The organism is Streptomyces stoeckheimensis (genome assembly GCF_045822005.1).
GTDB classification, from domain to species: Bacteria; Actinomycetota; Actinomycetes; order Streptomycetales; family Streptomycetaceae; genus Streptomyces; species Streptomyces stoeckheimensis.
The window spans coordinates 7,581,862-7,694,973 of record NZ_CP169550.1; the positions used below are offsets into that span (position 1 = coordinate 7,581,862).

The window sequence follows — 113,112 nt, forward strand, 5'->3', positions numbered from 1 at the left end:
TTCGTGCCAGAGGTGCCCCTTCGGAGAGCAGGAGGAAATGCCCCATGAGCAAGAGAGCCCGTACGCAGGTCAGTCGGAGAGGGTTCCTCGCCGGCACGGCAGCGGCGGCGGCCGCCGCCACCGTGCCCGCGATCGGCCAGGCGGCGGCGGCCCCCGGGGCGGCGGCCGCGACCCGCCCGAACATCCTCCTGATCGTCACCGACGACCAGCCCAAGCAGACCGACTGGGCCCTTCAGAAGACCATCGGCTGGCTCGCCGGCCAGGGTGTGAAGTTCAGCCACGGCCATGTCACCACCCCGCTGTGCGCGCCCTCCCGCTCCTCGATCTTCTCCGGCCGCCACGCCCACAACCACGGGGTCCGCAACAACGCGGCTTCCGCAGCCCTGGACCAGAACACCACCGTCCAGCGCTATCTGAAGCAGGCCGGATATCGCACGGGCCTCTTCGGTAAATACCTCAATTCCTGGAACATTGCCGACGCGCCCCCGCATTTCGAGGATTTCGCGCTGCTCCAGCCCGGATACGTCGACGCGAAGTGGAACGTCAACGGGGCGGTCCAGACGATCAACGGCTACACCACGAACATCATCAAGAACCGCACGCTGAGCTTCCTGGACAAGGCGGCCACCGACACCCGCCCCTGGTTCGCCTACGTCACCCCGTACGCCTCGCACGGACCCCGTACGCCCGAGGCCAAGTACGCGGGCACCCCCGTGCCCGAGTGGAACGGCCGTCCCTCCGTCACCGAGGCCGACCGCAGCGACAAGCCGCCCTACATCCAGGACGCCACCGGCACCCTGGAGGACGGCAAGCGCATCCGCGCGGAGCAGCTGCGGGTGCTCCTCTCGGTCGACGACGCCGTCCAGGCCTTCAAGGACAAGCTGGCGGCCACCGGCCAGCTCGACAACACCCTCGTGATCTACATCGGGGACAACGGCTTCGGCTGGGCCGACCACGGCTGGACCGCGAAGTCGGTGCCCTACAGCCCCGCCCACGAGGTGCCGTTCTACCTCTCCTGGCCCGCCGGCGGCTTCGGCGCCGGCACGGTGGACGACCGCATCGTCGCCAACATCGACATCGCGCCCACCATCCTCGACGCCGCCGGGGTCACCCCGAACACCCCGCAGGACGGCCGGTCGCTGCTGAGCTCGTACAGCCGCGACCACCTGCTCGTCGAATGGTGGAAGCAGGGCACCGCCCCCGACCACCGCACCTGGTCCTCCTACGTGGCCAAGGACGAGCAGTACGTGGAGTACTACAAGCTGCACACCGACGCCCACGGCACCGTGTCCGGCACCGGAGAGGTCACCTTCCGGGAGTACTACGACCTCGCCGCCGACCCGCACCAGCTGGTCAACAAGCTGTACCAGGCCACCCCGGCGCAGGAACGGAACCTGGGCATCCCCGCCCTGGCCGCCCAGCTCGCCGCCGACCGGGTCGGCTAGCTCCCGGCCCTCCGGCCGGGCGCACCACCCGGCGCCCGGCCGGACCGCATCCATCCCGCACGTTCACCGGAGCCCTTCATGTCCTCCTCCTGCTGCACCCCGGGGCACGACGCCCCGGCCGGCGCCGTCACCCTGCTCGCCGCGCCCGTGCTCGCCGCGCCCCGGGCCGCACGCGGTCTGATCGACCTGCCCGGGGGGCGCTTCCTCATGGGCACGGAGGACGCGGACGGGTTCCCGGCCGACGGTGAGGGCCCGGTCCGGGAGGTGGCGGTGGATCCCTTCCGGATCGCGCCGACGACGGTGACCAACGCCCAGTACGCCACCTTCGTCAAAGCCACCGGACATGTCACGGAGGCGGAGGAGTTCGGGTTCTCCTTCGTCTTCGCCGGGCTGCTGGCGCAGGAACTCGCCGCCACCGCACCGCCCGTGGCCGGGGTTCCCTGGTGGCGGGCGGTGTCCGGCGCGAGCTGGAAGCACCCCGAGGGGCCCGGATCGTCCGTCACGACCCGGCAGAACCACCCCGTCGTGCACGTCTCGTGGAACGACGCCCGGGCGTACTGCTCCTGGTCCGGAACCAGGCTGCCCAGCGAGGCCGAATGGGAGTACGCGGCCCGCGGCGGCCTGGAGCAGCGCCGCTACCCCTGGGGCGACGAGCTCGCACCGGGCGGACGGACGCTGCTCAACATCTGGCAGGGCGAGTTCCCCACCACCCACACCGGCCCCCACCTCGGCACCGTCCCCGTGAAGTCGTACCGCCCCAACGGTCACGGGCTCTACAACGCCGTGGGCAACGTATGGGAATGGTGCGAGGACCCCTTCGCCCCGGGCCACGAGTCCCGCACGATGCGCGGCGGTTCCTTCCTCTGTCACGACTCGTACTGCAACCGCTACCGGGTCGCGGCCCGCAGCTCCAACACCCCCGACAGCTCCACGTCCAACATCGGTTTCCGGGTGGCTGCCTGAGGGTGGGTCAGCGCGGCTCGACGACGAGTCCGGCCACGTGGTCGGTGACCATGTCGAGGATCTCGGCGGCGGCCTTGTCGTCGCCGAGGACCAGGAAGTTCAGGGTCACCCCGTCCGTCATGGCCGCCAGATAGCGGGCCAGCACGGTCACCGGCACGCTGAGCTCGAACGGGTGGATCAGGCGCAGCTCCTCGAGCAGGACGGTGTACGCCGTGCAGTAGGACTCGTACTGCTTGCGCGCCAGGTGCCCGAACTCCGGCTGGCGCAGCGCGTACTGGGTGAGCTCGTACGTGAGCAGGTGCGCTCCCGGGCTTGCCGCCACGTGGTCCCAGTACGCCTGGAAGCCGGCCCGGACGGTCTCCCGCAGCGTCGGCCTCGGCAGGATCGCGGCCTTCACGAGGGTGACGTAGTGCGCGGTGATGGTCTCGATGACCGACTCCAGCAGCGCCTGCTTGGAGTCGAAGCAGTAGTGGAAGACGCTCAGGGAGACGCCCGCCTCGGCGGCGATGGACCGGGTCGTGGTCCTGGACACCCCGTCGCGGGTCATCGCACGGATCGCCGCCTCCGTCAGCTGCCTGCGCCGGTCGGTCAACGGCATCCGTGCCATGTACGCGTTCCCCTTCGTTCCGGTGCGCCCCGAGCGGGGTGTCCGCGGGAGCAACAGCCCAGCCGCGACCACCCCGCTCGACGCCGTCAGCTGCTGTATACGCCGACTTCGTGCAGGGAGTAACCCCATTGGGTGCCGCGTCCCGCTCCGTGGACGCGCACGTACCGGGCCGGGACCCCGGCGAACCTCGCCGTGTCCACCCCGCCGTCACCTGCGGTCGTGGACCAGGCCGTCGTCCAGTCCGTTCCGTTCGTGGAGACCTCGATGCGGTACGAACGCCCGTACGCCGCCTCCCAGTCCAAGGTGACCCGCTTGACCAGCTGCTGGGAGCCGAGGTCGACCTGCAGCCACTGGTCGTCGTTCCACTCGCTCGCCCAGCGGCTGCCCCGGTTGCCGTCGAAGGCGAGGCCGGGCGCGAAGCTGACGAAGGGGTTCCACCACTCGGACGTGCTCGCGGAGGAGGGCTGGCCCGCGGCGAGGTTCACACCGGCCTTGTGCTGCTCGGAGTTGCCCCAGGTGCGCAGGTAGGACTCGGCGCCCTTGAACAGGTCGTCCACCACGCCCTGTCCGCCGACGATGCGGATGTCCTCGATCCAGTCGGGCACCAGGCCGTAGTGCGAGGCGCCGTCGGTGTTGAGGTCCCACGTGCGCTGGCCGGTGGTCTGCTTGTCGATGACCGACCCGCCGTCGGTGCTGCGGAAGGGGTACGTGACCGGGTTCGGGGTGTTCGCCCCGCGCGGGCCGGGCCAGCCGCCGACGCCGTTCATGTCGGTGCCGTAGCCGTAGCCGACGTTGTACTTCTCGCGCAGCGCGTCGGTCCGCTTGGCCTCGGCGCTGAAGCCCTCGGAGCCGCCCATGTACGCGGTGGCGAAACCGCCGAGCTTGTAGAGCCGCTCCATCCAGCCGAGGTCCATCCAGCTGTGCGAGGAGATCACGCCCGGGTAGTTCTCGGTCTCCATGATGTCGAAGGCCTGGCCGGCCGCCTTCACGCTCATGTGGTCGAGTTCGAGCATCATCTTGCGTTTCATCATGCCGCGCACCGCGTAGTCACCGAGGTCGGTGAGGCCGCGGGTGTTGCACTGGGCTCCGGAGGCGTACGAGGGCACGCTCACGCCCGCCGGCAGTTCCTTCTCGGCGGCGGCCGCCGGGGCCAGGCCGATGGGGTTGTCGTGCTGCGGGCCCGTGCACGCTTCCGTCTTCCAGAAGGTGCCGGTCGACAGGAACTGCCCGACGTTGATGGCCGTTCCCAGCGCGCCCTCGTCGAAGCGGACCCCGCACAGGGCGTTGTCGAACTTGTGGCACAGGAACATGCTGCGCACGCCGAGGTTGTACAGCTCGTCGAGGCCCTTGTCGATGTCCGCCTTGCCGCACTGCGCGACGTCCAGGATCTGCTTGCAGCCGAAGGGCTCCGAGGTCTCGACGCCGAGGACCACGGCCAGCTTGCCCTGCTTGATCACGTCGCGGGCCTGGGCGGAGTCGGTGACGATGCGGAACCAGCCCTTGCCGGGGCCGCCGTACATCTTGTCGACGTAGGCCTGCATGTCGTACGTCTTCTTCGCCTCCAGGCGGATGGCGGTCATCTCGTCGCAGCTGCGGTCCTTGAAGAAGTAGACCGAGCAGATGACTCCGTTGGTGACGAGGTCGTTGACGAGGACGCGCTGGCCACCGCGCCAGGCGCGCTCGATCCAGGCGTAGTAGTTCTGCTGGTGGGTCAGCGAGTCGTGGGCGGGCCAGTCCTTGAAGGTGGGCCAGCCGTCGGGGTCGTGCTTGCCGTCGCCGCCCTTGGTGATGAAGTCGAAGATCGCGAGGCTGCCGTCGGGGTAGTGCTCGGGACAGTCCTTGAGCGCGTCGGCGATGCCCGCGTCGGAGAACGGCTTTCCGCAGATCAGCCGGCCGCCGAAGCCCTCGTTGGACATGATGTGGTCGTGTGCGTCGACGAAGCCGCGGACGTTGCCCTGGGCGTCGGTGCCCTTGAAGGGCTCACCGGTCACGTTGATCTGGGAGTCGGGCGCCGGCCGCGCGGTGGGTTCCCACCAGTTGTTGTCGGCGGCGGCTCCCGGGACGGGACCGAGCACCATGGCGAGCAGGCCGAGGAGCAGGGCGAGGATCGCGAACGGCTTGCGCCGTCGGCGGGGGCGCGGTTCCGGTTGTTGCCTCTGTGGTTCTGGGGTCATGGCCACTACTCACGTCCTCGGTCGGCGGAGGGCGCGGTCGAGGACACGGTCCACCGGAGGCGCGGCCGCCCTGGCACCTGTTTGTCATGTCCCGCGCAAGCATTGGGACGAGAATCGCTACTGCCGGGTACAGAGTCAAGAGTCCGGGTCACATGACCTGATGGATCGTCACCCTACTGGTCCGGCGGGCCGCCGTCAGCGGGATGCGGAGGAACGTGCGAAGCGCCCGGGGGTGGTCCCGACGACGCGCTTGAAGTGCCGGGTGAAACGGGCCTGCGGGCCCCCCGACGGCCGGGCCCGGTGACGGATCACTACATTGGGCCCATGTCCACGCTGCCGCTGCCGCTGCCCGTCATCCTCTTGCTGTCGGGGAGCCTGCGGGCCGCCTCCTCCAACGAGACCGTCCTGCGCACCGCACGAGCGGCGGCCCCCGCGCACGTGCGGACGGTCCTCTACGAGGGGCTGGCGGACCTCCCGCACTTCAACCCCGACGACGACGCCGAACCCCTGCCGGGTCCCGTGGCCGGCCTGCGCGCGGCGATCGCCGAGGCGGCCGCGGTCCTCATCTGCACCCCGGAGTACGCCGGCACCCTGCCGGGCTCCTTCAAGAACCTGCTGGACTGGACGGTCGGCGGCACCGAGATCTGCGACAAGCCGGTCGCCTGGGTGAACGCGGCGGCCCCGGGACGCGGCGAGGGCGCGGAGGCCACCCTGCGGACCGTCCTCGGCTACACCGGCGCCGACATCAGGGACGAGGCGTGCGCACGGATCCCCGTGGACCGCAGGACGGTCGCCGCGGACGGCACCATCACCGACGAAGCCGTACGCACCCGACTCGCCCGGATCCTCACCCTGCTGGCGGACGCGGGCCGGGGCCCGTCCGCCTGAGAACTCACGGTTTGTGGGTGATCCAGAGCAGTTCCGCCGGCCAGCGGTGTGCCCAGTCGGGTGGGTCGGTCTCGTTGTAGCCGTTGGGGGTTCCGCGTTCGGGCCGGGGCTCGATGAGGTCGTCGATGACGAGACCCGCGCCGCGCAGGACCTTGACCCAGTCGCCGTAGGTGAGCTGGTAGCTGGTCGCGCCGTCGTCTTCGGCGATGGTGTTCAGCCCGAAGTAGTCCTTCTGCAGCGTCGTGGTCACGCGGCCGGCGGCTTCGTCGTAGCACGCTTCGAACCACGGACTGGCGACGTTGAACACCAGGCGCCCGCCCCGGCGCAGGACGCGTGCGGCCTGCGGGACGGCCAGGTGCGGGGGTGCCCAGCTGAGCCCACCGAAGTCGCAGAACACCAGGTCGAAGCTGTCCGCGGCGAAGGGGAGCCGTTCGGCGGCGCCTTGCACGAGCGGGTAGCGGTCCGGGCCCATCGCGCGGGCCGCTGCGGCGAGCTGGGCTTCGGACAGGTCGATCCCGACCACGGCGGCGCCCTCGGCGGCGAGCGCCCTGGACCACTGGCCGGCGCCGCAGCCGAGTTCGAGGACGCGCTTGCCGGTGACGTCGCCCAGGGCGTGCAGGTGCGCGTCGGGGATGGAGTACATGCCCCACAGCCGGGGTGCGGCGCCGATGTGCGGGTCGTGCTCCTGCTGGTAGGCGCTGCTGATCCGGTTCCAGAACCGCCGGTTGGCGGGGATGCTGTCCACGGGCCGACTCCAGCACTTCGGACCGTGGCGGTCAACACGATTAGGGCACCGGCCGGTCCTCGGTTCGCAAGAGGCGGGCCACGTCGGCGCCCCAGTCCCGCAGCCAGGGGAGCTGGTCCGCGTACCGGAAGGCCACCGTGAAGGTCCCCGCGAGGGCCAGCGCCAGGAGGCCGAGCAGTATCCATCGGCGGGTGCGCGAGCGGACCATCAGGCCGGCGACGACGGCCAGGGCGGCCACGAGGATCCCCAGGGCGGCGGAGACGGCCGTGGCCCATGTCTGAGGTCCGGCGCGGAGCAAGGGGGCGATGACCGCGGCACCGGCGGCCGTCGCCGCGACGGCGGAGAGGGAAGCGACCGTGAACGCGAGGGTGCGCAGCACCCGTCGGCGCCGGGGCGGGGCTTCGCCCTGTGATGCCGTCCCGGTGCGTCCCCGTTCCTTCGATGACGGGACCGGCCGCTCGGCGATCACCTGAGGACGGTCCTGCGGTCCGCGGTTGCGGCGGTAGGCGCGGGCGGCCCGTTTGCGCAGCAGCCCGTCGAGCAGGATCAGCCACCAGGCGAAGGCCGGCGAGGTGCCCGTCAGGCGGCCGGTGAAGTCCAGGGTGGCGGGCGCGTGCCAGGAGACCTTGGCCGTTCCGCCGCCGCGCCCGACGACGAGCACGACGCCGATCAGCTGGGGGGCGTCCCAGCGCAGGCTCCAGAAGTCCCTCCCGGCCCGGTCGAGATTCACCAGGCGGGTGCGCCCGCCGAGCGTTCCCTGGGCGAGCAGCGTGCCGTGGGTGATGTCCTCCACGGCCCAGTGCACCTTGACGCCCGGTGTGGCCTTGGACAGCCGGAGCCATCCGGCCGTGGGCCGGTAGGAGAGCAGGGTGGAGGGGTGGTGCGCACGCAGTACGGCGGTGACGCCCTGCTGATCTTCCTGTCCCACGTACCAGGCGATCTCCGGCTGTCCCGGGCGCCGCCAGGACCCGGGCACCCGCACTGCTTCCCGAGGCGTTCCGTGGACGTGCCGAAGCGGGAACCGCTGCAGGTGCTGGGGTATCTCGACGGCCAGGATCGCCAGCCAGGTGAGGCCGAGCAGGAGGGCCGGCCAGCTCGTGCCCCGCACCGAGTACAGCGATCCGGCACACAGCAGGGTGAGGCTGGTGGCCACGTAGAGCCGCGGCCGCCTTCGCTCCGGGACGTTCTCCAGGGCTTCTCGGAGCCCGTAGAACTGCCACGTCTCGGCGAGGGTCCGGTTCGGCAGCGCCTCGCCCTGCCGCAGGGTGCCCACCGACCAGACCTCGGGCGCCCCGGGTTCGACGGCCAGTTGGGGGAGCAGGGCCTCCTCGGAGGGCCCGGCATCCCACACGGCCCACAGGTCGTTCAGCTCCTGGCGCCGCTTCTGCTGTTCGTCCTGCGGCAGTTCCGGCAGACAGGCATCGACGATGTTGTCGAACTGGTGCCGTCGCATGGGGGTCCGGCCGTTCAGCATTTTTGACAGGGAGTCGTTGGTCAGGGTCGGACCGACTGCTTCCACGACCGCGCGTTGCAGCCGGACGGTGTCTTTTATCAGGGCCCGCAGGGCCACGCTCAGATCGATCCAGGGGCGCGCAACCCCCAGCTCCAACAGCTTCTCCTCTCCGTAGGCTTCGCGGCCGCCGCCGGAGGTGTTCCTCCGCGGGTCTGCCCCCTCCCCCTTTATCGGGGTTTTCTCCTCCACCCGGACCTCTCTTGAGCTGGGCAGAAGGTTTTCTTCCCGTCCGCTCCCACGGCTCGTCAGAAAACCGTCCGCGCTGGTCTCGTGGACTGTGAGGCCGCCGAAGGGGCGACCTCACAGCCATCCATCGCCCTGCCTCCCGTTGGTCGCGCGCGGCAGGGCTCTCTCCTCAGGAAGCGAAGAGGTTCCCAGCATGGTCGAACTGCTCACCCTGGCAACAGCGGTTGCCGGTGCCGTTCAGGCAACGATGCTCGTCATCCACGGCCTCCAGAACCGCAAGCCGCGCCCGCCCCGGCAGAAGCGGGTGCGGAGCCGCCGGTAGGTGATCTACGGAGTCTCCTGCGGACCGGGTTTGAGGCGGCGCAGGGTGTAGCCCTCGAGCGTCGGGTCCAGGGGCCTGGTGGCCTCCTTGAAGAGGCGCTCGGCCCGCTCGTAGGACAGGCGGCGCCGGCCCGTGTCCGGGCACAGGTCGGCCGGGCCGGGGGTCCGGGACGGGCCGGGCCGCCGTTCGGAGAGGAACACCGGGCCCCGGGTGCGGCCGGCCAGCAGGCCGGGCAGCAGGCGGGCCGTCCCGGAGCGCCAGCTCACCCAGGTGCGGCCCGCGCGGGCCCGGCGGTCCTCCAGGTCCAGATCCTCCACGTTCAGGGACAGGACGGTCTTCACCCCCGCCGCCGATTCGTGCAGGAGCAGCCACAACGTTCGTTCCCGCAGTGGCACTTCGGGGTCGCTCCACAGGGCATCGAGCTGCGCGGGTCCCAGGGCGGACGCCCGGGGGCGGGTTTCGGCGCGCCGCTCCAGCCCGGCCGCGAGCCCGTCCATGCCGGCCCAGGCGCCGAAGGAGCGTACGGCTGAGCGGTGCCGGTTCCAGGTCTTGGCCGCCGCACCGCCCCAGGAGGCCGCGCACACCCGTGCCACCTCCTCGGCCGTCAGCCGGGCCAGCGGCATGTCGTCGCCGAGGTCCAGGCGCAGCCGGCGCAGGGTCTGACCGTACGAGCGGACCGTCGCGGCGTCCAGATCGGCCCGGCCCAGGAACCCCCGTGCGGCCCCGCCGAGGGTCGGACCCGGTGCCGGGCCGGCCGGGCCGCCGGCGGCGGGCACCTCCTGTGCTCGCCGCTGCAGGAAGGCGCGCTCGGCGGCGTTCTTGGCGAGGGCCGCCGCCCGGAGGAACTCCTGCCGTGCCTCCGGGCCGCGGCCCAGGCGCAGCAGCAGGTCTCCCCGGACGCTGGGGAGGAGGTGGTAGCCGCGGAGTACGGGATCGGCGACCAGGGAGTCGACCAGGTCGAGGCCGGCCTGCGGCCCGTACGCCATCCCGAGCGCCACCGCCCGGTTGAGCCGGACCACCGCCGTCGGCCGCAGCCGGTCCAATGCCCCGTACAGGGTCGCGATCTGCGCCCAGTCGGTCTCCTCGGCGGTGCGTGCCTGCGCATGGCACACGGCGATCGCCGCTTGCAGCATGTACGGGCCGGGGGCCCCGCCGGCCTCCCGCGCGCGCAGCATCGCGGTGAAACCGCGGCGGACCAGCAGCTGGTCCCAGCGCCCCCGGTTCTGCTCGTGGAGCTGGACGGGCTCGCCCGAGGGCCCGGTGCGCGCCGCGGAACGGGAGGCCTGGATCTCCATCAGTGCGACCAGGGCGTGCACCTCGGCCTCCCGGGGGGCCAGCTCGGCCAGCAGCCGGCCCAGCCGGAGCGCTTCGAGGCAGAGTCCGGGGCGCATCAGATCGTCCCCGGAGGTGGCCGAGTAACCCTCGTTGAAGATCAGGTAGATGACCTCCAGCACCGAGGACAGCCGCTCGGGCAGCTCCGAATCCTCCGGCAGGTCGAAGGGCACGCGGTGCTCGGCCAGCGTGCGCTTGGCCGTGGCGATGCGCCGGGTGACGACGGCCGCCGTGACGAGGAAGGCCCGTGCGATCTCCTCGGCCGTCAGGCCGCCCAGCAGCCGGAGCGTGAGCGCCGCACGGGCCTCGGTCGGCAGCACGGGGTGGCAGGAGAGGAACATCAGCCGCAGGACGTCGTCGTCCTGTCCGGGCTCCTGCCGCTGCTGCCGCCCCTGGCCTTCCTCCAGCTCGTGGGCGAGCTGTTCCCGCTTGTCCGTCAGCATCCGGGAGCGCCGGATGTGGTCGACCGCCCGCCGTTTGGCGGTGGTCGTCAGCCAGGCGCCGGGGTTGTCCGGGACCCCGGCGCCGGGCCACTGTTCGAGCGCGGCGACGAGCGCGTCCTGGGCCAGTTCCTCGGCCAGGCCGACGTCGTGCACCATGCGCGTCAGCGTGGCGATGATCTTGGCCGATTCGAGCTTCCAGACCGCGTCGATCGTCCGCGAGATGTCCGGCACGGATCAGGGGCCGAAGACCTGCTGGACCACGCTCTCGCCGTCGCCGACGATCTTGCGGAAGCGGCGGGCCAGCTCGATGGCCTCTTCCCGGGACCGGACCTCGATCAGCGCGAAACCGGCCACGGCCTCCTTGGCCTCGGCGAACGGCCCGTCCGTCACGGTGACCTCATCACCGGCGGAGGTCACCAGGATGCCGCCCGGCTCCAGGCCGCCCGTGGCCAGCAGCACGCCGGCCGCGGTCAGCTCCTCGATGAACTTGCCCATCTCGGCGTACAGCCGCTCGTCGGGGGCGGTGTCGGTGCTGTCGGCGGGCCTCGTCGTCATCAGGTAGCGCATGGGGACTCCTCTTCTCGCGGTGCCGAGCTGCTGCCCGCACCTGCTTACACGTCGAACCGGGGATGTGACAGGGAACGCGCTCATTCCCTGTCATCTTTCCGGTTCGACGTATCTGCGAGAACCGAACGAGAACCGAATGCGAGCCGAACGAGAACCGCGTTCGACGAACCCGAGAGGCACCCGCCATGAGCACCCAGGCCCCCACCCCGACCGCCACCGCCACCGCCACCGATTCCTCCGCCACCCGCTCCTCCTCCTCCACCACCACCCGCTCCCTCCTCACCTGTGCGGTCGTGGCCTCCCCGCTGTGGGCGGTCGTCTCCCTGACCCAGGCCGCGACCCGCCAGGGCTTCGACATCACCCGCCACCCGCTCAGCGCCCTGAGCAACGGCGCCCTCGGCTGGCTCCAGATCACCAACTTCCTGCTCGCCGGAACCCTCCTCGTCCTCGGGGCGAGCGGTCTGCGCCGGGCCCTGCGGGGCACCCCGGGAGGCACCTGGGCGCCACGGCTGGTCCGGATCGGCGGCCTCGGCATGATCGCCGCGGGAGCCTTCGTCATGGACCCGGTGGACGGCTTCCCCACGGGGGCTCCCTCCGCGGAGGCCGCCGCGCTCACCTGGCACAGCTACGCCCACTTCGCCGCCGGGTCGGTCACCTTCACCTCGCTGATCGCCGCCTGCTACGTCCTGGGCCGCCACTTCGGCCGCGCCGGGAACCGCCGGTACGCGCAGGCCTCCCGGGTCGCCGGTACGGCCCTCCTGATCGGCAACGGCTGGGCGATGGGCGGCGGCCGGGCAGGCACCCTGACCCTGGCCGTCGGAGCCGTCACGGCGATGCTCTGGATCTCCGTGGTCGCCCGGCGCAGCCGGCGCGGCATCTGACCCGCCGGGGCCCGTCGTCCCACGGGCGTGCGTGTGGATCACTGGATAGACTTGCCACGGGAGGCGCCTGATGGGCACGGCAGCGAACCGGGGCCTTTATACGGGCCGCGCCTCCGGCCTGATCGGGCGGCAGATCGCCGGCTACCGGATCGAGCGCATCATCGGCCGGGGCGGCATGGCCGTCGTCTACCAGGCGAAGGACCTGCGCCTGGACCGTACGGTCGCGCTCAAGCTGATCGCCCCGGAGCGCGTCCGCGACGAGGTCTTCCGGCGCCGCTTCGCCCACGAAGCCCGGGTCGCCGCCAGGATCGAGCACCCGCACATCGTGCCCGTCTTCGAAGCCGGCGAGACCGACGGGGTCCTCTACATCGCCATGCGCTACGTCACCGGGCCGGACCTGCGGATCCTGCTGGACCGGGACGGCCCCCTGCCCGTCCCGACCGCGCTGCGCATCGCCGCGCAGGTGGCCTCCGCGCTCGACGCGGCCCACGAGCACGATCTCGTGCACCGGGACGTCAAACCCGCCAACATCCTGGTCGCCGAGGGCACCGACAGCGAGCACCCGGAGCACGTCTACCTCACGGACTTCGGGCTGACGAAGAAGTCGCTGGCGCTCTCCGGGTTCACCACGGCGGGCGAGTTCGTCGGCACGGTCGACTACATGGCGCCGGAACAGATCTCCGGGCGCCCGGTCGACGGGAGGTGCGACGTCTACAGCCTCGGCTGTGTCGTCTACGAGTCCCTCACCGGCGGGCCGCCCTTCGTCCGGGACGACGCCCCCGCGCTGCTGTGGGCGCACCAGTACGACGAGCCGCCTCCCCTGGCGGAGAAGCGGCCCGATATCGCGCCGGCGGCCGGCGCCGTACTGGCGAAGGCTCTGGCGAAGGTCCCGGAGGACCGTTACGACTCCTGCCTGGAATTCGTGGCGGCGCTGCGTGCCGCCACCGCCACTGCCCCGGCACCCGTCCGGCGGGCCGCTCCGCAGCCCGGGGATCCGGAGAGAGGGGCGCCGCCCAGGGATCCCCCGGACTGGGCCCGGCCGGTGTTCACAGTCCCAGAGAGATGGCCAGGCGGGTCATCTCCGCCGTGGTGTTGATGTTCAGCTTGGCCCGGATGCGCCGCAGGTAGGCGTCGACCGTGTGCTTGGAGAGTCCCATCGAGCGGGCCGTCTGCACGTAGGTGCACCCGGCGGCGATGTGGCGCAGGGCCTCCTGCTCACGCGGGGCAAGGGCGGCTGCGGTGGCTTCGGTTTCGGTGTGCGGTGCGACCAGTGTGAGGCTCATGGGATTTCCTCCGCTTCGGCTCAGTCATCACGGCTGCTCGCACCTTTGAAAGCAGAGAACATATCCACGAATGTGGGTGTATGTCCGTGTTAAAGAGACTGTCGGTCGGAGTTCATGAGCGTGTCCGTCGTCTGTCACGGGGCCGTAACAGGGCAGGGGAGAAGGTCCTCAGAAGTCGACCAGGGACTGCTCGGCCCAGATGGTCTTGCCGAAGAGGGTGTGCCGGGTGCCCCAGCGCTGGGTGAGCTGTGCGACCAGCAGCAGGCCGCGCCCGCCCTCGTCGAAGATCCGGGCCCGCCGCATGTGCGGGGCGGTACCGCTCGCGTCCGAGACCTCGCAGATCAGCGTCGTGCCCTCGTGGATCAGCCGGAGCTGTACGGGCGGCTCGCCGTAGCGGATGGCGTTGGTGACCAGTTCGCTGACCACGAGCTCGGTGACGAAGGCGGCCTCGTCGAGCCCCCAGACCGTCAGCTGGTCGGTGGCGTTGCGGCGGGCCTGCCCGACCAGGGAGGGGTCGGAGGGCAGGTCCCAGACGGCGACCTTGTCCGTGTGCAGGGCGTGGGTCCGGGCGACGAGCAGGGCCACGTCGTCATCGGGACGGTGGGTCAGCAGAGCCGTCAGCACCCGGTCGCAGACGGTGTCCAGGGTGGAGGCGGGCCGGACCAGGGCCGCGAGCATGGTGTCCAGGGCCTCGTCGATGTCGTGGTCGCGGGCCTTCAGGAGGCCGTCGGTGTACAGCGTGAGGAGGCTGCCCTCGGGAAGTTCGACCTCGACGGTCTCGAAGGGCAGGCCCCCCAGGCCCAGCGGCGGACCCGCCGGGACGTCGAGCAGGTACGCGGAGCCCTCGGGGGAGACCACGGCGGGCGGGGGATGACCGGCCCGGGCGGCGGTGCACCGGCGGGTCACCGGGTCGTACACCACGTACAGGCAGGTGGTGCCGATGCCCCCGGCCGCCTCGCCGCCCCCGCCCGTCTCGTCCGCCGACAGGTGGATGATCAGGTCGTCGAGGTGGGTGAGCAGCTCGTCCGGCGGCAGGTCGACGTCGGCCAGGGTGCGCACCGCGGTGCGCAGCCGCCCCATGGTGGCGGAGGCGCGCATGCCGTGGCCGACGACATCGCCCACGACCAGGGCCACCCGGGCCCCGGACAGCGGGATCACGTCGAACCAGTCGCCGCCCACACCGGCCTCGCCCGTGGCCGGCAGATAGCGGGAGGCGATCTCCAGCGCCGACTGCACGGGCAGCACGTGGGGGAGCAGGCTGCGCTGCAGCGTCATGGTGCTGGTGTGCTCCCGGGCGGTCCGGCGCGCACGGTGGAGGCCGGTGGCCGCCCTGGCCGTGAGCTCCTCGGCCAGCCGCAGGTCCTCGAGGTCGAAGGGCTCCGGGTTCTGGTGACGGCTGAAGACGGCCAGGCCCAGGGTGGTGCCGCCGTCGCGCAGCGGCACCAGCATCATCGAATGGGTCCCGTACTCGCCGATCCAGCCGGCCGCGGGATCCTGCGCGACCCACCGGGCGACGGCCGGGTCGGCGGTCCCGTACACGGAGCCCCGCCCTGTGGCCAGGCACTCCGCGGGGGGCGACAGCGCCGGGTAGACGGTCGTCTCCCCGACCGCGAACCGGCTCTCCCGGCTCCCGCCGAGGACCGACCGTACGGCGCTGCGGGTCACCGTGAGGGCACCCGTACCGGGGCTCCGGGCCGGGCTGTCACCGCGGAGGGAGGGTTCCAGCAGGTCGACGATCGCCAGGTCGGCGAGCCGGGGGACGGCCGCAGCGGCGAGGTCCTGCACGGTGTGGGCACTGTCCGGGCTGGTGCTGGTGCTGGTGCTGGTGCTGCCGGTGCCGGTGCTGGGGCCGCTGCCGTTTCCGGTGCGGGCACCGGCGAGGGTCGGCGGGAGCGCCTGCCGCGGGGCGGTGTCTCCCGCGGCCTTGTCGTGCGCGGTCAGGTACACGGCCCGCACCCGGCCGTCCGGACCCGGTACGGGGGCCAGCGAGGTCGCCCAGCCGTGCGCCGCGCCCGCTCCGGGCGGCCGGACGAAGCCCTCCACGGACTGCGGCTCGCCGGTCTCCAGTACCCGGCGCATCCCCCGCTCGGTCTCCTCGCTCACCGCGTCGGGGGCGATCTCCGACAGGCGCAGCCCGTGCATCTCGGCCTCCGTGAGGGAGAGCGCGCGGTGCATGCCCGCGTTCGACCGCACCAGCCGCAGGTCCTCGTCGAAGACCGCCAGGACGCAGGGGGACCGGTCGAAGGCCCATTCGCCCAGGGGCCCGTCCCAGGAGGACTCGGGCTCGCCCGTCACGGCGGACATGACGAACCACTCGGCGGTTTCGCCGGCGGCCGCCCTGCGGTGCGCGAGCAGTCCCGCGTCCAGTCGGCGGCCGTCCCGGTGGCGCAGCGGGACGGTGCCGCTCCACCGCTCCTGTCCGGGGGCGACCGGCCGCGCCGCGGTGCCCGTACCGCCGGATCCGCCGGACCGGTCCGCGAGCAGTTCCGCGGCGGGTCGCCCCACGACCTCCGAGGGCGCGTAGCCGAGCAGTCGGCGGGCCTCCTCGCTCCACCCGGTCACGATGCCCTGCTCGCTGACGGTGGCCGTGGCCGTGTACGCCGCCCCCGGGGAGGCGTGCGTGGTCCGGGCCTGCCGCTCACCGGGAGGGGTGGGAAGTTGCTCCATCGCCGCTCATCTCGCCTTCGCTGGCCAGGGGCTCCACTGTCAAGCATCATCCGGGGCGGCAGCGAGCACCAACGCAGTGCCCGGCGGCGCCCCTAGAACGTGGGCCGCGGCCGCCAGCGGCGTGCGGTCCGCCGCGTCGAGTACGTCGAGTACCGCGCCGACGTGCTGGTCCAGGAGCTCGGGGTGTCCGGAGGAGAGGAAGACGAGCCGGGGTTGCGCGGTGCCTTCGTCGTCTCGGGCGCTTCCGGTGTCCGCGGCGTGCTCCGGAACGCGGGCGTGCTCCAGAAACCGGGCGTGGACCGCAAACCGGTCGCGGACCGGGCCGGGACGCTCCTCCCGGGGGCGCCGGGGAAGCGGCGACCGAGCCCGATGGTGGCGATGTCGGTCATGGCGGCCTGCCTTCGGTCCCGGTGGCGCGTCGCTCCTGCGGTGTGCAGGACGGTCGCTTTCCACCGTGCCCGGAGGCGGCGCGAGGCCGTAGACCCGGCTTCTCGTTACTTGACAGGTGCGGCTTCGGGCGCTGCGGACACCCCCTAGGCGTGTCGCCCCGGCGGCCGTGCCCGCGGTCAGGGCCACGGGCAGGAGGGCCGCGCATCCGGCGGCCGAGCGCCACCGCCGCCCGCGCCGGGTGCGGTCCGGGGGCCGCGGCGTACGTTGGGAAGGGGGACCCGACGAGGCTGCGGGAAGGGCCGACCCATGGCGCACACGGCTGGTGCCCACGGCACGCACAAGGTGGCGCAGTTCCTGGACAGCCCGTTCGTGGGGCTGTCCCCCTGGATCGTCTTCGCCCTCGTGGTGGGGCCCGGACGCTTCGAATGGGCGGTGGGGCTGGCCCTGGCCATCTCCGTCTGCCTCGTCGTCGGCAGCCGGCTGCTGAATCCCGGCTCTTCGCTGAAGATCCTGGAACTCGCCGACGTCGTGTTCTTCGCGATCCTCACGCTCGTCGGGCTCTTCGCCAGTGACGGCACACGACGCTGGCTGGAGACCTACGCGGGCGAGATCGCGAACGTCACCCTCTTCGCCATCGCCCTCGGTTCCATCCTGGCCGGGGTGCCGTTCACCCTCCAGTACGCCCGGGAGCAGGTCGACCGGAAGTTCTGGGACACGCCGCTCTTCAAGCGGACCAACTACGTGATCACCGGGGTCTGGGGACTGGCCTTCCTGATCAACGCGGTCGTAGGGGCCTACGGCGACCTCGTGCTGCGGGACCCGGAGAACATCTGGACCGGCTGGATCATCCAGGTCCTCACCATCGTCGGTGCCCTGCGCTTCACCCGCCGGTACCCGGAGGCCGTGCGGGCCCGGGCCCGTGCGGAAGGGCCTGCCCCGGCCGGTTCCTGACGCCGCGCAAGGACCGGGGCCGCCGCGGAACTCCGCGACGGCCCCGGTCCTGCGAGGTGGTGGATCAGCCGGTGAAGCCGGCCGTGATGGAGGTGAACTGCCAGTCGCTCTGGGCGATGCCGGAGCAGGTCTCCTGCAGGCCGCCGCCGGGGCAGCCGCGGTCGCGGTTCACCGACCAGAAGGCGAGGCGCGCGATGTGGTGGGAGTTGGCCCAGTCGCGGATGTCGGTCCAGTTCTGGACGGTGGTGGTCTCCTGGGTGTCGCTGATGCCGTTCATGCCCGAGATGCCGATGTGGGAGTAGGCGGTCGCGTCGTCCCAGCCGTAGGTGGACTTCAGCTTGGCCTTGAGGCCCTCGGTCGCGCTGACGGTGCTGGCGTACATGTCCGTCGAGGCGTTGCCGAAGTCGAAGGGCATGATCGTGAAGACGTCGATGCCGGCGTTCAGCGCCTTGGACTGCTCGATCAGGCGGTTGCCCCAGCTGGTCGGGCCGCTGGTGGAGGTGCCGAAGGTCAGGATGGTCTTCAGGCCGGGGTTGTTCTGCTTGACGATCTTGAGTGCGCCGAGGATGCGGTCCTGGACCACGGCGTTCTCGAACTCGTCGGTGTTCTCTATGTCCACGTCGATGGCCTTGAGGCCGTACGCGTTGATGACCTGCTGGTAGGCGCCGGCCAGGGCCTCGGCGCTGGAGCAGTTGGGGCCGAGCTTGTTGCCCTGCCAGCCGCCGATGGAGGGCACGATGTCGCCGCCCGCCGCGCGGATCGAGGCGATGGTGCTCTGGTCCACGCCGCCGGTCAGCGGGCGCTGTCCGTCCCAGGACGGGTTGCAGCCGCCGGAGGAGAGGATGAACGCCATGGTGAACCACTTGGTGCCGGTCGCGTTCATCACGGTGGTCGGGCTCGGCGGGTTGCCCCAGCCGAGGTAGAGGTACGGCGCGGCCTGCTTGAAGCCGGTCGGCGGGGTGGTCCCGGTGTCGGTGGTGACGTTGACGGTGTTCGAGGCGGCCGAGGTGTTCCCCGCGGCGTCGCGGGCGCGCACGGTGAACGCGTAGGCGGTGCTGGGGGTCAGGCCGCCGACGGTGGCGCTGGTGGTGCCCGAGGTCGCGACCTTGGTCCCGCCCTGGAAGACGTCGTAGCCGTTCACGCCGACGTTGTCGGTGGAGGCGGTCCAGCTCAGGGAGGCCGTGGTGGAGGTCTTGCCGGTGGAGGTGAGGCCGCCGGGCACGGTGGGCGCCTGGGTGTCGACGGTGCCGCCCGGGCCGTCCAGGGTGATGTCGTCGGCGTTGTACGTGCCCTGTCCGTACCAGCCGTTGAGGTAGACCTCCGCGCTGGTCTGGGAGGCGCCGGTGGTGAAGGAGACGCTCAGCTTGGTGTAGGAGGCGGCCGAGGGGGTCCACGTGGAGGCGCCGCCGGTGACCCCGAGGTAGACGTAGCTGCCCTTGACCCAGGCCGAGAGCGTGTAGGTCGTGTTGGGCTGTACGGCGACGGTCTGGACGCACTTGGCGTTGTCGCTCGCACTGGCGGCGCCGGCGAGTGCCTTGCTCCCGCCGTGCACGGGCGAGCCGACCACGGAGCCCAGCCCGCCGGAACAGGACCAGCCGGCCGTGGTGCCGGACTCGAAGTCGCCGTTCGAGAGGATGTTGGCGCCGAAGGCCGCACCGGGAGAGGTCAGCACCGCGGCCGCGCCGAGCAGGGTCGCGCCGAGGGCGCAGGCCAGCCGGGTACGGGTTCGGTTGGGGGTACGCAAGGAAGTGCCTCCAGTGGGAGTGGGGGGACGGCGGGGAGCGCAGACGCGAAAGCGTGGGTGTCGTGCGGCCCGCCGGGGATGCGTGGGGACGGGGCGGCGGGCCCGTGGATGGGGAGCCCTGTGGCCGGGCGGGCGTGGGGAGTTGACGACGTATCCGCTTCGTGGCCGGGAACCTAATCCTCCGGAAGGACCGCCGTCAACAGGTCTGGACCAACTGATAGGTGGTTATCTCAATCGGAAGGTTTACTAACCTTGACGCTTGACAAGCTTCCCGCCCCTTCGGAAGCATGTCGCGGTGCCAGCCTCCCGCCCCCACCACGTCGCCGTCCTCGTCCTCGAGGGGGCGAAACCCCTCGACGTCGGCATCCCCGCGCAGGTGTTCACGACCCGCGCGAGCATGCCCTACGAGGTCCGGGTGTGCGGCGCCGCTCCGGGACTCGTGACCGGCGGTGACGGCCTGTCGTACGCCGTCGCCCACGGCCTCGAAGCCCTCGCCTGGGCCGACACCGTCTTCGTCCCCGGCTACCGGTTCCCCGACCGCGAGGACCCCCCGCGGGCCGTCGTCGACGCACTGATCGCCGCCCACGCACGGGGCGCCCGGCTCGCTGCCATCTCCACGGGAGCCTTCGCGCTCGCCGCCACGGGCCTGCTCGACGGCAAGCGCGCCACCACACACTGGCACTACGCCCGGGCGCTCGCGGCGAAGTGGCCGCTGGTCCGGGTCGACGAGAACGTCCTGTTCGTCGACGAGGGCTCCGTGCTGACCTCCGCCGGCGCCGCCTCGGGCATCGACCTGTGCCTGCACGTCCTGCGCAGCGACCTCGGCGTGGCGGCGTCGAACCACACGGCCCGGCGGCTGGTCGCGGCCCCCTACCGCAGCGGCGGCCAGGCGCAGTACGTCCCGCGCAGCGTGCCCGAGCCGCTCGGACCGCGGTTCGCCGCCACCCGCGAGTGGGCGCTGCACCGGCTCGGCGAACCCCTCACCCTGGAGGTGCTCGCCAAGCACGCGGCGGTGTCCCCGCGCACGTTCTCGCGGAGGTTCGCCGAGGACACCGGGTACACGCCGATGCAGTGGGTGATGCGCGCCCGCATCGACGTGGCCCGCGAACTGCTGGAGCTCTCGGAGCGGAGCGTGGAGCAGATCGCCGCGGACGTGGGCCTGGGCACCGGCGCGAACCTGCGGCTGCACTTCCAGCACATCCTGCGGACCACGCCGAGCGAGTACCGGCGCACGTTCGCCCAGGGCGAGTGACGGGGGCGGTGACCGGGGGAGAGGCGGCAGGGGCGACTGACGAGGACGGCCCGGAGCCCCCACCCTCCGGCCGCCTCGTGGCGCGATCCTTGCGGACCGTGGCGATCGCGCCGCTGTCGCGGGCGCCCCCGACCGGCGAACCTGGTGACGCACCCAAGGGACAGGGACAAGGGAGACACCATGACTCGCATCGCCATCAACGGATTCGGCCGCATCGGACGCAACGTGCTTCGCGCGCTGCTCGAACGGGACAGCAAGCTCGAGGTCGTCGCGGTCAACGACCTCACCGAGCCCGCCACCCTCGCGCGGCTGCTCGCCTACGACACCACCTCTGGCCGCCTCGGCCGCCCGGTGACCGTGGACGGGGACGTCCTGGTGGTCGACGGCCGCCGCATCAAGGTGCTGGCCGAGCGCGAGCCGGCGCAACTGCCCTGGGCCGAGCTCGGCGTGGACATCGTGCTGGAGGCGACCGGCCGCTTCGCCACGGCCAAGGCGGCCCGCGCGCACATCGACGCGGGGGCCAAGAGGGTGCTCGTCAGCGCACCGGCGGACGGGGCCGACATCACGCTCGCGTTCGGCGTGAACAGCGACTCCTACGACCCGGCCCTGCACACGATCGTCTCCAACGCCTCCTGCACGACCAACGCGCTCGCGCCGCTGGCCGCCGTACTGGACGAACTCGCGGGCATCGAGCACGGGTTCATGACCACCGTGCACGCCTACACGCAGGAGCAGAACCTCCAGGACGGTCCGCACCGCGACCCCCGCCGCGCCCGCGCCGCCGCCGTGAACATCGTGCCGACCACGACGGGCGCCGCCAAGGCCATCGGCCTGGTCCTGCCGAACCTGGACGGCAAGCTCTCCGGCGACTCGATCCGCGTCCCGGTTCCGGTGGGATCCATCGTCGAGCTGAACACCACCGTCGCCCGCGACGTGACCCGCGAGGACGTCCTGGCGGCCTACCGCACCGCGGCCGAGGGCCCGCTCGCCGGCGTGCTGGAGTACTCGGACGACCCGCTCGTGTCCTCCGACATCACGGGCAACCCCGCCTCGTCCATCTTCGACTCGCAGCTCACCCGCGTCGAAGGCCGCCACATCAAGGTGGTCGCCTGGTACGACAACGAGTGGGGCTTCTCGAACCGCGTCATCGACACGCTCGAACTCCTCGCGAGCCGCTGAGGCCGGGCTCCCGCTCACCAAGCGCGCCGCGGACCGGTTTCCCGTCCGCGGCGCGCCGCCTTGTACCGTCCCTTCCCGGCCAAGCGCAAGGCTTGAACCAGAAAATCCTCGATGTCGCACTAGACTGGCGGGTTGTTTGGCGCTGGACCGGAACAACCTGGGCAGACCCGGGCTCCGCCCGGCGACCCGGAGGCTTCCGGGAACACGACGCGAGGGCCGATGGCAGCCACACCAGAGCACGGTGAAGTCACTCTGCTCGACGACGGGACCGGGCTCGGCGAAGGGGCCGCGGCCGACGCCGGGCACGTCGGGGAGCGGCCCGAGGAGTCCGGCAAATCGGCCCGGTTCTCCGCCGGATCCGCCGCCCCGACGCGCACTCTGGTCGACATCTTCGAGGCCTCAGTACGGGCCCACCCCGACGAGCTCGCCCTGGACGACGGAACCACCCGCCTGACCTACCGGGCGCTCGCCGCCGAGGTGGAGCGCCGGCGCCGGGCCCTCGCGGCCGCCGGAGTGGGGCTCGGCGACCGGGTCGGCGTACGCGTGCCGTCGGGGACCAACGAGCTGTACGCGGGCATCCTGGCCGTTCTCGCGGCCGGCGCCGCCTACGTGCCCGTGGACGCCGAGGACCCGGACGAGCGGGCCGACCTGGTCTTCGGCGAGGCCGGAGTACGGGCCGTGCTGGGCGCCGACCAGCGCATCGAGGTCGCCGCGCCGGGCAAGGACGCCGGACCCTCCCGAGGGCATGCCGCCCCCGCCGCCCGCCCCGGACCCGAACACGACGCGTGGATCATCTTCACCTCCGGCTCCACCGGCAAGCCCAAGGGCGTGGCCGTCAGCCACCGCAGCGCCGCCGCCTTCGTGGACGCCGAGGCCGCGCTGTTCCTCACCGAGGAGCCGATCGGCCCCGGCGACCGGGTCATGGCCGGACTGTCTGTGGCCTTCGACGCCTCCTGCGAGGAGATGTGGCTGGCCTGGCGCTACGGCGCCTGCCTCGTGCCCGTCCCCCGCTCCCAGGTCCGCAGCGGCGCCGACCTCGGCCCCTGGCTGGCCGAGCAGGAGATCACCGTGGTCTCCACGGTGCCGACCCTGGCCGCACTGTGGGAACCCGAGACCCTCAACGAGGTCCGGCTGCTGATCTTCGGCGGCGAGGCCTGCCCGCCCGAGCTCACCCAGCGCCTGGTCACCGAGGGCCGCGAGGTCTGGAACACCTACGGCCCCACCGAAGCCACTGTCGTCGCCTGCGCCTCCCTCCTGACCGGCGAGGAACCGATCCGGATCGGCCTCCCGCTGAACGGCTGGGAACTGGCCGTCGTCGACGAATCCGGCGAACCGGTGCCCATGGGCGGCAGCGGCCAGCTCGTCATCGGCGGCGTCGGTCTGGCCCGCTACCTCGACCCCGAGAAGGACGCGGAGAAGTACGCCCCGCTGGAATCCCTCGGCTGGGAGCGCGCCTACCGCAGCGGCGACCTCGTCCGAGCGGAACCCGAAGGGCTGGTCTTCCTGGGCCGCGGAGACGAGCAGATCAAGCTCGGCGGCCGCCGCATCGAGCTCGGCGAGGTGGACGCCGCCCTCCAGGCCCTGCCCGGCGTCGCCGGCGCGGCCGCCGCCGTCCGCACCGCGCGCAGCGGCAACCAGCTCCTCGTCGGCTACCTGGTCACCCAGGACGGCTGGGACCATGCGGCGGCCGTGACCCGGCTGCGCGCCGAGCTGCCCGCAGCCCTCGTACCGCTGCTCGCACCGGTGGAGGAGCTGCCCACCCGCACCTCCGGCAAGGTGGACCGGAACGCCCTGCCCTGGCCGCTCCCGGAACTGGAGACCAGCGGCCCCACCGAGCAGCTCTACGGGACCGAGGCCTGGCTCGCCGAGCAGTGGAGCGAGACCCTGGGCGTGGCCGTCACCGGCGCCGCCGACGACTTCTTCGCGATCGGCGGCAACAGCCTCGCCGCCGCCCAGCTCACCACCCGGCTGCGCACCCGCTACCCGAGCGCGGCCGTCCTCGACATCTACCAGCAGCCCACCCTGCGCAAGCTGGCCCGGCACCTGGAGAAGTCCGCCCAGGACGACGGCTCGGTGCGGACCATCGTGCCCGTGCCGCTGCGGACCAAGGTCATCCAGACCCTGCTGCTGCTCCCGCTGTTCACCCTGATCGGCCTGCGCTGGACGGTGGCGCTGCTCGCCCTGGGCAACGTACTGCACTGGTTCGGGGCCTATCCGTGGGCGCCGGCCGCCTCCTGGTGGCTCGTCGCCGCCGGCGCCGCCCTGCTCTTCAGCCCGCCCGGCCGCCTCGCGATCGCGGCCGGCGGCGCCCGGCTGCTGCTGCGCGGGGTCAAGGCGGGGCGCCACCCGCGCGGCGGAAACGTTCACCTGCGGCTGTGGACGGCCGAGCGGCTCGCCGAGTACTCCGGCGCGACCTCGCTCACCGGCTCCTGGCTGGAGCGCTACGCACGGGCGCTGGGCGCCAAGATCGGTCCCGAGGTGGACCTGCACTCGCTGCCGCCCGTCACGGGCATGCTCAAGCTCGGCCGCGGCTGCGCCGTGGAGTCCGAGGTGGACCTCTCCGGCCACTGGCTGGACGGGGACCGGCTGGAGATCGGCGCCGTCAAGGTCGGCGCGGGCGCCGTCGTCGGCACCCGCAGCATCCTCTTCCCCGGCGCCCGCGTCGGAAAGCGGGCCGAGGTGGCCCCCGGCTCCGCCGTCGTCGGCCAGATCCCGACCGGCCAGCGCTGGGCCGGAGCCCCCGCCGGCAAGCTCGGCAAGGCCAAGCGGAACTGGCCCAAGGAGCGCCCGCCGCGCGGTCTGTTCTGGCGCGCCGCCTACGGGACGGCCGGCTTCTGCCTCACCTCCCTGCCCGTGCTCGCCGCCCTGCCCGCCCTCCTCGTGGCCGGCCGGTTCGTGCCCGCCGACGCCGGACTCGGCCGGGCCCTGGCCGGAGCGCTGCTCGCCGTGGTGCCGGGGGCGCTCGCCTTCGGATTCGCGTACGCGGCCCTGCTCCTGGTCTCCGTACGCCTCCTCAGCCTCGGGCTGCGCACGGGAACCCATCCGACGCACAGCAGGATCGGCTGGCAGGCCTGGACGGTCACCCAGCTGATGGACCTCTCCCGGGAAACCCTCTTCCCCCTGTACGCCGGGCTGATCACACCCGTGTGGCTGCGGCTCCTCGGCATGAAGATCGGCCGGGGCGCCGAGGTGTCCACGGTGCTCGCACTGCCGAGCCTCACCACCGTCGGCGAGGGCGCGTTCCTCGCCGACGACACCCTGACCGCCCCCTACGAGCTGGGCGGCGGCTGGCTGCGGATCGGCCACTCCGAGATCGGCCGCCGGGCCTTCCTCGGCAACTCCGGAATGACCGCGCCGGGCCGCTCCGTGCCGGACGACGGGCTGGTCGGCGTCCTGTCCGCCACCCCGAAGAAGGCCAAGAAGGGCAGCTCCTACCTCGGCCTGCCGCCGGTGCGGCTGCCGCGATCCGCCGCCGACGCCGACCAGAGCCGGACGTACGATCCGCCCGCGCGGCTGCTGTGGGCGCGCGGGCTGGTCGAGCTGTGCCGGCTCGTCCCGGTGTTCTGCTCGGCCGCGCTCGGCGTCCTGACCGTGGCGGCGTTCTGCGCGCTGGCCGGGGCGGACGGACCCGGCCCGTGGGGGACCGCGCTGCTGTCCGGGGCGGTCCTGCTCGCCGCCGGGGTGGCCGCGTGCGTGGTCGCCGCGGCCGCGAAGTGGCTGCTGGTGGGCCGCCACCGGGTGGGGGAGCACCCGCTGTGGAGCGGCTTCGTGTGGCGCAACGAACTGGCCGACACCTTCGTCGAGGTCCTGGCCGTGCCGTGGCTGGTCGGCTCGGTGCCCGGTACGCCGGTGCTGTCCCTGTGGCTGCGCGGACTCGGTGCCCGGATCGGCCGGGGCGTGTGGTGCGAGAGTTACTGGCTGCCCGAGACCGACCTGGTCGCCCTGGGCGACGCGGTCAGCGTGAACCGTGGCTGCGTGTTGCAGACGCACCTCTTCCACGACCGGATCTTGAGGACGGATACTGTGGTCCTGCGTGAGGGCGCCACCCTGGGCCCGGGTGGAATCGTCCTGCCCGGGAGCACGGTCGGGGCCCGCAGCACACTGGGTCCCGCCTCCCTCGTGATGGCCGGGGAATCCGTTCCCGCCGACACCCGCTGGCTGGGCAACCCGATCGAGGCGTGGCGGCCCTGACGGGCGGGTCCGACAGGACGGGCCCGGCACCACCAGCACGTCGTACGAGCACAACGCAGGGAGCGGAAGCGGCAGTGAACGGCCAGAAGACAGCGGCATCGGACCCGTACTTTCCGGCCAACGGCGACCCCCGTTACCGCGTGCACCGGTACGAACTCGCTCTGGAGTACCGGCCCGGCCCCAACCGGCTCGCCGGGACGGCCCGGCTCAGCGCGATCGCCGGGCGGGCGCCGCTCAGCGAGTTCCACCTCAACCTGGCCGATTTCAAAATAGGCCGGGTCCTGGTGAACGGCCGGGCGCCGCACTACAGCCACCGCGGCGGCAAACTCCGCGTCCGGCCGCCCAAGCCGCTGCCCGCCGGATCCGCCTTCACGGTGGAGGTGCACTGGGCGGGCAACCCCACCCCGGTGCGCAGCCCCTGGGGCGGGCTCGGCTGGGAGGAACTGACCGACGGCGCGCTGGTGGCCAGCCAGCCGGTCGGCGCGCCCTCCTGGTACCCCTGCAACGACCGGCCCGCGGACAAGGCCTCGTACCAGATCTCGGTCAACACGCCCTCCGCCTACACCGTCGTCGCCGGCGGCCGGCTGCTCACACGGACGACGCGCGCCTCCACGACCACCTGGGTGTACGAGCAGCCGGCGCCGACGTCCACGTACCTGGTCGGCCTGTCCATCGGCATGTACCAGACGGTGCTGCTCGGCGACCCCGGGCTCGGCGGGGTCCCGCAGAGCGCCCACGTACCGGCGCACCTGCTGCCCCGGTTCTCCCGCGACTTCGCGCGGCAGCCCGCCATGATGCAGCTGTTCGAGGAGCTGTTCGGCCCCTATCCCTTCGGCGAGTACGCCGTCGTCGTCGCCGACGAGGAGCTGGACGTGCCGGTGGAGGCGCAGGGGCTGTCCCTGTTCGGCGCCAACCACGTGGACGGCGTACGGGGCTCCGAGCGGCTCATCGCCCACGAGCTCGCGCACCAGTGGTTCGGCAACAGCGTGACCATCGCCGACTGGCGGCACATCTGGCTCAACGAGGGCTTCGCGAAGTACGCGGAATGGCTCTGGTCGGAGCGCTCCGGCGGTCGCACCGCGCACGAACTGGCGGCCGCCGCACACCGCTTGCTGTCCGGACAGCCGCAGGACCTCCTGCTGGCCGACCCGGGACGCAAGCTGATGTTCGACGACCGCCTCTACCAGCGCGGCGGGCTGGCCGTGCACGCGATCCGCTGTGCGCTGGGCGACGGCCCGTTCTTCCGCATGCTGCGGGAGTGGGCCACCGTGAACCGCCACGGCGTGGTCACCACGGCCGGGTTCACCGCGCACGCGGCGCGCTTCGCGACCGGACCGCTGGAGGACCTGTTCGCGGCCTGGCTCTCCACTCCGGCCCTCCCGCCGCTGCCCGCGCCTGCCGGCGCGGTCTAGGGCTTCCTGGAGCCATCAGCGTCAGCGCCGTCAGCTTGCGGTTCTCGACGGTGGACCTGACCTGACCTACCTGATCCTCGGTCAGGGAGTTCAGGCGGTCCATGTCCTTGTTGACATCGCGGAGTTCGTCGGGATCTCGTGCAGGACGGCCAGGGTCTGTGCCTGCTCTTCGGTGGTCGTGGCGGTGGTGAGGGCGGTGTTGACGTTCATGCTGGGCGGAGAGCGCGAGGGGCCGTCGGGGGAGGGTGGAGAGAGCTCTGGCTACGCTGAGGTGCGGCTCAGAGCGCGGCGGAGGGCGAGGCGACGCGGCGCGGCCGGTTCAGTGGACTCGGACTGTGATCCATGGGGCGATCGCCTCCTCTCGGCAGGGCGTAGTTCCTACGCGGTCGCGGCCATCGGCTCGCGTCCTTGGACTGCCCGGCGGGCACGTCGGACACGGTGACGACCACCGTGTCCTCGTCCAGCTTCTTCTTCGCGGCCGCGGTGGCCGAGGCCGCCTCCGACACTCCGGCCGAAGCGTTGCCGTCGGAGTAGGAACAGCCGGTCGTCGTGGCGAGTGCGGCCGCCGCGAGCAGGATGCCGCAGGCGCCGCGGATCCTCGTGGGGGTCACGGGCACGTGACACCGGCCGAGGCCGCGACGAGGGTCTCGTCGATCTTCTGGATCTGGGGCTTCAGCTGGGTCCCCCTTCAGGGGGGAGAGACCGGTGCAGAGCTCCGAGGCGGCCTGGGTCGCCCGCTCCTTACGCCCGGGACCGGGGGAGGAGTCCACCGGTCCCGGGCCGCGGAGTCGACTCGGGTGGTGCGTGCTCAGGCCGCGAAGACTTCGCGGAGCTGCTGCTCCTGCGTACCGGAGAGGTTGGAGCGGACCAGCTGCGCCTGGCCGCCCGGGAAGGCGTTGCGCACCCGCTCGACCACGGCGTCGGAGGAGAGCAGGAACAGCGCGGAAGTCCCGGGCTTCACCTCGGACTTCACCCCGTCGATGAACTGGTCGTCGATGCCGACGTCGGACAGCGATCCGCCGATGGCCCCGGCCGCCGCACCCACGGCTGCGCCGAGCAGCGGCACGAAGAACAGGAGTCCGAAGAGCATCCCCCAGAAGGTGCCGGAGAGCGCACCGGCTCCCGTGAGGCTGTTCAGCTGCTGGGTCTTCGGCTTCTTGGCATCTTCGCGCCAGGTGACGACCGCGGCGTCGTGCACCTGTATCAGCTGTTCCTTCTGCAGGGCGAGCAGGACGGACTCCGCCTGCTGGGCCCCCTCGGGCGTGGGAAACTTCCAGACGGTGAGAGTGGTGGATGCCACGTAACGCTCCAGTTCATGGATGGTGTTGCTTGGCGTCCAGTACAACCCACATTCGGACAATCGACCACAATTAGGGTGATGGTGACTCTTGGTCACCTGCCGAGCCGTCAGCGTCATTTGCCCGTTCGGCGGTACTCGGGCTCACGGCATGAGGTGGTAGTCGGGGAAGTTGCCCGGCAGGCGTTCGTCAGCCGGGCCCCGGGTCACCGCGCGGACCAGCAGCTCTCCACCGACGAACGCGCCGCGCCACGAGGCGCCGAAGCCGCCGAAGAGTTCTTCGCGGTCCCCGCGGGAACGGGGTGTGCCGTGGCCGACCTTGAACGCGCGGATCTGCGGTGCCAGTCGGTCGTAGGTCGCCTTGTCGTCCGTCGACAGGGTGGCGACGAGCGCGCCGTTCGAGGCGTTCATGGCGGCGAGCAGGAGGCGCTGCAGCGCCTGAGCACCGAGGGATGGGTCGATCTGCGGCCCGCCCAGGGGGCGTTCGTGCACGAGCCGACCGAGGAGGAGGCGGACCAGCTCCTCACGGTCCGCACGCTCCTGGAGGTCGAAGCCGCCCGGCTGGCCGCCGCACACGCCGACGCCGAGGCCCTCGCCGCGCTCGAAGAGCTGTGCGCCCAGGGGGAGCGGGCCGTCGCCGCCGACGACGTGGACACCGCCGTCGCGACGAACGCCCGGCTCCACGCGAAGATCGCGGACCGGGACGGGGAGGCCGCCACCGCGATCATGCGCGCGCACACGGAGCACACCCGCAAGACGTACCACGAGCGGGAGAAATAGTCCGGCGGCCGCAGAGCGCCGCGCGGCCGGGCCGAGGTCCACCGTGTCTCATTTCACCGTCCGACATGTGGGAAGTCGTGTTCATTCCGCGGCCGCCCGCCCTACTGTGGGCCTCGCAGCTGGTTCGCCCCCGTCCGCCAGGCGGGATGCGTCGTAAGAGGGAACCCGGTGGGAATCCGGGACTGCCCCGCAGCGGTGAGCGGGAACGACCGCCGTCATACGCACTGGGACCGGAACCGGTCCTGGGAAGCGACGGCCATTAGGAGCCCGCCGGGAGACCGGCAGGCGAGCCCGCGAGTCCGAAGACCTGCCCGTTGCCCGTGCGCGATCGACCGCGCACGGTTTCCCGGTGACCTCGTGGGCGGGTCGGCGTGCACCTCAGGCGGATCCTCCCGTCGCGTACCCGGCCGTACGCGACCCCGGCGGTCCGCCCGTTCCGGCACCCTTCGCCTCCGCGACCCGTCACCGGGTTCATGGAGACACGCTCGCGAAGGAGAGTTCCGTGACCACCGAGTCCGCAGCCGCGCCCGTACGGGCCACCGTGTACGGCTACCCCCGCCAGGGACAGAACCGGGAACTGAAGAAGGCCGTCGAGGGCTACTGGAAGGGCCGCGTCACCGCCGATGCCCTCCGCGCCACGGCCCGCGACCTGCGCCGGACCAACTGGGCCCAGCTCGCCGGGGCCGGCATCACCGAGGTTCCGACCGGCGACTTCTCGTACTACGACCACGTCCTGGACACCACGGTCATGGTCGGCGCCATCCCCGACCGCCACCGGTCCGCCGTCGCGGCGGACGCCCTGGACGGCTACTTCGCGATGGCCCGCGGCACCCAGGACGTGGCCCCGCTCGAAATGACCAAGTGGTTCGACACCAACTACCACTACCTGGTCCCCGAACTCGGGCCCGACACCGTCTTCACCGCCGAACCCGCCCGGCAGGTGGCCGAGTTGAAGGAGGCCCTGGCCCTCGGCCACACGGCCCGCCCGGTCCTGGTCGGACCGGTGACCTACCTCCTCCTCGCCAAGCCCGCGCCCGGCGTGGCCGCCGGCTTCGAGCCGCTCACCCTGCTCGACCGGCTGCTCCCCGTCTACGCGCAGGTCCTCGCGGACCTGCGCGCGGCGGGCGCCGCATGGGTCCAGCTCGACGAACCGGCCCTGGTCCAGGACCGCACACCGGCCGAACTGAACGCGGCGGCCCGCGCCTACCGCGAACTCGGCGGCCTCACAGAGCGCCCCAAGCTGCTCGTCGCCTCCTACTTCGACCGGCTCGGCGACGCCCTGCACGTCCTGGCGAAGGCGCCCGTGGAGGGCCTCGCCCTCGACTTCACCGACCGGGCCGCGGCCAACCTCGACGACCTCGCCGCGGTCGGCGGCATCCCCGGCAAGCGCCTGGTCGCGGGCGTGGTCAACGGCCGCAACATCTGGATCAACGACCACCAGAAGTCACTGACCACCCTCGGCACCCTGCTCGGCCTCGCCGGCCGGGTCGACGTGGCCGCCTCCTGCTCCCTGCTGCACGTCCCGATCGACGCCGACGCCGAGCGGGACACCGATCCGCAGGTCCGGCGCTGGCTCGCCTTCGCCCGACAGAAGGCCACCGAGATCAGCACGCTGGCCCGCGGACTGGCCGGGGGCACCGACGCGATCGCCGCCGAACTCGCCGCGAACCGGGCCGACCTGGCCTCCCGTACCGCCTCCCGGATCACCCACGACCCGGCCGTCCGTGCCCGCACCGCAGCGATCACCGAGGCCGACGGACACCGCGCCCAGCCCTACGCCGAACGGGCCGCCGCCCAGCGCGCCCACCTAGGCCTGCCGCTGCTTCCCACCACCACCATCGGCTCCTTCCCGCAGACCACGGAGCTGCGCACCGCCCGCGCCGACCTGCGCGCCGGACGCATCGACACGGCGGCCTACGAGGAGCGGATCCGCGCCGAGATCCGCGAGGTCGTCTCCTTCCAGGAGAAGACGGGCCTCGACGTGCTCGTGCACGGCGAGCCCGAACGCAACGACATGGTCCAGTACTTCGCCGAGCAGCTCACCGGATACCTCGCCACCCAGCACGGCTGGGTCCAGTCCTACGGCACCCGCTACGTCCGCCCGCCGGTCCTCGCCGGGGACGTCTCCCGTCCCGACCCGATGACCGTCCGCTGGACCACGTACGCTCAGCAGCAGACGGCCAAGCCGGTCAAGGGCATGCTGACCGGTCCGGTCACCATGCTCGCCTGGTCCTTCGTACGCGACGACCAGCCCCTCGGCGAGACCGCGCGCCAGGTCGGACTCGCCCTGCGCGACGAGGTCGACGACCTGGAAGCGGCCGGTACGTCGGTCATCCAGGTCGACGAGCCCGCCCTGCGCGAAACGCTGCCGCTGCGCGCCGCCGACCACGCCGACTACCTGGCGTGGGCCACGGAATCCTTCCGCCTCACCACCAGCGGCGTCCGACCGGACACCCAGATCCACACCCACATGTGCTACGCGGAGTTCGGGGACATCGTCGAGGCCATCGAGCACCTCGACGCCGACGTCATCAGCCTGGAGGCGGCCCGCTCCCACATGCAGGTCGCGGACGAGCTCGCCGGCGCGGGCTACCCGCGCGAGGTCGGCCCCGGAGTCTGGGACATCCACTCTCCCCGCGTCCCCTCGGCCGGTGAAGCGGCGACCCTGCTGCGCAGGGGACTCGGGGCGATCCCCGCCGAACGCCTCTGGGTCAATCCCGACTGCGGGCTGAAGACCCGCGGCTGGCCCGAGACGAAGGACTCGCTGGAGCACCTCGTCGAAGCGGCCCGCCGGGTGCGTTCGGAAATCCGGCCGAACGCCTGATTCCCCGCAGGACGGCCGGCGTACGGGATGCCCGTGCGCCGGCCGGCCTGCGTCAGTGCACGGACACGGCGGAGGCGGGCTCCCTTTCCGGGGCGTCGTCCTTGTCGCTGCGGCCGATGTGGTTGAAGGCGAGGTTGAGCAGCACCGCGGCGACGCAGCCGGTGCTGATGCCGGAGTCGAGGATGATGCGCATGCTCTCGGGGAAGCCGTGGTAAAAGCCCTCGCTGGCCATCGGGATCACACCGATGCCGAGGCTGATGGCGACGATGAGGACGTTGTCACCGCGTTCCAGGCCGGCCTGCGCGAGGGTCTGGATGCCGCTGGCGGCCACCGTGCCGAACAGGGCGAGGCCGACGCCGCCGAGGACGGGCTGCGGCACCAGCGAGACGACCGAGGCGAGGAACGGGCACAGGCCCAGCAGGATGAGGATGCCGCCGCTCGCGGCCACGACGTAGCGGCTGCGGACCTTGGTGATGGCGACCAGGCCGACGTTCTGCGCGAAGGCGCTGGCGGCGAATCCGTTGAAGAGGGGGCTCAGCGCGGTGCCCAGGCCGTCCGCGCGCAGCGCCGCGGCGAGGGTACGCCCGAATCCAGACCCGAACGCTCCACTTCGCCCCGCCCCGTCCATCCCGCGGACGAGGTGCTGCCCATGCGGCGGATGGTCCCCGCCGCCCTGCAGCACGTGGCCAGCATGTACGCGGGCCTCGCGGCGCCCCCGCTGATCATCGGCGGCGCCCTGGGCCTGACCGCGGCGCAGCTCACCGCGCTGCTGGCCGCGAGCCTGGTCGTCGCCGGCCTGGCCGCCGTGGCCCAGACCCTGCGCTTCTGGGGTGTCGGGGCCGGACTGCCCGTCACCAACGGCGTCTCCTTCGCCGTCGTGTCACCGGTCCTGGCCGCCTCCGTGTCACGGGGGCAGGACACCCTGCCCCTGGTGTTCGGCGCCACCCTCGTCGCCGGGCTCGTCTGCTTCCTCCTGGCCCCGGCCTTCTGCCGGCTCCTGCGCTTCTTCCCGCCCGTCGTCAGCGGCTCCGTCATCACGCTGGTCGGACTCTCGCTGCTGCCGGTGGCCGGGGAATGGGCCCGGGGCGGCGAACCCGGGGCCTCCGGCTACGGATCGCCGTCCAACCTCGCGCTCGCCGCCGGAACCCTCGCCGTCACGCTCCTCCTCCACCGGCTCCTCAGCGGACGCTTCCTGCAACGGGTGGCCATCCTGCTCGGTCTCATCGCCGGCACGGCGGCCGCGGTGCCGATGGGCAAGGTCGAGTTCCAAGCCCTCTCCCAGGCACCGCTGTTCGCGCTCCCGGAACCGTTCGCCTTCGGTGCCCCGCAGTTCGAGGTGCCGGTCATCGCCACCATGCTCGTCGTGATGCTCGTCTCCATGACGGAATCCACCGCGTCCCTGGTCGCGGTGGGATCGGTGGTCGACCGACCGGTCGACGCCCGCGTCATCGCGGGCAGCCTGCGCGCCCAGGGCCTGGGCACCGCACTCGGCGGTGTTCTGGGGGCCTTCGTGAGCACCGCCTACGCGCAGAACGTCGGCCTGGTCGCGATCAGCCGCATCCGCAGCCGGTACGCGGTCACCCTGTGCGGGGCGATCCTGGCCCTCATGGGCCTCGTGCCGGTCCTGGGCTCGCTCGTCGCGCTCGTGCCGCTGCCCGTGCTCGGCGGGGCGGCGGTCGTCTTCTTCGGCTCGATCACCGTCGCCGGGATCCGGACCCTGGCCAAGGCCTCCCTCGCCACCGGGCACAACGGCATCATCGTGTCCGTCGCCCTCGCCTTCGGTCTCTTCCCCGTCGCATCGGCCGACTTCTACGAGCGGCTCCCCGCGCCCGTCGCCCTGGTGCTGGGGTCGGGCATCACGGCGGGATGCCTCGTCGCCGTCCTCCTCAACCTGCTCCTGAACCACTTCGGCCGGGGCAGCGAGGCCAACGAGAGCCACGTCCCCACCGCCCAGGTCAACGCCTTCGACGGCATCGGCCGCTCAGGCGCGCCGGGGGGCGCGGCTCGCACCTCCGGGTGAGGCCCCGCCCGGCCAGGCGAGCGGGTACCTCTCGCGCCCGGCCCGGTCGACCCACCGGAGCCGGTCCCGTACGGGACCGCGCCGGCTCTCCGGGGCCCGCTCCGCAAGCCCGGCCAGCAGGTCGTGCATCCTGCGCAGTGCCATCGGGGAGCCCGTGGCGGCGTAGAGGACGTCGTCGACGGCCGTCCGCAGGTACCGCTCCCAGTCGGGCACCGGGACCGTCACCCTCAACCGGCCGCTCCCGTCGGTGAAGTGACCGATGCTCAGCTCGCGGCCGACGAGGCGGTTCAGCAGGTCCTCGATGCGGTCCAGGCTCTCCACCGCCGTGGCCGGGTCGTTCACGGCCGGGGAGAGGGCGCGCAGCGCGATGTCGGCGAGGAGCCTGAAGGGCAGGTCGGGGTCCTGGTCGAAGGTGCGCTCGACCCCGGTCTCCAGGGCGCCGCGCAGAACCGCCTCGGGTACGTCGCCGCCGGTCACCTCGGCCAGTGTCATGCCCCGGGACACGGTCGTTCCCGGGGGGAGGAGGAAGGCGATGGAACAGTCGCGCTCCCTGGCCGCGCCGACCAGGGTGCGTACGTCGATCTGCTGGATCACCACCGCCGGTCCGGACCACAGGACGGTGGTGGTCCCGGCCGCCGGGTCCGGGCCCGGGTCCGGGTCTGGTGACGTGCCCGGGGCGTACGGCCGTACGTACAGGTCGTCGAACAGCCGGTGTGCCCGCGCGGCGATCGCGGTCAGGGAATGGCCGAGCTGGATCGATCGGAACGCTCCCGTCTGCAGCGACCGCATGAGAGCGAGCGCGACCAGGGTGAGCACCATGGCGGCGCCGGGAACGAGTGTCGAGACGGTCGCCCTGCGGGCGCCGACGGCCAGCCCCGAGGTGATGCAGAAGACGAACACGCCGACGGTGAAGGCGAACGTGCGCCACACGATCGGGTCGTCCCGGAAGAGACCGAGGCGCGGAGTGAAGGTGGTGGCGGAGAACTGGATGACGAGGAACAGCATCGAGTAGATGATGCTCACCAGGCTGATGACACCGAATCCGAGGGTGAACAGGAGCGTCACCACGGGTCCCGCGTCCACCTGAGGGCCCAGGGAGAGCCTGGGGACCAGCACCCCCAGGGTCACCCCGGCGACCGCGCAGACGAGCTGGGCCAGATCCCTGCGCATCGCGCGCCTGGGGCGATGGAACGCGGATCTCCGCCCGCGTCGTCCCGTGCGGGCCCGCAGGCGCCCGGGGTCGTCGGCCGAGCCGGACATCCAGCCTCCTCCAGGTCCCGGTGAGCGCACCCCACTGATAGAGGATGCAACCACGGGAGCCGCGCGAGCGGGCGGCGAAATGCCGGATGTGAGGCATTTCGTGGAGTCTTGGCGCCGGGGCGTGGTCCGTGCGTGCACCGAAACCGCCCCGGACGTACGCCTGGTGTCAACGGGGCTGCCGCGCAGCGGATTCCGGCCGCCGGATAGGGTCGGGGCGTGATCACGGCCGGAGCTGCATCCAGTGCGAAGCGGGCCCGCCGTCCGGCGGGTGCGCTGCGACTGCTGTGGCTGGCGGCCCTGTTGTTCGCGTTCCTCTACACGCATGCCGCCGGAGCCGACACCGCCACGGCCCACGTCGCCCGCGGGGTCGTCCCCGTCGCCCACCTGGATGCCATCGGGGTCGAAGCCCCCGGTGCTTCCGGTGCTTCCGGCGCCGCCGACATGTCCGACTCCGGCGCCTCCGAGGCGCCCCACGGGCACGGCGGCGGCAGTGGGCATGGGCACGCCGCCGAGGCGTGCGTCTCCGGTCACCCCCAGCAGGGTGCGGAGCTGCCCGTGCCGCCGCTGGTTCCCCTCGGCGCCCTGTCGCCCGCCGCCGGCGCGATGCGGTCGGCCCTGTGGGTGCGGACCGTCCCGTCCGGCCTTCCGCCCTTGCGCAGCGTCCTCGGCTCCGTGGTGCAGCAGGTATAGGACCGGGCGCTTTGCCCCGTTCTGACCTGACCTGACTCTCATGGCAGACCCCGGGCCGCCCTCGCGCGGTCGACCGGGCGATGAGCCATGCACGCAGCACCAAAGGAACTCGCACGTGACTTCGACCCAGCTCTTCGGCGCCCGGACCGCGGACACCTCGCCGGAATCTGCCGCCACGGGACGCGCCGCCCGGCGCAAGCACCGCTCCAGCATGGCCCGGAGGCGGTCCCTGGCCGCCCGGTACCTCGGCTACGTCGGCTACTTCGTCGGCGCCGGCCTCATCAGCGGCGCCGTCGTCCACCACCCGCTCGACCCCGACCGCTACACCCGCATCGCCGCGTACGGCGCCCTCGTCTTCCTCGCCGCGACCGTCCTCAACGAGTTCGTGCTCACCAGGGAGCGCCCGGGGCTGCCCCGGCTGCTGCTGGTGATGGGTGCCTCGCTGCTGCTGTCCTTCGGCATCGGCATGCTCAGCGGCGGCCTCCAGCACTTCGACGATTTCCCCGCCCGCGGAGCCGTCCTCGTCCCCGCCGGACTCGTCGTCTCCTTCGTCGCCTACGTGATCAAGGACGCGGACACGCCGGCGCGCCGGATCTTCGGCGTCGTCGGTCTGGCGGTGCTCGTCACCGCGACCGTCGCCTTCCTCGGCCTGCGGGAGGTGGCGGCCTCCATGGAGAGCACGTCCGCAGGCGGCCACAGCCACGGCACGGCCGGAGAGCCCGAGGCCGACGACCACGCCCCTGCCCCCACCACGGCCCCGGCGAGCCCGGGAGCCCCCGCCCCCGGGGCATCGCCCACCGCGAAGCCCGCTCCTGCGGCCCCCTCGCACGCCGACGGCCACGCCCACTGAGCCACTGAGCCGTCACGGGCCCCGCACCCACCGGTGCGGGCGGGGCCCTTTCGGTCACGCCCCGCGCAGCGCGGAGCGGCCGGCGAAGCGGGCCGAGGAGCCCAGCTCCTCCTCGATGCGGATCAGCTGGTTGTACTTGGCCGTCCGGTCGGAGCGGGAGAGCGAGCCGGTCTTGATCTGACCGCAGCCGGACGCCACCGCCAGATCCGCGATGGTGGTGTCCTCCGTCTCGCCCGAGCGGTGCGACATGACGGCCGTCCAGCCCGCCTGGTGGGCGGTGGCGACGGCGGCCATCGCCTCGGTCAGGGTGCCGATCTGGTTGACCTTGATCAGGATCGAGTTGCCCGCGCCGGTGCGGATGCCCTCGCGCAGCAGGGTCTCGCTGGTGCAGAACAGGTCGTCGCCGGTGAGCTGGCAGCGGTCGCCGACGCGGGCGGTCAGCTCGCGCCAGCCGGCCCAGTCGTTCTCCGCCATCGGGTCCTCGATGGAGAGGACCGGGTAGGAGTCGATGAGCTTGACCAGGTAGTCGACGTTCTCCGAGGGGGTGCGGCGCACTCCCTCGCCCGCGTAGTCGTAGACCCCGTCGCAGAAGAACTCGGAGGACGCCGGGTCCATGATCAGGCCGATGTCGGTGCCGGGACGGTAGCCGGTGCGCTCGATGGCGGCCATCACGAAGTCGAGGGCCTCCTCGGCGGTGCGCAGCGCGGGTGCGAAGCCGCCCTCGTCGCCGACGCCCGTGGAGTGGCCGGCGGCAAGGAGGTCGCGGCGCAGGGTGTGGAAGACCTCGCTGCCCATGCGGACGGCTTCGGCGAAGGTGTCCGCACCCACGGGCGCGATCATGAACTCCTGGAAGTCCAGCGGATTGTCGGCGTGGGCTCCGCCGTTGACGATGTTCATCATCGGCAGCGGCAGGAGGTGGGCGTCGGCGCCGCCGAGGTAGCGGTACAGGGGCAGCCGGTGGGCCGCCGCGGCGGCCTTGGCGGCGGCGAGGGAGACGCCGAGGATCGCGTTGGCGCCGAGCCGCGACTTCGTGGCCGTCCCGTCGAGGGCGATCAGGGCGGCGTCGAGGCCGGCCTGGTCCGCAGCGTCCCGGCCGCGAACGGACGCCGCGATCTCCCCGTTGGCGTGGGCCACCGCCTGGTCGACGCCCTTGCCGTGCCAGCGCGTCGAGTCCCCGTCGCGCAGCTCCACGGCCTCCCGGGCGCCGGTGGAGGCGCCCGAGGGGACGGCCGCGCGCCCCAGTGACCCGTCCGCCAGGACGACGTCGACCTCGACCGTGGGGTTGCCCCGGCTGTCGATGATCCGGCGGGCGGTGACGGTCTCGATGGTGGTGTCGATGCTTTCGGTGGTTCCAACTGCCAGTGTGGACATGGGTGGTTCCTCCCCGTTTTCGCGTGTCGTGGCCCCGGCTGCGACAGTGCTGGCGCTGAGCCCGACAAGGCCAAACCCTACAGCAATGCTGTTCAGTTTTGCTGAACAGCATTGCTGTACTGGTCACCTGCGCACCGACGCTGACCAGCGGGGTATGGTGCCTCATGCCCACCTCGGAAGCCGCCGCCATCGCCGCAGAACTGCGCACCGCCATGGGCAAGCTCACCCGGCGCGTCAAACACGAGGACCGCATTCCGCTGGGTCAGGTCGCCGTGCTCGGCGTGCTGGACCGCGACGGCGCCATGACCACCAGCGACCTCGCCGCGGATCAGCGCGTACGCCCGCAGTCGATGGCCCGGGCGGTGGGACTCCTCATGGAGCAGCACCTGATCACGCGCCGCGCGCACCCCACGGACGGCCGCAAGTCGCTGGTCGAACTGTCGGACGCGGGCCGGGCCGCACTCGAGGCGGAGCGCGGCCGCAGGGCCGGCTGGCTCGCCCAGGCCATCGAGGCCGAACTCACCGACGAGGAGCGGACGGTACTGGCCCGGAGCGCCACCCTCCTGGAACGCCTCGCCACCCGCTAGCACCCCGGCGCGATCCGAACCGTCGGCCTCAGACGTCCCGGTGCCGGACGACCGTCACGGCGACGATCACCGAGACGAGCGCCCAGGCTCCGAGCGCGATCCAGGAGCCGGTGACGGTGCCCGGGTGGGCGCCCAGGCTGGTGTAGGAGTCCGGGTTGAGGGCCAGCCGTCCCTGGGCGGCGAGCGGCAGGTGGTTGCCGATCTCCTTCAGGGCCCGGTACCGGTCGCCGCCGAAGAGCAGGGGCAGGATGAAGAGCATGCCCACGACCGCGACGATCGAGGCCGTGGCGTGGCGCAGGACGGCCCCGAACGCCATGCCGATCAGGGCGCACACCGGGACGACCAGCGCGTAGGCCGTGACGGCCCGTAGGCAGCCGGGGTCGTGGATGGAGAGTCCGACGTGGCGGGAGGCCAGCATCGCGTTGACGGTGAAGAACGAGGCCGCGGCGACGACGGAGCCGAGCAGGAGCGTGACCGCCGCGACCAGGACCACCTTGGCCGTGATCACCGCACGCCGGGCGGGGACGGCGGCGAACGTGGTGCGGATCATTCCGGTCGCGTACTCGCCGAAGACGGTGATGGCCCCGAAGGAGGCCGCGGCCAAGGCCATGACGGCGGCGGCGATGTCGCTCAGGCCGTGGAACAACGGGTCGTACACGTAGGGAGGTTCGCCGGGAAGCGGGGGATGCGGCTGGTCGATGTACGGCAGGTCGGAGAGGACGGCGTTCACGTTGACCGCGATCGCGACGACGGCGCTGAGGACGAGCACCCAGTAAGTCGACCTGAGCGAGCGCATCTTGATCCACTCGGCGGCGAGCAGGTCGGTGAACCCGGCCGCCGCGGGTTCGGCCGCCTGCTCGAACTGCCGGGCGCCGGACGGGGCCAGTGGGCTCATCGGGGTTCTCCTGCGAGGTATTCGACGCTGTCGGCGGTGAGGGACATGAACGCCGACTCCAAGGACGAGGTGTGGGCGGCCAGTTCGTGCAGCACGATGCGGTGCCGGTGGGCGAGGTCGCCGATCCGGGCGGCCGTCAGGCCGGTGACGCTGACGGCCGGGCCGCCCTCCCGTTGCACCGACGCACCCTCCGCGACCAGTACGGCCTCCAGGGCCGCCGGGTCGGGGGTGTGGACCGTCACGCCCCGGGAGGCGTGCCGTGCCGAGAACTCCGCCAGGCTCGCGTCGGCGATCAGACGGCCCCGGCCGATGACGATGATCCGGTCGGCGGTGTGCTCCATCTCGGCCATCATGTGGCTGGAGACCAGGACGGTGCGGCCCTCGGATGCCAGCTTCCTGAACAGCCCGCGCACCCACAGCACGCCCTCGGGATCGAGGCCGTTCAGGGGCTCGTCGAACAGCAGCACCGGCGGATCACCGAGCAGGGCGCCCGCGATGCCGAGGCGCTGCTTCATCCCGAGGGAGAACCCGCCGATCCGGCGGCCCGCGGCCTTGGTCAGCCCGACGTCCCGCAGGACCGCGTCCACCCGGGACGGGGGGATGCGGTTGCCGCGGGCCAGGGCGGCCAGGTGGGCCCGCGCGCTCCGCCCACCGTGCACGTCCTGGGCGTCCAACAGCGCGCCGACGTGGCGCAGTCCGCGCGGGCGCCGGGTGAAGGGAACCCCGTCCACGGTGACGGTCCCGGAGGTGGGCGCGTTCAGGCCCAGGATCATCCGCAAGGTGGTGGACTTGCCGGCGCCGTTGGGGCCGAGGAAGCCCGTCACCAGGCCCGGTTCCACGGTGAAGGTCAGGTCGTCGACGGCGACGGTGTCGCCGTACCGCTTGGTCAGCCGAGTCGATTCGATCACGGGGTCCACGCTGCCGGTACGGGTACGGACCGCGCGTCGGCCGGTGGTTCACAGTGCGGAGCCCGCCGGTGGCCCGGGGGATTAGGCCCGTGGGCCAATGCCCCGGCGGGCGGGCGCGGATACGATCGGCCGATGACCGCCACCCCTCGCCCACCCCTGCTCAGACGCGTGCCACCGGGTGCGTGGGTGGGTGCCTTCTGGGTGGCTCTCATCCTCGTGCGCATGCTGCAACGGCCGAACGAGCTCCGCCACCTGGTCCAGTACCACGGCAACATCGAGGACGCCCCGCTCCTGGTCACCGCCGTCGTCACGACCCTGGGCGCACTGCTGCTGTTCCGGGCGCCCCTGGCGGCCGTGGCCGTCGCGCTCGCGGGCTCCGTGTTCGCGCTCGGGATGGCGGTGCGCGAGACGACCTTCGTCCTGTTCCTGCTGGCCGACGCGGCCGTGGGCTACACCGCCGCCACCCGCCCGCGGCGGGTCTCGGTGCCCGCCGCCCTGCTCTGCGTCGCCACGCTCGCGGGCTACGCGGCCTGGCAACTGGCCCGCGGAAACTTCTTCAACCCCACGGCACCCGCCGGGCTCGCGTCGACCGTCGTCATCGCCTGGCTGGTCGGCAACACGATCCGTCAGAACCGGGCGCACGCCGACACGGTGCGCGCCCAGGCCACACGACAGGCGGTCACCGCCGAACGGCTGCGGATCGCCCGCGAACTGCACGACATGGTCGCCCACAACATCGGCATCATCACCATCCAGGCCGGCGTGGGCAGCCGGGTCATGGACACCCAGCCCGCCGAGACGCGCAAGGCGCTCGACGCCATCGAGGCCACCGGCAGGGAGACCCTCGCCGGCCTGCGGCGGATGCTCGGCGCCCTGCGCAAGGGCGAGGAGGAGGTGGCGCCGCTGGATCCGGTACCCGGCCTCGCCGCCCTCGACCAGCTGGTCGGGCGCAGCGCGGCCGCTGGTGTCCGGGTCGACGTCCGCAGGCTGGGGGAGCGGCGCGAACTGCCCCCGGACGTCGACCTGGCGGCCTTCCGCATCGTCCAGGAAGCGGTCACCAACGTGGTGCGGCACTCCGGCACCCGGGACTGCACCGTCACGGTCGACCACCGCCCCGGCGAGCTGGCCGTCGACGTGCTCGACCGCGGCCGCGGGGGCAGCGCAGGGGCCTCCGGCTACGGCATCGTCGGCATGCGGGAGCGAGTCGGCCTGCTGCACGGCGAGTTCAGCGCCGGTCCGCTCCCGGACGGAGGCTTCCGCGTGGCGGCCGTGCTGCCGATACCGGTGGAGGCGGCACGATGATCCGGGTGGTGCTGGTCGACGACCAGCCGCTGATCCGTACGGGCCTGCGCGTCCTCATCGCCGACACCCCCGACCTGGAGGTGGTCGGGGAGGCGGGCAACGGCGCCGATGCCGTGGAACTGGTGGCCCGGCTGCGGCCGGACGTCGCCATCATGGACGTCCGGATGCCCGGAACGGACGGGATCGAGGCCACCCGCCGGATCGGTGCGGAGTCCTCGTCGACCGGGGTGACGACCCGCGTGCTGATCCTCACCACCTTCGACGACGACGAGTACGTCTACGGCGCGCTCCGCGCCGGCGCGAGCGGCTTCCTCGTCAAGGACATGCCCCTGGAGTCCATCCTCGACGGGGTCCGCGTCGTCGCCGCCGGGGACGCCCTCATCGCGCCGAGCGTCACGCGCCGTCTCATCGAGGAGTTCGCGGCGCGGCCCGATCCCTCCCCCGGTGCCCGGCCGGGCGGCTCCCCGGGAGCGCGGCGGGTGGCCGCGGGCGGCATCACGGACCGGGAGCGCGAGGTCCTGACCCTGGTCGGCCGCGGCCTGTCCAACGCGGAGATCGCCGGGGAGCTCACCATCAGCGTGGCCACCGCCAAGGCCCACCTCGCGCGGCTCTTCACCAAACTCGGCGCGCGCGACCGGGTCCAGCTCGTGATCCTCGCCTACGAGTTCGGCCTGGTCGCGCCCCCGGGCTGAGGGGTGACCAACCCCGTCCCGTAGGCCGCGATCACCGCCCGGGCGCGGTCGCGGAGGCGGAGCTTGGCGAGGATGCGGGCGACGTGCGTCTTCGCCGTGGCCTCGCTGACGTGGAAGCGGCCGGCCAGTTAGGCGTTGCCGAGGCCGCGCGCCAGGGCTTCGAGGAACTCCACTACCCGCGGGGTGAGCGCGGACAGGTCCCGGTGGAGGGGAGCGGCGCGGTCGTCGGCGGAGGCGAAGCGTTCGACCAGCCGCCGGGTGATGGCCGGGGCCGGCAGGGCGTCGCCGGAGCGCACCAGCCGGACCGCTGCCGCCAGGTGCTCGGGGGTGACGTCCTTCAGCAGGAATCCGCTCGCCCCGGGCGCTGAGGGCGGCGTACACGTACCGGTCGAGGTCATAGGTGGTGAGGATGACGATCCGGGGCGCCGGGCCCTCGTGTTCCAGGATGCGGCGCGTGGCCTCCAGCCCGTCGGTGCCGGGCATCCGGACGTCCATCAGGACCACGTCGGGCCGGATGCGCCGGACCACGGCGACCGCCTCTTCGCCGTCGGCGGCGAGGATCATCCGGAAACCGGTACGGACCAGGGCCTGGTCGTCGACGATCACCACGCCCGGCGCCGACCATACGATGGTGTCCGGCCGCCGGTTCGGACGCCGGACGCTATGTCGAGGACCTGAACGCCGCGTTGAAGCCGCTCGGCGCGGAGGCGCAGGCGGCCGGGCCGGGCCGTCGGCACCACGATCCCGCCGGCGGACGTGGACGTCTACGGCCTCGTGCTGGTGGGGGCGTTGGCGCTGGCGGGGGTGCTGATCGCGGTGGCCACTACGGGCGGAGTGAGCCGGGCCGGCCCGAGCGGCCCGGCCGGGTCCGGACCGGCGGGGTCCGGACCGGCTCGCTCCGGACCGGCTCGCTCCGGACCGGGGTCAGGACTTGGGAACGGTGTTGATGTGGCTGGTTCCGGCGCTGTAGAAGCCGTCCACCGTTTTCTGGACGTCGGCCTGGGAAACCGCCTCACCGGCCTTGTAGTAGAACCAGTTGACTTTCATGTTCCACGTGCGCGAACCACCGGTGAAGGGAAGGTCGATGAACCAGTTGCTGAAATGCATGTCCACCTTCTCGCGCGGGACGTATTTGCCGGAGCTGGTGAACAGATCCTTGCCGTCCAGCGAATAGGTGGCCTTTCCGTCCATGAAAGTGATCATCATGATGTGCCAGCCCTCGAGGCGCTGCTTCTTGAGCGCGCGGGTGACCCGGTCCGGCGGATCGGCCTTGAACCAGCTCGTGGTGTCGAGCTGCGGACCCACCGAACCCCAGCCGCCGTTCGGCAGGTACTCGTAGTCGAGTTCGCTGTAGTTCGGCGAGGAGTCCGAGGCGGAAATGGGGAAGAAGGTCTCGACGACGTGGTCGCCGTTGCGACCGCTGACGGGCTTGTCGCTCAGGTAGACCCGAGCGGCATAGGTTCCCGTGAAGAGGGGGGTTCCGGTCGTCTGAATCTCGACCTGCTTGGTGCCCTGCTTGGTGCCGTCGGTGGAGGACTGCAGCTGAAGGGCCCTGCCGCCCTGGGCGGTCGCGTCGGAAGGGAAGCTGGCGCCGGCGGAAGTCCAGGTGTCCTTGATCCCCGGGCCGCCCCCACCGGTACGGACCTCCCAGCCGTTGGCCTTGAGCGCGGGGTCGTCGGGGCCGCTGTAGCGGAAGTCGTCGAACAGGGTTCCGGGCGGTCCGGACGGGGTCGGCGAAGCGCTCTTGGCGGGCGCGGCGTCATCGCGGCCGGGGCCGCCGGAGCCGCTGGTGCACGCGGCCAGTACGCACAGGAGGGCGGGCAGCGTGAGCGCGGTCCACGCGCGGCGACGAGAGGTGCGGCGGGGGTGACTCACACGAGCTCCTTGGGGCGTAGAGGCGGTACCTGGACACGCCCTGACATGAGGATCAATGGCTGATCACATGAGGTGGTCATCCTAAGGTTCGCGGCGACCTGCTCGACCCCGGGTCGCCGCGGTCCCGGCGAAACGGTTCCGCCGGACACGCAGTGATCAGTACCCGACAACCGTGCGTGTAGATATACCGACTGGTACCACCAATTGGTATTCCAATCCGATTACGACACCGGAGCAGATGGCGTTAAAAGGGCACATCGGGCCCAAGTCGATTCCGGCCAGTGCACTAGCGTTCGCCCTGCCATCCCGCGGTCTACGTACCCTGCACTGAAAGGCCCCGCAAGGTGCGATCAGCCCCTCCTTCCACCGCACGCGGACCGGCACACCCGGCACACCCGGAACGTCCGGCACAGCCTGAAATGTCAGAGTCGGGTTTCGGCGACCCCGCTCCCGCACCGGTCTTCGTCGACCAGTCGGGTCTGCGCGGCCGTCTGCTGCGGGGTCTCGGCTGGCCCGTCTCCGTGGTCGGCGCGGTCCTGGCGGTCGCCATGGGCAGCAGCCTGATCGGCATGCAGGCGGACGCCCCGGCGATGAGCATCCCCGTACAACCCTCGCGGTCGCCCGCCCCGCCCGTGCCGTCGGCCACCCCGTCGGGGCCGGCAGGGCCGGCAGGGCCGGCAGCGCCCTCGGGGTCGCCCTCGCCCCGGACGGCCACACCCTCCGCGACACCCGCGACGAAGCCCTCGGGCGCCACGCCGAAGCCCTCGGCCGGCACACCGAAGCCGTCGGCCGCTCCGTCGAAGTCCTCGGCCGCCACGCCGAAACCCCCGGCCGCACGCACGGCGAAGCCCACGCCGAGCGCGCCGAAGCCCATGGCCGACCCACAGACCCCCACGGCCACCGCGCCGTCCGGTGTGGGCCCTTCGGGTCCGTCGGCCAAGAACCCCTGATCGTCCGCACCACCCATCTCCAGGAGCGTCATTGTCCCGCCATCAGCGCCGCCGGCAATCCCTGCTGAGGCCGCGCCGACTGGCCGCGCCGCCGCTGCGCTTCTTCATGCCGCTGTCCCTGCTGGCGTGCCTGCTCGCGCTTCTCGTGCTGCGCGGCCTCGCCACCAACGAGGCTTTCCACGACGACCGGATCGCGATCTCGGTCGACAAGACGACCGTGCCGCAGCACCTGCTCAAGGGTGGTCCGGTCATCGACGCGCGCGGCAGCAAGAACGAGCAGCCCGTGAGCTATCACATCCCCGACCGCACCGTGGTCCTGAGCTTCGACGACGGTCCCTCGCCGCAGTGGACTCCGAAGATCCTCGAGGTGCTCGCGCGCCACGACGTCCGTGCGGACTTCTTCGTGACCGGTGCCATGACCACGCGCAACCCGGAGCTGATCCGGCAGATCGTCGCGGGCGGCCACGAACTGGGCGTGCACACCTTCACCCACCCCGACCTGGTGTACCAGTCCCACACCCGGATCAGCTGGGAACTGGCGCAGACGCAGCTGGCGCTGGCCGGGGTCGCGGGCGTCCACAGCGCGCTGTTCCGCCCGCCGTACTCCTCCGACGCCTCGGCGATGGACGACTGGAACTACCCGGTCATCAAGTACGTGGGCGCGCGCGGCTACCTCACCGCCTTCATCGACCGGGACACCGACGACTGGAAGCGTCCCGGTGTCGAGGAGATCGTCAAGGCGGCGATGCCGGCCACGCCCGGTGCGGGCGAGCTGATCCTGCTCCACGACGCGGGTGGCGACCGTACCCAGACCATCGAGGCGCTCGAGCAGATCATCGTCAAACTCCAGGGCCAGGGCTACCGCTTCACCACCATCTCCGACGCGCTCGGCGCCTCCAGCGCCACCGTGCCGGTGACCGGATTCCAGCTGTGGGCGGGCAAGGGATACATCTGGGCCACCCAGGTCGCCGTGCACACCCTGCCGGTCCTGGTCGGGCTGCTGGCCCTCGTCGGCTTCCTCAACTTCGGCCGGTTCGGGCTGATGCTCATCCTCGCGCCGATGCACGCCCGCCGCGCCAAGCGGCGGGACGCCTGGGGAACGCCCGTCACCGAAACGGTCACGGTCCTGGTCCCGGCGTACAACGAGCGCGAGTGCATAGCCAACACCCTCAACTCGCTGGCCGTCAGTGACTATCCGATCGAGGTCATCGTCATCGACGACGGCTCCTCGGACGGCACCGCGGACATAGTCGAGGCGATGAACCTGCCGTTCGTCCGGCTGATCCGCAAGGCCAACGGCGGCAAGTCCAGCGCTCTCAACACCGGTATCGCGGCCGCCTCGCACGAGATCATCGTGATGATGGACGGCGACACCGTCTTCGAGCCGTCCACCGTGCGCGAGCTGGTCCAGCCGTTCGGAGACGCGACGATCGGCGCGGTCGCGGGCAACGCCAAGGTCGGCAACCGCGACAGCCTGATCGGCGCCTGGCAGCACATCGAGTACGTCCTCGGCCACAACCTGGACCGCCGGATGTACGACATGCTGGGCGTCATCCAGACCATCCCCGGCGCGGTCGGCGCCTTCCGCAAGGAGGCCCTGCGGCGCGTCGGCGGGATGAGCGACGACACCCTCGCCGAGGACACCGACATCACCATCGCGGTGCTCTGCGACGGCTGGCGGATCGTCTACGCCGAGGAGGCCCGCGCCTGGACCGAGGCTCCCGCCAGCCTTCAGCAGCTCTGGTCCCAGCGGTACCGCTGGAGCTACGGCAGCATGCAGGCGATGTGGAAGCACCGCGCCGCGGTGACCTCCCGCGGCCCGGCCGGGCGCTTCGGCCGCATAGGGCTGCCGCTCGTCGTGCTGTTCGGCGTGATCGCCCCGCTGCTGGCGCCGCTGGTCGACCTGTTCCTGCTGTACGGCGTGTTCTTCGGGGACGCCGGGATCACGCTCACCAGCTGGGGCGGCTTCATCCTGCTCCAGGCCGTGCTGTCCTGGTACGCCTTCCATCTCGACCGCGAGAAGCCCTGGTACCTGATCAGCCTGCCGATCCAGCAGCTGGTCTACCGGCAGCTCATGTACATCGTTCTGCTGCAGTCCGCGATCACGGCGATGACCGGTGGTCGACTGCGCTGGCAGAAGCTCCGGCGCACCGGCGAGGTCGCTGTACCCGTGGAGGCCTGACCGTGACCGGATACACCGACCTCGGGCGCAACCAGGAAACCGTCCAGTTGAGGGTTCCCGCCATCGTGCGGCAGCGCTGGGAGGCGGAGTGGGAGCCCGAGCCGAGTCCGGAACCGCAGCCCGATGCGCAGCCGGAGTCCAAGGCGCCGTCCGCCCGGAAGGGCGGCCGGGACCGCTACCTCGACCTGCTGCGCGCGCTGGCCCTGGTGCGCGTGATGCTCTACCACAACTTCGGCTGGTTCTGGCTGCCCCTCGTCTTCCCGTCGATGGGCGTGATGTTCGCGCTGGCCGGCTCGCTGATGGCCCGCTCGCTCAGCCGCCCCGCCCTCGGCGTGATCCGCGGCCGACTGCGCCGGCTGCTGCCACCGATGTGGCTGTTCGGCGTCGTCCTGATCACCCTCCAGCTCCTCGACGGCTGGGGTCCCGACTCCGAGGGCCACCCCACCTGGTGGTGGACCAAGATGGCGTTCTGGATCCTGCCGTTCAGCACGCCGCCGTTCGCGGAAGACCTGCCCGGGTTCGGCCGCGTGGAGAGCGGCTGGGCCCTGCAGATCACCGTCCCGCTCTGGTACCTCCGGGCCTACCTCTGGTACGTACTGCTCTCACCGCTGATGCTCCGCGCGCTGCGACGGCTTCCGTGGGTGACGCTGTTCAGCCCCCTGGCGGTGCTGATCGTCATGAACTCGTTCTTCGCCGACCAGGAGTTCGTCTACGGCCGGGTCTGGGAGACCGCCAACGACTTCGCCATGTTCGGCTCCTGCTGGCTCCTCGGCATGGCCCACCAGGAAGGGCTGCTCAAGAGGATCCCGCAGTACATCCTGCCGTCCATCGCGCCGCTCGTCATGGTGGCCGGACTCTGGTACCTGCAGACCCGGCCGGTCGACCCGACCGTGCCGACGGACATCGAAGCCTGGCCGATCGCCCAGGCCCTGTGGTCCTTGGGCTTCGTCGCCATCCTGCTCCACGTCAGTCCTTCCTGGGAGCAGTGGCCCAGAGTGCTGGAACGCTGGAACGGCCTGGTCAGCCTGCTCAACTCGCGCGCGGTCAGCGTCTACCTGTGGCACCAGGTGGCGCTGGTGGCCGCGATCCCGCTGATCGACCCCCTCTGGAGCGTCCCCTTCTTCTACGAGAACTTCCAGTGGCTGCTGGCCAGCCAGTGGTTCACCCTGCTGGTGGCGATCCCGCTGGTCGGCCTGCTGGTCCTGACGTTCGGCTGGGTCGAAGACGTGGCCGCCAAACGCGCACCGCGGCTCCTGCCGTACCCCCGTCGCCAACGGGGCAGGCGCCGGTCCACCGACTGACGGAGCTCCGGCGGGAAGAGGCGGTCTGGGGGGTGTCCGCGAAGTCCCGCCTGCCCCGCGGCGCCTGGCACGCGCTCTCGGCGCACCGGGCGAAATCCCGAGGACGTCCAGTACGCGGGCTTCCGCCCGGCACACCGAGAGCACGCACCAGACGCCGCGGGGCCGCCCTTCGGGCGGCCGGCGGGACTTCGCGGACACCCCCTAGGGGCCGTTCCGGAGCGATCCGGAGCGGCCCCTTCTCGCTGTGGTGCGTCAGCGGGCGGCGCCCCGCGGGACGGCGAAGTCGGTCAGCCGGGCCGAGCCCGGCGCGAGCTCCCGCCAGGAACCGGGGCAGGCGAGCACCGCGATCGCGGACGTCGGGAACTTCTCCGACAGGCGCGCGATCGCTTCGGCCTCCGCGGCGCCCACGGCATCCCGCGCGAGGCTGAGGGCCAGCTCCTCCAGGCCCGGATTGTGGCCGACGAGCAGCAGCGTCCCCACCTCCTGCGGCACTTCGGACACCACCTCCAGCAGCTCCTCCGGCTCGGCGGCGTACACCCGCTCGTCGAAGCGCACCGGGACCTCGACGCCGAGCTGTGCGGCCGCCAGTGCCCAGGTCTCCCGGGTCCGCCGGGCGGTGGAACAGATGACCAGGGCCGGCAGGCAGCCGGTGTCGCGCAGCCAGCGGCCCGCCGCGGGCGCGTCCCGCAGACCGCGCGGGCCGAGCGGCCGCTCGTGGTCCGCGACGTCGGGCCAGGCGGACTTGGCGTGGCGCAGCAGCACCAGGCGGGCGGCGGACGGCGCGCTCATGATCTCAGCCTCATCGCCCCAGCCTCCCACGGTCCACCGCCCGGGACGTACGGCGGTGCGTCGAGCTCCACCCATACGCACTTTCCGCCGCCCACCGGCTCCGAGCCCCACTTCCGGGCCAGCCGTTCCACGATGACCAGCCCGTGGCCTCCCGGCCGTGCCGGGTCCGACGGGCGCCTGACGGCCGGCGCGACGGGGCTCGCGTCGGTGACCTCGATGCGCAGCCCCCCGGCGGTGCGGCGCAGGAGGAGCGAACTCGGCCCGCCCGCGTGCATGCAGGCATTGGCCACGACTTCGGACACCAGCAGCAGGGCATCATCCGCGGTCTCGTCCCGGAGGCCGTGCTCACGGGGGTTCTCCCCCTCCGGCAGCCACCGCCACTCGGTCAGGGCGGCGCGGGTGAAATCCCGGCAGCGGCCGACGACGTCCGTGGTGCCGTGCAGCACCAGACGCCGGGTCTGTTCCGGTGGCCGGTGCTCACTCATCGTGCTCCTCCGTTACGCGCGCTGATGACGTGCCAGCGCCGCATCCACATCGGGATGCAGCGGGAACAGTCCGGCCACGCCCGTGATGTGCAACATGCGTTCGATCGGCTGGTGGAGGCCGATCAGTTCGAGACTGCCACCCGACTCCCGGACCGCGAGCCGGCCGTGCAACAACACGTTCAATCCCGTGGAGTCGCAGAAGTCCAGCCCGCTGAAATCGAGGAGCAGCCGCTGCCCGCCGCCCGCCCGGGCGGCTTCGAGAGCCGCCCGCAAGGGTTCGGCGGTGCTGTGGTCGAGCTCGCCCGCCAACGCCAGGACGGTGGCTCCCTCGACGGGCCGTACTTCGACCGCGAAGCGTCCGCCGTCCGCCGTGGCCATCGCGCACCCCTTTCCCGCGGGTTCCTCACACGGGCTCGTCTTCCGGATACGTCGCGCGCCTACCCCCTCACACGCCACCGAACCGTGACACTAGGGGCGCCAGCGCCCGGTCACATGTGGGGCTGGTTGTAGTACCGGGCGAACTGCTCGAGGTAGGTGGGCCCGCCGCCGTACTTGGCCCGGTCGAACTCGGGAGCGTTCTTGATCTGCTCCTTGCTCCGGTCGACGTAGACCTTCTCCTCGACGGTGTCGATGCGCTTGATCGTGCCGGCCGGGAGCAGTACGTGCTTGCCGAAGATCCAGACACCGGTGTCGACGACGATGTGGGACGCTCCGACGTCCTCGGAGTGCTTGTCGATCTTCCCGATGCTGCCGTCGGTGGCCTCGACCTTGTATCCGACGAGGTCGATCCCCTTCTGATATCCGGCGTCCTGGTGGTAGCCCCAGATCTCTTCCGTGCTCATGGCGCGTCCCCTTCCGTGTGAGGCGACGGTCGCCTTCCGTGCGAGGCGACGGTCGTCGCCGTCCCACAGGCGTCTCCCCAGAAAGCGCGCGGGCACGCACGGCGGGCTCCGTCCGGCCGGTACGCGGGAGGTTTTCCGCCCAGGTGTCCGGGCAGGGGCGATATGAGACCCGGGAGGCGATGTCGCATGACCGAAGGCGCGATCCCCTACCTTCCCCCGGCTCGGGTCACCGTGCTCGGGGTGTGCCCCGCCGACCCGCCGTTCCGCATCGTGGAGATCGACGGCCAGGTGGCGAGCACCGCCAGGTCGATGACGGACGTGGTCCTGACCGCGGCGGCCGCCGGCATCACGATCCACGACCTCGACGACCCGGAGGAGGTCCGCTGGGTCGGAGGCGGGAGGTTTCACTGGACCGGGTGAGCGCGGGTGCTACATGGGGTCCATGGTTCCGCTGCCCGGGCCGTTCTCCTGCTCGCTCTTCTTCCGGATGTGCAGGGCCTTCTCGATGAGCCGCTGCCGCTCCGCCGGATCCGTCGCGCGCTGCGACGCCTGCTCCAGTTCCTGGGCCTTGTCACGCATCTGCCGGGCCCGCTCGCTCGGCTGGCTCTCGTTGATCATGAGCGATCCCTCGCTTCGGAGAATGCGGTACTCCTGCGGTAGTGGGTCCTCCCAGCCAATCAGCACGGCACCGCACCCGCCACCGCGGCTCCCGGGACGAGGAGCAGCCGTCAGCGGAATTCCGGTACGAAGGGGAGCCAGTCCCTGTCCGGAGCGGAGGGGATCACCGTGTAGCTGGCCTGGGGAAGCTCGTTCCAGACGCCGGGGAGGTCCCCCAGGGGTTCGGAGACCACGATGCGCGACACGTCGGAGATCTCGCGGAGGTACTCCACCTCGGGGTGGAGGTGGCGGACGGTCTCGGCTCGGCTGCTGTAGAAGAGCGAGCGGGCCGCACCCCCGCTGGAGTAGCGGAAGGCCCAGAGGTACTCGCCGTCGCTGATCGCCAGCGTCATCTGGAGCGGTTCCGCGATGCCGTGCTCCTTGCCGAGGCGCTCCACGAGCCCGGCCATCCGGGCCACGGCGCCCGGGACGTCCTGGTCGAGCCCGAAGGTGACCGCCAGGTAGAACATCACCTCGGAGTCGGTGGACCCCTCGATGGCCGGGAAGAGGGCCGGGTCGACGGCCAGGCAGAGGTCCCGCTGCAGCCGGGGGAAGTCCGCGATGGACCCGTTGTGCATCCACAGCCACCGGCCGTGGCGGAAGGGGTGGCAGTTGGTCTGCTGGATGGCCGAGCCCGTCGAGGCGCGCACGTGTGCGAAGAACAGGTGTGAGCTGACGTGCGCGGCGAGCTCGCGCAGGTTGCGGTTGTTCCAGGCCGGGGCGATGTCCCGGAAGACGGCCGGTGTGCCGTCCCCGTTTCCGGCGGTTGCGCTGTACCAGCCGATGCCGAAACCGTCGCCGTTGGTCGTCTCGACGCCCATACGGGCGTGCAGGCTCTGGTTGATCAGCGAGTGCTCCGGACGGTAGAGCACGGCGTCGAGCAGCATGGACGAGCCCGAGTAGGCGAGCCACCGGCACATGCGCACCATCCCCTTCGCGGCCTCATCCGAGCGTAACCCCACGACCTGCGCACCCGGGGTTTGCCGCCGGGCCGGCTGGAAAGACGCCGGGTACGGAGGTGCAACCATGACCCGGCGAGTGCACGAGGTGATGACCGGCAATCCGGTGACCGTCGAAAAGCTGACGTCCCTGGCGGAAGCCGCCAGGGTGATGCGGGACGCGGACATCGGGGACGTCCTGGTCGTCGACGACGGTCGGCTCCACGGCATCCTGACCGACCGGGACCTCGTCATCCGGGCCGTGGCCGACAACCGGGATCCCGCCGAGACGACGGTGCAGGCGGTCTGCACCCCCGCACCGGTGACCGTAGGGCCCGACGACTACGTGGACCAGGCCGCCGATCTCATGCGGCGGCACGCGCTGCGGCGCCTGCCCGTGCAATCCGAGGACGGCGAGCTCGTCGGCGTCGTCACGCTGGGAGACCTCACGGTGGAACGCGACCCAGGGTCCACCCTCGCGGCCATCTCGGCCGCGGAGCCCGACACCTGAGACGCGCGCGGTCAGTCGCGCGAGGTGCGGTCCGTCGCCGGGTAGGCGAGGGGCTGGGCCGCGAGCGGTTCCCCGGCGTCGCGGAAGGCCAGGGCCACCGATGCGGCGAGGGCCGCGCCCGCGCTGTCGCCCGCGAGGGCCAGCCGGTCGCGCCGGCCGCCGTACCGGTCGATGTGGCCGGCCGTCCTCCGGGCCGCGGCCAGGCAGTCTTCGTACGCGGCCGGGAACGCGTGCTCGGGGAGCCGCCGGTAGTGCACGGCGACCACGACGGACCCGAGATCGCGGCAGAGGCGGCGGGCGACGTGGTCGTGGGTGTCGAGGTCTCCCACGATCCAGCCGCCGCCGTGGAAGAAGACGACGGTCGCGGTGGCCCCGTCGACTGCGGCCCCGCCGACGGCAGCCCCCTCGACGGCGGGCCGGTAGACCCGCACCGGTACGGGACCGGCGGGGCCCGGGACCGTCTCGTCCGCCACGGATCCGACGCCGATCGGTGTTCTCGGCGCCACCGCGGCATTCGCGTGCCGCTCCCGTTCCCGGAGTTCCGCCGGGTCGGCCGTGAGGATGCGCTCCCTCGGGCCCGCCGGGACCTGCGAGAGGAGCGCTGCGACGGACGGGTCCAGGGGCATGGCGAAAGGCCTTCCGGGTCGTGCGGGCAGGATCGTCAGGACGGCCGGTCAGGATCCCGCCCGCTCAGCCCGACCGCCCGGTCCAGCAGCGGGGCGTCGTCCGGTACCGGGACGACGGGGCCGAAGATGTCCCCGCGGCTGCCCTCCTCCTCGGCCGCGGCCACGAGGAAGCCGTACGAGGTCTCCAGCGCGGCCTGATCGGGTGCGTACGCCTGGCCGGTCGCCCGAGCCAGGTCCCAGCCGTGGATGACCAGTTCGTTCACGGCCACCAGCCCCGCGATCTCGCCCGGCAGGTCCACGCCGCCCGCACGGGTCATGCCGGTCCAGGCGGCCGGATCCGTCCAGGCCTCGGCCAGCTCGCCGAGGACGCGGGGGAGTTCCCCGCGCCAGTCGGCGGGGAGGGTGGGCACGGCCGTGCCGGGGGCCGTGTCCGTCGTGGGGCCCAGGTCCTTGCGGCCGGCGTCGCGGAACGCGACGGCCAGGCCGCAGAGGTGGCCGAGCAGGTTGCCGACCGCGTAGTCGGGGCAGGGCGTCGGGTCGGCGAGCCGGGCGTCGGGAACGCCCGCCGCGAGGCGGGCCACGATCCGGGCCTGCGGTCCGAGGTCGAGCAGTGTCGTATCGGTCATGTGCCGCTCCTTCGGGGCAAGGGTCTGGAGGGTGGACCGGCGGCGGCGCCCGAACTCATCGCCACACGGGCGGGGCGTCCGCGCGGCCGACCGCACGGGCAGCCGCGGCCCGGGAGGGGAGCGAACCCCTCCCGGGCCGCGGGGCACCCGCTCAGGGGCAGCTGATGCGGGCGTCGCCCGGGTCGGTGGTGCAGGTGTCGGTGCCCGTGCCGCCGTTGGCGGTGTCGTTGGCCGCGACGCCGTCGGTGGTGGTCAGGCGGTCGTTGCCGTAGTAGCCCGTGAGGGTGTCGTTGCCCGGGCCGCCGTTGAGGGTGTCGTCGCCGAAGCCCCCGTCGATGTTGTCGTTGCCGGGCCCGCCGTGGACGGTGTCGTTGCCGTAGCTCGAGCGGATGGTGTCGTTGCCGCTGAGGCCGCAGATGACGTCGTTGGAGTAGCCGCCGTTGAGGGTGTCCGTCCCGCTGGTGCCGATGATCGTGCAGCCGCGGGAGTTGTTCACCGAGGTCGACGCGCCGGCACTGTCGTCGGCCGGGTTCGGGTCCTGGGGCGTGGCGGTGGCGGATGCGCTGTTCGTCAGGGTGCCGGTGGCACGCGGTTCGGCCGTCACCGTGACCGTGGCGCTCGCGCCCGGTGCGAGGCTGCCGAGGGCGCAGGTCGCGCGGGTCGCCGTGGCCGTCGTGCAGGTGCCCTGGGAGGGGACGGCCGACAGGAGGGTGCCGCCGGCTCCGGAGAGGGTGTCGGTGAGCGTCACGCCCGTCGCGGTCGCCGTGGACGTCGAGGCGTTGGTGACCCGGACCGTGTACGAGGCCTGGTCGCCGATGCTCACCGTCGTCGTGCCGGTGTTGGTCACCGACAGGTCGGCCGCCGGAGGGGGCGGAGGCGGGGTGCTGCCGCCGCCTTCGTAGCGGGCGATGCCGAAGGCGCCCAGCCCGGCCGGCCCCGCGGCCACGATCTTCCCGTCGGGCTGCACGAGCAGTCCGCGGATCTCTTCCCCGCCCAGCATGCCGGTGTACACCCGGCCGTCACCGCCGCCGAAGCCGGTGTCCAGGCTGCCGCTCGGCAGGTAGCGGGCGAGGGCGAAGTCGGAGGCCTCCTGGCTGTCCGGGTCGTCGGCCGTGCCGCCGACGAGGATCTTGCCGTCCTGCTGGAGGGTCATGTCGTACGCGACCGCCGTACTGAGGGGCCAGACGTCGGTGACCCGGCCGCCCGTGCCGAAGGCGGCGTCGGGGCTGCCGCCGGAAGTGAACCGGGCCAGTGCGAAACCGGTGTTGGTCGACCCCGCGGCGACGACCGCGCCGTCGGACTGGACCGCCACGGCCCGGCCGAAGTCCGTACCGCCGAAGTCCGCGGTGGCCATGCCGTCGCCGCTGAAGGAGGTGTCGAGGCTGCCGTCGGACAGGTAGCGGGCCACTCCGAAGTCGAAGGCCGTGCTGCCCACGTAGCCCACCGCGACGAACCTGCCGTCCGCCTGGAGCGCCAGGCCGGTGGCCTGGCCGCCCGCGTCACCGGGGAAGGCGGGAGCGAAGCCCGCCACCACCGTGCCGTCCCCGCCGAAGGACGGGTCGGGGCTGCCGTTCGGGTTGAGGCGGGCCAGCGCGAAGCCCGCCCCACCGCTGAGGCCCACCGCGAGGATCTTGCCGTCCGGCTGGACGACCAGGTCGGCGGCCCCCGAGGCGCTGCCGAAGTCGTCGACGCGCACGAGGCCGGCCGAGCCGAAGCCCTGGTCGAGCGAGCCGTCGGTGTTGTAGCGGGCGACGGAGAAGAAGCAGCAGCCGCCACCCTCGTCCGGGACCTCCGTACGGCCGGCGACCACGATCTTGCCGTCGGAGGGCTGTACCGCCACCGCCTCGGCCTGGTCGTCACCTCCGAAATCGCTGGTCACCCGGCCGTCGCCGCCACCGAATCCGGTGTCGACGCCGCCGTCGGCGTTGTACCGGATCAGCGCCATGTCGAACGGGACGCCCGGCCCCGTGACGTGGCCGGCCACGACCAGCTTGCCGTCGCCCTGCCGGGCGACGTCCAGACCTTCGGCGTAGTCCCACGGTCCGCCGTCGTCCGGGAAGTACGTCTGGACCTTGCCGGAGCCGGCGAAGCTGGGGTCCGGGTCTCCCGGAGCCGCCAGCGCCGTACCGGGCAGCGCCAGGACCAGCGCGAGCGCGGCGGCCGTCGCGGCTGCCAGCACCGTGGCCGCCCGTCCACCGTTCCGGACGGGGCGGCGGCGCCCTTCGGGTGGGCTGGGGTGTGAGTGGATCATGGTCGTACGGACCTCCGAGTCGCGCCGGGGAACGAGCAGGCAGCAGCTTCGTGCCGGACGTGCGCCGGGCGGCCGAGGCGGGGCCGGGCCGAGCGCTCCGAGGGCGGGGATCCACCCCCGTAGGCGAACCGGCCGAAGCGGGCTCCGGCGCGGCGATGAGTCTGCGGCAGCCCGCAGGTCTACCCCTTGACGGAGACGACCGACTCACCTTGGAGCACGCCATGGGCCTCATCCACATCGAACTGTTCGCGACCCTCGACTTCGTGGGGCAGGCGCCCGGCGGCCCCGACGAGGACCCGGCGGGGTTCCCGTTCGGCGGCTGGCAGGCGCCCCTGCTGGACGAGGTCACGGGGGCGCAGATCGGCGCCGCTTACGAGGGCACGGACGCCCTGTTGCTCGGGCGGCGGACGTACGACATCTTCGCCGCCTACTGGCCCCACCAGGAGGGCGGCGAGGACGACGAGATCGCCACGACCTTCAACCGGGTCCCGAAGTACGTGGCCTCCCGCGGCAGGCCCGACCTCTCCTGGGCCGGGTCCGCGCACCTCGGCCCGGACCTGGCCGGAGCGGTGCGCGAGATCCGCGAGCGGCACGAGCACGTGAAGGTCGTGGGGAGCCTGAACCTCGTGCAGACCCTCCTGCGCGAGAAGCTCTTCGACCGTCTCGACCTCTGGGTGCACCCGATCGTGCTCGGCGTCGGGAAGAAGGTGTTCGACGACGGCGCGGTGCCCACGAACCTCGCTCTGCTCGCGCCCCCGGTCGCCGGTCCGAAGGGCACCGTGCACCTGCGGTACGGGCTCGCCGACGGCATTCCCGCGACGGGCGACATGAGCGCACCCGATCGCGGCGCCCCGAGCATCGGCTGAGACCGCCCCGGGTCCGGAGGCCGGACGGGCCCCGCGCCCTTCCCGTCGGGGCGCTGTATCCCCCGTACGCGGATACCCTGGTACATGTGATCGAGTCTGGACGGTCGCGGCTCCGCACGCGTCGCGGCCAGGGAAGACTTGTGCGGCTGTCGCCGGTCTTCCTGACCGTCGTCATCGCCAGCCTCGCGTACACCACGCCGCCGGAAATGGCCTTCAGCCGCCTCCTGCCCGCCGCGCCGGCCCTCGCCGCCGCCATGTGGCCGGTGCTCCCCACCGTCCTGCTCGGTACGGTCTGCCTCCTCCTGATGATCGGCCTCAGCCTCGTCTTCCCCGATCTGGGGACGTGGTGGACGGCCTCGGGGATCATCGCGGTGACCGTGGCCGCCGCCTACGGAAGCCACGTCCGGCTCCAGCGGGAGCGCACCCTCTTTCAGGTGCGGCTCGTGGCCGACGCGGCGCAGCAGGTGGTGCTGAGCCCCATGCCCCGCCGCATCGGCGGCATCGAGATCGAGTCGCTGTACCTCGCGGCCGCGGCGGAGGCCCGCATCGGCGGGGACTTCTACGAGGCCGTCGACACCCCGTTCGGGGTCAGGCTGCTCATCGGTGACGTGCGGGGCAAGGGACTCCCGGCCGTGGGGGCGGCCGCGGCGATCGTCAACGCCTTCCGGGAGGCGGCGTACGGGGAGGCCGACCTGGTCGACATCGCCCGCAGACTGGACGCCAGCAGCACCCGCTACAACGCGTCCTTTCCCCCCGAGGGGCCGATGGAACGCTTCGCCACGGCCCTCCTCGTCGAGATCCCGCACGGGGCCGCGCACATCGACGTCCTCAACTGCGGACACCCCCCGCCACTGATCCTGAACCGCGGCAAGCTCCGTGTCCTCGACTCGGCAGCCCCCTCCCCGCTGCTCAGCCTCGCCGAGCTGATCGGAGACGACTACACCGTCGACACCTTCGGCTTCGCCCCCGGCGACGTGCTGCTCCTGTACACCGACGGGATCGCCGAGGCCCGCGCCCGCGACGGCGAGTTCTTCCCGCTGACGGAGTGGATGCGCCGACAGCCCCCGGCGCCGCCCCGCGACCTGCTCACGGCCCTGCACCGCGATCTGCTCCGCTACAGCAGGGGACGCCTCGACGACGACATCGCGGCCCTGGCCGTACGCCTCTCCGAGTCCTGAGGAACGGCTCCAGGCCCCGCCCGGACTGAATTTGCGCACGGCGATCAGATTGCCGAAGGCGCGTGGCGTGCGTATCGGTCTCCCGGAGGGTCAGGCGTGCGTCGCGGCACCCCGCGCGCGCGGCAGCGGTGCACCGCTGAGCGGATTCGAACGGCCGGAACAGGCCCTCTTGACCGTGAAGTGCACCTGGAGCACTCCGGTCCACACGAGCGCCGAACCCAGCAGATGGAGCATCACCAAGAGCGAGGGCAGGGCCGTCAGCGACTGCACCAGCCCCACGAGGCCCTGGCCCAGCAGCACGGCCAGGAAGGCGACCGCCTTGCGGCGCGCGGCGCCGAAGCCGTCCTTGGGCAGGGCGGAGAGCAGGACTCCGGCCAGCACCAGGACCGTCCCGGCCAGCAGGCCGTGGATGACCGTCACGGCCGTCCAGTCGAAGGGCATCCGCGCCACGTCCGAGGAGTCGCCCGCGTGCGGACCCGAGCCGGTGGCGAGCGTGCCCACGAAGACCAGCAGGGCCGTCACCGCGACCAGGGCCACCGACAGCGACCGGACCCGCGCGACGGTCGGGGCGAAGTCGGCGCCGGCTCCGGCGCCGCCATCGGCATCCACATCGGAGTCGGCACCGGTGGCGGCATCGGCGTTCGCCGCGTGCCAGGTGTACACCGCGGCGGTGAGCAGCAGCGTGGCGGCGAGGAAGTGCGCGGCGACGATGTACGGGCTCAGCCGCATCCAGACGGTCACTCCGCCGACGACCGCGTTGAGCACGACGATCCAGAACTGCGCCCAGCCTCCGCGCAGCACCGCGGGCATCGGCTTTTCCTGGAGGCGCGCGGTAATGATGACCCAGCCCACCACGGCGCACAGCGCCCCGGTCAGGAGCCGGTTTCCGAATTCGATGGCGCCGTGCACCCCCATTTCCGCGGTGGGGGCCAGCGTTTCTCCCGTACACATGGGCCAATCGGTACAGCCGAGACCGGATCCGGTGACGCGGACGATTCCGCCGGTCACGATAATCGCGATACTTGCCACGACCGAACCCAGTGCGGCCACTCTGACGCTTCTCGCTCCGAGCGAGTACCTGTCGGCAAGCCATGAGAGGGGAGTGCGCACGATCAGCCTTTCCTCGAGCCGCATTTACGCGCCATGGGGCGGGAGCTCAGCGTACGCCGCGCGTTTACCCCGGCCTGACGGGGCGTCGCACACTCAAGGGGGTGACGGACCCGTGTGCCGCGGGCCTTCCTCAGATCACGGAGAGCAGGTCCACGACGAAGACGAGCGTGGAGCCCGCCGGGATCAACGGCGAGGGAGACTGCTTCCCGTAGCCGAGGCGCGGGGGGACGATGATCTCGCGCCGACCGCCGACCTTCATCCCCCGGATTCCCCGGTCCCAGCCCTTGATGACCCTGCCGCCGCCCACGGCGAACTTGAACGGTTCACCCCGGTCCCAGGAGGCGTCGAACTCCCTCCCGGACGCGAAGGTGACCCCGACGTAGTGAACCCGGACGACCCGGCCCGGCTTCGCTTCGGCCCCGTCCCCGACGACGAGGTCCCGGACGGTCAGCTCCTCGGGAGCCTCACCCGCCGGAAGCTCGATCTCGGGCTTCGTCAGTTCACTCATCGCAGCCTCATCACTCTGGTCGCTCCACGCAGCAGCCGATCACGCCACCGAGAACGCTGATCGACCGAAGTACATCAAACCCCACGGACCACGGCACGGCGCAACGGCAGGCCTTCCTGCTCGATCCGGCACGAGCGATGATCTCCACGAGGGAACGGCGAGAGGTGGATGGTCATGGGTGACCGGCGACCGAGACTGGTGCTCCTGTGCGGCCTTCCCGGTGCCGGGAAGACCACGGTGGCCAAGCGGTTGGAGCGGGAGCTGTCCGCCGTGCGGTTGTGCCCGGACGAGTGGCTCGCGGAGCTGGGCTTCGACCTCTTCGACGGCGAGGCTCGGGACCGCATCGAACGTAGCCTGTGGCGGCACGCGCAAGACCTGGCGCTCGCCGGAGCCGTGGTGATCCTGGAGAACGGGTTCTGGCAGCGTTCGGAACGGGACGAGGTGCGGCTCCGCGCTCGCGCGCTCGGGGTCGAGGTCGAACTGCGCTTCCTCGACGTGCCGATGGCGGAACTGGAGCGGCGCATCGGTCTGCGCAACCGGGAACCGGGCTCGGTCGTGTTGACGGGCGAGCTGCTCAGGGAGTGCCGGAGCCTGTTCGAGGCACCGACACCGGCCGAACTGGACCTGTTCGATCCGCCCCTGTCCTAGAGGTGGTGCGGGCTGCGGTGTGTACGGAGTCCAGGAACGCGGCGATCCGGGACGCTCCGGCGCGCCGTCAGGGGCCGCTACGGGGCGCGGTGGACGCGGGCGAGGACCAGGACCGTGTCGTCGGCCGGCGGCGTGGGCAGCAGGCTCGCCAGAATGTGGTCCGCCATCGCCTCCAACGGCCCCGATGCTCTGCCCAGTTCGGCACGCAGTGCGCCCAGACCGGCCTCGATGTCCCGGCCGCGCGCCTCGATGAGGCCGTCGGTGTACAGGGCGAGGGTCGCGTGCGCGGGGAGTTCGACCTCGGTCGTCCGGAAGGGGAGGCCGCCGACGCCGAGGGGGACTCCCAGGACTTCGTCGATGGTGTCCACCGTGCCGTCCAGCCGGAGCACCAGGGGCGGGGGATGGCCGGCACTGGCGATGCGGGCGCGGCCGTTCCTCGGGTCGTAGACGATGTACAGGCACGTCGCCAGCTCGATGCCGGCCTCCTGGGCGCACGCGTCGAGCTCGGTGAGCAGCTCGGCGGGCTCGCTGTCGTGCCTGGCCAGGGCCTTGGTGGTGATGCGCAGGCGGCCCATGGCCGCGGCGGCCGACACCCCGTGCCCCATCACGTCGCCCACCACGAGCACGACCCGGCCGTCGGGCAGGTTGATCACGTCGTACCAGTCGCCGCCGACCTCGGTGATCCGGCTGCCGGGCACGTACCGGTGGGCCACGTCCACGTACGGGCTGGTCCCCAACGCGCTGGGGAGCAAGGCCCGCTGCAGCGTGAGGGCGATGTCCTGGACACGGCTGTACAGACGGGCGTTGTCCAGACAGATCGCGGCACGTGACGCGAGCTCGCCCGCGAGGCTGACGTCGTCCCGGGTGAAGGCCGGCCGGTCCCCGGACCGGCCGAACATGGCGATTCCCTGGACGGTGCCCCGGGCGATGAGCGGGGCGACGAGGACGCAGGCCAACCCGCTCTCGGCGAAGAGCCGTGCGCGGGACTCGATGAGGACGGTCCGGGCCAGGAACTCCTCGTTCACCACCGCGGAGATCGCACGACCGGTGCGCAGCATGTCATGGATGACGGAGCCGGGCGGATACCGCACGGTGTCCACCCCGCTCACGAGTTCGGTGGCCGGCGGGGGCAGGATCGTCCCGGAGGCGATCCGGCGCGTGATCAGCAATCTCGCCGGATCGAAGACCTCGTCCTCGTCCATCCACTCCACGATTTCGACAACGGCGCCGTCGCAGAAGTCCGGCATGGAGGCGTCGACCAGCTCCTGGGCCGTGATGTTCACGTCCAGGGTGGTCCCGATGCGGGTCGAGGCCCCGTCCAGCAGAGCCAGTCGCCGACGGCTGGCGGTGGCTTCCAGGATGGCCTGCTCCCGGTCCGTCACGTCCACCATCAACCCGCCCACCCCGGGGCGCGAGCCGACCGCCCGACTCAGGGGGAAGAAGCTCACCGACCGCACCTGGTCACGGTCCGGATGCCCGCGCGGGCGCAGACCCACCAGCGTCCCCACGACCGGCGCTCCGCCCTGCGCGACCTCCCGGAGCATGCGCTGGTACTCGCCGCCATCGGACATGATCATGAACTCGTCCATGCGCCGCCCGAGGTGCGCCTCGATCGGAAGACCGTCCATGTCGGCGAGCGCCTGGTTGAGGTGGACGTACCGGAGGTCCGGGTCGAGCATGACCAGACCGATGGGGCAGGTCTCGAAGAGGGCGTCGAGGAACGCGAGGTTGGTCTTGACCCGGTCGAGCTCATTGCTGCGGCTCGCCAGGACCATCACCACCGAACGTCCTGCGGCCCCGGTCACGGAGAAGGCCCGGAATCCGCACGCGAAGGCCGTGCCGTCGTGATGCCGTGCCGTCAGCCGGCCCCTCCAGTAGCCGAGGGTCCGGCCCCGCTCCGTCAGCCGGGCACACGACGCGGAGGAGCCCTGGAGCCCGTCGGCGAAGAGAACGGCGCCGGGCCCGGCCAGAACGGCGGTGGAGGCGTAACCGAAGAGGTCCCGTGCGCCGGGCCCCCAGTAACAGACGCGGTCGCCGTCATCGACACCGAAGACGGCCACCGGCACGTGCTCCAGCAGCGTTCCGGGCTCGGACCAGAACGGGCCGTGAGCCGCCTCGCCCCCCGGCGGAGCCGATGGCACGAGACGTCCCCTTCCACCCGTCGTCCCATCCATTATGCGGGCCCCATCGACGGCGCGCGGGGGGAAGCGTGCCGTGGCGAACACGGAGGTCAGGGGGTGATCGGGTGACGGGCCAGGAACCGGGCCAGGGCTTCGGCGACCGGTCGGGACCGTTCGATGTGGAGCAGATGGCCCACACCGTCGACGACGCACTCTTCGATGTCGGGCACGTTCGAGCGGAGGAACTCGGCGACCTCGACCCACAGGGGCTGGGTGGTACCGCCCAGCACGGACAGCACCGGCCGGCGGATCGACGCGGCCTCGTCGGGTCCGAAGCGCCACTCCGCCAGAGCGGGGAGTTCGACCCCGAAGAGCGTGTCGGCGTCCTTGACGCCCTGGGCGACGCTGCCCGGGATGCGCTCGTCGAGCAGGGTCCGGCAGCGTTCCCAGTCCATTCCACCGGCGAGGGACAGGAACAGTCCGAAGGCGCGTTCGGGATCGCCGGCGGCGTACGCCTCGAACGCCGGCGCGGCCTGCGCGAAGAACGCCGCGCCCGCGGGCACCGACAAGAGGGAGAGCTCCAGCAGGGCGACCGTGACGATCCGGTCGGGGTGGTCCTGTGCGAGCTGGGCGGCGACCGCCCCGCCCGTCGAGTGCCCCGCCACGTGGACGCGGTGGATGCCGAGGTGGTCGAGCAGCGCGATGGCATCCGCGACGTGATCGCCCACGCTCACGGGCCCGGGGGTGTGGGTGCTGCCGCTCCAGCCCCGCTTGTGATACGTGACGAGACGGTAACGCTCGGTGAGTGCCGGTTCGGCGACGAGCGGGAGGAATCCGTCGGGAAGGACCGGGCTGATGAACAGGACCGGCTCCCCGCTTCCCCGGACCTCGTGTTCCAGCCGGATGTCGTTGACCGTGACGGTGTCCATGATGTCCTCCACTGGAGTTGTGGCTCACCATGGAGGCGTAAGCACGACCGTTACCGCTGTAACCCCCACGTGCCCCGGGACGGAGGGAAACGTCCGTGGCCGATACCTCCGGCGAAGAGATCGCCCTGGGGCGGGCGCGGGACGCCGCGGCCCGGGGAGCCTGGGCGGACGCCTACACCGGCTACCTCGAGGCCCGCGGGTCGGGCGGGCTCGGCCCGGCGGAGCTCGCGGAATTCGCCTCCGTTGCCTATGCCGCCGGACACCTCGACGTCGCGATCGAGACCTGGGAGCGGCTCCACGAGGAGCTGTCCCGGCTGGGCGAGGACATCGGAGCGGCCGGAGCCGCCGTTCGGGTCGCCATGCACCTGCTGTTCGACACCGCGCTCATGGCTCCGGTACGCGGGTGGCTGCATCGCGCGGAACGTCTCCTTGACCCTGCGACGCCGACACCCGTCCACGCGTGGTTCGCCGCGGTGCGCGCCTTCGAACGACTCCTCAGCGGCGACCTCGACGCGGCCCGGGACTGGGCCGACCAGGCGATCGAGACCGGCTCGCACACCGATCCGGCGGCAGCGGCGATCGGGCGCGTGGCCCGGGCCAGGCTGGTGATCCTCGACGGTGACGTCCCCAGGGGTCTCGAGCTCCTCGACGAGGCCGGCACGGCGGTGATGACCGGCGATCTCGACGCCCTGTCGACCGGAGTCGTCTACTGCGAACTGGTCTGCGCCCTGCAGGGCCTGGCCCAGTACGACCTCGCCGAGCAGTGGACCGAGGCGATGGAGCGGTGGGCGCGCACGAACGCGATCGGCAGCCTGCACGGCCGCTGCCGGGTGCACCGGGCCGAGATCCTGCGCCTGCGGGGCCAGTGCGCGCACGCCGAGCAGCAGGTGCTGCTGGCGTGCGACGAGCTGCGTCCCTACGTGCGACGCGAGCTGGGCTGGCCGCTGACGGAGCTGGGCCGGATCAGGCTCCGGCGCGGCGACCTGCCCGGAGCCGAAGAGGCGCTGCTCGCCGCCCATGGTCTCGGGTGGGATCCCGAACCCGGTCTCTCGCTCGTCCGGCTCGCCGGGGGCGACGCCGACACGGCCGCCGCCGCGATCCGGGAGGCGCTGGCCCGTCCGCTGCCGGTGCCGTCGAAGGAACTGCCCCCCGCCTCCGGGCTGCGGCGGGCGCCGCTGCTGGACGCGCAGGTCAGGATCGCCGTCGCCCGCGGCGACCTGGAAACGGCGCGGGCCGCGGCCCGCGAGCTCGACGAGGTCGCCGTCCGCTTCGAAAGCACCGCACTCGCCGCATCGGCCCTGCGCGCCCGGGGCGACCTCCTGCTCGCCGAAGGCGATGCGGTCGGGGCGGAGGCGTCGTTCACCGGTGCCGTCCGCGCCTGGAGCCAGGTCGGCGCGCCCTACGAGACGGCCGAGTGTCGGCTCCGGCTCGCGGACGCTCAGGGCGCCCTGGGCAATCTCCGGGCCGAGAGCCTCGAACGGTCGGCGGCGCGTGCCGAGCTCGACCGGATCGCGCACGGGCCCGCGACCGACGGGTCCGCGACCGACGGGCCTCGGGCGGAAACGGCAGAGCCGGACACGTTCGTCCGGGAGGGCGATCACTGGAGGGTCGTCTTCGACGGTCGACGCACGACCGTCCGCGACAGCAAGGGAATGCACCACCTCGCCCGGCTCTTCGCCGCGCCGGGCCGGGAGTTCCACGTCCTCGACCTGGTTGCCGCCGACAGCGATGATCCCGCCGCCGCCGGCAGGCTGTCCCGCGCCGGCGACCTCGGCCCCCTGTTGGACGACCGGGCCAAGCAGATGTACCGGAGGCGGCTGGCCGACATCGAGGAGGACATCGAGGACGCCCGCGCCGACAACGACGCCGCCAGGCAGGAACAAGCCGGCCTGGAACGGGAGTTCCTGATCAACGAACTCGCCCGGGCCGTCGGACTCGGCGGGCGGGACCGGCACGCGGGCCTGGCCTCCGAACGGGCGCGGGCGGCCGTCACCCAAGCCGTGCGCAAGGCCATCGGCCGCCTCCGCGAGGCCTGTCCGGCGCTCGGCGATCACCTCGACCGCACCGTCTCCACGGGGACCTACTGCGCCTACGCTCCGGATCCGCGCCTGCCCTCCGGTTGGTCCACGTGACCGCCCGCCGTGGCCTGCGCGATGAGGAGGGCGACGTCGTCGTGGTCGTCGGGGTGGCGCAGGGAGTTCAGGAGCCACTGGCAGGTGCCGTCCAGGGGCCGGCGGGGTCCGTCCAGGGTGTGCAGCAGGGTGTCCAGGCGCTCGTCGATGGGGTGTTGGCGGGTTTCGACGAGGCCGTCGGTGTAGAGGAGCAGCCGGTCGCCGGGGTTCAGGTCGAACACGGTGGTGTGGAAGGCGACGCCGCCGACGCCGAGGGGGGCGCCGGTGGGCAGGTCGAGGAGCCGGGGGCGCTGACCCGCTGCGGCGAGGACGGGCGGGAGGTGTCCCGCATTGGCGATGTGGCAGCGGTGGTCGTGGGGGTCGTAGACGGCGTAGACGCAGGTGGCGATGTAGTGCTCGAGTCCTCGGGTGATCTTGTCGAGATGCCGCAGGACCTGGTCGGGGGCCAGGTCGAGGTCGGCGAAGGCGCAGGTGGCGGTGCGCAGCCGGCCCATGGTGGCGGCGGCGTCGATGCCGTTGCCCATGACATCACCGACGACGAGAGCCGTCTTGTCACCGGCCAGGGGGATGACGTCGTACCAGTCTCCTCCGACCTCGTGGGTTGCCTGGGCGGGCTGGTAGAGGGAGGCGATCTCCAGGCCGTGAGCTTCGGGCGGGTGGCCGGGCAGGAGGCTGCGCTGGAGGGTTTCGGCCGCGTTGCGGACGCTCTGGTGCCAGCGGGCGTTGTCGATGGCGACAGCGGCGCGGGCAGCCAGTTCCCCGGCGAGGATCACGTCGTCCTCGTCGAACGGGAGGGGGTTGCGGGCGCGCAGCAGGTCGAAGGTGCCGAGGACCTCGTTGTGGGCGATCAACGGCACCGCGAGATAGGAATGCACCCCCGCCCGTGAGAATGTCGTGGCCGCATCGGAGTCACGGGCTATGCGGAGGAGGTCTTCGGCGCCGACACGGGCCACCAGCACCGGCTGTCCGGTGTGGACGCACTGGGTGATCAGCCGGTCCGCCCCGTACGACGCCAGGTCGCCGACCGTGTCCGCCGCGGCGGCGGCCTCGGTCGGGTAGGCGGAGGCCACGGCGAGCGCACGGAACACCTCCGGTCCGTCGTGGGGCCCCGAGCTCCGGCGGAAGGACAGCACGGCGTCCAGGACGTCCACGGCCGCCAGGTCGGCCAGGCCGGGGACGGCGACCTGGGCCAGTTCGTGGGCGGTCTGCTCCACGTCCAGCGTGGTGCCGACGCGGGCGGAAGCATCGGCGATCAGGGCCAGGCGGCGCCGGGCACGGTCCGCCTCGGTCGCGGCCCGATGACGTTCGCTTACGTCGACGACGGAGCTGGCCACGCCGATCACCCGGCCGCTGGGGCCTTCGAGCCGGTAGAACGACACCGACCAGGCGTGATCGTGGTCCGGATCGGCCGGCGTCCGGCCGACGGAGTACTGGTCGATCAGGGGCGTGCCGGTCACCAGGACCTGGCGCAGCGCGGACTCGAGGGTGCCCACGTCGAGGAACGGGAGGATCTCGTGGATCCGGCGGCCGATGTGCTCGGCGGCCGGGACGCCGTTGATGCGTTCCAAAGCAGGGTTGACCAGCAGGTAGCGAAGGTCCGTGTCCAGCAGGGCGATGCCGATGGGGGCCTGCGCCACGAGGCGCTGGGACAGGGCCAGGTCGGTCTCCACCCGATGCAGCATGCGCTGGTCGGCGGCGATGCCCAGGGCGTAGACGTCGCCGAGATCGTCCAGCAGCCGCATGTTGCGGAACTCCACCAGGCGCGTGCTGCCGTCCTTGTGGCGGATGGGGAACGCGCCCGCCCAGCTCGCCCCCGTGGCCATCACCTCGGCGAACAGCTTCGTCACCAGGTCCTTGTGTTCCTCGCGGACCAGGAGGTGCGCCGCGGGCCGGCCCAGAGCCTCCTCGGCGGTGTAGCCGAACACCTCGTCGGCCTGCGGGCTCCAGAACACGATCCGTCCGCGGGTGTCCAGCACGACGGCGGCCACGCTGAGCAGATCGAGCAGCCCTCCCGGCGGGGACGGCCCCTCCGTTCGGTCCCGCGCCTCATCGGGGAGCGGCTCGTGTGCACCCATCCTCGACGGCTCCCTCCTCAGCGGAGCCCGTCCGGGCTACGAACCGGCTGAGGGCTCCGCTTCCATGCTGCCCCCGAACCCGACGCTCCACGACCGGGGGCGCCGCCCGGCCGGGGAGCCCGGGTCAGGCGGGTCCGTATCGTGGGCACGAGGGTTTGCTCGCATGTACGGGCGGGAGTGGAACGCCTCCAAGGACTGCTTGAGCGGTGGATTCGGAGTGGCTGGCCCCGCCCATCACCTTGATCGGGCACGACTCCGAGGTCGCACGCCGTGCGCTGGCGGACGTCGGGCGGCAGGAAGAGGAGCGGCGCGATGGCTGTACCCGACCGGATGGACGAGCGTCTGCGGGCCTTGAGGCTGGTGGAGGAGCAGAGGATGGCTCAGGCCGTGTTCGCCGAGGGCGGTCTGATCTCGCCCGGCAGCACGGAGTGCGAGGTGGACGACCGGATCTGGGACGTGGCGGGGGAGGCGTTCCTCGGACGGGACGGCATCACCGGCAGGCAGTTGCACGCCGAGGTGCGGGCCCTGGCCGGCAAGGCGGGTTGGAGCCTGGGAGCGTGGCAGGTGGGCCGTTTGTGCGGGCAGGCCCCGGCTGTGGGCGGATCCGATCCGGCGCCCCGGTCCTTCATCGGTCCGGACAACGACGAGCCCCTCCGTCGCACCGACGCAGGAGGCTGGCGGGATCGCTGGATCCTGGAGATACGCCTGGTCGACGAGTACGGCGGCTTCGGAGGTGCGTTCAAGCAGCTCCTCGACCTGGTCTGACTCCGAGCCGCGTTGCCCCCGGGCGGTGAACTCGCCACCTCGACGCGAGCGATAGATTGCCGGCCATGACTGAGCTGGGCACCGTCGTCTGGCCACCTGCCCCGATACGCACCGAGCGGCTCGTGCTCCGAGAGTCCGAGGCCCCGGACCGTGCGGCGTTCATCGAGCTGTTCGCACTGCCGGAGGTGCGCACCTACCTCGGCGGCCCTCGACCGCGTGAGGAACTCGAACGCGCGGTGCCGGAGTTGCCCGGACGCCGCCCCGGCCTTTTCGTGATCGATCTCGACGGAACGATGATCGGCACGGTATCGCTCGACCGGCGCGACGCAGACCGTCCGGGGCACCTTCGCCCCGACGGCGGCGAGGCCGAGATCGGCTACATGCTCCTGCCGACGGCGTGGGGGCGCGGGTACGCCGCCGAGGCGTGCGCGGCGGCGCTCGACTGGTTCGCCGGCGCGTTTCCCGGAGAACAGGTGGTGCTCTGCACCCAGACGGCCAACGACCGGTCGATGCGGCTCGCGGTGAAGCTGGGGTTCACCGAGGTGGAGCGGTTCGAGGAGTACGGCGCCGAGCAGTGGTTCGGCGCGTGGTCCTCCGGTCAGGTGCGGGCGACCGGTACGTAGGGCCGCTAGGACGACAAAGAAGCGAACGTGCACGCGAAGGAGCTGAGCAGCGGTGGATGAGCGGCCCGTGTCCTCGGAGACGTCTCTTGCTCGGGAGATCTTCGGGCCTCTCGGGGGGATCGTCGAATGTGGAGCGTCCCTCCGGGGGGAAACGGTCACCGAGTTCGTCGCGATCCGCCGTACCGAACTGGACCGGATCCTTGCCGCGGTGCGGGACATCGGCAGCTTCCATCCGGAGACGATGGAAATCGTCGATCAGCTGGGATATCTGCGCGAGCACGACGTTCCCGTCACGTCGTTGCTGTTGTGGTCCGGTTGCATCGAGGAGTTCTCGCCGGAGCTCGGCGGAGCCGAGGCGGTGCGGCGCATGGCCCGGATGGGCGCGGACCGTGCTGGGGTCGCCCGCCCACGCGCGCACGGCGAGCGAGGTCTTCCTGATGTGGCGAGCGGCGGTCGGTACGGCCGCGTCGGCCGCCACCTGCCGCACCAGACGGGTACAAGGGATGACATACCGCCGACCCTCAGCGTTTCGAGACGAGGAGTAGCGCATGTCGCACGCCCGGCCCGTTCTGCGCCGCCCGGAAGCCGGGCTCGCTCTCGCACTGGCGTTCGTGGTTGCCGCTGCGGTCTTCGTCGCCGTCTTCCTGTTCGGCCGGGCGAACACACCGGACTACACCGCGACACTGTTCGGGCAGGCGGACACCGATGCTGTCCGTCTCAAAGCGCAGCTCGCCACCGGCGTCCTGGGGCTGGCCGCTCTCCAGTTGCTGCTTGCGCTGTGGATGTACCGCCGACTGCCCGGGGTGCGCCGGGTGCCGGGCCCGGTGCCGATCACCCACCGGATCGTCGGTGTGGTCCTGTTCGCCCTCTCCGTCCCGATCGCGGTGCACTGCGTCCGGGCGTACGGCGTGCAGCTGACCGGCTCGCGTGCGGCATTGCACTCGATCGCGGGCTGCTTCTTCTACGGGGCGTTCGCCGCCAAGGTCCTGCTGGTGCGGAGCCTTCGCCTGCCGGGCTGGGCCCTGCCACTGGCCGGGGGCGCGCTGGTGGTCGCGGTGGTCGTCCTCTGGTACACGAGTGCGCTGTGGCACTTCAACGGAGACACCGTGCCGGCGCTGTCCTAGTGGTCAGGCGGCGAGTCGGACGTGCCGGGAGCGGGCTGGTAGACGACGAGCTGTTGGCCCGGGGCGGCGCGGACGTCGAAGGATTGATACGTCACGGTCAGGGGGCCGGCCGTCGGGTGGTGCAGGTGCTTGGTGTCCTGGGTCTTGCCCAGGACCTCGTGGGTGGTCCAGAGGCGGGCGAACTCCGCGCTGCGGGTGGTCAGAGTACGGACGAGAGACCGCAGGCGCGGGTCGTTCGGTGCGGTGCCGGCGGTCTGCCGCAGGTGGGCCGCGGTGCTCCGGGCCGTGGAGGTCCAGTCGGTGTAGAACTGCCGGCCCGCTGGGTCGAGGAAGACCATGCGCGCCAGGTTGTCCGCCGGCGCGAACGGTGAATGCAGCGCCTCGGCGCGGGCGTTGGCCGCCAGGATGTCCAGGGCGGGGTTGATGACGAACGCCGGGGCGTCCGAGAAACCGTCCAGGAGCCGGAGCAGGGCCGGGCTGATCCGGTCGGTGGCCGGCCGGTCCGCCGGGGGTGTGCCGGCCAGGCGGTGCAGGTGGGCGTGGGTGTCGGGAGCCAGTCGCAGGGCCCGGCCGAGGGCGTCGAGGACCTGGGGTGAGGGACGGCGTTCGCGGCCCTGCTCCAGCCGGGCGTAGTAGTCCGCGTTCACTCCGGCCAGATCGGCGACCTCTTCGCGACGCAGGCCGGCGACCCTGCGTACGCCATGGCTCACCAGGCCGACGTCCTGCGGCCCCAGGGCCGCCCTGCGCGCGCGGAGGAACTCTCCGAGGAGATTGCCGGGCACGGTCGCGGTCACGGTCGCGGTCATGGCCACAGGCTAGGGAATGGAGACATGTGCTGCCTGGGTGTGGTGCGTCCTGGTTGGCCGGCCGCCGCTTGCACAGACTCGGTCCGGCGGAGTCATCCGCTGCGAACGAGGAGCGAGGAGCAGGCGGGTATGAGTACCGAAGCCAAGGTCGTGGTCGTCACCGGAGCCAGCAGTGGGATCGGGGAGGCGACGGCCCGGCGGCTCGCTGCCGACGGGCACCGCTTGTTCCTGGGCGCACGGCGCACCCACCGGCTCGACGCGCTGAGCCGGGAGGTCACCGAGTCGGGTGGCACCGCGGCCTTCCGGCGGCTGGACGTCACGGACGCCGCCGATGTACGGGCCTTCGTAGCCGCCGCCCGCGAGCACTACGGCCGCGTGGACGTGGTGGTCAACAACGCCGGGGTGATGCCGCTCTCACCGCTGGACGCGCTGAAGGTCGACGAGTGGGACCGGATGATCGACGTGAACCTGCGGGGTGTGCTGTACGGGATCGCCGCCGCCCTGCCCGTGATGCGCGCCCAGGGCGGCGGGCACTTCGTGAACGTCGCCTCCGTCGGTGCGTACGAGGTGTCACCCACCGCGGCTGTCTACTGCGCGACCAAGTTCGCCGTCCGAGCCATATCCGAAGGGCTGCGCCAGGAGTCGGACGGCACCGTCCGGGTCACTCTGGTCTCTCCGGGCGTGACCGAGTCCGAGCTGGCCGAGGGGATCTCCGATCCTGTCGCGAGGGAGGCCATGAAGGCCTATCGCGCCGTGGCGCTGCCGGCCTCCGCCATCGCCGAGGCCATCGCCTATGCCGTCGCCCAGCCAGCCGGGGTCGACGTCAACGAGATCGTCGTGCGCCCTGCCGCGAGCGCCCGGTGACCGCCGAATAGTGCGGGCACGAGGACCAGAGGATGGTGCCTGACCGGCCGCTTGTGCAGGTCAGGCACCATCCTCAACCTCTTAGAAGAAGCCGAGCTTCTTCGGTGAGTAGCTGACCAGGAGGTTCTTCGTCTCCTGCTGGTACAGCACCTGCACCCGTGCTGACCAGGAAAAACGACAGTTGGCGCTGCATTCTGGCGGCGCCTGGTCCGGAAATGGTCCGGATCTTGGTGCGGCTGCGCACACCCAGGCCATGTCTCGGTTGCAGTGGCAGCGATTGGGGGCGATCGGGACCAGACGAGCCAGGTGGGCGGGGCGCCCGGATGCCAGCCACGCAGCAGAGTGAGGTGCACGGCCGGCCAGTCGACGCCTTGGAAGTGGACGTGGGGCAGGACTGCTCTGGTGGCTGCGATGTTGTCGCCGGGCGGCACGGCTCAGTTCTGCGGGCCGCGCCGGTCCGGGGCGTCAGTGGCTGTGGCCGCCGCCGGGCGCGGTCTCCATGGACGCCGCGACCTCGCGCAGGCCGAAGAAGGCGAGGGTTGCCACTGCCTCGATGCAACCGGTGAGCTTGGCCTGGTCGATGTTGCCGAGGTCGGCCGGGTAGGTGGCGAGCATGTCCTTGACGGTGCTGGACATCAGGATGCCTCCGTTCTCCGCGGGGCCGGCGGATCCGGGCCGGGCGCGTTCGGTGTGAAAGGTCAGTGGTAGGCGTGGACGACGGCGTGGCCCTTGCCGCGGCCGATCATCCACTTGTTGACCGGCGTGGTGATCAGGAAGGCGACGGCGAAGCCGCCCAGCAGCGCGGTCCAGAACAGCGCGTCCGACAGATGGGCGTCCATCGCACCGGGGACCAGCGCGATGATGCCGTTGTCCACGAGCTCCATCACCGCGATCGAGACGGTGTCGGCGGCCAGCGCCACCTTGACGGCGGTCTTGAAGTCCAGGCCGGCCTTGCGGACCGCGAACAGGGTGAAGGAGTAGCCGAAGACGAACGCCAGGGCGATCGCAAGGACCATGGTGGGCACGTTGCCCCACATCAGGGCGGTGCCGATGACCATGCCGAGGATCTCGCCGATGGCGCACCCGGTGAGGCAGTGCAGCGTCGCCTTCGCGGCTGCCCCCCAGGTCACTCCGCCCATCTGGTGCCCGGCGTGACCCTCGTGCGCCTGGTGCGCGGTGTGGTCGTGCGCGGTGTTGGTGTGGTGTGCGCTGTGGTCCATGACAGTCATCCCCATTCCCGTCCAGTGTGACCCCGCTCCCGCGGCCCCACATCACAAACCGTATACCCCCCAGGGGTATTCCGCGAGGGGTTGAGGGCAGCAAAGGCGGAGGGGTGTGGCAGGCCTTGCGGCCGCACACCCCTCCGCCGGTGGGTCAGTTCTTGCCGAGAAGGCTGTTCATCCTGGTGATCTCGGCGGTCTGGGAGATGATGATGGCATCCGCCATCGTCTGGGCGTCGGGGAAGGCGCCGTCGGCCTTCTCCGTCTTCGCCATCGCCACAGCACCTTCGTGGTGCCTGATCATCATTTCCATGAAGGCGGTGTCGAACGCCTTGCCCGACGAGTCCTTCAACTTGTCCATCTCCTCGGCCGTCATCATCCCGGCCATGCCGTGCGCGGAGTGGTCCATGGCTCCCTCGGCGGGAACCTGCTCGCCCCAGGAGGTCAGCCATCCGGAGAGCGTCTGGATCTCCGGGTCCTGGGCCTTCTTGATCTCGTCGGCGAGCTTCTTGGCCTCGGCGGACTCCGCGCGCGTGGGGGCCAGGTCGGCCATCTCCACGGCCTGACGGTGGTGGGGGATCATCCCCTTCGCGAAGGCGACGTCGGCGGCGTTGTGCTGCCCCTGCGCGGCCGGAGCGGACGAGACAGCCGACGGCGTCGACTGCCCGGCAGAGGTGTCGTCACTCGACCCGCAGGCGGCGAGGACGAGCGAGGCGGCGCCCGCGGCGGCGACGATGGCGGTACGGCGGATGAGGTTCTTGTTCATGGTGATGCGACTCCTTGATGCGCAGCCTTGAGCGGGCATGCGCCGATGCGGAAGTGAGGGCATGGCCGGAGCGCGGCACACTTCACCCGGCAGAGCCGGGAGACGGGGTGCCGTGCGGGCCGCTCTATATCCGCAGGAGTTGCAGATCGGCCAGGTCGGGCGGCGCGCGCCCGATCTCAGGAGTCCCGGCATTGCTGCCGAGCGGCGTCACAACCGCAGGAGTGACGCCGAGGGCGGAAGTCAGCGCGGGCGGTACGTAAGGGGCGCCGACGCCGGCCGCCGCGCACATCGCATCAGCGTGATCCGCATGGCCCGATCCACCATCGGTGTGCGAGCAGTCCCCGACCACCTGATGGCTGGCGTTCTCATGGGCTATCGCCACGCCGTGACCGCCGACTGCCGTCGGCGTCTCTATGGGCGCTGGTCCCGGGCTCAGCCCGTGCATCGCAAGCACACCGGTCAGCACCGCCAGAACCAGCAGCACAAGGCCGCGCCCGACAGGGCGGCGGCTCGGCGACTGGACGGCGGAGGCCATGCGCTCATCCTACGAGCAGGCCCCTGGTGCGGCCCGCCCAGCTGTCAGGTGTCCGCCAACCGGGCGGCGCGGAGCAAGACCAAGAGAGGGTCGGAAGAGGCTCGGGTCGCCGATTCACGGCCACAGCTCGTTCTCCCTCAATGGTGGAACCAAACCGCGGCTGAGGCGGGCCGTGCCTGAGCGGTTGGAACTCGCGGCCAGGAACGGCACGGGTACTCCTGGCGGCATTGATCGAGGAGCGCTGCGGCTCAGCACAGTCGACAGCCCGTCGCGGTGATGGGCGGGCGCGCGGCACTGTCCAGGGGCGGTGGCCGTCGTCACGCGGGAACGCACCCGGCCACCAGGCTCACCCTTCGTCGCCGCCGACGTCGCGCGATCTTCTTCGGAGCCGACTCTGTCGCCCTCGGCTGGCCGGCTACGGGTCTACCTGACAGCTATGGCTGTACCGCTTGCCAGGGGCGCGTCAGTGCTCGGATCGCACTGTCCCCTCATTCGTCGATCGCCCTCCCCTCGCTCTTACATACCCCCCATGGGTATGCTACGTTGCTCCGCGAAGGTACCCCCTAGGGGTATGGTGCAGAGAAGGGTCAGGGCAATGTCAACCGTCAATCCCCGGCGCTGGTGGGCACTTGCCGTGCTTGCCGCCGCGCAGTTCATGGTCATCATGGACACCTCCATCATCGGAGTCGCACTCCCCGAGATGCAGAAGGACCTCGGCTTCTCGCAGGGCGAGCTGCAGTGGGTCTTCAACGCCTACGTCATCGTGTTCGGCGGATTACTTCTGCTCGGCGGTCGTCTCTCCGACCTCGTCGGAGCTCGCAAGATCTTCGCCGCCGGATGGGCGACCATGATCGTCGGTTCGATCGTCGCGGCCGCCGCGCAGACAGCTACGGTCGAGATCGTGGGCCGTGCGTCCAGGGCATTGGCGGCGCGCTGATCGCACCCGCCGCCATGACCCTGCTGATGATGCTCTTCATGCACGACCCCAAGGAGCTCGGCAAGGCGATGGCGCTGTACGGCGCCGCTGCTCCCGCCGGCGGTACTGCGGGTGTATTCCTCGGTGGTGTCTTCACCGAGTGGATGAGCTGGCAGTGGGTTTTCATCATCTACATCCCGATCGGTCTCGCGACCCTCGCCGCCACCAAGCTGCTGCCGGACGTTGCGTCCCGACGCGGTTCTGTGGATGTCCTGGGTGCGGTCGCCGTCACTGCGGGTCTCGCGCTCGCCGTGTTCGCTGTCGTCCGGGCGCCCGAGGTGGGCTGGGGCTCCACCGCCACCGTCCTGGAGCTGATCGGTGCGGCCGTTCTGCTCGCCGCCTTCTTCGTGATTCAGAAGTCCATCCGTGAGCCGCTCATGCCGCTCAGCGTCTGGCGGGTCCCGCGTCTCGGCTCGGCCAACCTCGCGATGACGCTGCTCGGTGCGGCGTGGATCCCGATGTGGTACTTCCTCAACCTGTATCTGCAGCAGGTCCTCAACTACGGCGCATTCGCGTCCGGTGCCGCCCTGCTCCCCATGACCGTTCTGTTGATGATCTTCATGACGGCGATTACCGCACGCCTCATGGGCAAGTTCGGTGCGAAGCCGCTGATCGTCGCCGGCCTCTTGGCCCTCGCCGTCGGCCTGGTCTGGCTGTCGGCGGTGGAGCCGACCGGCACCTTCCTGGTCGACGTCCTCCCGGCGTCGCTCGTCGCCGCGCTCGGCATGGCGCTCGCCTACATCCCTGCGATGATCGCCGCCATGTCCGGAGCTCCCCAGGAGCAGGCGGGTCTGGCCTCGGGCATCGTCAACACCACGTACAACGTGGGCTCGGCCCTCGGCCTTGCCGCTCTGACCGCTCTTGCCACCACGCAGGGGGCCGGTGAGCTCGGCAACCTGCCCGCCCTCACCGACGGCTTCAGTGCCGCGTTCCTCGGTGCCGCCGCCATCGCGGCCGCCGGCGCCGTGATCACTCTTCTCGTCATGAAGGGAGACAAGGCTGCGGCGACCGCAGCCGCCCCCGCGCCGCAAAGCGAGACCGCCGGGGTGTGACGTACGGGCTCGTCCGTACTCGACAAGGGGTCGCCCGATGTCCTCCCAGGACAGCGGGCGACCCCTTGTCTGCTCCCCGTACCTGACGCAGACGGCCGGACGGACCGGCCCATCAGACAGGAGGCCCCATGGAAGACAAAGACATCCGAACCCGTGCCGTGCATGTGGTGAATCGGCCTTTGCCGAACGGCAGTTGGCCGCTCTCTGTACCCCTGGTGCAATCGTCCGCCTTCGCCTTCGACTCCGCGAGCGAGCTGGCCGAGGCCATGGCTAGCCCCGACGGCCAGTACGTCTACAGCCGCCGCGGGAATCCCACCGTCCGCGCCCTGGAGCACACCCTCGCGGACTTGGAGGGCGGGGCTTCGGCCATAGCCTTCGCCTCGGGTATGGGAGCCATCAGTGGCGTCCTGCTGGCGCTGCTACGCCCCGGCGATCACGTGATTGCGCTGCGGTGTTTGTACGGAGGGACATGCGCCGCCCTGACTGACCTGGCGGACCGCTATGGCGTGGACGTCACGTACATCAGTGGTGACGAGGTGGCCGAGTTCGAGGCGGCCGCAGGGCCCCGGACCCGGCTGCTCCTACTGGAGACCATTGCGAATCCGACGGGCCAAGTCCCTGACCTGCCAGGGCTGCTGGCTGCGGCCCGGCGCCGGGGAGTCGTCAGCGCCGTGGACAACTCCCTCGCGTCGCCCGTCCTGTGCCGGCCCATCGAACTCGGCGCCGACATCGTGCTCCACTCCACGACCAAATATCTGGCCGGACACTCCGACGTCCTCGGGGGCGCGGCCATCTTCGCGGATGACGGACTGCGGCAGGAGATATGGCCGCGGACAGTCGAACTCGGGGCTAGCGCCGACCCGTTCGCCGCCTGGCTGACCCTGCGCGGGATCCCTACGCTGCCCCTGCGGATGCGGGCGCACTGCGCCAATGCCGAAGTCCTGTCTGTGCGGCTGGCTGCTCATCCCGCAGTCACGGCCGTCCACTGGCCCTGGCTCCCCGCCCACCCCTCGTACGCCACCGCCCGTAAGGCGCTCTCCGGAGGGGGAGGGTTGCTCTCCTTCGAACTAGCCGGCGGCCGGGAGGCGGGTCGGGTGTTCGTGGAGGGAGTGCGGGTCGCGCGGCTCGCGCTGTCCCTGGGCGGCGTGGAGACGCTGGTGACGCATCCAGCCAGCACCTCCCATCGAGAGCTGGGGGAGGAGGCGTTGGCGGCTGCCGGTATCGGAGCGGGTCTGGTGCGGATGTCGGTCGGTATCGAGGACCCCGACGACCTGTGGGGGGACATCGAACAGGCTCTATCCAAGCTTGTTTTGGCTTGACAAAATAAATGAACGATTCGTAGATTGGTTCAAGCCAAGGAAACACTGCTCTATGTCAAGGGGGGCGCGTGATGCGCTACTTCGAGGACTTCCGGACCGGTGATGTCCACGAGCTGGGCACGATCACCGTCACCACCGAGGAGGTGCTGGAGTTCGGGAAGCGCTTCGATCCGCAGCCCTTCCACACGGACCCGGAGCTCGCCGCCCGGTCGCCGTTCGGCGGTCTGATCGCCAGCGGCTGGCACACCGCCTCGATGTTCATGCGGCGCTACGTGGACGGGTTGCTGGTCCACAGCGCGTGCACCGGCTCCCCGGGGGTCGACGAGATCCGCTACGTGCGCCCCGTCCGGCCGGGAGACGTCCTCACCGCCCGAGTGGAGATCCTCGGGTCCCGCCCGTCACCGTTCAACCCGACCACCGGCATCGTGCAGCCCAAGTGCCTGCTGGTCGACGGTGACGGGGCGGTCGTCTTCAGCATGATCCTGCACAGCATCTTCCAGCGCCGGCCCGCCGGTCCCGACGCCCCGCGCTCCGGGACGAAGTCCGCGGCAGAGGACCCGGTCGCCTGCGTGCGATCCGTGGCTTGACCGCGCCGGACCGGGGCCATGCGCATCCCGTAACTGCTTATACCCACCTCACCCGATGTGAAGGGAGACCTCCTGTGGAGGCCGTATCCCGCACCGCCCAGTGGACCGCCGCAGCGCGAGCCCTGGAGACCGAACGCGAGGACCGGCTGTTCGCCGATCCCTATGCGCGCACCGTCGCCGACACGATCGGCTTCGAACTTCTGGAGCGCTACGCCGGGGCGGGCACCGTGCCGTTCCTCGCCATCCGCACCACCTACCTGGACCGGGCGATCGTCCGGGCCGTCGAGGAACACGGCATCCGCCAGGTCGTGTTCCTCGCTGCGGGCATGGACACCCGCTTCTACCGGCTCCCGTGGCCCGACGGCGTGACCGTCTACGAGCTGGATCGCCCCGCGCTCCTGGAGGCGAAGGCGCAGATGCTCGCCGATGAACCCGCCCCCACCGGACGCACCCGCGTCACCGTGCCGGTGGACCTCACGCAGGACTGGACCGGTCCGCTCAAGGAGGCCGGTTGGCGCAGTGACGAGCCGGTGTTGTGGGTGGTCGAGGGGCTCCTCTTCTTCCTCCCTGAGAGCGCCGTGCGCAACCTGATCTCGACGCTGGCCGCCCACTCCGTGCCCGGCTCGGTGCTGCTCGGAGACGTCATCAGCCGGGCCGCGCTGGACAACCCGCTCTCCCGCCCCTTCCTCAAGTGTCTGAAGGAAGACGGCAACCCGTGGCTGTTCGGCACGGAGACCCCCGAGCAACTCCTCGTCGACTGCGGCTGGGACGTGCGCGAGGTGCGACAGCCGGGAGAACCGGGAGCCGACTTCGACCGCTGGCCGTACCCGGTTCCGGCTCGCAGCGTTCCGGGCGTTCCCCGTTCCTTCCTGTTCACGTGTGACCTTCCGACCTCCGAGGCGGCGGCGGCATGAGCGGCACGCACGAGTTCCACCAACGGGTCATCAGCGATGCCGGAGCCGCCGTACGGGGGCTCACCGTCGCCCTCGGCGAACGGCTCGGCCTGTACCGCGCGCTGGCCGAGGCCGGCCCCCTCACCGCGGCCGGGCTCGCCGAGCGCACCGGCATCGCCAAGCGGTACGCGGAGGAATGGCTGCACGCACAGCTGAGCGCCGGGTACGTCGAGCGCCACCCGAGCGCCGATACGTACACGCTCCCCGCCGACCACGTGGCCGTACTGGCCGACCCGAAAGCCGTCACGTTCGCCGCGGGCTTCTTCACCGCCCTCAAGGCGCTGTACGCCACCGAAGACCTGCTCGTCGACGCGTACCGTTCCGGCGACGGCGTCGGCTGGGCGGAACACGACCCGGCACTGGACACCGGGATGGGCAGCTTCTTCCAGCCCACCTACGAGCATCGGCTCGTCCCCGACTGGCTGCCCGCCCTGCACGGGGTCACCGGCAAGTTGGCGGCCGGGGGAACGGTCGCCGACGTCGGGTGCGGCGTGGGGCACACCACGCTGCTCATCGCGAAGGCGTTCCCCCAGGCGACCGTGCACGGCTTCGATTACTCCGAGGAAGCCATCTCCATCGCCCGGCAGCTCGCCGAGGAGGCCGGACTCTCCGACCGCGTCGTCTTCGACGTCGCCTCGGCCGACGACTACCCCGGCTCCGGCTACGACCTGGTCACCTTCTTCAACGCCCTGCACGACATGGGAGACCCGGTCGCCGCCGCGCAGCACGTACACAAGTCCCTGGACGGAGACGGGACGTGGATGCTCGTTGAGTCGAACGTCTCGCCCGCGGACATCGACACGCAGACGCCCGCCGCCCGGATGTTCATGGCGCTGTCGGCCGTGATGTGCCTGCCCGTGGCCGTCGCCCAGCGCGGCCCTCACGCGCTCGGCAACCACTCCGGCGAGAAGGCGTTCCGCGCCATCGCGGAGGAGGCCGGCTTCACCCGCTGGCGGCGTGCGACAGAGACCCCGGTCAACGCCGTCTACGAAGTCCGGCCCTGAGCCTTCGCTCGCCGCAACCCACCACACACCGAGGGAGTCTCCATGGGCGTCGCCGCCCCCCTGCCCGTCACTGATCGCTTCCTGGAAGTCCTGGAACGGCTGAGCTCGCGCTCCATCGAGGAGTACTACAACCCCTACCAGCAGTTCGACTGGCCCGAGAAGCTCGAAGAGGGCCAGCTGTGGATGACCCCCGAGCTGCTCACCGTCTACGGCACGCCCTTCTACGAGGAGCTCGGCGAGGAGACCATTCACCGCCTTTCCAAGTGGGAGAGCATCAACTTCTACAGCCTCAACGTGCACGGCATCCGTGAGCTGCTCATCGAGGTGGTCGGCCGGATCCACATGCCCGGCTTCGAAGTCCCCTCCGACTTCTTCCACCACTTCATCGGCGAAGAGAACGAACACATGTGGTTCTTCGCCGAGTTCTGCCGCAGGTACGGCGACAAGATCTACGGCTCGACCGCCATGCGCGCCGACTCCGCGTGGGAGCCGGAGGTGGAGAACTTCCTGGTCTTCGCCCGGATCCTGTTCTTCGAGGAGCTCGTCGACCACTACAACATGCGGATGGCGCAGGACGAGTCCCTGTGTCACACCATCCGCGAGGTCAACCGCATCCACCACCAGGACGAGTCCCGGCACATCGCCTTCGGGCGCGAGCTGGTCTCCCTGCTGTTCAAGCGGATGAAGGACACCGTCTCCGCCCAGCGGCTCGCCGAAGTGGAGGCGTACCTCAAGCGGTACGTCGTCTACAGCGTCAACTCCCTGTACAACCCGCACGTGTACCGCGACGCCGGCATCGCCGACCCGCTGGCACTGCGCAATGCGCTGGTCGCCGACGAGGGACGTCGTCCGTACGAGCGCAAGGCCATCCGCAAGCCGCTCGGCTTCTTCCTGAAGTCCGGGATCTTCACCGACGACGTACTGCCCGTCGTCTGAACGAGCCTTACGCCGTCCGAGAGGTGACTCCATCATGACCGTGACAACCACCCCTGCGAGTGTCGGGGAATCGAGGGGCCTGCCGTCCCTCGGTCCCGAGGGGACCGCCCTGCTGCGGCTCCTCGACGACACCTTCGAGAGCTGGGGCGTGAGCGCGGGCGCCCGCCCGATGACCATGCCCCCGCTGCTGCCGGCCGCCGACCTGGCCCGCCTCGACTACTACGACAACTTCCCTCACCAGGCCGTCGTCGCCGCCCCGCTCGACCTGTCCGCACGGGAGACCAACGAGTTCTGTACGGACAGCGGTTGCTTCCCCTGTACCGCCCTCCGGCCGGCAGCGCTCGGACTCCCCTCGGCGTCCTGCTACGCCGTGTACATCGACCACCAGGGCCGCCAGGTCGCGGACGACATGCTGGTCACCGTCGTCGGCTGGTGCTTCCGTCAGGAGGAGTACTACGAGGGCCTCCGTCGGCAGCTCGGCTTCCGCATGCGGGAGGTGGTGGCCATCGGGACCCGCGAGCACGCCGAGTCCCACCTCGCTTCCTTTACCGCGCGCATCCAGGCCTTCGCCGAGGCACTGGACCTGCCGCTCCGCAAGGAGGCCGCCTGCGACCCGTTCTTCGACAAGGGGAGCTCAAAGGCGGTGCTTCAGCGACTCACCCCGGTCAAGCACGAGTTCCTGTACGAGGACCTGGCGATCGCCTCGGTCAACACCCACCGCAACTTCTTCGGAGACCGCTGCGAGATCACGCTGGAGTCGAGCGGCAGCCCGGCCTTCACCAGCTGCGCCGCGTTCGGCCTCGAACGCTGGCTGTCCGCGCTGACCAGGCGCCACGGCAGCTGGGAGGCGGCGACCGAGGCCGTCCTGCGCGCGAACGCGGCCGGGCCGGCGATCTGACGTGCCGACCCGACCCGTCGCCCCGCCGGCGGGCGGCCTGGGCTGGGCGAATCTAGGCATGGACATCGTGTCCGTCACCCGTGTCCGCCGACTGCTCGCCGAGTACGGCGAGGACTTCTTCGAGCGGATGCTCACCCCAGGCGAACTCGCCGACTGCGGAACCGCCTCCGGGCTCGACGTACTGAGTCTGTGCGGCCGGATAGCGGCCAAGGAGGCAGCCTTCAAGACCCTCCGCGTCCGGGGCAAATTCCTCCCCTGGCTCGACATCGTCGTTCGGCGTTCCGAAGGGGGCTGGCCCCTCGTCGAGCTCCGCCGGGGCGCGGCCGAGATGGCCGCGGAGTCCGGCATCGCCGAGATCACCGTGTCCATCAGCCATGACGTGGACTACGCGGTAGCCGTGGCCGCCCCGGTGCTCCATGCCGGCTCGGCGGGCTACCCCCTCACGCCGAGCCTTCCGGATCCAGCCGGTGCCCTCTGCGTCGCCCGCGCAACCAACACCTCATCCATACAAAGCACTTCAAGGAGAACAACCATGTCCGACGGTCTGCAGCAGGTGAAGAACTGGCTCCTCGCCCGTCACACGGAGCGTGACGACATCGCCTCCGACCTGGACCTCATCGAGAACCGGCTCATCGACTCGCTGTCCTTCGTGGAGTTCGTCTTCCTGCTGGAGCAGCAAAGCGGTCGGTCCATCCAGATGGAGGCCCTGGAAGTGGACGAGATCCGCACCCTCGCCGCCATCGAGTCGCACTTCTTCCCGGTCGAGGTGGGGCAGGCATGAGCAAGCGGCTGTTCACGTCAGAGTCGGTGACCGAGGGGCATCCCGACAAGATCGCCGACCGGATCAGTGACACGATCCTCGACGCGCTGCTCCGTGAGGACCCCACCTCGCGGGTGGCTGTGGAGACCCTGATCACCACCGGCCTGGTCCACATAGCCGGCGAGGTGACGACCAAGGCCTATGCGCCCATAGCCGCCCTCGTTCGTGAGGCCATTCTCGACATCGGCTACGACTCCTCGAAGAAGGGCTTCGACGGTGCCTCCTGCGGGGTGTCGGTGTCCATCGGGGCGCAGTCACCCGACATCGCCCAGGGCGTCGACACCGCATTCGAGAAGCGTGTTGGAGGCGCGGGGCCGAGTGACGAGCTCGACAAGCAGGGAGCGGGCGACCAGGGCCTGATGTTCGGCTACGCCTGTGACGAGACTCCCGAGCTGATGCCGCTGCCGATCCACATCGCGCACCGGCTCTCGCGTCGGCTGTCCGAGGTCCGCAAGGATGGGGTCATCCCGTACCTGCGTCCCGACGGCAAGACGCAGGTCACCATCGAGTACGACGGTGATCAGGCGGTGCGCCTGGACACGGTGGTGGTCTCCTCCCAGCACGCAGCTGATGTCGACCTCGACGCACTGCTGGCCCCGGACATCCGTGAGTTCGTCGTGGAGTACGTGCTGAACCAGCTGGTCGAGGACGGCATCAAGCTGGAGACCGAGGGTTACCGCCTGCTGGTGAACCCGACCGGGCGCTTCGAGATCGGCGGTCCGATGGGCGACGCCGGTCTGACCGGCCGCAAGATCATCATCGACACCTACGGCGGCATGGCCCGTCACGGTGGCGGGGCCTTCTCGGGCAAGGACCCGTCCAAGGTCGACCGCAGCGCCGCGTACGCGATGCGCTGGGTGGCGAAGAACGTGGTCGCAGCCGGTTTGGCCTCGCGCTGCGAGGTCCAGGTCGCGTACGCCATCGGCAAGGCCGAGCCCGTCGGCCTCTTCGTCGAGACCTTCGGCACGGGGACGCTGCCGGACGAGCGCATCCAGGAAGCCGTGTCGAGTGTCTTCGACCTTCGGCCGGCCGCGATCATCCGCGATCTGGACCTGCTGCGCCCGATCTACGCCCAGACCGCCGCCTACGGCCACTTCGGCCGTGAGCTGCCGGACTTCACCTGGGAACGCACCGACCGCGTGGACGCCCTGCGCCGGGCCGTTGGGGTCTGACATGCGCATCGTTGTGACGGGATCCATCGCGACCGACCATCTGATGACCTTTCCCGGCCGGTTCGCCGAGCAGCTGCTCGCGGACCGGTTGGACCGGATATCCCTGTCGTTCCTCGCCGACAACCTGGAATTCCGACGCGGCGGAGTAGCGGCCAACATCGCGTTCGGTCTGGGAACGCTGGGATTGCGGCCTGTCCTGGTGGGCTCTGTGGGTCGAGACTTCGATCCGTACCGGGTGTGGCTCAAGGAGCACGGTGTCGACACCGACTCCGTTCGGGTCAGCGAGACGTGCCAGACCGCGCGTTTCGTCTGCACCACCGACCGGGACCAGAACCAGATCGCGACGTTCTACGAGGGGGCCATGGTAGAGGCCCGCGAGATCGACCTGAGCGACGTCGTTGCACGGGCCGGTCGCCCCGACTTGGTGCTGATCTCGCCCGACGACCCCGAGGCCATGCTCCGCCATACGCGGACCTGCCGTGAGCTGGGCATCCCCTTCGCCGCGGACCCGTCCCAGCAGCTGGCGCGACTGGAGCGGCCGCAGGTTCGGGAGCTGGTGGACGGTGCGAGCCGGCTGTTCACCAACGAGTACGAAGCAGCCTTGCTGTGCGAGAAGTCCGGGCTCACCGAGGAGCAGGTCCTGCGGCGGGTCGGCTCCTGGGTGACCACCCACGGCGAGGGTGGCGTACGAATCCAAACTGCGGGCACCACGCCGCTGACCGTGCACGCGGTCGAGGTCGAGGAAGTCGTCGACCCCACCGGTGTCGGCGACGCGTTCCGAGCCGGGTTCCTCGCCGCAACGGCGTGGGGTGTGTCCGAGCGGAGCGCGGCTCAGCTGGGCTGTGCGGTCGCTGCGACCGTCCTCGCATCCGTGGGTACGCAGGAGTACCGGTTGTCCGGCGAATCGTTGCTCTCCCTGCTCGGCATGGGGTACGGCTGCCGGTACGAGACGGAGCTGACCGCACACCTCCGGGAGTTGGCATGAGACGGTCTCTGAGGGAGGAGCTGGCGCAGCGGGTCGTGGTGGCCGACGGGGCGATGGGAACGATGCTCCAGGCCGCCGATCCGACGCTCGACGACTTCATGGGTCTCGAGGGCTGCAACGAGATCCTCAATGTCACCCGGCCCGACATCGTCCGGTCGGTCCATGACGAGTACTACGCGGTGGGTGTGGACTGCGTCGAGACCAACACCTTCGGGGCCAACCTCTCCGCACTCGCCGAGTACGGTGTGGAGGGCCGGGTCTATGACCTGTCCGAGGCCGGAGCGCGCATCGCCCGCGAAGCCGCGGATGCGTTCACGGCGAAAGATGGACGGCCCCGCTGGGTCCTGGGCTCCATGGGCCCCGGCACCAAGCTGCCCACGCTCAAGCATGTGGCGTACGAGCCCTTACGCGAGGCGTACCAGGAGAACGCCGAGGGTCTGGTCCGAGGCGGTGCGGACGCGCTGTTGGTCGAAACCTCACAGGACCTCCTCCAGGCGAAGGCGGCCGTCATCGGCGCCCGCCGGGCGCTGGAGTGGTGCGGAATGGGCGACCTGCCTCTCATCGTGCAGGTGACGGTTGAGGCGACCGGCACGATGTTGCTGGGTTCGGAGATCGGCGCCGCGCTCACGGCCTTGGAGCCGTTGGGTATTGACATGATCGGCCTGAACTGCGCCACCGGCCCCGCCGAGATGAGCGAGCACCTGCGCTACCTCGCGCGCAACTCCCGCATTCCCCTCTCCTGCATGCCCAACGCCGGCCTGCCCGTCCTCGGCAAGAACGGCGCGCACTACCCGCTGTCCGCGAGCGAGCTCGCCGACGCCCAGGAGACCTTCGTCCGCGAGTACGGCCTCTCCCTGGTCGGCGGCTGCTGCGGCACCACCCCCGAGCACCTGCGCCAGGTCGTCGAGCGGGTCCGCGGCCTGAACCCGGCCGTCCGCGACCCCCGCCCCGAGCCCGGCGCCTCCTCGCTCTACCAGACCGTCCCCTTCCGCCAGGACGTCTCGTACATGGCGATCGGTGAGCGTACGAACGCGAACGGGTCGAAGAAGTTCCGTGAGGCCATGCTCGAGGCCCGTTGGGACGACTGTGTGGAGATGGTCCGCGACCAGATCCGCGAGGGCGCGCACATGCTCGACCTGTGCGTGGACTACGTCGGCCGTGACGGCGTCGCCGACATGCGGGAGCTCGCCGGCCGCTTCGCGACCGCCTCCACCCTGCCCATCGTCCTGGATTCCACGGAGGTTCCCGTCCTCCAGGCGGGCCTGGAGAAGCTCGGCGGCCGCGCCGTCATCAACTCGGTGAACTACGAGGACGGCGACGGGCCGGAGTCGCGATTCGCCCAGGTCACGAAGATGGCGGTCGAGCACGGTGCCGCGCTGATCGCGTTGACCATCGACGAGGAGGGCCAGGCCCGCACCGTCGAGCACAAGGTCGCGATCGCGGAGCGGTTGATCGCGGATCTGACGGAGAACTGGGGGATCCGCGAGTCGGACATCCTCATCGACACGTTGACGTTCACCATCTGCACCGGGCAGGAGGAGTCCCGCAAGGACGGCATCGCGACGATCGAGTCGATCCGCGAGCTCAAGCGCCGCCACCCGGAGGTCCAGACGACCCTGGGACTGTCGAACATATCCTTCGGCCTCAACCCGGCCGCCCGCATCGTCCTCAACTCGGTCTTCCTCGACGAATGCGTCAAAGCCGGCCTCGACTCCGCGATCGTCCACGCCAGCAAGATCCTGCCGATCGCCCGCCTGGACGAGGAACAGGTCAAGGTCGCCCTCGACCTGATCCATGACCGGCGGGCGGAGGGTTACGACCCGCTGCAGAAGCTGATGGCCCTGTTCGAGGGCGTGAATACGAAGTCGATGAAGGACGGGCGGGCGCAGGAGCTGCTGGCGCTGCCGTTGGACGAGCGCCTGCAGCGCCGGATCATCGACGGTGAGAAGAACGGTCTGGAGGCGGACCTCGACGAGGCCCTGGAGACGCGGCCGGCGCTGGAGATCGTCAACGACACCCTCCTGGAGGGCATGAAGGTCGTCGGTGAGCTGTTCGGTTCCGGCCAGATGCAGCTGCCCTTCGTCCTGCAGTCCGCCGAGGTCATGAAGACCGCGGTGGCTCATCTGGAGCCGCACATGGAGAAGAGCGACGACGAGGGCAAGGGCACCATCGTCCTGGCCACTGTCCGTGGCGACGTCCATGACATCGGCAAGAACCTCGTCGACATCATTTTGACCAACAACGGCTACAACGTGGTCAACATCGGCATCAAGCAGCCGGTCTCCGCGATCCTGGAAGCCGCGCAGGAACACAAGGCCGACGTCATCGGCATGTCCGGTCTGCTGGTCAAGTCCACGGTGATCATGAAGGAGAACCTGGAGGAGCTCAACCAGCGCAAGCTGGCGGCCGACTACCCGGTCATCCTCGGCGGCGCCGCCCTCACCCGCGCCTACGTCGAACAGGACCTCCACGAAATCTACGAGGGCGAGGTCCGCTACGCCCGCGACGCCTTCGAAGGCCTGCGCCTCATGGACGCCCTCATGGGAGTCAAACGCGGCGTCCCCGGAGCGAGCCTGCCCCCGCTCAAGCAGCGCCGGGTGAAGTCCGCGGCCACCACCGCGCTCATGGCGCCCGGGCCCGAAGCCCCCTCCCGCTCCGACGTGACCACCGACAACGCCGTGCCCACCCCGCCGTTCTGGGGCAGCCGCGTCGTCAAGGGCATCCCGCTCAAGGACTACGCCTCCTGGCTCGACGAAGACGCCCTCTTCAAGGGCCAGTGGGGCCTCAAGCAGGCCCGCGGCGGACCTTCGTACGAGGAGTTGGTGGAGAGCGAGGGCCGGCCCCGGCTGCGCGGTCTGCTCGACCGCCTCCAGACGGAGAACCTGCTGGAAGCCGCCGTGGTCCACGGCTACTACCCGTGCGTCTCCAAGGGCGACGACCTGATCATCCTCGACGACGTGGGCGCGGAACTGACCCGCTTCTCCTTTCCCCGGCAGCCCCGCGGAAGGTTCCTGTGCCTGTCGGACTTCTTCAAGTCCGAGGAGTCCGGCGAGGTCGACTTGATCTGCCTGCAGATCGTCACCGTCGGATCGAGGATCGGCGAGGCCACGGCCAAGCTGTTCGAGTCCGATTCCTACCGCGACTACCTGGAGCTCCACGGCCTCTCCGTGCAGCTGGCGGAGGCCCTCGCCGAGTACTGGCACGCGCGGGTACGCGCCGAGCTGGGCATCACGGGACAGGACCCGCGCTCGCTCGACGGGATGCTGCGCACCGAGTACCAGGGCTGCCGCTACTCCTTTGGCTATCCAGCCTGTCCCGATCTGGAGGATCGCGCCAAGATCGCCGAGCTCCTGAAGCCCGAGCGGATCGGCGTCCACCTCTCCGAGGAGTTCCAGCTCCACCCGGAGCAGTCCACCGACGCCATCGTTGTCCACCATCCCGAGGCCAGCTACTTCAATGCCGGGGGCCGCCGGTGAACCACGTACCGGCCCCCGCGGCCCATTGCACCGACCGAAGTACAAGGAGCGTTCTTCATGCCTGCTGAATTCACCGATTTCAAGGTCGCAGACCTTTCCCTCGCCGCCTTCGGGCGCAAGGAGATCACCCTCGCCGAGCACGAGATGCCCGGCCTGATGTCCATCCGCCGAGAGTACGCGGCCACCCAGCCGCTGGCCGGGGCCCGGATCACCGGCTCCCTGCACATGACGGTGCAGACGGCCGTGCTCATCGAGACGCTCGTCGCCCTGGGCGCGGACGTCCGCTGGGTCTCGTGCAACATCTTCTCCACCCAGGACCACGCGGCGGCCGCCGTAGCCGCCGCCGGCATCCCGGTCTTCGCATGGAAGGGCGAGACGCTGGAGGAGTACTGGTGGTGCACCGAGCAGGCGCTGACCTGGCCCGACGCCGCCGGTCCCAACATGATCCTGGACGACGGCGGTGACGCCACCCTGTTGGTTCACAAGGGCGTCGAGTACGAGAAAGCCGGAAGCATCCCCGACCCCTCGACCGCCGAAAACGACGAGTTGCGCGTCGTCCTGGAACTGCTGCACCGCACGTCCCTGAAGTGGACCGAGCTGGCCTCGGAGATCCGTGGCGTCACGGAGGAGACCACGACGGGCGTCCACCGCCTCTACGAGATGCAGCAGGCCGGCGCACTGCTGTTCCCGGCGATCAACGTGAACGATGCCGTGACGAAGTCGAAGTTCGACAACAAGTACGGCTGCCGCCACTCGCTGATCGACGGCATCAACCGCGCCACGGACGTCCTGATCGGCGGCAAGGTCGCGGTCGTCTGCGGCTACGGCGACGTCGGCAAGGGTTCCGCGGAGTCCCTGCGCGGCCAGGGTGCCCGCGTGATCGTCACCGAGATCGACCCCATCTGCGCCCTGCAGGCCGCGATGGACGGCTACCAGGTCGCCACGCTCGACGACGTGGTCGAGATCGCCGACATCTTCATCACGACGACCGGCAACAAGGACATCATCATGGCCGCCGACATGGCCAAGATGAAGCACCAGGCCATCGTGGGCAACATCGGTCACTTCGACAACGAGATCGACATGGCTGGTCTCGCGAAGATCGAGGGCATCGTCAAGGACGAGGTCAAGCCGCAGGTCCACACCTGGAAGTTCCCCGACGGCAAGGTCCTCATCGTCCTGTCCGAAGGCCGCCTCCTGAACCTGGGCAACGCCACCGGTCACCCGTCCTTCGTGATGTCGAACTCCTTCGCGGACCAGACCCTGGCCCAGATCGAGCTCTACACCAAGCCGGCCGAGTACCCCACCGACGTCTACGTGCTGCCCAAGCACCTCGACGAGAAGGTGGCCCGCCTCCACCTCGACGCGCTGGGCGTGAAGCTGACGACGCTGCGTCCCGAGCAGGCCGCGTACATCGGCGTGGACGTCAACGGCCCTTACAAGCCCGACCACTACCGCTACTGATCCGCATGACAGTTCTCGACGAGATACGTGACCCTTGGCTTCCGGACCGGCTATTGCGAACCGAACGCGACGCGTTGATGCCGCTGTTGCGTCGAACCCCCCCGGAGGCATACGAGCTACGTACGGCCTGCCCTGGCTGGACGGCCCGGCAGGTGCTCGCCCACTGCGCGGCGGCCCTGGTGCGGATTGTCGAAGGACGGTTGGAAGAGGGCGTGTTCCTGCCCGAGGCCAATGCGGCGGACGTCGCCGAACGCGAAGACTGGCCGTTGGCCCGGATCCTTGACGAGTTGGAGAGGGGCTTCACCGAGGCCGGCCCGGAGATCGCGGCGGGCGACGGCACGCTGGACGCGGTGGCGCTGGGGGAGTGGGTCCATGCCGGCGATGTCCGTGACGCGTTCGGGGAGCCGGGCGCTTATAGCGGGGACAGTCTGACACTTGCCCTGCCTCTTCTCCGCATCGCGAGCCGCAAGCGGGAGACACCTCGGCTGGTAGCGCAACTCAATGGCTTGGAAGGTCACTTGGTTCTGGGCAACGAGATTCAGGGGCGGCCCGCGGCGCGCTTCCACGGCGACACGGCGACGCTGATTCGCCTCTACTCGGGCCGTCCGCTGGTCGCGACCCGCTACGAACTCACGGATGCGACAGAACAAGAACTGCTCATCTACCGCTGACGAGCCCGAGCCGGTCCGTCCGTCAAGGCAGGAGGACGGGCCGGGGCCTCATTCGATCTTCACGACCTGGAAGGCTTCTGCCATCCGTCCCGCCGGCAGTCCCGCTGCTCTTGCGTGTTCACCCAACCAGTCCCGAAGTAGCCCCGACAGGTCGTCGAAATGGGCCGTCTGTGAGGTGTGGATCCGCAGAGCCTCGACCTTGCGTTCGAAGACGGGGGTCACGTCGATGTACTGGTTCGGCGTGGGGCCGGTCATCAGCCACAGTTCTGGCACGATCCAGGGCTCCAGTCCTTCCTCCTTGAGGAGGGAGGGATGCGCGAAGGGATTGCGGGCCTCGGGGTAGATCGCACGTAGGGCGGCGTCGCCGACTGCGCGATGGTCCGGGTGAAGGTCGGGTACTCGGGCCCAGTTGATCTCCGGGCTGGGGATGACGGCGCGCTGCGGGCGAACCTGTCGGATCACCCGGCACAGGTCGCGGCGCAGCTCGACGCTCGGCTCGACGAAGCTGTCGGGGTAGCCGAGGAAGCGGACGTCCTCGACGCCGCTCCGCTTGGCCGAGTGCACCTGTTCGGCTCGCCGGAGGTCTCCCATTGCTTGGCGGGGGAGCTGCTCGTCGTATCCGCCGGCCCCGCCGTCGGTGACGATGCAGTATGTGACCCGCGTCGTGCCCTGGGCGATCCACCGCATGACCGTGCCGCTGACGCAGAACTCGATGTCGTCCGGGTGTGCGGCCACCACTAGCAGGGATTCCGGGGCGCTGCGGTCTGTTAGATCGGTCGCGAAGTGCTCCATGGACTCAGCCTGTTGGGCCTGGTGGCGGCTTGCAAGGCAACTCGTCTGGCGTACTTGTGACATGACACTTCTACGCCAGTCAAAAATTTGGTAGCTTCAAATAAATGGTCCAATCGCATGTACGTGGAATCCGGAGGCACCGGCATGTGCAGGATTTTCGGCTCCTTCTCGGCCGGCGCGGCGCGACCCGACCCGGGCGAGCTCGCCGCGGTCTCCGCCCGTCAGCGGCACGGTGGTCCCGACGAACACGACGTGCTCAGCGGGGCGGGCTGGTCACTCGGGTGCGACCGGCTCGCCGTGACCGACCTCCGTGGCGGTCGACAGCCCTACCGGCTGCCCCACTTGCCCGGGATCATCGCCGTACTCAACGGCGAGATCTACAACCACCGCATCCTCCGTCGCGAGCTAGCGGCGCGCGGCCACCGCTTCCCCGACACGTGCGACGGCACCCTGCTGCCCGCGCTCTACGCCGAGTACGGGCCGGCCTTCGCCGAGCGGCTCGATGGGATGTTCGCCGTGGCCGTCCTCGACCTGCGGGCGAGCCCCCTGCTCGTCTTGGCCGTCGACCCCATGGGGATGAAACCCATTCACTACCACCGGGGCACGGACGGCTCCTTCCGCTTCGCCTCCGAGATCCCGGCACTCCTGGCCTTCGAAGGGGTACGGATCACTCCTCGCGCTGACACCCTCGACACGGTCCTGGCGACACGGACATCCTTCTCCACGCAGACTGCCCTGGAAGGCATCAGTGTCATGCCCCCGGGTGCGACCGCTGTCGTCAGCCCCGGGCAGGAACCGGCCGTACGGCGGCGGCCCATGCAGCCGGCGACGCCCTCAGAGGCCGACTTCGCCACCGAGGACGTGTTGCGCCGCGAAGTGCGGCGCCTCGCCCGAGCCGATGTGCCGGTCTGTGCCCTCACGAGCGGCGGTCTCGACTCCGGCCTGGTGACCGCGCTGGCGGCAGAGTACGCGCGTGAGACCGGCGCGCCGTCCCTGCACACCTTCCATCTCACCTACCAGGGCAAATGGCCGGGCTCGGAGCACATCCATGCCCGCGCCGTCGCCCGGCAGGCCCGGACCGTCCACCACGAAGTGGCGCTGGATCCCGGGGAGCTGGGGTCACTGCTCACCCGCGCCACTCGGCATCTGGGGCAGCCGAATGCCGACCCCATCGCCCTGAGCACGTACGCCCTCTTCCGGGCCGTACGAGAGGCCGGGTTCACTGTCGCCCTCACCGGGGACGGCGCCGACGAGCTGTTCGGTGGGTATTCCCGGATGCGGGAGGCCCTGGAGGCCCCCGCGGGTGGTGACTGGGCCACCTCGTACGCCGACGCGCTGTCCGCGGCACCCAGGATGCTCCGCGAATACCTCTACACCCCCACGTACCGGGCCTACATCGCCGAGGAAGGTTCGGCTGCCGACCGCATAGTGCGGGAGCTTCGCTCCGCGCGCACGGATCGGCTCACCGCGATCACTTCGTTCGAGACCCGCTGGCGGCTGCCCGCCTACCACCTTCGCCGAGTCGACCACCTGAGCATGGCGTGGGCGGTCGAGGCCCGGATGCCGTTCTGTCAGCCCTCCGTCGCCGCGCACGCCCGCGGACTCTCCTCAGCTGCCCGACGTGGGAAGGCCGCGTTGTACGGGGCCGGGCGCGAGCTCCTGCCCGCCACCGTGCTGAACCGGCCCAAGCAGCCCTTTACTCTGCCTGTGACCGCGATGCTCAGCCCCGGTAGTGCCCTCCTCGAGCCCGTGCGGGAGCTCTTGTCTCCGGAGCGGCTGGTGCGGGGTGGCCAGGTCCGGCCCGACCGGGTGCAGCGCCTGCTCGCCCGGCAGCTGGAACGGCCTTCGGACCAGGACGCGCTCGCCCTGTGGGCGCTGGCCACCCACGAACTGTGGACCGAGGTCGTACGGGGGATGGCCATCCCGGTCGGATGCGCTGCGTGAACGGAGCGATCGTCCAGTGATCGCGACAGTGGTGAGGGCTGCGGGGGCCCCCGGCCCCACCCTGGTCGTGGAGCAGTCCGAACTGCCCCTCGGCGCGCTGGCGTTACGGGCAGAGCTCCGCGCCCTTCGGGAGAGTTTGGAGGGGTCCCGCTACGACCGCCTTGTCAAGATCGCCCTCTACGGGCCCTCGGGCGCTCCCGGCACGGACTTGGACTATCGCTTCGTCCAGGCCATGCCGGACGGCAGTTTCGATTTCCGTACCGGGTGCGGTCACTCCCTGCTTGCCTGTGTGGCCGCCGCCGGGCCGTCTGGCGCCGTCACCGTGCGGGCCCTCACGACCGGGACGAGGTCGTGTGTGTGTCGGAACAGCCTGGGGGAGGGGCTGCGGACACTTACACGCTTCACTTCATGCGGGCGCCGGACGCGCCGGGCGTGCTGCCCACGGGCCGCCCCCTCGACTGGCTCGACGGCGTTCCTCTTTCCCTGGTGAGGTACGGAAACCCGTATGTCTTCGTGGACGCCCGCGACCTGGGGATCCGCAGCCGCGACCAGCTCTTCGCTGCCGGGGAGACGGTACTGCGCCGACTTCTGGTCCTGCGAGCTCTCGCCGCCAAGGTGCTGGGACACCCGCCCCACTCCGCCCTGCCCAAGATCGCTGCTGTCGATTACTCCGCGGCCACCCCCGCTGTGCGTGCCGTGACCGTCGGCGGTTGGCATCCCTCGCTCGCGCTCACCGGTGCTACTGCCTTCGCCGTGGCGGCCTCGCTTTGCGGTACGGTCGTGCGCCCGTTCGGCGGAGTGGTCGACACACCCGGCGGCCCGGTCACTGTCTCCTCCACGCCCAACCGGGTCAGCGTGCACCACAAGCGCGCGACCGTCCTTCGGCGGCTCGAGCTGCCGTGGCGTATCCACGCAACGGCGTGAATGCGCAACCCTTCTGGGGGCTCCCCGCTTCCCGTCTCTGTCACGCTGATGTGGAGCCCCCGTCCGGATTACCGGACGGGCGTCGTGAATTCGACCGCATTCGAATCCCAGCGGGGAGACCGAGCGAAGAATGAAATTCGAAAATCTGCGTGTTGTCGTCACGGGTGCCTCGCGCCATTTCGGCCGGGCGCTCGCCATTGGATTCGCCCATTTGGGAGCCGAGGTCTACGTCTCGGCTCGGACCGTGGAGTTGGCCGAGCGAACCCGTGCCGAGGTCATGGGATCTGCACGCGACCGCATCCATGCCTTCGGCTGCGACCTCAGCCGACCGGCGGAGATCAGGGAGTTCGCCCGCCAGGTCGGCGAACACACCGATCGGGTCGACCTGCTGGTCAACAACGGTGCCCGATGGCTGGACGCCGTCGACCTGGAGGACGCGTCGGACGACGCGATCGTGGAGACCATCGAGTCCACGGCCGGCGGCACGGTACTGATGGTCAAACACTTCCTGCCGCTTCTGAGGTCGTCCCAGCGCCCCGACATCGTCAACATGGTCGCAGTACGGGACGCCGGCGGATCCTCCGCGGCGGCGGCGCACGAGGCGTTCTGGACGGCCAAGAGCGCACAGGCCGGGTTCGCCGAAATCCTTTCACAGCGACTGAGGCCTTCCGGTGTCCGGGTGTTCTCCCTGTATCCCCCCGACTTCTCCACTTCCGACCCGCGATTCGCCGAGTGGGACGGAATCAAGACGGACGACGCGATGCGCGACGAGAAACTCACCACCCAGGCCCTCTTCGAATGCATCGTCTACGCCGTTGAGCAGCCGCGTGACTGTTTCATCCGCTCCTTCCATTTCGAGCCTCGCTGAGCACTTCGCACCACAGCGTCAAGGAGGTCCCATGAGCACCCCTTTCTGGATCACCGCGACCCCGCCCGCCACGCACGGTGAACTCCACATCGGTCACCTTGCGGGACCGTACGTCGCGGCCGATGTTCTGTCCCGCTACCTGCGCGCCGAGGGCGAACCGGTGCTGTTCAGCACCGGCACCGCTGACCACAGCAGCTCCGTACACGTACGCGCACTGCGGGCGGGTCGCAAGCCGGAGGAGGTCTCCGAGGGCTACCGGGCTGCGATCACCGCGGACTGGCTGCGCTCGGGCATCGAGTTCGATCGCGTCGTGCGCCCGCGTCAGGACCGGGGATACGGTCGCTGGGTGGCGGACCTCTTCCAGCGGCTGCACGCGGAAGGCGTCATCGCCGCGCGTACGAGGCTGCTGCCGTACTGCGAGCCGTGTGACCGTTGGCTGTACGGCGCGCACGTCACGGGGTCCTGCCCGCACTGCGCAGCCGTCAGCGACGGCGGGATGTGCCACGAGTGCGCCCGCCCCAATGACGGTGGGGACCTCGTGGAGCCCCACTGCGCCGTGTGTGCCACCCCGGCAGTGCCCCGGCGCTGCCGCCGCCTCTACATCCCACTGGAACCCTTCCGCGAAACACTCGCCGACTACTGGGCCGCCACCGGCCTGCCGCCCCGCCTCGCCGCACTGTGCGAATCGCTGGTCGAGGACGGTCTGCCGGACATCGCCGTTTCCCATCCTGCGGAGTGGGGGCTGAGCGTTCCGGTGGACGGTTTCCCCGACCACCGGATCGACGGCTGCTTCGAGGCAGCCGCGATGCATCTCTTCGGCTACGGCGACGACCGGCCGCTGCCTGAACGCACCATCCACTTCTGCGGGTTCGGCCATGCCTTCTGCCACGCCGTCTTGCTGCCGGTCATTCTCCTGTCCCAGGGCATCAAGCTTCCGCAGGAATTCTGTGTGAACGAGTCGTTCGTCATCGAGGACAAGGCCATCGTCTCCGGCTCCGATCACAAGGTGTGGGCGCTGGACCTCCTTACCGAGTACGGGTCCGACACGCTCCGCCGCCACGTCCTGCAGGCTCGCCCGCTGGGCCGGCGAACGGTGTTCCATGCCGACCGGCTCGATGCTGCCCGAAAGGAGTTGGACGAGAACTGGAACAGCTGGTTGTCCCGGCTGTTCGCGGCGGTCAGGGCAGAGAGTGCGGGCTTGGCTCCCGCGGCGTTGCCCGGTGGCACAGGCTGGGAGGTCTTGGGGCAGCGACTGCTGAGGGCGGTGGAGGATCTGCGCGAGGCGTACGGTCCTGACACCTTCGATCCCCGCAGGGCGGTCGCCCTGCTCGATGAAATCGTCCGCTTGGTGTCCGACTTCGGCCACGTCAACGCCCACGAGACATGCCGCCCCACGGCGGACTGCCGTCACCTTCCGGCCCTGTCCGCCCAACTGGCGGTGGCTTCCGCACTGAGCGCCTGGGCCCGGCCGGTGATGCCGGAGGGCGCGGACCGTCTGGCGGCGGCGCTCAAGGCGGCGCCCGGGCGCCCCGTGTCCGATGCGGCACTCGTCCCGCTCCCGCCCGGCAGTCGGCTGGCGCCACCGTCGGGTCCGATCTTCGGCTTCTGAACGGGCGGCCCCGGCAGGCCCCCTGACGCAAGACGGTAAACGGCAAGATCCCCCCTTCGCCGCGTGGCGCGCCGGCCGGCCACGCGGCGGGCGCAGGGCACGTGGCCCGTTCCCATAGGAGCTCTACGTGTCCCTGCGCGTCGCCATGCTCAGTGTCCACACCTCGCCGCTCCACCAGCCCGGCACCGGGGACGCGGGCGGCATGAACGTCTACATGGTTCAGCTCTCCCGCGCTCTCGCCGAGCAAGGCATTGAAGTAGACCTCTTCACCCGCTGTCGCGGTGAGGGCCGGCCGCCCCAGGTCGAAATCGCCCCGGGTGTACGGGTCCGCCATCTGCACGCGGGGCCACGCGCCGCCCTCCCCAAGGAGGACATGCCGGGTCTGGTGGTGCCGTTCTCGCTGGCGCTGATGAAGGAGAGGCGGCGCTACGATCTGGTCCACTCCCACTACTGGCTCTCCGGCCAGGCCGGCCGCATCGCCGCCGCCGGTTGGGGGATACCGCTTGTACACACCGCACACACCCTCGCCCTGGTGAAGAACGCCGCCCTCGCCGCCGGCGACACCCCCGAGCCCGAACTGCGGATCCGGGGCGAGCAGCAAGTCACGGCCTCTGCGGACAGGCTGATCGCCAATACGGCAGACGAAGCAGGGGCGTTGCGGGGTCTTTACGGGGCGTCGGCACCTCGTGTCGACGTGGTCCGACCGGGCGTGGATCTGGACACCTTCCGCCCCGGTGACGGGCGGGCAGCGGCGCGGGCGCGACTCGGGTTGCCCACCGGGGCCTTCATCCCCGTGTACGCGGGACGAATCCAGCCGCTCAAAGGGCCCGATGTCCTCGTGAGAGCGGTCGCCGAGCTCCTGAAGACCGACCCTGCGCTGCGCAGCCGTCTTCTTGTCCCGGTGGTCGGCGGACACTCGGGCGCCGGACCGGTCGGCGGACCCTGTGACCTGGCGCGTGAGCTGGGGGTGGCGGACGTACTCCGGTACTTCCCGCCCGTGGCGCAGGCGGAGCTGGCGGACTGGTACCGGGCGGCGGACGTCCTCGTGGTGCCCTCGCGCAGCGAGTCCTTCGGGCTGGTCGCGCTGGAAGCGCAGGCGTGCGGAACCCCCGTACTGGCGGCGGCCGTCGGCGGACTGCCGACGGCCGTGTGGGATGGGGTGACCGGCGTGCTGGTGCCCGGCCACGATCCGGTGGACTACGCCCGCCGCCTGCGGTGGTTCGCGCAGCACCCCGAGGCCGTCGTGAGCATGGGCGGGGCCGCGGTGCGCCATGCGCGGGCGATGAGCTGGCAGGCCGCGGCCACGCGGACGCTGGAGGTGTACCGGCGCGCACTGTGTGTGCAGCAGCCTGCCGGAACGCAAATGAGGCAGGAGCGACGGCACGCTCCTGCCTCTCCGGCGCTTCCCTCCTGGAGGGTCGAGAAGGCCGGAATACCAGCCTAGCATTTCTTTTGGTCTGACCAAAGAACTGGAACTGTAACGCCTGTATGAACTCTCGCGGGATCGTGGCGTGTTGACGTCCCTTGTCTCATCCACGCCATGGCGTTACCACGCATGGAGGAATGCTGGATTCAGCCTTGGGGTGCGACAAGAATAGAGATGTCTTCAAGGGGAGCCCGGCGGCACGGGGCCTACGAAGGCGGAAATCACATTCCACATTCCTGGAGGAATCATGTCTGCTGGGCACATCATCGGAATTCGCAAAACGGCCGGCCAGTTCGCCCTCGCGGTCCTGCTCTGTACAGCGGTCGCCGGCGGAGCGGCGGTCGCCGTATCCCCGTCGGCGACCGCTTCGCAGCGCTCGGTGGCCGAGGGTTCCGACCCTGCTGCCCCGTCCCCGTCCCCGAGCCCGTCGAACGGAAACGGCTGGGACTACGCCAAGCCGGCCCCGGCGTCGGCGGACGGTGCCGACACCCCGGTGCCGTCTCCGACTCCGTCGAACGGAAACGGCTGGGATTCCGCCAAGCCGGCCCCGGCCCCGGTGGCTCCGGGCAATTGACGCAGACCAAGCGCGCCCCGTGTTCGCCGCTCCAGGCGAACACGGGGCTTTTCGGTCTTGTGGCCCGAAGTGGTGCGTCAGTATTTCGCCACTGTGCAGGTCGGAATCGGGCAGGAATCAGTCGAGCCAGCCGAGCCGATAGGCGCGTACGCCAGCCTCGAAGCGGCTCGACGCACCGAGCTCCTGCATCACCTCGGACAGCATGCGACTCACTGTCCTCAACGAGACTCCCAGACTTCGGGCGATCTTTTCGTCCTTCATGCCCGAAGCCAGCATTTTGAGAGCGGCCCTCTGCTGTTCGGACAGGCCGTCCCCGCCGCGTTCGGCAGCGACGTCGTCGCCGTACGGAGTCGCCGTGTGCCAACAGTGCTCGTATAGCGCCAGATATGAGCGGACGAGCGCGGGTCCGCGAGCCAGGATCGCGCCGGCGGAGCGGTCCTCGCGGTGGACGGGGAGAACGGCGAACTGCTGATCCGCGATGATCATGTTCATGGGGACCGCGGGGGACAGCCGGATCTCGACGCCCACCTCTACCCGGCGGCGCAGCATCTCGGCTGCCTCCGGGGATGCGGTGATGCGTTGGTGGTAGATGGCGCGGATGCGCACGCCGTTCTCGATCTGCCTCAAATCCCGGCTGAGTACGCGGTCCGCGACCTCTCGCACAAGGGCGGTTACGTGCATGGACGCGAGGTTGTGCTGGATGACATCCGTGATGTCCTCCAGAGCCTGCTGGATCCTCCGGTAGTCACTGAGGAGCTCTACCTCGACTCCGGAGCCGTTCAGCGAGCCGGGTCGAAGAAATCTCCCCACTAATGCTTCGAGGGTGCTGTAGGCGCGGTCGGACTCGTCCAGATGCTCCCGGAGACGCTCCCGCTCCTGCTGCAGCATGCGGAGAAGAGCGATCTCGGGGTCGACCACGGCAACCGTATCCGGTCCGGACTCCCAGGTACCCGCCTGGAGATCGGCACGTGTGGCGTGGGTGGTGCTGGTCGGCACGATGAGGCCGAGGGCGATCAGTTCCGCACGTCGCTGTTCGTACTCTTCCGGCGGTAACTTCAGCTCATCGAAGACCTCGTCGAGGTTGGACACCCCGCGCTGGCGGAGTTCCTGGTAAAGCGCGAGAACCCTCTCGGCCGACTGGATACCGCTGCTGCCGTCACCCGTCGACATTGCGAAGTGACCCCCTGATCCTAAGAATGCCCGCCACACCTTGTCACACACCAGGACAAGAACTTCCGGCCCCGAAGTGGCTTGTGGGGCACGTCACACAGGGTCCCCCGGCGTGCTGCTCCTCGCGTCCAGCCAGCCGAGACGGGCCGCCTTGACCCCCGCCTCGAAGCGGCTCGCGGCCCCCAACTCCTGCATGATTTCCGAGAGGAGGCGACTCGCGGTGCGCAGGGACACCCCCAGGTTGCGGGCTACCTCCTCGTCCTTTACGCCTGAGGCGAGCATGTGAAGTGCAGCTACCTGCTGTTCAGAGAGCCCGTCGCCGCCGCGCTCGGCAGGGGAGTCCTCCCCGTGGGGCGTCGCGCAATGCCAGCAGTACTCGTACAGCGCCAGGTACGAGCCGACCAGTGCGGATCCCCGCGTGATGATGGCGCCCGCGGAGAGATCGTGCAGGTCGATGGGTAGGAGGGCGAAATTCTCGTCCGCGAGGAACATGTTCATCGGGACTACGGGGGAAAGTCTTATTTCCACCCCCAGTTCGGCTCGATCTCGCAGGTGTCGCGCCATGTCCGGTACAGAGGCTGCGCGGCGCCCATACATGGCTCGCACCCTTACGCCGCGCGCCAGCTGTCGTCGATCTTCTTCGAGAGTCTGTTCGCTCTCCTCGCGGCCGACCGCTCCTGTATGCATGGTCTGACGGTCGTGTGCCACGGACTCGGAGATTCCGGCTCGCTCCAGGTGGACTCGGCTGAGGTCGGTCACGATCTCGACCCCGATCTCACGCTCGGGTGTGGCGCCGGCCCGCAAGACGGGCCCGGCCAGGATGTCCAGGGTGTCGTGGAAGCGGCCGGTATCTATCAGCCGGTTCTGCAGGCGTTCCCGTTCGGCACGGAGGAGCCCGAGCAGTGCGATGCCCGGTTCGACGGCAGCGCGGCTGTCTCCGGCCCCGTGGTGATCAAGCAGGCCGAGCCCGGAGAGCTCGGCCAGGCAGCGCTCGCGCTCTTCGGTCGAGAATCCGAGGGAGGCTGCGATCTTCTCGACTCCGGACTCCGGGCGCTCACGAAGCTCAAGGTAAAGCGCGAGGGTCTGGTCGCCCACTCGCGGACCGATCCCGTACCTGCTCAGAGTGCAGCACCCCCTCCGGACTCAGGCTCAATCCCCCGCTGTACGGAGGCAGTCGGGGCACAAGCCCTTGAACACTACATCCGCTTCGCCCATCTGCCACTCCTCGAGACCCTCGCCGATAGCTTTCGGCACCTCGGATTCCACGTTCTCCACCCGGCCACAGCGCACGCAGAGCGCATGCTGGTGAGGTGTGCCTGAGATCTCGAAGACGGCCGGCAGTCCGGGGCGGTCGAACTTTGTGGCCAAGCCCGTATCGAGGAAGTGGCGAAGCATCTCGTAGACGGCCTGGCTGGTCAGGGTGCCGAGCCGCTCACGGGCGGTCGCGGTGATGGTCTCGACGTCCATGTGGCCACCCGCTGCCAATACCTTGAGCACCTCCAGGCGGGGCCCTGTGACGCGCAGCCCTACGTCGCGGAGGCGCTGGATCACCGCCTCGCGGCCCGTTGACACCTGCACGCCAGCCACTCCTCCGCCACCTCTGTCAGCAGGTGTCCATCACCTGGTCGGCCCAAAGATTTGAGGGCATCGTACCTCTTGCCTGCCCGACTGGGAGAGGAGTGGGCGGAGTCGGTCCCTGAGGTCGTCAGGCGTGGGCGCGGCAAACGAGGAACACGCTCTCGGTCCGCTCGTCGATGCGGTGGCGTCGCCGGCCCTCGATGCGGAGTCCGGCCGCGTGCAGCTCGTCCGTGAGTCGTTGCGGGTCGATGACCCACTTGTCGGTGGTCAGGACCACCCGCTCGGAACTCGACTTGCCCGTCCGGACCGCGTAGTACGTGATGCGCTCGCTCATGTCCGCCAGGTCGAAGACCTGCCGAGCTACCACCCACTCCTCGATTCCGTCGAAGCGGGGAACTTGGAAAGCCCAAGTGCGGTGGGGATCCTCGGACAGCCCCCGCAGCTGGTGCGCGGTGTAGTCGAGGGCGAGCGCGCCGCCGGGGTCCAGGTGTGATGCGATCTCGCGCAGCAGTTCGGGGCGCACCCGTGGTGATACGGCAGAGACCATCGTCCCGGCGAGCAACGCCAGACGGTACGTGCGCCGCAGGTGCAGCTCCGCGAGGTCGGCCCGGGTGGGGATCACCAACTGCGACACCTGCGGCCCGATCCGCCGGCCCCATGTCTGGAGCCGCTCCAGGCTCGAAGCGTCCCGGTCGACAGCCTCGACGAGGAAGCCGTGCCGGGCGAAGGGGACGGCGAGTCGACCTGCTCCTGAGCCGAGGTCGAGGACCGGGCCGCCAGTGGCTCGAGCCAGCCTCAAATAGCGGACGATGTCGGCGCTGTGGGGGCCGAGCAGTGCGTCGTGCAGCCACACCGAGTCATTGTCGACGGGAGCGGTCGACTCAAGACCGGGCAGGTATTCCGCGGTGGTGCGGATGCTGGTGCCCAGCGTCTCGCACCGTCCCGTGTATTCGGGCGGCAGGACCGACACAAGCGCTGCAGGCACGACGGGCAGGGAAGTGCCGCTCGGTGTGTGCATCGCTCCTCCAGGGGCTCGTCCGGTCCAGCGGTCCCAGCGAGGTTCCGTGCCGCAGGGGCCGCGCCGTTGAGGAAATCCTGTCCTGTGGGGCGGCGACGGACCAGCGGAAAGGGCTGCGTGAACACGCGATGGCGTGGATCTGCCATGGTCTGGAGAGATGCGGGGTGGCGGCGATGACCCAGCGGCAGGTCAGAGCATGCGGCCGAGCCGTAGCGGCGCGACGAGGGCGAAGTCGTGGTGCGTGAAGAACGGCAGCGCAGGGTCCTTGCCGACGGGAAGACTGATTCGCTGGGAGGTGGCGCCGTACGCGACCATCCGTATGGTGACCGCCGCAAGCAGTGCCGTCCCCACGCCCTTGCGGCGCCGGCCGGGAGCGGTGCACAGGGCGTATATCTCACCCTGGGTCGGAACGGCGACGCCGCCTGACGCGACACCTTGGATGTTGCCGTCAGGGTCCGCGGCCACTAGCCAGCCCAGCCAGCCCGGCGCCCCGCCGGGCATTTCGATTTCAGCTCTTAGGCGGGGCAGGGCGCACTGGTCGGAAACCAGCCGCTCGGTGTCGGTCCGTCCGAGGATTTCGCCGTAGCTGTCGCGAATCCCCACGGCGAGAAGTCGAGAAATTGATGTTGCGTCGTTAGATGCTGCCGTCCGGACGTGACCCAGCAGCATATGTCCATACCTCTCGCCGTTCCCGGTCCTGCGCTCGCACGGGCCCACAATAGCGGGGAATTCGAGTGAGGGAAGTCGATGCCAAACTTACGAATTCGCTTAGTAATTAGAGTGGTTGGGAGTAGGGGCTGCTAACCCGGCACCGAACAACAGGCGAGGATCAGCGGAGTGATGGCGCCCGCCGCTGCCGTGACCGCGAACAGCCCACGCAAGACGGGGTGTCCCGAACGGTGTGGAGTGAGGATGCGGCGCATGCGCAGAGCTGCCGAGGGGCCGCTCGCCGCGAATGCCTCGCGCGGTGACCGCCCGACTGCCAGAGTGTAGAGCGCCGTGGCCAGTGTCTCCCGTGAAGCAGCACGCATCGCTTGGTCGTCCGCCGCCATCTCCAGCAGGAGTGGTATGGCCCTTCCGCCGAGCCGGGCCAGCGGCAGTCGGGGGAAGGTGGTCGCGTAGGCCCGGGCCGCCGCGACGAGCAAATGATGACGGCCTGCGATGTGAGCCCGCTCGTGGCAGAGGGCGGCGGCCAGCTGAGGTTCCGTCAGGGTGGTGACCGCCCCGGACGAGACCACCACCTGGCGCGAGCGTCCGGGAAGGCAGTAGACCGCAGGGCGCGGGTCGTCCAAGACGGTCGCGCCGAGCCTGGCGTCGTAGCGGCCGACCAATTGCAGTAGTCCTGCGTGTCGGGACCGGGCCCGACGCGCCCTCAGGACCTCACGCAGGAAGCTGGTGACGGGCAATGCCAGAACGGCGAGAGCGGTAGCCGCTGCGGCGTATTCGAGACCGGTCGCATGCCTCAGCTGGTGAAGGGAGGGGAAGGTCAGGGTCAGGGCCATGTCGACGATCCGGTGGCTGACCCTGCCGGGGAGTAGAAGTTGTGCCGGGATCAGGGCCACCGCGAGCGCGAAGATCAGGCCGGATGCCGTCCATACGGTGAGCGCCAGCCGCGGAACCTGTTGGGCCCAGCGGGCGCGTGCCAGCGTCCAGGGCAACAACGCGCCTGTGGCGAGGGCGAGTCCGAGAGGAGGCAGGACGTGATGGTTCATTGCCCGCTCCGGGGGCCGCCGGCCGGGCGGTCGCGTCGGGCGGCGCGTAGTACGGCGTCCAGCGTTTCCACGTCCTCGTGGGACATGCGTTCCACGAAATGCAAGAGGGCGGCCTCGCGGTTCTGGCTGTCCCCGAGTGCGTCCTGCATGAGACCTGCCGTGTACTCCTCGCGACTGCGGACCGCCTCATAGAGCCACGCGCGACCGGCTTTCCTACGACGCAGCCATCCCTTGCGGTGAAGGATGTCGGCAACCGTCATGACGGTCGTGTAGGCGACCTGGCGCCCCCGGTTTATGTCGTCGACGATCTCGCGGACCGTAGTGGGGCGTTCCCACAGCCACACCCGGTCCATGATCTCGGCTTCCAGCTCTCCCAGCCGGCGCACACGCATCCCCCTCGCCACTTGCCCCTCGCGAGCGGCTCATCGTACGGGCCGCCACCGCAGAACCGACATACCCCAGGCGGGTATTCCGGTGTGATTCGTCGTCAACACCACGGACCGCCCCCGCAGCGTGGTCTTCTTCGCTCGGGGGCGGTCCATGATGGGTATGTGAGGGCCGTGAGATCAGGCCCGGATGAGCCGGGCGATGGCTTTCGAAGCCTCGCCCACCTTCACCTTCGCCTGGTCCCCACCCGCGGTGATGGCCTCGGTGACGCAGCAGCTGAGGTGTTCGTCCAGCAGGGCCACCGCGCACGACTGCAATGCGGCGTTGATCGCGGCAACCTGCGTGAGGACGTCGATGCAGTAGGAGTCCTCGTCGACCATCCGCTGGACCCCACGGACCTGTCCCTCGATTCGGCGCAGGCGTCTGATGATGACTTCCTTGCTCTGTACGTAACCGGCCACGGGAGGCTCCTCAGTTGTCGGCGGCCTGGAAGCCACGCAGTCGCAGGCTGTTGCCGACGACGAAGACGGAGGAGAAGGCCATGGCCGCTCCGGCGATCATCGGGTTGAGCAAGCCGGCCGCGGCGAGCGGCAGGGCGGCCACGTTGTAGGCGAAGGCCCAGAACAGGTTCGAGCGGATGGTGCCGAGCGTCTTGCGAGCGAGGCGGATCGCATCCGCCGCAGCCCGCAGGTCTCCTCGTACGAGCGTCAGGTCACCCGCTTCGATGGCGGCGTCCGTGCCGGTTCCCATGGCCAGACCGAGGTCGGCCTGGGCGAGAGCGGCCGCGTCGTTGACGCCGTCGCCGACCATCGCGACGCTGCGGCCCTCGGCCTGCAGCTTCTTGACGACATCGACCTTGTCCTGGGGCATGACCTCCGCGATGACCTCGTCGATCCCGACTTCGGCGGCGACGGACTCGGCGACGGCCTTGTTGTCACCGGTGAGGAGGATCGGCTTGAGGCCCAGGGCGCGCAGGCGCCGGATGGCTTCCGCGCTGGTCTCCTTGACCGCGTCGGCGACCTCCAGGACCGCGCGTGCCTCTCCGTCCCAGGCCACCGCGATGGCGGTGCGACCGGCGGCTTCGGCCTCCGCCTTGGCGCGCTCCAGTTCCACGGGCAGCTCCATCGCCCATTCGGTGAGCAGCTTCTCGCGGCCGACGAGAACGGCGTGGCTTTCGACGACGCCCTGGACGCCCAGTCCGGGGATGTTGGCGAAGTCCTCCGGGACGGGCAGCGCGCCGACCTTGGCGGCGGCGCCGGCGGCGACGGCCTGCGCGATGGGGTGCTCGGAGGCATACTCCAACGCTCCTGCCAGGCGCAGTACTTGGCTCTCGTCGGTGCCGTCCGCGGTGTGCACGGCGAGCAGCGCCATCTTGCCGGTGGTGACCGTACCGGTCTTGTCCAGGACGATGGTGTCGACCTTGCGGGTGGTCTCCAGTACCTCGGGTCCCTTGATCAGGATCCCGAGCTGGGCGCCGCGGCCCGTGCCGACCATGAGGGCAGTGGGGGTGGCGAGGCCCAGGGCGCAGGGGCAGGCGATGATCAGTACGGCGACGGCGGCGGTGAAGGCGGCCGCGAGGCCGGAGCCGGTGCCGAGCCAGAAGCCGAGGGTGGCCAGGGCCAGACCGATGACGACCGGCACGAACACGGCGGAGATCTTGTCGGCGAGCCGCTGGGCTGCGGCCTTGCCGTTCTGCGCGTCCTCGACCAGCTTGGCCATCCGAGCCAACTGGGTGTCGGCGCCGATGCGGGTGGCCTCGACCACGAGGCGCCCGCCGGCGTTGAGGGTGGCGCCGGTGACGGAGTCCCCGAGCGAGACCTCCACGGGGACGGACTCGCCGGTGAGCATGGAAGCATCCACCGCGGAGGAGCCCTCGACGACGGTGCCGTCGGTGGCGATCTTCTCTCCGGGGCGTACCAGGAAGCGGTCGCCGACTTGCAAGTCGGCTGTGGGTAGGGTGACTTCGCGGCCGCCGCGCAGCACCGTCACTTCCTTGGCGCCGAGTTCCAGCAGCGCCTTGAGGGCGGCGCCGGCCTTGCGCTTGGACCTGGCCTCGAAGTAGCGGCCGGCGAGGATGAAGGCAGTGACCCCGGCCGCCGCCTCCAGGTAGATGTTCCCGGCGCCGTCGGTGCGGGCGATGGTGAACTCGAAGGCATGGGTCATCCCGGGCGTGCCGGCAGTTCCGAAGAACAGAGCCCATAGTGACCACAGGAACGCGGCGGTCGTACCCACCGAGATCAGTGTGTCCATGGTGGCCGCGCCGTGCTTGGCGTTGGTCCAGGCGGCGCGGTGGAAGGGCCAGGCGGCGTACGTGACGACGGGCGCGGCCAGGGTGAGCGAGAGCCACTGCCAGTAGTCGATCTGCAGGGCCGGGATCATGGCCATGGCGATGACCGGCAGGGCGAGCGAGACAGCGGTGACGAGCCGGTGGCGCAGAGGGCGCAGCTCGTCGTGCTCGTCCGGGTCCTCCCCGCTGCCGGGCGAGCCGTTCATACGGGGCGGCGCAGGCTCCTGCGCCGTGTATCCGGTGGCTTCGACGGTGGCGATCAGGTCCGCGACGGAGATGTCGGCGTCGAAGGTGACCTTGGCCTTCTCGGTGGAGTAGTTGACGGTCGCCTCGACGCCGTCCATGCGGTTGAGCTTCTTCTCGATGCGGGCCGCGCAAGAGGCGCAGGTCATGCCGCCGATGGCGAGCTCGACCTGGGCGACGCCGGGAGTGATGGTGGTCATGAGGGCTGCTCCTCGTTCGAGCGCGGGGTGGAGGCCGGGGCCCGATGGGTGGACGGGGCCCCGGCGGCCGGGTTGGTCGGGGGCGGGCTCGGTGTCAGACCCGACCGGTCAGCTCGTAGCCGGCGTCGTCCACCGCCACGGTGATCGCGGCGTCGTCGGGGTCGCCGGCCGTGGTCACGGTGACGAGGCCGCCGTCCACGTCCACGTCCACGGAGAGGACCCCGTCGAGCGCGCTGACCGACTTGGTGATGGCGGTCTTGCAGTGGCCGCAGGTCATGCCCGACACGCGGTAGACGGTGGCGGTGCTGTCGACGACGGCTGTGGCGGTCGTCGATTCGCCGGCGTTCGTGCTGCAGGTGCCTTCAGGGGTACAGCAGGAAGACATGGGCTTCTCCTTGATCGATTCAGATACCCGCAGGGGGTATCCGGACTGGCTTCAGATATACCCCCCTGTGGTATCTCTCCGCAAGTGTTCCTCGGCTTGACTTGGTACCCCCCAGGGGTATGGTGGGCTCATGGAACCGCTGGACGCGGCACTACGTCGTACGGGAGAGCAGCCATGAACACCGGAGTGAAGACCGCCGTCTTTGCCGCCGCACTCGCAGCGACTTTCGGGGCCGCCTACGGGGTCGGGGCGGGCGTGGGACCCGTAGGTACACCGACGAAAACGGAACATGCGGGCCACGCGGCACCGGCGTCGACCGATGCGGGCGCCGCCGGGCACGGAGCTCATGAGGAGGCGGCCCAGGGGCCGGCGGCCGGGGGTCTACAGGTGTCGGAGGGCGGCTACACGCTGGCCCTGGATACTCCGCAGATCGCCGTGGGTCCGGGTGAGCTGAAGTTTTCGATCAAGGATGCGGAAGGCCGCAAGGTCACCGCCTACAAGACCGAGCACGGCAAGGAGCTGCATTTCATCGTTGCCTCACGCGACCTCACCGTCTATCGCCATCTGCACCCGGTGCGTGCGGACGACGGGACGTGGTCGGCGCCGGTGGACCTTCCTGCGGCAGGGGCGTACAAGGCCTTCGTCGACTTCGCGGCCGCTGCGGAAGGCGCGAAGGGCGTCACCCTGGGCGTTGACCTGTCGGTGCCTGGGGCGTATGCGCCGAACCCCGTGCCCCCGGCCGCGACGACTGCGGAGGTGGAGGGCTATCAGGTCACCCTTGGTGGGACCCTCGACCCCGGTAAGGCCGGCGAACTCAAGCTCACGGTCAGCAAGGACGGCAAGCCGGTCACGAACCTCGAGCCCTACCTCGGGGCGTTCGGCCACCTCGTCGCCCTTCGCGACGGAGACCTCGCCTACCTGCACGTCCACCCCAACGAGGGCGGCCCCGGGCCGGACGTCTCCTTCACTGCCACGGCCCCGAGCGCAGGAACCTACCGGCTCTTCCTGGACTTCCAGCACGAGGGCAAGGTTCGGACGGCAGCTTTCACGGTCCAGGCAGGCGGATCCGCCGCCCCGGCCGCGAACACCACCACGGCCGAGCCGGGCGGGCACTCCCACTAGGGTGACGCGCAGGGGTGGCTCCCGGAGGAGGGCTCGCAGTACCTTGTGAGCCCCAGCGGCACGCGGCCGGAGCCGGCCATGATTCTTGACTCGGTGGATGTCGCCTGACCCTCACCTGTAAAAGGTGCCCCCGCCCGTCGCTCGGGCGGGGGCACCTATGCATTCGCCCGACGTTCAGCGGAACAGATAGCTGCAACCCATCGTTACGCTAATACCCCCTGGGGGTAAAGCGCCGATAGGAAGGAAGGGATCGCCTCGTGCACGGCTACACCGCCAACAAGGACGACATCCTCAAACGGCTGCGCCGCATCGAAGGCCAGGTGCGTGGTCTGCAGCGCCTGGTCGACGAAGACACCTACTGCATTGACGTCCTCACCCAGGTCAGCGCCACCACCAAGGCCCTGCAGTCCTTCGGGCTGACCATGCTGGAAGACCACCTCTATTCATGCGTCGCCGACGCCATCGCGGAAGGCGGCGATGGAGCCCGCGACAAGGTCCAAGAAGCCTCCCAAGCCATCGCCCGCATGGTTCGCACCTGATGGGATCAGCCGGGTAGGGGCTCCCGTACGGCGGTGACCAGCCAGGAGCTGCTGCGAAGCCACAACGCTCCGTCCGCCTCGTGATCTCGCAGGGCGACCGTCAGTGCCTGGCGTGCTCGGGTCTGCTCCTGCGGCCCGACCTGGTCGAGGAGGTGGCGTCCAGGGCCGGAGTCGAGCAGGAACGCCGTGGCATCTGCCGCGTTGACACCCCACTTTCCTGGCACCTCGACCCGCTGCACATCGACTTCGGCGAACCCGCCCGCGGTGAGCAGCATCCGGATGTGGTCGGGGTTGGTGAGCGGTTGGTGAGCGAGAACATGTCGAGTGCGCCCGGTTTTCCGAAGTCGCCGAGCGGCAAGATGCCATGGAGTGAGGTCGTTGCCTGCAGCCACTCGTTGGCCTCGGCTTCGGCCGCGCAGATGAAGGCCAGCCGGCCGCGGGGGCGCAGCGCGCGGTGGAGCTTGGTGAACGCGGCGACGGGGTCGGTGAAGAAGGTCATGCCATAGCGGCTGATGGCCGCGTCGAACCCTTCGGCGTCGAAGGGGTGAACTTGGGCGTCGCCCTGAACGAAGGAGGCGTTCTGCACGCATTCGCGGGCCTTCTTCGGCATCGGGCCTCACAGATCCAGTCCGAGTGCCTGGCCGCGGCCGGCGCTCTGGGCGGCGAGCCGGGTGGTGCGGCCTGCCCCGCAGTCGATGTCCAGCACGCAGTCGGTTTCCGAGATGGCCGCAGCCTCCAGGAGAGGATGGTTGAAGCCGTCGTTGATGGAGTCCCGGCGTCCTTGGCTGCGGGCCCATTGCTCGCCCTCGTAGCCGTTCCGTACCTCTGCCTGTGCGGTGTTGGCGAGTCGTTCCATGGGTGAACTCCCTCCCATCGGGCCGCGGTAATGCGCCCCGGCGCCAGTATGGGCAAATGCCCAAACAGTATGGGTGAGTGCCCATACTTGTAATGGGCCAGAGGAAAGGGGCTGTTGTGTCACCTCGTCGAGTGGCGATTCCCGACTTGTGGGAGCGGCTGTTCGCGGCTGCGGAGCGGGTGGTGGCCCGCGACGGCGCAGGGGCCCTGACCAGCCGTGCGATCACTGTGGAGGCTGACTGCGGCAAGGGTGTCCTGCACACGCACTTTGCCAGCCTGGATGATTTCGTTGCCGAGCTGGTCCTGGATCGGTTCGCGCGCAGCGCCCGCCAGGCCGAAGCGCTGAAGGCGAAGGTGGGCCAGGCGACGGTTGCGGAGAATCCTCAGGAAGTCGTCCCTGCCCCGATGGACGCTCTGCCTCCTGCGGTGGTGGGACTGGCGATGACACGCCCCGCGGCTGCGCTGCACACCCGGGAAGGCCTTCAGGCCGGCGCGCCGGTGTTCGCCGCGATCCAGCACGCCTTCACCTTCTACCTGCAGGCGGAGCAGCGCGGCGGTCGGCTGGCCGCGGGTGCCGAGGCTGCCACCATCGCGCTCGCGCTCGTCGGCACGACTCACCATCTGCTGATGACACGCGATCCCGGACGGGGAGAGGACACGAAGCTCACCACTGGGCGGCTGCTGGCTGTGGTGCTCCGCAGCGCGGAGCCTCCGGCGACGTAGTCGGCCGGGTTCATCGGCACCCGCCACCCTCCCCACCTGGATTACGGGGATTGCGCAAGGACTACATCGTGGGCTCTGAGCTGCCGGCGACGGGGCGGTTGCCCCGGATCGCAGCCGCGCCCCGATCCCGCCAGATCTGTTCCTGGGGGTGTCCCGTCTTCAGGGATCGCTGGTCCGTGTACGGTCCGGATCTTCATCATGAGATGGGGATTATTAGAGGGAACTCAGCTCTAAAATCGGTGAACCCGGTGGCGTCGTGCGCCCGGAGGGTGGTGCCTGACCAGGCTTTTGCGCAGGTCAGGCACGATGCTCAAATTTTAGAAGAATCCGATCTTCTTGGGGGAGTAACTTACCAACAAGTTCTTCGTCTGCTGGTAGTGCTCCAGCATCATCTTGTGGGTCTCGCGGCCGATGCCCGACTGCTTGTAGCCGCCGAAGGCCGCGTGGGCCGGGTAGGCGTGGTAGCAGTTCGTCCAGACGCGGCCCGCCTGGATCGCGCGGCCCGCGCGGTAGGCCGTGTTGATGTCGCGGGTCCAGACGCCGGCGCCCAGGCCGTACGCCGTGTCGTTCGCGATGCGCAGCGCGTCGTCGAAGTCTTGGAACGAGGTCACCGACACCACCGGGCCGAAGATCTCCTCCTGGAAGATCCGCATGCGGTTGTCGCCCTCGAAGATGGTCGGCTGGACGTAGAAGCCGCCCGCCAGTTCGCCGCCGTGGTCGATGCGGCCGCCGCCGGTCAGGATCTTCGCGCCCTCCTGCTGGCCGATCTCCACGTAGGACAGGACCTTCTTCAGCTGCTCCGCCGAGGCCTGCGCGCCGATCATCGTGTCGGTGTCCAACGGATGCCCCGGCACGATCAGTTCGGTGCGGGCCACGGCCGCGTCGAGGAAGTCTCCGTAGCGGCCGCGCTCGATCAGCGCGCGCGACGGGCTGGTGCACACCTCGCCCTGGTTGAGGGCGAACATCGTGAACCCTTCGAGGGCCTTGTCCCGCAGGTCGTCGTCGGCGGTCCAGATGTCGTCGAAGAAGAGGTTGGGGCTCTTGCCGCCCAACTCCAGCGTGACCGGCTTGAGGTGCTCCGCCGCGTACTGCAGGATCAGCCGCCCGGTGGACGTCTCCCCGGTGAAGGCCACCTTCGCCACGCGCGGGCTGGACGCGAGCGGCTTGCCGGCCTCCTCGCCGAAGCCGTTGACGATGTTCACCACGCCCGGCGGCAGCAGGTCCGCTATCAGGCTCATCAGGTAGTGCACCGACACCGGGGTCTGCTCGGCCGGTTTCAGCACCACCGTGTTGCCCGCTGCCAGGGCCGGCGCCAGCTTCCACACCGCCATCAGGATGGGGAAGTTCCACGGGATGATCTGGGCGACCACCCCCAGCGGCTCGTGGAAGTGATAGGCCACCGTGTCCTCGTCGATCTGGCTGAGGGCCCCCTCCTGGGCGCGCAGCGCGCCCGCGAAGTAGCGGAACTGGTCGACGGCGAGCGGCATGTCGGCGGCCAGGGTCTCGCGGATCGGCTTGCCGTTCTCCCAG

At 70.6% G+C, this 113,112-nt stretch carries 101 protein-coding genes, 5 pseudogenes and 1 riboswitch (1 of these 107 only partly in view); of the genes and pseudogenes, 54 read left to right on the forward strand and 52 right to left on the reverse strand.

The features are described 5' to 3' along the window. Window positions 1–44 precede the first annotated feature (44 nt). A complete protein-coding gene (locus ACE1OC_RS34435) occupies window positions 45–1,445 on the forward strand; it encodes a sulfatase (RefSeq protein ID WP_407840254.1) in 1,401 nt (466 codons plus the stop codon). Window positions 1,446–1,523: 78 nt separating this feature from the next. After that, a complete protein-coding gene (locus tag ACE1OC_RS34440; RefSeq protein ID WP_407840255.1) occupies window positions 1,524–2,408 on the forward strand; it encodes a formylglycine-generating enzyme family protein in 885 nt (294 codons plus the stop codon). A gap of 7 nt (window positions 2,409–2,415) precedes the next feature. On the opposite strand, the gene ACE1OC_RS34445 is transcribed toward ACE1OC_RS34440, so the two are convergent. Together ACE1OC_RS34445 and ACE1OC_RS34450 are read right to left on the reverse strand one after the other, a co-directional pair. Beyond that, the gene (locus ACE1OC_RS34445) at window positions 2,416–3,015 is read right to left on the reverse strand and encodes a TetR/AcrR family transcriptional regulator (protein ID WP_407840256.1); all 600 of its coding nucleotides are present in this window, start codon (window positions 3,013–3,015) and stop codon (window positions 2,416–2,418) included. An 86-nt stretch (window positions 3,016–3,101) separates the two neighbouring features. Beyond that, on the reverse strand, window positions 3,102–5,093 hold the full coding sequence (locus ACE1OC_RS34450; RefSeq protein WP_407841774.1) for a discoidin domain-containing protein: 1,992 nt from the start codon (window positions 5,091–5,093) through the stop codon (window positions 3,102–3,104). A 420-nt stretch (window positions 5,094–5,513) separates the two neighbouring features. Between ACE1OC_RS34450 and ACE1OC_RS34455 the strand changes: the two genes are divergently transcribed. Continuing rightward, entirely contained in the window at window positions 5,514–6,077 is a 564-nt protein-coding gene (locus tag ACE1OC_RS34455) for an NADPH-dependent FMN reductase (protein ID WP_407840257.1), read from the forward strand. Between the two features lie 4 nt (window positions 6,078–6,081). Here ACE1OC_RS34455 and ACE1OC_RS34460 read toward each other — a convergent pair whose 3' ends face one another. Together ACE1OC_RS34460 and ACE1OC_RS34465 are read right to left on the reverse strand one after the other, a co-directional pair. Continuing rightward, the gene (locus ACE1OC_RS34460) at window positions 6,082–6,822 is read right to left on the reverse strand and encodes a class I SAM-dependent methyltransferase (protein WP_407840258.1); all 741 of its coding nucleotides are present in this window, start codon (window positions 6,820–6,822) and stop codon (window positions 6,082–6,084) included. A 40-nt stretch (window positions 6,823–6,862) separates the two neighbouring features. Further along, the gene (locus ACE1OC_RS34465; protein ID WP_407840259.1) at window positions 6,863–8,431 is read right to left on the reverse strand and encodes a hypothetical protein; all 1,569 of its coding nucleotides are present in this window, start codon (window positions 8,429–8,431) and stop codon (window positions 6,863–6,865) included. Window positions 8,432–8,714: 283 nt separating this feature from the next. Here ACE1OC_RS34465 and ACE1OC_RS34470 point away from each other — a divergent pair, with 283 nt between their 5' ends. Next, entirely contained in the window at window positions 8,715–8,843 is a 129-nt protein-coding gene (locus tag ACE1OC_RS34470; RefSeq protein ID WP_407840260.1) for a hypothetical protein, read from the forward strand. 5 nt (window positions 8,844–8,848) lie between these two features. Here ACE1OC_RS34470 and ACE1OC_RS34475 read toward each other — a convergent pair whose 3' ends face one another. Further along, on the reverse strand, window positions 8,849–10,849 hold the full coding sequence (locus tag ACE1OC_RS34475; RefSeq protein ID WP_407840261.1) for a sigma-70 family RNA polymerase sigma factor: 2,001 nt from the start codon (window positions 10,847–10,849) through the stop codon (window positions 8,849–8,851). 3 nt (window positions 10,850–10,852) lie between these two features. Beyond that, a complete protein-coding gene (locus ACE1OC_RS34480) occupies window positions 10,853–11,185 on the reverse strand; it encodes a YciI family protein (RefSeq protein WP_407840262.1) in 333 nt (110 codons plus the stop codon). A gap of 185 nt (window positions 11,186–11,370) precedes the next feature. Here ACE1OC_RS34480 and ACE1OC_RS34485 point away from each other — a divergent pair, with 185 nt between their 5' ends. After that, on the forward strand, window positions 11,371–12,066 hold the full coding sequence (locus ACE1OC_RS34485; protein ID WP_407840263.1) for a DUF998 domain-containing protein: 696 nt from the start codon (window positions 11,371–11,373) through the stop codon (window positions 12,064–12,066). A gap of 70 nt (window positions 12,067–12,136) precedes the next feature. Continuing rightward, the gene (locus ACE1OC_RS34490; RefSeq protein WP_407840264.1) at window positions 12,137–13,162 is read left to right on the forward strand and encodes a serine/threonine-protein kinase; all 1,026 of its coding nucleotides are present in this window, start codon (window positions 12,137–12,139) and stop codon (window positions 13,160–13,162) included. Here ACE1OC_RS34490 and ACE1OC_RS34495 read toward each other — a convergent pair. After that, entirely contained in the window at window positions 13,113–13,349 is a 237-nt protein-coding gene (locus tag ACE1OC_RS34495; protein ID WP_274547613.1) for a response regulator transcription factor, read from the reverse strand. The genes ACE1OC_RS34490 and ACE1OC_RS34495 overlap by 50 nt on opposite strands. Window positions 13,350–13,517: 168 nt before the next feature. Further along, complete coding sequence (locus ACE1OC_RS34500; protein WP_407840265.1) at window positions 13,518–16,016, reverse strand: SpoIIE family protein phosphatase; 2,499 nt, start codon at window positions 16,014–16,016, stop codon at window positions 13,518–13,520. Window positions 16,017–16,712: 696 nt separating this feature from the next. Here ACE1OC_RS34500 and ACE1OC_RS34505 point away from each other — a divergent pair. Continuing rightward, complete coding sequence (locus ACE1OC_RS34505; protein ID WP_407840266.1) at window positions 16,713–17,357, forward strand: hypothetical protein; 645 nt, start codon at window positions 16,713–16,715, stop codon at window positions 17,355–17,357. A 64-nt stretch (window positions 17,358–17,421) separates the two neighbouring features. Here ACE1OC_RS34505 and ACE1OC_RS34510 read toward each other — a convergent pair whose 3' ends face one another. Further along, entirely contained in the window at window positions 17,422–19,101 is a 1,680-nt protein-coding gene (locus ACE1OC_RS34510) for a carbohydrate binding domain-containing protein (protein ID WP_407840267.1), read from the reverse strand. A gap of 295 nt (window positions 19,102–19,396) precedes the next feature. Between ACE1OC_RS34510 and ACE1OC_RS34515 the strand changes: the two genes are divergently transcribed. From ACE1OC_RS34515 to ACE1OC_RS34530, 4 genes are all read left to right on the forward strand, one after another. After that, a complete protein-coding gene (locus ACE1OC_RS34515; RefSeq protein ID WP_407840268.1) occupies window positions 19,397–20,353 on the forward strand; it encodes a GlxA family transcriptional regulator in 957 nt (318 codons plus the stop codon). 180 nt (window positions 20,354–20,533) lie between these two features. Further along, the gene (gene gap, locus ACE1OC_RS34520; RefSeq protein WP_274547608.1) at window positions 20,534–21,532 is read left to right on the forward strand and encodes a type I glyceraldehyde-3-phosphate dehydrogenase; all 999 of its coding nucleotides are present in this window, start codon (window positions 20,534–20,536) and stop codon (window positions 21,530–21,532) included. A 219-nt stretch (window positions 21,533–21,751) separates the two neighbouring features. Next, the gene (locus ACE1OC_RS34525) at window positions 21,752–25,723 is read left to right on the forward strand and encodes a Pls/PosA family non-ribosomal peptide synthetase (protein ID WP_407840269.1); all 3,972 of its coding nucleotides are present in this window, start codon (window positions 21,752–21,754) and stop codon (window positions 25,721–25,723) included. 74 nt (window positions 25,724–25,797) lie between these two features. After that, a complete protein-coding gene (locus ACE1OC_RS34530; RefSeq protein WP_407840270.1) occupies window positions 25,798–27,135 on the forward strand; it encodes a M1 family metallopeptidase in 1,338 nt (445 codons plus the stop codon). A 278-nt stretch (window positions 27,136–27,413) separates the two neighbouring features. Here ACE1OC_RS34530 and ACE1OC_RS34535 read toward each other — a convergent pair whose 3' ends face one another. The 3 genes and pseudogenes from ACE1OC_RS34535 to ACE1OC_RS34545 form a co-directional block, all read right to left on the reverse strand. Beyond that, complete coding sequence (locus ACE1OC_RS34535; RefSeq protein ID WP_407840271.1) at window positions 27,414–27,746, reverse strand: hypothetical protein; 333 nt, start codon at window positions 27,744–27,746, stop codon at window positions 27,414–27,416. A gap of 197 nt (window positions 27,747–27,943) precedes the next feature. Beyond that, window positions 27,944–28,435 carry a DUF1269 domain-containing protein gene (locus ACE1OC_RS34540; protein WP_407840272.1) on the reverse strand — a complete coding sequence of 164 codons (492 nt, stop codon included), beginning with the start codon at window positions 28,433–28,435 and terminating at the stop codon, window positions 27,944–27,946. A gap of 141 nt (window positions 28,436–28,576) precedes the next feature. After that, window positions 28,577–28,855, reverse strand: a pseudogene (locus ACE1OC_RS34545) (aldehyde dehydrogenase family protein); the annotation flags it as partial. On the opposite strand from ACE1OC_RS34545, the pseudogene ACE1OC_RS34550 reads away from it, so the two are divergent. Together ACE1OC_RS34550 and metE are read left to right on the forward strand one after the other, a co-directional pair. Then, window positions 28,853–29,212 (forward strand): annotated as a pseudogene (locus ACE1OC_RS34550) (FCD domain-containing protein); the annotation flags it as partial. The pseudogenes ACE1OC_RS34545 and ACE1OC_RS34550 overlap by 3 nt on opposite strands. 103 nt (window positions 29,213–29,315) lie before the next feature. Next, window positions 29,316–29,542: riboswitch (cobalamin riboswitch) on the forward strand. Window positions 29,543–29,714: 172 nt separating this feature from the next. Then, entirely contained in the window at window positions 29,715–32,036 is a 2,322-nt protein-coding gene (gene metE, locus ACE1OC_RS34555) for a 5-methyltetrahydropteroyltriglutamate--homocysteine S-methyltransferase (RefSeq protein WP_407840273.1), read from the forward strand. Window positions 32,037–32,088: 52 nt separating this feature from the next. Here the strand turns inward: metE and ACE1OC_RS34560 are convergent. Continuing rightward, window positions 32,089–32,619, reverse strand: a pseudogene (locus ACE1OC_RS34560) (solute carrier family 23 protein); the annotation flags it as partial. A gap of 66 nt (window positions 32,620–32,685) precedes the next feature. On the opposite strand from ACE1OC_RS34560, the gene ACE1OC_RS34565 reads away from it, so the two are divergent. Next, window positions 32,686–34,056, forward strand: a complete 1,371-nt coding sequence (locus ACE1OC_RS34565; protein WP_407840274.1) for a nucleobase:cation symporter-2 family protein — start codon at window positions 32,686–32,688, stop codon at window positions 34,054–34,056. On the opposite strand, the gene ACE1OC_RS34570 is transcribed toward ACE1OC_RS34565, so the two are convergent. Continuing rightward, on the reverse strand, window positions 34,018–35,226 hold the full coding sequence (locus ACE1OC_RS34570) for a DUF2254 family protein (RefSeq protein ID WP_407840275.1): 1,209 nt from the start codon (window positions 35,224–35,226) through the stop codon (window positions 34,018–34,020). The two genes, ACE1OC_RS34565 and ACE1OC_RS34570, sit on opposite strands and share 39 nt — an antisense overlap. 306 nt (window positions 35,227–35,532) lie before the next feature. Between ACE1OC_RS34570 and ACE1OC_RS34575 the strand changes: the two genes are divergently transcribed. Further along, a complete protein-coding gene (locus ACE1OC_RS34575; protein ID WP_407840276.1) occupies window positions 35,533–36,006 on the forward strand; it encodes a hypothetical protein in 474 nt (157 codons plus the stop codon). A 115-nt stretch (window positions 36,007–36,121) separates the two neighbouring features. Next, on the forward strand, window positions 36,122–36,856 hold the full coding sequence (locus tag ACE1OC_RS34580; protein WP_407840277.1) for a hypothetical protein: 735 nt from the start codon (window positions 36,122–36,124) through the stop codon (window positions 36,854–36,856). Window positions 36,857–36,910: 54 nt separating this feature from the next. On the opposite strand, the gene eno is transcribed toward ACE1OC_RS34580, so the two are convergent. Then, window positions 36,911–38,227 carry a phosphopyruvate hydratase gene (eno, locus tag ACE1OC_RS34585; protein ID WP_407840278.1) on the reverse strand — a complete coding sequence of 439 codons (1,317 nt, stop codon included), beginning with the start codon at window positions 38,225–38,227 and terminating at the stop codon, window positions 36,911–36,913. Window positions 38,228–38,391: 164 nt separating this feature from the next. Here eno and ACE1OC_RS34590 point away from each other — a divergent pair, with 164 nt between their 5' ends. Continuing rightward, window positions 38,392–38,814, forward strand: coding sequence for a MarR family winged helix-turn-helix transcriptional regulator (locus ACE1OC_RS34590; RefSeq protein ID WP_407840279.1), 423 nt, complete (start codon window positions 38,392–38,394; stop codon window positions 38,812–38,814). Window positions 38,815–38,842: 28 nt separating this feature from the next. Here ACE1OC_RS34590 and ACE1OC_RS34595 read toward each other — a convergent pair whose 3' ends face one another. Both ACE1OC_RS34595 and ACE1OC_RS34600 read right to left on the reverse strand, forming a co-directional pair. Then, on the reverse strand, window positions 38,843–39,709 hold the full coding sequence (locus ACE1OC_RS34595) for an ABC transporter permease subunit (RefSeq protein ID WP_407840280.1): 867 nt from the start codon (window positions 39,707–39,709) through the stop codon (window positions 38,843–38,845). Continuing rightward, window positions 39,706–40,617 (reverse strand): ABC transporter ATP-binding protein, encoded by a 912-nt coding sequence (locus ACE1OC_RS34600; protein ID WP_407840281.1) that lies wholly within the window; start codon window positions 40,615–40,617, stop codon window positions 39,706–39,708. The genes ACE1OC_RS34595 and ACE1OC_RS34600 overlap by 4 nt, the downstream gene beginning before the upstream one ends. Before the next feature lie 222 nt (window positions 40,618–40,839). Here ACE1OC_RS34600 and ACE1OC_RS34605 point away from each other — a divergent pair, with 222 nt between their 5' ends. Both ACE1OC_RS34605 and ACE1OC_RS34610 read left to right on the forward strand, forming a co-directional pair. Continuing rightward, window positions 40,840–41,919: a sensor histidine kinase gene (locus ACE1OC_RS34605; protein ID WP_407840282.1), complete on the forward strand. Its 1,080-nt coding sequence runs from the start codon at window positions 40,840–40,842 to the stop codon at window positions 41,917–41,919. Further along, the gene (locus ACE1OC_RS34610; RefSeq protein ID WP_407840283.1) at window positions 41,916–42,611 is read left to right on the forward strand and encodes a response regulator; all 696 of its coding nucleotides are present in this window, start codon (window positions 41,916–41,918) and stop codon (window positions 42,609–42,611) included. The genes ACE1OC_RS34605 and ACE1OC_RS34610 overlap by 4 nt, the downstream gene beginning before the upstream one ends. On the opposite strand, the pseudogene ACE1OC_RS34615 reads toward ACE1OC_RS34610, so the two are convergent. Both ACE1OC_RS34615 and ACE1OC_RS34620 read right to left on the reverse strand, forming a co-directional pair. Further along, a pseudogene (locus ACE1OC_RS34615) lies at window positions 42,578–43,175 on the reverse strand (response regulator). The gene ACE1OC_RS34610 and the pseudogene ACE1OC_RS34615 sit on opposite strands and share 34 nt — an antisense overlap. Before the next feature lie 360 nt (window positions 43,176–43,535). Next, complete coding sequence (locus ACE1OC_RS34620) at window positions 43,536–44,486, reverse strand: glycoside hydrolase family 16 protein (protein ID WP_407840284.1); 951 nt, start codon at window positions 44,484–44,486, stop codon at window positions 43,536–43,538. Window positions 44,487–44,905: 419 nt separating this feature from the next. Here ACE1OC_RS34620 and ACE1OC_RS34625 point away from each other — a divergent pair, with 419 nt between their 5' ends. From ACE1OC_RS34625 to ACE1OC_RS34635, 3 genes are all read left to right on the forward strand, one after another. Then, window positions 44,906–45,436 (forward strand): hypothetical protein, encoded by a 531-nt coding sequence (locus ACE1OC_RS34625; protein WP_407840285.1) that lies wholly within the window; start codon window positions 44,906–44,908, stop codon window positions 45,434–45,436. A gap of 94 nt (window positions 45,437–45,530) precedes the next feature. Continuing rightward, on the forward strand, window positions 45,531–47,618 hold the full coding sequence (locus tag ACE1OC_RS34630; protein WP_407841775.1) for a bifunctional polysaccharide deacetylase/glycosyltransferase family 2 protein: 2,088 nt from the start codon (window positions 45,531–45,533) through the stop codon (window positions 47,616–47,618). 2 nt (window positions 47,619–47,620) lie between these two features. After that, window positions 47,621–48,919: an acyltransferase family protein gene (locus ACE1OC_RS34635; protein ID WP_407840286.1), complete on the forward strand. Its 1,299-nt coding sequence runs from the start codon at window positions 47,621–47,623 to the stop codon at window positions 48,917–48,919. 252 nt (window positions 48,920–49,171) lie between these two features. On the opposite strand, the gene ACE1OC_RS34640 is transcribed toward ACE1OC_RS34635, so the two are convergent. From ACE1OC_RS34640 to ACE1OC_RS34655, 4 genes are all read right to left on the reverse strand, one after another. Continuing rightward, window positions 49,172–49,708 carry a SixA phosphatase family protein gene (locus ACE1OC_RS34640; protein ID WP_407840287.1) on the reverse strand — a complete coding sequence of 179 codons (537 nt, stop codon included), beginning with the start codon at window positions 49,706–49,708 and terminating at the stop codon, window positions 49,172–49,174. After that, window positions 49,705–50,193, reverse strand: coding sequence for an ATP-binding protein (locus tag ACE1OC_RS34645; protein ID WP_407840288.1), 489 nt, complete (start codon window positions 50,191–50,193; stop codon window positions 49,705–49,707). Before ACE1OC_RS34645 ends, ACE1OC_RS34640 begins: the two co-directional genes overlap by 4 nt. A 12-nt stretch (window positions 50,194–50,205) precedes the next feature. After that, a complete protein-coding gene (locus tag ACE1OC_RS34650; RefSeq protein WP_407840289.1) occupies window positions 50,206–50,571 on the reverse strand; it encodes an STAS domain-containing protein in 366 nt (121 codons plus the stop codon). A 110-nt stretch (window positions 50,572–50,681) separates the two neighbouring features. Beyond that, window positions 50,682–51,035, reverse strand: coding sequence for a PRC-barrel domain-containing protein (locus ACE1OC_RS34655; protein WP_407840290.1), 354 nt, complete (start codon window positions 51,033–51,035; stop codon window positions 50,682–50,684). Window positions 51,036–51,221: 186 nt separating this feature from the next. Between ACE1OC_RS34655 and ACE1OC_RS34660 the strand changes: the two genes are divergently transcribed. After that, window positions 51,222–51,455, forward strand: a complete 234-nt coding sequence (locus ACE1OC_RS34660; protein WP_407840291.1) for a hypothetical protein — start codon at window positions 51,222–51,224, stop codon at window positions 51,453–51,455. 9 nt (window positions 51,456–51,464) lie between these two features. Here ACE1OC_RS34660 and ACE1OC_RS34665 read toward each other — a convergent pair whose 3' ends face one another. Both ACE1OC_RS34665 and ACE1OC_RS34670 read right to left on the reverse strand, forming a co-directional pair. After that, window positions 51,465–51,653 (reverse strand): DUF6381 family protein, encoded by a 189-nt coding sequence (locus ACE1OC_RS34665; RefSeq protein ID WP_407840292.1) that lies wholly within the window; start codon window positions 51,651–51,653, stop codon window positions 51,465–51,467. A gap of 110 nt (window positions 51,654–51,763) precedes the next feature. After that, window positions 51,764–52,612, reverse strand: a complete 849-nt coding sequence (locus ACE1OC_RS34670) for a class II glutamine amidotransferase (RefSeq protein WP_407840293.1) — start codon at window positions 52,610–52,612, stop codon at window positions 51,764–51,766. Window positions 52,613–52,718: 106 nt separating this feature from the next. Between ACE1OC_RS34670 and ACE1OC_RS34675 the strand changes: the two genes are divergently transcribed. Further along, complete coding sequence (locus ACE1OC_RS34675) at window positions 52,719–53,141, forward strand: CBS domain-containing protein (RefSeq protein ID WP_407840294.1); 423 nt, start codon at window positions 52,719–52,721, stop codon at window positions 53,139–53,141. An 11-nt stretch (window positions 53,142–53,152) separates the two neighbouring features. Here the strand turns inward: ACE1OC_RS34675 and ACE1OC_RS34680 are convergent, their stop codons facing one another. The 3 genes from ACE1OC_RS34680 to ACE1OC_RS34690 all read right to left on the reverse strand — a co-directional run bounded on the left by ACE1OC_RS34680 (window position 53,153) and on the right by ACE1OC_RS34690 (window position 56,644). Continuing rightward, complete coding sequence (locus tag ACE1OC_RS34680; protein ID WP_407840295.1) at window positions 53,153–53,767, reverse strand: alpha/beta hydrolase; 615 nt, start codon at window positions 53,765–53,767, stop codon at window positions 53,153–53,155. Window positions 53,768–53,802: 35 nt separating this feature from the next. Beyond that, on the reverse strand, window positions 53,803–54,393 hold the full coding sequence (locus tag ACE1OC_RS34685; protein ID WP_407840296.1) for a TIGR03086 family metal-binding protein: 591 nt from the start codon (window positions 54,391–54,393) through the stop codon (window positions 53,803–53,805). A 151-nt stretch (window positions 54,394–54,544) separates the two neighbouring features. Next, window positions 54,545–56,644: a calcium-binding protein gene (locus ACE1OC_RS34690; protein ID WP_407840297.1), complete on the reverse strand. Its 2,100-nt coding sequence runs from the start codon at window positions 56,642–56,644 to the stop codon at window positions 54,545–54,547. Between the two features lie 221 nt (window positions 56,645–56,865). On the opposite strand from ACE1OC_RS34690, the gene ACE1OC_RS34695 reads away from it, so the two are divergent. Both ACE1OC_RS34695 and ACE1OC_RS34700 read left to right on the forward strand, forming a co-directional pair. Further along, complete coding sequence (locus ACE1OC_RS34695) at window positions 56,866–57,510, forward strand: dihydrofolate reductase family protein (RefSeq protein ID WP_407840298.1); 645 nt, start codon at window positions 56,866–56,868, stop codon at window positions 57,508–57,510. A 140-nt stretch (window positions 57,511–57,650) separates the two neighbouring features. Further along, window positions 57,651–58,688, forward strand: a complete 1,038-nt coding sequence (locus ACE1OC_RS34700; protein WP_407840299.1) for a PP2C family protein-serine/threonine phosphatase — start codon at window positions 57,651–57,653, stop codon at window positions 58,686–58,688. Between the two features lie 90 nt (window positions 58,689–58,778). On the opposite strand, the gene ACE1OC_RS34705 is transcribed toward ACE1OC_RS34700, so the two are convergent. Both ACE1OC_RS34705 and ACE1OC_RS34710 read right to left on the reverse strand, forming a co-directional pair. Then, on the reverse strand, window positions 58,779–59,822 hold the full coding sequence (locus ACE1OC_RS34705) for a COX15/CtaA family protein (RefSeq protein ID WP_407840300.1): 1,044 nt from the start codon (window positions 59,820–59,822) through the stop codon (window positions 58,779–58,781). Window positions 59,823–59,928: 106 nt separating this feature from the next. Further along, window positions 59,929–60,306, reverse strand: a complete 378-nt coding sequence (locus tag ACE1OC_RS34710) for an FKBP-type peptidyl-prolyl cis-trans isomerase (protein WP_407840301.1) — start codon at window positions 60,304–60,306, stop codon at window positions 59,929–59,931. A gap of 174 nt (window positions 60,307–60,480) precedes the next feature. Here ACE1OC_RS34710 and ACE1OC_RS34715 point away from each other — a divergent pair, with 174 nt between their 5' ends. Next, entirely contained in the window at window positions 60,481–60,954 is a 474-nt protein-coding gene (locus ACE1OC_RS34715; protein WP_407840302.1) for an AAA family ATPase, read from the forward strand. A gap of 77 nt (window positions 60,955–61,031) precedes the next feature. On the opposite strand, the gene ACE1OC_RS34720 is transcribed toward ACE1OC_RS34715, so the two are convergent. After that, entirely contained in the window at window positions 61,032–63,095 is a 2,064-nt protein-coding gene (locus ACE1OC_RS34720; RefSeq protein ID WP_407840303.1) for a SpoIIE family protein phosphatase, read from the reverse strand. Window positions 63,096–63,184: 89 nt separating this feature from the next. After that, window positions 63,185–64,003, reverse strand: a complete 819-nt coding sequence (locus ACE1OC_RS34725; protein ID WP_407840304.1) for an alpha/beta fold hydrolase — start codon at window positions 64,001–64,003, stop codon at window positions 63,185–63,187. A gap of 95 nt (window positions 64,004–64,098) precedes the next feature. On the opposite strand from ACE1OC_RS34725, the gene ACE1OC_RS34730 reads away from it, so the two are divergent. Continuing rightward, the gene (locus ACE1OC_RS34730; protein WP_407840305.1) at window positions 64,099–66,135 is read left to right on the forward strand and encodes a transcriptional regulator; all 2,037 of its coding nucleotides are present in this window, start codon (window positions 64,099–64,101) and stop codon (window positions 66,133–66,135) included. Here the strand turns inward: ACE1OC_RS34730 and ACE1OC_RS34735 are convergent. Beyond that, a complete protein-coding gene (locus ACE1OC_RS34735) occupies window positions 66,093–68,210 on the reverse strand; it encodes a SpoIIE family protein phosphatase (protein ID WP_407840306.1) in 2,118 nt (705 codons plus the stop codon). The genes ACE1OC_RS34730 and ACE1OC_RS34735 overlap by 43 nt on opposite strands. A gap of 312 nt (window positions 68,211–68,522) precedes the next feature. Here ACE1OC_RS34735 and ACE1OC_RS34740 point away from each other — a divergent pair, with 312 nt between their 5' ends. From ACE1OC_RS34740 to ACE1OC_RS34750, 3 genes are all read left to right on the forward strand, one after another. Then, window positions 68,523–68,975, forward strand: coding sequence for a hypothetical protein (locus ACE1OC_RS34740; protein WP_407840307.1), 453 nt, complete (start codon window positions 68,523–68,525; stop codon window positions 68,973–68,975). Between the two features lie 65 nt (window positions 68,976–69,040). Continuing rightward, window positions 69,041–69,598, forward strand: coding sequence for a GNAT family N-acetyltransferase (locus ACE1OC_RS34745; protein WP_407840308.1), 558 nt, complete (start codon window positions 69,041–69,043; stop codon window positions 69,596–69,598). A 548-nt stretch (window positions 69,599–70,146) separates the two neighbouring features. Next, a complete protein-coding gene (locus tag ACE1OC_RS34750; RefSeq protein WP_407840309.1) occupies window positions 70,147–70,722 on the forward strand; it encodes a DUF6529 family protein in 576 nt (191 codons plus the stop codon). Here the strand turns inward: ACE1OC_RS34750 and ACE1OC_RS34755 are convergent. Then, complete coding sequence (locus tag ACE1OC_RS34755) at window positions 70,719–71,504, reverse strand: helix-turn-helix transcriptional regulator (protein ID WP_407841776.1); 786 nt, start codon at window positions 71,502–71,504, stop codon at window positions 70,719–70,721. The genes ACE1OC_RS34750 and ACE1OC_RS34755 overlap by 4 nt on opposite strands. A gap of 153 nt (window positions 71,505–71,657) precedes the next feature. Between ACE1OC_RS34755 and ACE1OC_RS34760 the strand changes: the two genes are divergently transcribed. Beyond that, complete coding sequence (locus ACE1OC_RS34760) at window positions 71,658–72,392, forward strand: SDR family oxidoreductase (RefSeq protein WP_407840310.1); 735 nt, start codon at window positions 71,658–71,660, stop codon at window positions 72,390–72,392. A 465-nt stretch (window positions 72,393–72,857) separates the two neighbouring features. Here the strand turns inward: ACE1OC_RS34760 and ACE1OC_RS34765 are convergent, their stop codons facing one another. The 4 genes from ACE1OC_RS34765 to ACE1OC_RS34780 all read right to left on the reverse strand — a co-directional run bounded on the left by ACE1OC_RS34765 (window position 72,858) and on the right by ACE1OC_RS34780 (window position 74,913). Next, window positions 72,858–73,028, reverse strand: coding sequence for a hypothetical protein (locus ACE1OC_RS34765; RefSeq protein WP_407840311.1), 171 nt, complete (start codon window positions 73,026–73,028; stop codon window positions 72,858–72,860). Between the two features lie 62 nt (window positions 73,029–73,090). Continuing rightward, the gene (locus tag ACE1OC_RS34770; protein ID WP_407840312.1) at window positions 73,091–73,612 is read right to left on the reverse strand and encodes a DUF4396 domain-containing protein; all 522 of its coding nucleotides are present in this window, start codon (window positions 73,610–73,612) and stop codon (window positions 73,091–73,093) included. A gap of 154 nt (window positions 73,613–73,766) precedes the next feature. Continuing rightward, window positions 73,767–74,378 carry a DUF305 domain-containing protein gene (locus ACE1OC_RS34775; protein WP_407840313.1) on the reverse strand — a complete coding sequence of 204 codons (612 nt, stop codon included), beginning with the start codon at window positions 74,376–74,378 and terminating at the stop codon, window positions 73,767–73,769. 124 nt (window positions 74,379–74,502) lie between these two features. Beyond that, window positions 74,503–74,913 (reverse strand): DUF6153 family protein, encoded by a 411-nt coding sequence (locus ACE1OC_RS34780; RefSeq protein ID WP_407840314.1) that lies wholly within the window; start codon window positions 74,911–74,913, stop codon window positions 74,503–74,505. A 595-nt stretch (window positions 74,914–75,508) separates the two neighbouring features. Between ACE1OC_RS34780 and ACE1OC_RS34785 the strand changes: the two are divergent. The 13 genes and pseudogenes from ACE1OC_RS34785 to ACE1OC_RS34845 all read left to right on the forward strand — a co-directional run bounded on the left by ACE1OC_RS34785 (window position 75,509) and on the right by ACE1OC_RS34845 (window position 91,226). Then, a pseudogene (locus ACE1OC_RS34785) lies at window positions 75,509–76,941 on the forward strand (MFS transporter). Window positions 76,942–77,069: 128 nt separating this feature from the next. Then, a complete protein-coding gene (locus ACE1OC_RS34790; protein ID WP_407840315.1) occupies window positions 77,070–78,260 on the forward strand; it encodes a trans-sulfuration enzyme family protein in 1,191 nt (396 codons plus the stop codon). Window positions 78,261–78,331: 71 nt separating this feature from the next. Further along, on the forward strand, window positions 78,332–78,847 hold the full coding sequence (locus tag ACE1OC_RS34795; RefSeq protein WP_407841777.1) for a MaoC family dehydratase: 516 nt from the start codon (window positions 78,332–78,334) through the stop codon (window positions 78,845–78,847). Between the two features lie 74 nt (window positions 78,848–78,921). Next, window positions 78,922–79,761: a class I SAM-dependent methyltransferase gene (locus ACE1OC_RS34800; protein ID WP_407840316.1), complete on the forward strand. Its 840-nt coding sequence runs from the start codon at window positions 78,922–78,924 to the stop codon at window positions 79,759–79,761. Continuing rightward, window positions 79,758–80,804, forward strand: coding sequence for a methyltransferase domain-containing protein (locus tag ACE1OC_RS34805; protein WP_407840317.1), 1,047 nt, complete (start codon window positions 79,758–79,760; stop codon window positions 80,802–80,804). The genes ACE1OC_RS34800 and ACE1OC_RS34805 overlap by 4 nt, the downstream gene beginning before the upstream one ends. 42 nt (window positions 80,805–80,846) lie before the next feature. Then, on the forward strand, window positions 80,847–81,740 hold the full coding sequence (locus ACE1OC_RS34810; RefSeq protein ID WP_407840318.1) for a diiron oxygenase: 894 nt from the start codon (window positions 80,847–80,849) through the stop codon (window positions 81,738–81,740). Window positions 81,741–81,774: 34 nt separating this feature from the next. Then, on the forward strand, window positions 81,775–82,638 hold the full coding sequence (locus ACE1OC_RS34815) for a hypothetical protein (RefSeq protein WP_407840319.1): 864 nt from the start codon (window positions 81,775–81,777) through the stop codon (window positions 82,636–82,638). 58 nt (window positions 82,639–82,696) lie between these two features. Next, window positions 82,697–83,419, forward strand: coding sequence for a 4'-phosphopantetheinyl transferase superfamily protein (locus ACE1OC_RS34820; protein ID WP_407840320.1), 723 nt, complete (start codon window positions 82,697–82,699; stop codon window positions 83,417–83,419). Continuing rightward, window positions 83,416–84,630: a methionine adenosyltransferase gene (gene metK / locus ACE1OC_RS34825; RefSeq protein WP_266903816.1), complete on the forward strand. Its 1,215-nt coding sequence runs from the start codon at window positions 83,416–83,418 to the stop codon at window positions 84,628–84,630. The genes ACE1OC_RS34820 and metK overlap by 4 nt, the downstream gene beginning before the upstream one ends. Window position 84,631: 1 nt before the next feature. Continuing rightward, window positions 84,632–85,615 (forward strand): carbohydrate kinase family protein, encoded by a 984-nt coding sequence (locus ACE1OC_RS34830; RefSeq protein WP_407840321.1) that lies wholly within the window; start codon window positions 84,632–84,634, stop codon window positions 85,613–85,615. Next, window positions 85,612–89,091 (forward strand): methionine synthase, encoded by a 3,480-nt coding sequence (gene metH / locus ACE1OC_RS34835; RefSeq protein ID WP_407840322.1) that lies wholly within the window; start codon window positions 85,612–85,614, stop codon window positions 89,089–89,091. The genes ACE1OC_RS34830 and metH overlap by 4 nt, the downstream gene beginning before the upstream one ends. Window positions 89,092–89,148: 57 nt before the next feature. Then, on the forward strand, window positions 89,149–90,555 hold the full coding sequence (gene ahcY, locus ACE1OC_RS34840; protein ID WP_407840323.1) for an adenosylhomocysteinase: 1,407 nt from the start codon (window positions 89,149–89,151) through the stop codon (window positions 90,553–90,555). Between the two features lie 5 nt (window positions 90,556–90,560). Beyond that, window positions 90,561–91,226, forward strand: coding sequence for a maleylpyruvate isomerase family mycothiol-dependent enzyme (locus ACE1OC_RS34845; protein WP_407840324.1), 666 nt, complete (start codon window positions 90,561–90,563; stop codon window positions 91,224–91,226). Window positions 91,227–91,274: 48 nt separating this feature from the next. Here the strand turns inward: ACE1OC_RS34845 and ACE1OC_RS34850 are convergent, their stop codons facing one another. Further along, window positions 91,275–92,018, reverse strand: coding sequence for a PIG-L deacetylase family protein (locus tag ACE1OC_RS34850; RefSeq protein WP_407840325.1), 744 nt, complete (start codon window positions 92,016–92,018; stop codon window positions 91,275–91,277). A gap of 144 nt (window positions 92,019–92,162) precedes the next feature. Here ACE1OC_RS34850 and asnB point away from each other — a divergent pair, with 144 nt between their 5' ends. From asnB to ACE1OC_RS34880, 6 genes are all read left to right on the forward strand, one after another. Next, window positions 92,163–93,962 (forward strand): asparagine synthase (glutamine-hydrolyzing), encoded by a 1,800-nt coding sequence (asnB, locus tag ACE1OC_RS34855; RefSeq protein ID WP_407840326.1) that lies wholly within the window; start codon window positions 92,163–92,165, stop codon window positions 93,960–93,962. A gap of 357 nt (window positions 93,963–94,319) precedes the next feature. Further along, on the forward strand, window positions 94,320–94,886 hold the full coding sequence (locus ACE1OC_RS34860) for a PrpF domain-containing protein (protein ID WP_407840327.1): 567 nt from the start codon (window positions 94,320–94,322) through the stop codon (window positions 94,884–94,886). A 130-nt stretch (window positions 94,887–95,016) separates the two neighbouring features. Then, window positions 95,017–95,754 (forward strand): SDR family oxidoreductase, encoded by a 738-nt coding sequence (locus ACE1OC_RS34865; protein WP_407840328.1) that lies wholly within the window; start codon window positions 95,017–95,019, stop codon window positions 95,752–95,754. Between the two features lie 31 nt (window positions 95,755–95,785). After that, window positions 95,786–97,363, forward strand: coding sequence for a class I tRNA ligase family protein (locus ACE1OC_RS34870; RefSeq protein ID WP_407840329.1), 1,578 nt, complete (start codon window positions 95,786–95,788; stop codon window positions 97,361–97,363). 145 nt (window positions 97,364–97,508) lie between these two features. Further along, entirely contained in the window at window positions 97,509–98,807 is a 1,299-nt protein-coding gene (gene mshA, locus ACE1OC_RS34875) for a D-inositol-3-phosphate glycosyltransferase (protein ID WP_407841778.1), read from the forward strand. A gap of 229 nt (window positions 98,808–99,036) precedes the next feature. Next, a complete protein-coding gene (locus tag ACE1OC_RS34880) occupies window positions 99,037–99,363 on the forward strand; it encodes a hypothetical protein (RefSeq protein ID WP_407840330.1) in 327 nt (108 codons plus the stop codon). A gap of 117 nt (window positions 99,364–99,480) precedes the next feature. Here the strand turns inward: ACE1OC_RS34880 and ACE1OC_RS34885 are convergent, their stop codons facing one another. The 10 genes from ACE1OC_RS34885 to ACE1OC_RS34930 all read right to left on the reverse strand — a co-directional run bounded on the left by ACE1OC_RS34885 (window position 99,481) and on the right by ACE1OC_RS34930 (window position 108,343). Further along, window positions 99,481–100,533 carry a helix-turn-helix transcriptional regulator gene (locus ACE1OC_RS34885; protein ID WP_407840331.1) on the reverse strand — a complete coding sequence of 351 codons (1,053 nt, stop codon included), beginning with the start codon at window positions 100,531–100,533 and terminating at the stop codon, window positions 99,481–99,483. 93 nt (window positions 100,534–100,626) lie between these two features. Beyond that, window positions 100,627–101,628, reverse strand: a complete 1,002-nt coding sequence (locus ACE1OC_RS34890) for a helix-turn-helix transcriptional regulator (protein WP_407840332.1) — start codon at window positions 101,626–101,628, stop codon at window positions 100,627–100,629. 54 nt (window positions 101,629–101,682) lie between these two features. Next, window positions 101,683–102,120: a Fur family transcriptional regulator gene (locus ACE1OC_RS34895; RefSeq protein WP_407840333.1), complete on the reverse strand. Its 438-nt coding sequence runs from the start codon at window positions 102,118–102,120 to the stop codon at window positions 101,683–101,685. A 118-nt stretch (window positions 102,121–102,238) separates the two neighbouring features. Next, window positions 102,239–103,096 (reverse strand): class I SAM-dependent methyltransferase, encoded by an 858-nt coding sequence (locus ACE1OC_RS34900; RefSeq protein WP_407840334.1) that lies wholly within the window; start codon window positions 103,094–103,096, stop codon window positions 102,239–102,241. Window positions 103,097–103,318: 222 nt separating this feature from the next. Continuing rightward, window positions 103,319–103,732, reverse strand: coding sequence for a GNAT family N-acetyltransferase (locus ACE1OC_RS34905; protein WP_327304083.1), 414 nt, complete (start codon window positions 103,730–103,732; stop codon window positions 103,319–103,321). Window positions 103,733–103,929: 197 nt separating this feature from the next. Next, window positions 103,930–104,841, reverse strand: coding sequence for a M56 family metallopeptidase (locus ACE1OC_RS34910; protein WP_407840335.1), 912 nt, complete (start codon window positions 104,839–104,841; stop codon window positions 103,930–103,932). Further along, on the reverse strand, window positions 104,838–105,227 hold the full coding sequence (locus ACE1OC_RS34915) for a BlaI/MecI/CopY family transcriptional regulator (RefSeq protein WP_407840336.1): 390 nt from the start codon (window positions 105,225–105,227) through the stop codon (window positions 104,838–104,840). The genes ACE1OC_RS34910 and ACE1OC_RS34915 overlap by 4 nt, the downstream gene beginning before the upstream one ends. Window positions 105,228–105,407: 180 nt before the next feature. Beyond that, window positions 105,408–105,689 (reverse strand): metal-sensitive transcriptional regulator, encoded by a 282-nt coding sequence (locus ACE1OC_RS34920; RefSeq protein WP_327304080.1) that lies wholly within the window; start codon window positions 105,687–105,689, stop codon window positions 105,408–105,410. A gap of 10 nt (window positions 105,690–105,699) precedes the next feature. Next, window positions 105,700–107,958, reverse strand: coding sequence for a heavy metal translocating P-type ATPase (locus ACE1OC_RS34925; RefSeq protein WP_407840337.1), 2,259 nt, complete (start codon window positions 107,956–107,958; stop codon window positions 105,700–105,702). A 94-nt stretch (window positions 107,959–108,052) separates the two neighbouring features. Then, window positions 108,053–108,343 (reverse strand): heavy-metal-associated domain-containing protein, encoded by a 291-nt coding sequence (locus ACE1OC_RS34930; protein WP_407840338.1) that lies wholly within the window; start codon window positions 108,341–108,343, stop codon window positions 108,053–108,055. A gap of 174 nt (window positions 108,344–108,517) precedes the next feature. Between ACE1OC_RS34930 and ACE1OC_RS34935 the strand changes: the two genes are divergently transcribed. Further along, entirely contained in the window at window positions 108,518–109,465 is a 948-nt protein-coding gene (locus ACE1OC_RS34935) for a hypothetical protein (RefSeq protein WP_407840339.1), read from the forward strand. A gap of 257 nt (window positions 109,466–109,722) precedes the next feature. Beyond that, window positions 109,723–110,004 (forward strand): metal-sensitive transcriptional regulator, encoded by a 282-nt coding sequence (locus ACE1OC_RS34940; RefSeq protein ID WP_407840340.1) that lies wholly within the window; start codon window positions 109,723–109,725, stop codon window positions 110,002–110,004. 100 nt (window positions 110,005–110,104) lie between these two features. On the opposite strand, the gene ACE1OC_RS34945 is transcribed toward ACE1OC_RS34940, so the two are convergent. After that, on the reverse strand, window positions 110,105–110,614 hold the full coding sequence (locus tag ACE1OC_RS34945; RefSeq protein WP_407840341.1) for a class I SAM-dependent methyltransferase: 510 nt from the start codon (window positions 110,612–110,614) through the stop codon (window positions 110,105–110,107). Between the two features lie 6 nt (window positions 110,615–110,620). Further along, window positions 110,621–110,860 (reverse strand): hypothetical protein, encoded by a 240-nt coding sequence (locus ACE1OC_RS34950; protein WP_407840342.1) that lies wholly within the window; start codon window positions 110,858–110,860, stop codon window positions 110,621–110,623. A 116-nt stretch (window positions 110,861–110,976) separates the two neighbouring features. Here ACE1OC_RS34950 and ACE1OC_RS34955 point away from each other — a divergent pair, with 116 nt between their 5' ends. Continuing rightward, window positions 110,977–111,582 carry a TetR family transcriptional regulator gene (locus tag ACE1OC_RS34955; RefSeq protein ID WP_407840343.1) on the forward strand — a complete coding sequence of 202 codons (606 nt, stop codon included), beginning with the start codon at window positions 110,977–110,979 and terminating at the stop codon, window positions 111,580–111,582. Window positions 111,583–111,899: 317 nt separating this feature from the next. Here ACE1OC_RS34955 and ACE1OC_RS34960 read toward each other — a convergent pair whose 3' ends face one another. Continuing rightward, window positions 111,900–113,112 carry the 3' portion of an aldehyde dehydrogenase family protein gene (locus ACE1OC_RS34960; protein WP_407840344.1) on the reverse strand. It continues 311 nt past the right edge of the window, so the window shows 1,213 of its 1,524 coding nt (coding positions 312–1,524); the start codon falls outside the window, past its right edge; it ends in the stop codon at window positions 111,900–111,902.

Coding starts and splice junctions, on each gene's coding strand:
- ACE1OC_RS34435 (WP_407840254.1), top strand. CDS start 45: ATGAGCAAGAGAGCCCGTACGCAGGTCAGTCGGAGAGGGTTCCTCGCC.
- ACE1OC_RS34440 (WP_407840255.1), top strand. CDS start 1,524: ATGTCCTCCTCCTGCTGCACCCCGGGGCACGACGCCCCGGCCGGCGCC.
- ACE1OC_RS34445 (WP_407840256.1), bottom strand. CDS start 3,015: ATGGCACGGATGCCGTTGACCGACCGGCGCAGGCAGCTGACGGAGGCG.
- ACE1OC_RS34450 (WP_407841774.1), bottom strand. CDS start 5,093: ATGGTGCTCGGTCCCGTCCCGGGAGCCGCCGCCGACAACAACTGGTGG.
- ACE1OC_RS34455 (WP_407840257.1), top strand. CDS start 5,514: ATGTCCACGCTGCCGCTGCCGCTGCCCGTCATCCTCTTGCTGTCGGGG.
- ACE1OC_RS34470 (WP_407840260.1), top strand. CDS start 8,715: ATGGTCGAACTGCTCACCCTGGCAACAGCGGTTGCCGGTGCCGTTCAG.
- ACE1OC_RS34480 (WP_407840262.1), bottom strand. CDS start 11,185: ATGCGCTACCTGATGACGACGAGGCCCGCCGACAGCACCGACACCGCC.
- ACE1OC_RS34485 (WP_407840263.1), top strand. CDS start 11,371: ATGAGCACCCAGGCCCCCACCCCGACCGCCACCGCCACCGCCACCGAT.
- ACE1OC_RS34490 (WP_407840264.1), top strand. CDS start 12,137: ATGGGCACGGCAGCGAACCGGGGCCTTTATACGGGCCGCGCCTCCGGC.
- ACE1OC_RS34495 (WP_274547613.1), bottom strand. CDS start 13,349: ATGAGCCTCACACTGGTCGCACCGCACACCGAAACCGAAGCCACCGCA.
- ACE1OC_RS34500 (WP_407840265.1), bottom strand. CDS start 16,016: ATGGAGCAACTTCCCACCCCTCCCGGTGAGCGGCAGGCCCGGACCACG.
- ACE1OC_RS34505 (WP_407840266.1), top strand. CDS start 16,713: ATGGCGCACACGGCTGGTGCCCACGGCACGCACAAGGTGGCGCAGTTC.
- gap (WP_274547608.1), top strand. CDS start 20,534: ATGACTCGCATCGCCATCAACGGATTCGGCCGCATCGGACGCAACGTG.
- ACE1OC_RS34525 (WP_407840269.1), top strand. CDS start 21,752: ATGGCAGCCACACCAGAGCACGGTGAAGTCACTCTGCTCGACGACGGG.
- ACE1OC_RS34565 (WP_407840274.1), top strand. CDS start 32,686: ATGCGGCGGATGGTCCCCGCCGCCCTGCAGCACGTGGCCAGCATGTAC.
- ACE1OC_RS34570 (WP_407840275.1), bottom strand. CDS start 35,226: ATGCGCAGGGATCTGGCCCAGCTCGTCTGCGCGGTCGCCGGGGTGACC.
- eno (WP_407840278.1), bottom strand. CDS start 38,227: ATGTCCACACTGGCAGTTGGAACCACCGAAAGCATCGACACCACCATC.
- ACE1OC_RS34590 (WP_407840279.1), top strand. CDS start 38,392: ATGCCCACCTCGGAAGCCGCCGCCATCGCCGCAGAACTGCGCACCGCC.
- ACE1OC_RS34595 (WP_407840280.1), bottom strand. CDS start 39,709: ATGAGCCCACTGGCCCCGTCCGGCGCCCGGCAGTTCGAGCAGGCGGCC.
- ACE1OC_RS34605 (WP_407840282.1), top strand. CDS start 40,840: ATGCTGCAACGGCCGAACGAGCTCCGCCACCTGGTCCAGTACCACGGC.
- ACE1OC_RS34610 (WP_407840283.1), top strand. CDS start 41,916: ATGATCCGGGTGGTGCTGGTCGACGACCAGCCGCTGATCCGTACGGGC.
- ACE1OC_RS34625 (WP_407840285.1), top strand. CDS start 44,906: ATGTCAGAGTCGGGTTTCGGCGACCCCGCTCCCGCACCGGTCTTCGTC.
- ACE1OC_RS34640 (WP_407840287.1), bottom strand. CDS start 49,708: ATGAGCGCGCCGTCCGCCGCCCGCCTGGTGCTGCTGCGCCACGCCAAG.
- ACE1OC_RS34645 (WP_407840288.1), bottom strand. CDS start 50,193: ATGAGTGAGCACCGGCCACCGGAACAGACCCGGCGTCTGGTGCTGCAC.
- ACE1OC_RS34650 (WP_407840289.1), bottom strand. CDS start 50,571: ATGGCCACGGCGGACGGCGGACGCTTCGCGGTCGAAGTACGGCCCGTC.
- ACE1OC_RS34655 (WP_407840290.1), bottom strand. CDS start 51,035: ATGAGCACGGAAGAGATCTGGGGCTACCACCAGGACGCCGGATATCAG.
- ACE1OC_RS34660 (WP_407840291.1), top strand. CDS start 51,222: ATGACCGAAGGCGCGATCCCCTACCTTCCCCCGGCTCGGGTCACCGTG.
- ACE1OC_RS34665 (WP_407840292.1), bottom strand. CDS start 51,653: ATGATCAACGAGAGCCAGCCGAGCGAGCGGGCCCGGCAGATGCGTGAC.
- ACE1OC_RS34670 (WP_407840293.1), bottom strand. CDS start 52,612: ATGTGCCGGTGGCTCGCCTACTCGGGCTCGTCCATGCTGCTCGACGCC.
- ACE1OC_RS34675 (WP_407840294.1), top strand. CDS start 52,719: ATGACCCGGCGAGTGCACGAGGTGATGACCGGCAATCCGGTGACCGTC.
- ACE1OC_RS34680 (WP_407840295.1), bottom strand. CDS start 53,767: ATGCCCCTGGACCCGTCCGTCGCAGCGCTCCTCTCGCAGGTCCCGGCG.
- ACE1OC_RS34685 (WP_407840296.1), bottom strand. CDS start 54,393: ATGACCGATACGACACTGCTCGACCTCGGACCGCAGGCCCGGATCGTG.
- ACE1OC_RS34690 (WP_407840297.1), bottom strand. CDS start 56,644: ATGATCCACTCACACCCCAGCCCACCCGAAGGGCGCCGCCGCCCCGTC.
- ACE1OC_RS34695 (WP_407840298.1), top strand. CDS start 56,866: ATGGGCCTCATCCACATCGAACTGTTCGCGACCCTCGACTTCGTGGGG.
- ACE1OC_RS34705 (WP_407840300.1), bottom strand. CDS start 59,822: ATGCGGCTCGAGGAAAGGCTGATCGTGCGCACTCCCCTCTCATGGCTT.
- ACE1OC_RS34710 (WP_407840301.1), bottom strand. CDS start 60,306: ATGAGTGAACTGACGAAGCCCGAGATCGAGCTTCCGGCGGGTGAGGCT.
- ACE1OC_RS34715 (WP_407840302.1), top strand. CDS start 60,481: ATGGGTGACCGGCGACCGAGACTGGTGCTCCTGTGCGGCCTTCCCGGT.
- ACE1OC_RS34725 (WP_407840304.1), bottom strand. CDS start 64,003: ATGGACACCGTCACGGTCAACGACATCCGGCTGGAACACGAGGTCCGG.
- ACE1OC_RS34735 (WP_407840306.1), bottom strand. CDS start 68,210: ATGGGTGCACACGAGCCGCTCCCCGATGAGGCGCGGGACCGAACGGAG.
- ACE1OC_RS34740 (WP_407840307.1), top strand. CDS start 68,523: ATGGCTGTACCCGACCGGATGGACGAGCGTCTGCGGGCCTTGAGGCTG.
- ACE1OC_RS34745 (WP_407840308.1), top strand. CDS start 69,041: ATGACTGAGCTGGGCACCGTCGTCTGGCCACCTGCCCCGATACGCACC.
- ACE1OC_RS34750 (WP_407840309.1), top strand. CDS start 70,147: ATGTCGCACGCCCGGCCCGTTCTGCGCCGCCCGGAAGCCGGGCTCGCT.
- ACE1OC_RS34760 (WP_407840310.1), top strand. CDS start 71,658: ATGAGTACCGAAGCCAAGGTCGTGGTCGTCACCGGAGCCAGCAGTGGG.
- ACE1OC_RS34765 (WP_407840311.1), bottom strand. CDS start 73,028: ATGTCCAGCACCGTCAAGGACATGCTCGCCACCTACCCGGCCGACCTC.
- ACE1OC_RS34770 (WP_407840312.1), bottom strand. CDS start 73,612: ATGGACCACAGCGCACACCACACCAACACCGCGCACGACCACACCGCG.
- ACE1OC_RS34775 (WP_407840313.1), bottom strand. CDS start 74,378: ATGAACAAGAACCTCATCCGCCGTACCGCCATCGTCGCCGCCGCGGGC.
- ACE1OC_RS34780 (WP_407840314.1), bottom strand. CDS start 74,913: ATGGCCTCCGCCGTCCAGTCGCCGAGCCGCCGCCCTGTCGGGCGCGGC.
- ACE1OC_RS34790 (WP_407840315.1), top strand. CDS start 77,070: ATGGAAGACAAAGACATCCGAACCCGTGCCGTGCATGTGGTGAATCGG.
- ACE1OC_RS34795 (WP_407841777.1), top strand. CDS start 78,332: ATGCGCTACTTCGAGGACTTCCGGACCGGTGATGTCCACGAGCTGGGC.
- ACE1OC_RS34805 (WP_407840317.1), top strand. CDS start 79,758: ATGAGCGGCACGCACGAGTTCCACCAACGGGTCATCAGCGATGCCGGA.
- ACE1OC_RS34810 (WP_407840318.1), top strand. CDS start 80,847: ATGGGCGTCGCCGCCCCCCTGCCCGTCACTGATCGCTTCCTGGAAGTC.
- ACE1OC_RS34815 (WP_407840319.1), top strand. CDS start 81,775: ATGACCGTGACAACCACCCCTGCGAGTGTCGGGGAATCGAGGGGCCTG.
- ACE1OC_RS34820 (WP_407840320.1), top strand. CDS start 82,697: ATGGACATCGTGTCCGTCACCCGTGTCCGCCGACTGCTCGCCGAGTAC.
- metK (WP_266903816.1), top strand. CDS start 83,416: ATGAGCAAGCGGCTGTTCACGTCAGAGTCGGTGACCGAGGGGCATCCC.
- ACE1OC_RS34830 (WP_407840321.1), top strand. CDS start 84,632: ATGCGCATCGTTGTGACGGGATCCATCGCGACCGACCATCTGATGACC.
- metH (WP_407840322.1), top strand. CDS start 85,612: ATGAGACGGTCTCTGAGGGAGGAGCTGGCGCAGCGGGTCGTGGTGGCC.
- ahcY (WP_407840323.1), top strand. CDS start 89,149: ATGCCTGCTGAATTCACCGATTTCAAGGTCGCAGACCTTTCCCTCGCC.
- ACE1OC_RS34845 (WP_407840324.1), top strand. CDS start 90,561: ATGACAGTTCTCGACGAGATACGTGACCCTTGGCTTCCGGACCGGCTA.
- ACE1OC_RS34850 (WP_407840325.1), bottom strand. CDS start 92,018: ATGGAGCACTTCGCGACCGATCTAACAGACCGCAGCGCCCCGGAATCC.
- asnB (WP_407840326.1), top strand. CDS start 92,163: ATGTGCAGGATTTTCGGCTCCTTCTCGGCCGGCGCGGCGCGACCCGAC.
- ACE1OC_RS34865 (WP_407840328.1), top strand. CDS start 95,017: ATGAAATTCGAAAATCTGCGTGTTGTCGTCACGGGTGCCTCGCGCCAT.
- ACE1OC_RS34870 (WP_407840329.1), top strand. CDS start 95,786: ATGAGCACCCCTTTCTGGATCACCGCGACCCCGCCCGCCACGCACGGT.
- mshA (WP_407841778.1), top strand. CDS start 97,509: ATGCTCAGTGTCCACACCTCGCCGCTCCACCAGCCCGGCACCGGGGAC.
- ACE1OC_RS34880 (WP_407840330.1), top strand. CDS start 99,037: ATGTCTGCTGGGCACATCATCGGAATTCGCAAAACGGCCGGCCAGTTC.
- ACE1OC_RS34885 (WP_407840331.1), bottom strand. CDS start 100,533: ATGTCGACGGGTGACGGCAGCAGCGGTATCCAGTCGGCCGAGAGGGTT.
- ACE1OC_RS34910 (WP_407840335.1), bottom strand. CDS start 104,841: ATGAACCATCACGTCCTGCCTCCTCTCGGACTCGCCCTCGCCACAGGC.
- ACE1OC_RS34925 (WP_407840337.1), bottom strand. CDS start 107,958: ATGACCACCATCACTCCCGGCGTCGCCCAGGTCGAGCTCGCCATCGGC.
- ACE1OC_RS34930 (WP_407840338.1), bottom strand. CDS start 108,343: ATGTCTTCCTGCTGTACCCCTGAAGGCACCTGCAGCACGAACGCCGGC.
- ACE1OC_RS34935 (WP_407840339.1), top strand. CDS start 108,518: ATGAACACCGGAGTGAAGACCGCCGTCTTTGCCGCCGCACTCGCAGCG.
- ACE1OC_RS34945 (WP_407840341.1), bottom strand. CDS start 110,614: ATGCCGAAGAAGGCCCGCGAATGCGTGCAGAACGCCTCCTTCGTTCAG.
- ACE1OC_RS34950 (WP_407840342.1), bottom strand. CDS start 110,860: ATGGAACGACTCGCCAACACCGCACAGGCAGAGGTACGGAACGGCTAC.